Origin of the sequence: Pseudomonas helleri (assembly GCF_001043025.1) — a bacterium.
Taxonomy (GTDB): domain Bacteria; phylum Pseudomonadota; class Gammaproteobacteria; order Pseudomonadales; family Pseudomonadaceae; genus Aquipseudomonas; species Aquipseudomonas helleri.
In genome coordinates, this window is sequence record NZ_JYLD01000001.1 from 1 (window position 1) to 115,343 (window position 115,343).

The window sequence follows — 115,343 nt, forward strand, 5'->3', positions numbered from 1 at the left end:
ATCTCTCGTTAGCGGGAGGCGAATTCTACAGCGTTACACGCTGCTGTCAACACCTCATTTCCTGCTTCGATGAACTGAAGCTGGCATCGTCAAAACCATCCAACTCATTGATATTCAAGGAGTTTTCCGTTTCGACTGCGCCGGAAGTGGTGCGAATTATAGGCCGCTAATAATCTGAGTCAAGCCCTAAATTCATAATTCTGTCACAACGCGCCAAAAGCCATAAAAGCAGAGGCCAGCCTAACGGCTGGCCTCTCTTCTTCTATATACAGCTGCAACCCAACTTACAGACTCGGGAATGCAAACTGCGACGCTTCATGGCTGGCACGTTGCGGCCAACGCTGAGTGATCGCCTTGCGGCGCGTATAAAACCGCACACCGTCCGGACCATAGGCATGCAGGTCACCAAACAGAGAACGCTTCCAACCGCCAAAACTGTGATAAGCCACAGGCACTGGCAACGGAACGTTAACCCCGACCATCCCCACTTCGATCTCGTCGCAGAACAGGCGAGCCGCCTCACCATCACGGGTGAAGATGCAGGTACCGTTACCGTATTCGTGATCGTTGATCAGTTGCATCGCCTCTTCCAGGCTATTCACCCGCACGATGCACAGCACTGGACCAAAGATCTCTTCTTTATAGATGCGCATCTGTGGCGTCACACGATCAAACAGGCAGCCGCCCAGGAAGAAGCCATCTTCGTGATCCTTGACGCTCAAGCCGCGACCATCGACGACCAGTTCTGCACCGGCAGCAACACCATCCTCGACATAGCCGCTGACCTTGTCACGCGCCTGCCCCGAGACCAAAGGCCCCATGTCCAGACCGCACGAGGTGCCAGCACCGATTTTCAGCCCCTTGATTTGCGGTACCAGCTTGGCCACCAACGCGTCAGCAACCTGATCGCCAACACACACCGCAACCGAAATGGCCATGCAACGCTCGCCGCAAGAACCGTAGGCCGCCCCCATCAGTGCACTCACAGCGTTATCCAGATCCGCATCCGGCATCAGCACCGCGTGGTTCTTCGCCCCGCCCAGCGCCTGCACACGTTTGCCGCGCTTGGTGCCTTCGGCATAAATGTATTCAGCAATCGGCGTTGAACCCACAAAACTCAGCGCTTTAACCTCCGGCGCTTCAATCAACGCATCCACAGCGCCTTTGTCACCATGCACCACGCTCAGCACGCCCTTGGGCAGACCGGCTTCATGCAGCAACTGTGCAATAAACAAAGTCGAGCTTGGATCGCGTTCCGACGGTTTGAGGATGAAACAGTTACCGCACACAATCGCCAGCGGGTACATCCACAGCGGAACCATGGCCGGGAAGTTGAAAGGCGTAATGCCTGCAACCACACCCAGCGGTTGGAAATCCGACCATGCGTCAATGTTCGGTCCTACGTTACGGCTGTATTCACCCTTCAGGATTTCTGGCGCAGAGCACGCAAACTCAACGTTCTCAATCCCGCGCTTCAGTTCACCCGCAGCGTCTTCCAGGGTCTTGCCGTGTTCTTCGCTGATCAACTGGGAGATGCGCGCTTCGTTCTGCTCCAGCAACTGCTTGAAGCGGAACATCACCTGAGCACGCTTGGCCGGTGGCGTATTGCGCCAGGCCGGGAAAGCAGCCTTGGCTGAGTCGATGGCTTTTTGAATGGTTTCACGACTGGCCAGCGGCACTTGATGAATCACTTTACCGGTCGACGGGTTAAACACATCAGCGGTACGACCAGAGTCGCTCAGAAATTCGCCATTGATGAAATGTTGAATGGTGCTCATGGGTGCTCCAAAAAGTTGTCCACAGGCGCGAACGCTGCGCGCCTGCCTCTATTCCCAAAACCGCTTCTATAGATAGAAGGATCAGTCAATCTGGTTCAGCGCTTCACCGACTGCATCGAACAAACGATCCAGGTCTTGCGGCTTGCTATTAAAGGTTGGGCCGAACTGCAGAGTGTCGCCACCAAAGCGTACGTAGAAACCCGCCTTCCACAATTTCATCGCCGCATCAAATGGACGAACAATTGCGTCACCATCACGCGGGGCAATTTGAATGGCACCCGCCAAGCCATAGTTACGAATGTCGATGACGTTTTTCACGCCCTTCAAACCATGGATCGCATTCTCAAAGTGCGGCGCGACTTCAGCAACGCTCTGCACCAGATTTTCCTTTTGCAGCAGATCCAGCGCAGCCAGGCCCGCAGCACAGGCCACAGGGTGAGCCGAATAGGTATAGCCGTGTGGGAATTCAACCGCGTATTCAGGCGTCGGCTGATTCATGAACGTCTGATAGATCTCAGTGGTGGCAATCACCGCGCCCATCGGGATCGCGCCGTTGGTCACTTGCTTGGCAATACACATCAAGTCCGGAGTTACGCCGAAGCTGTCAGCACCAAACATCGAGCCTGTACGACCAAACCCGGTGATCACCTCATCGAACACCAACAGGATGTTGTGTTGATCGCAGATTTCACGCAGACGTTTCAGATAACCCTGAGGCGGCACCAGCACACCGGCCGAACCTGCCATAGGCTCCACAAACACCGCCGCGATATTCGACGCGTCATGCAACTCGATCAGCTTGAGCAGCTCATCAGCCAGCGCAATACCACCCTGCTCCGGCATGCCGCGTGAGAACGCGTTGCTCGCCAACAGCGTGTGCGGCAAGTGATCAACATCACTCATCGCCTGGCCAAACAGCTTACGGTTACCGTTCACACCGCCCAGGCTCGTGCCGGCAATGTTCACCCCGTGGTAACCACGGGCACGGCCAATCATCTTGGTCTTGGTCGACTGGCCTTTCAAACGCCAGTAAGCCCGCACCATCTTCACCGCGGTATCCGCACACTCAGAACCCGAGTCAGTGAAAAACACGTGGTTCAGATTACCGGGGGTCAGCGAGGTGATTTTCTCTGCCAGCTGGAATGACAGCGGGTGCCCGTACTGGAACGCAGGCGAATAATCGAGGGTGCCCAGTTGCTTGGCCACTGCTTCCTGGATTTCTGTGCGGGTATGACCTGCACCACAGGTCCACAGACCTGACAGCGAATCGTAGATTTGCCGACCTTTATCGTCCGTCAGATAACTACCTTTCGCGCCAACGATAAAACGTGGGTCGCGATGGAAGTTACGGTTAGCGGTGTAAGGCATCCAATGAGCATCCAGCTTGAGCTGGCTAGTCACTGAGATTTCAGCATTTTCGGGCATGTTCATCGGCAAAACCTCGCAAAGCAGAAAGCGGCGTGGGATTGAAAGCGTTGTTGCAGCTAAATTGCCACGGCTATAAAGTCGATGAAATCCAACTCTTCTAACCTTTAGTTAGGCCCGGACTAAACTATGAGCACCCGTCGTCCCGATGCACTGGCACAAGTCAGCGACTTTGATATTCGATTGCTCCGGATCTTTCGCAGCGTTGTCGAATGCGGTGGTTTTTCAGCCGCAGAAACCGTGCTCGGGATTGGTCGCTCGGCCATCAGCCAACAGATGAGCGACCTCGAACAACGCCTCGGTTTACGTCTGTGCCAACGGGGTCGCGCCGGGTTCTCCCTGACAGAAGAAGGCCGCGAGGTGTATCAGTCAGTGCTGCAGTTATTAGGTGCACTGGAAAGTTTTCGTACCGAGGTCAACGGCCTGCACCAGCACCTGCGCGGTGAGTTGACCATTGGCCTCACCGACAACCTGGTCACCCTGCCCCACATGCGTATCACCCATGCGCTGGCACAACTCAAGGAACGCGGACCTGACGTGCAAATCCACATTCGTATGATCGCCCCCAACGAAGTGGAACAAGGCGTTCTCGACGGCCGCCTGCATGTAGGCGTCGTTCCCCAGGCCAGCGCACTCTCCGGGCTTGAATATCAGCCACTGTACAGCGAGCGCTCACTGCTTTACTGCGCCGTCGGCCACCCGCTGTTTTATGTCGATGACCGGCAACTGGAAGACCAGCGCCTCAATGACCAGGACGCCATTGCCCCGACCTTTCGCCTGCCAGCCGACATCCAGGCGCACTACCAGGCACTCAACTGCACCGCCAGCGCATCCGACCGAGAAGGCATGGCGTTCTTGATTTTGACCGGGCGCTACATCGGCTACCTGCCCGATCACTACGCCAGCTTCTGGGTACAGCAAGGCCGCCTGCGCGCCTTGAAAGCCAAAACACGTTTTTATGACTTAAGCCTCGCCTCGGTCACCCGCAAAGGCCGACGGCCACACCTGGTGCTGGAAAGTTTCCTTGAGAGCCTGGAAGCGACGCGCTAACGTAAAAGGCGGCCTCAAGCCTCCAGCCAATGTTCGGAAACCACATGCCCTCGACCCTCACCGGCCTTTGCGAATACCGTGAAGAAATCCGCAAAAGCCGCTTCATCACACTGGCCGCCCCGATTACCAGCGCCCAGCAAGCCCAAGACTTCATCGAACAACACAGCGACCTCAACGCCACCCACAACTGCTGGGCCTGGAAACTTGGCGCTCAATACCGCAGCAGCGATGATGGCGAACCCGGCGGCACCGCAGGGCGGCCGATCCTGTCAGCGATTGAGTCGCAAGACTGCGATCAAGTCGTGGTGCTGGTTATCCGCTGGTACGGCGGCATCCAACTGGGCACCGGCGGGCTCGCGCGCGCCTATGGCGGTGGCGCCAACAAATGCCTGCAAGGGGCAGAGAAACTCCCGCTCATCAGCCGCGTCCCCCTGCAGTGCACCTGCCATTTCAGTGAACTGGCCTTGGTTAAATTGCGTCTGGCCGAACTGGATGGCCTGCTCACCCAAGAAACCTTTACCGCTAACGGGGTTGATTTACAGCTGGAGCTGGGCGAAGAGCACATTGCTGCTCTGCAGCAACAGTTGGCCGGCATCAGTCGCGGCAGAATCCTGTTGCACCGGGACACCCCACACAGCGACGCGTAAGCGTGAATAACCTGCGGCTCACCACTTGCCCACAATCACTGTGCACCCAACTGTGGATAACCTGAGCACACTCGGCTACAGCCCTTTTATTACGGGCCTTTCAGCCATTTGTACGTTTTTTATCCAAATCAGCAACGCTTTACGAAAAACACAGATAAAACAATACTTTAGCGCTGCATATCGCGGTTAGAACAAAGGGATGCAGTGCTTATACCGGTGCATTCAAGTTGCGCACAGATACTGTGGAACAACCTGTGGATAACCCGTGCAAAGTCCCCGGCGATTCAGCCCCCATAACGCTTACTTAATCTTGTGCGTTTTTTAATCAATTACAGTCATTCAAGACCATCACCTGACCTCTGCCTGCCTATCGTTCCTACTCACCATTTGATGAGAGCGCACACACAAGCGCTGGGCACTCGCACAGGGAAGGCGTAAAAACAGCTAACGGTGACTTCCTTAACGCTAAAGAGGGCGAATTCATGGCAGCAAAAAAAGCACTAATCGTAGGCGCCTCACGTGGGCTGGGTCTGGGACTGGTGACAGCGCTTTCCCATGACGGCTGGCAGGTAACCGCAACCGTTCGTGACCCTCAGCGCGCAGAGGCATTAAAAAAACTGGATAACGTGCAGGTCGAGCAACTCGACATCGACAACCTGCAAGCCATCAACGCCCTGCACCAGCGCTTGAGCGCAGACGTATTTGACCTGGTTTTTATTAACGCCGGCATCAAAGGCCCGGACGATCAAACCTCCGGGGCCGCCAGTCTCGCCGACATTGGCCAATTGTTCCTGACCAACAGCGTGGCGCCCGTTAACGTGGCTCAAGCCTTTGTCGGCAACATCAAGAAGGACAATGGCGTTCTGGCATTCATGAGCTCAAGGCTGGGCAGCATCACCAATCCCAACGCCCCGTATCTTGCACTCTACAAAGCCAGCAAGGCCGCGCTCAATTCATTGACCAACACCTTTGTGACGCAACTCCCGGAGCCGCGACCAACCGTGCTTTCCATCCACCCGGGCGTCGTCAAAACCGACCTGACCGGCGGCACCGGCGACATTGACGTCGACACCAGCATCCGCGGCATCGTCGAACAGCTCTATGCGTATGCCGGTAAAGGCGGTCATCACTATATCGACTACAAGGGTCAGACCATTCCCTGGTAGCCGTATGAAGGGCAGCCGTCACAGGCTGCCCATCGCTTAAAGCCCCAGCAGCGACAACATGATGAACGTGGCAAACAACACGAAATGCGTCATGCCCTCAATGGCATTGGTCTCACCGTCATTCAAATTGATCGCACACACCACCAGCGTGATCAGCACCATCACCGTCTGCACCGGGGTCATCGCCATCTGGAAGGGCTGGCCGGTATATAGCGCCATCGCCTCCATGGCAGGCACCGTCAAAATCACCGTGGACAACGAAGCGCCCAAGGCCACATTCACCACCGATTGCATGCGGTTGGCCAACGCGGCCCGTAGCGCCGTCAGAATTTCCGGTGCCGCCGAGATGGCCGCAACCACAATTGCCGTCATTACCGGCGGCGCGCCCGTCCCCTCAAGGCCAAGGTCCAGCGCCTTGGACATCACCTCCGCCAGCGCACCGATCACAATCACGCCCAAGCCAAGAATGGCGATCGACAGCTTTACATTGGTCGGCGTCCCTTCTGGCTCGCGCTTGCGGCCTTTTTTCTCCGGGTAGCTGTAACTGAAAAAGTAACTATGCGGCCCCACCTGCATGCGCAAAAACACCGCATACAGCAGCACCATCGCGCCAATGGTGAAGGCGGAGTAAATTTTCCAGTCGGCCTCAGGGATAAATTCCGGCACCACCATCGACACACCCATGGCGGTCAGAATCATCACGCTGTACGTGCGGGCCGAATCGTCGTTGTAGGACTGCTCACCATGTTTGATCCCGCCCATCAGCGCAGCTAAACCGAGGATGCCGTTGATATCGAGCATCACCGCCGAATAAATCGTGTCACGTACCAGTGTTGGCGACGGCTCGTTGCTCATCATGATGGCCAGGATGACCACTTCTACCAGCACCGCAGACAGCGTAAGAATCATCGTCCCATAAGGGTCGCCGACCTTTTCAGCCAAGACCTCTGCATGATGCGCCACCCGCATCGAAGCGCAGACAATCGCCGCAATCAGGACCAAGCCCCCGATCAGCGCCGTGGCCTGGCCACTGCCCAATAACCAATGCTCCAGCGGGAAAGCCACACAGACCATCGCCACCGCCAGGAGGAGGAGTTTTTCATCTTTCAATAAAGTCAGCATCGCAGGCCTTTTGCCGAGAGTCGAATACACGTTGTGAGGTCACAGACTGCCAAAACTCACTAACGTTTCGTTACACCTTAGTTCACAGGCACGCCATTAGAAGGGTCGGACTGGTCGCTTAAACGCAGTTGGTGCGACAAATGGCGGGGGCATTTTTACAAGCTGTGTCGTCCGACGCCTGTAGAATGCCTCCATCTGCACCTGATCTGATGAGAAAAACGAATATGTATGACTGGCTGAACGCCCTGCCAAAAGCAGAACTGCACCTGCACCTTGAAGGTTCTCTAGAGCCCGAGTTGCTGTTCTCGCTGGCCGAGCGCAACAAAGTCGCCCTCCCCTGGAACGATGTTGAAACCTTGCGCAAGGCCTATGCCTTCAACAACCTGCAAGAGTTTCTCGACCTCTACTACAAAGGCGCGGACGTACTGCGCACTTCTCAGGATTTCTACGACCTGACCTGGGCTTACCTGTTGCGCTGCAAGGCTCAGAACGTCATTCACACCGAACCCTTCTTCGACCCGCAAACCCACACCGACCGTGGCGTACCGTTTGAAGTGGTACTGAATGGCATCGCCGCTGCACTCAAAGACGGCGAACAGCAACTGGGTATCACCAGCGGCTTGATCCTGAGCTTCCTGCGCCACTTGAGCGAAGAAGAAGCGCAAAAAACCCTCGACCAGGCACTGCCATTTCGCGATGCATTTGTCGCCGTAGGCCTGGACAGCTCAGAAATGGGCCACCCGCCGAGCAAGTTCCAGCGCGTGTTTGACCGTGCCCGCCACGAAGGTTTTCTGACCGTGGCCCACGCCGGCGAAGAAGGCCCGCCGGAGTACATCTGGGAAGCCCTCGACCTGCTGAAAATCCAGCGTATCGACCACGGCGTGCGCGCGATTGAAGACGAGCGCTTGATGCAACGCATCATCGACGAGCAAATTCCGCTGACCGTGTGCCCGCTGTCCAACACCAAACTGTGCGTGTTTGATCACATGTCGCAACACAACATTCTCGACATGCTCGAGCGCGGCGTGAAAGTCACCGTCAACTCCGACGACCCGGCCTATTTCGGCGGTTACGTGACCGAAAACTTCCACGCGCTGTACACCGACCTGGGCATGACCCAGGACCAAGCCAAGCGCCTGGCGCAAAATAGCCTCGACGCCCGCCTGATCAAACCGTAAAAACCCGGCCTTGTAGGAGCGAGCTCGCCTCGCGATCTTTTGATCCTTTAAAAAGATCGCGAGACAAGCTCGCTCCTACAGGGCTCTACGCTGCCCCGCCAACTCCGCACACCGCTCAATCAGCATGTCGCGCAGCAGCTTCACCGGTTTGCTCAACTGGGCGCGATGCCCGCACAGCAAATTCAATGGCGCACGCTCGCACGTCAATTCCGGCAATAACACCTTGAGCCTGCCCGCCGTCACATCCTGCGCCACGTCCAGCCACGACTTGTACGCAATCCCCGCTCCGGCAATCGCCCACAAACGCACCACATCGGCATCATCACTAAAACGGTCACCGCTCACCGTCAGCCCCAGCTCGCGCTTACCGTCGTTAAATTGCCAATGGTCATGCACGCGCGTCCCAAGCATGTACAGCAGGCAGTTATGTTGCAGCAAATGTTCAAGCTGACGCGGCTCGCCTCGGCGCGCCAAATAGTCGGGTGATGCACACAGTACGCGGCGGTTGTCGGTGGCAACCGGTAGCGCCACCAGGCTGGAGTCTTCTGGCTCACCGTAACGCAGGGCGATATCCACAGGCTGACGAAACAGATCGGCAATCCGGTCGCCCAGCAATAGACGTACGGTCAACTGCGGGTGTTCACGCTGAAACGCGTCCAGCCAGGGCAACAACAGGTTACGTCCAAAGTCTGACGGCGCGGATAGCTGCAACACCCCGCTCACTTGGTCTTGCCCACGGGCTAAAAGGCGGCGCCCTTCATCCAGGCTGCTCAAGGCCGTACGCGCATAATCGAGAAAGCCTTGCCCCTCGGCTGTCAGGCGCAAACTGCGCGTAGAACGTGCCAACAATCGAACCCCTAACTGCGCTTCGATCCGCTTGAGGGCTGCACTGGCCACCGCTGGCGACAAGTCCATCACCCGCGCTGCTGCCGACAAACTGCCCAAGTCAGCAGCGCGCACAAACAATTGCAGGTCATCGAAGCGCAGCATTCATCGCCACCATTATCAAAAAAACATTGAAAGAGACTGCTGTTTTAGCCGGTTTTATCGCCCAGCGAAATGGTTAATCATCGATTCACTTTTCGTACTCACTGCCAGGACATGCCCCATGAAAGCTATCGCCTATTACCAGTCGTTGCCGATCCAAGACCCTAACGCCCTGCAAGACATCGAACTGCCCGAGCCAGTGGCCGGCCCGCGCGACGTGTTGGTTGAAGTCAAAGCCATCTCGGTCAACCCGGTGGACACCAAAGTCCGCCAAAACGCACAGCCGGAGGGCGGTGCCGCCAAAGTACTGGGTTGGGACGTGGCCGGGGTGGTCAAGGCGATCGGCAGTGACGTCAGCCTGTTCAAGGTCGGTGACAAAGTGTTTTACGCCGGTTCTATCGCCCGTGCGGGCGGCAACAGCGAGTTGCACGTTGTCGATGAGCGAATTGTCGGGCACATGCCAAAAAGCCTAGGTTTCGCTGAAGCCGCTGCACTGCCGCTGACCGCCATTACCGCCTGGGAATTGTTGTTCGAACGCCTGGCTATTAAAGAAGGCAAAAACGATGAGCAGCAAAGCCTGTTGATTGTCGGCGCAGCAGGCGGGGTCGGCTCGATCCTGACCCAACTGGCCAGCCAGTTGACCGCCCTCAAGGTGATCGGTACTGCATCACGCCCCGAGACCCAAGCCTGGGTTCGCGGACTGGGCGCCGATGTGGTCATCGACCACACCCAGCCATTGAGCGAAGCACTCAAAGCTCAGGGCATCGACGCGGTAACCCATGTCGCCAGCCTGACGCAAACCGATCAGCACCTCGACCAACTGGTCGAAGCCCTCGCCCCACAAGGCAAGTTTGCTTTAATCGACGACCCGAAAACCTTCGACATCACCAAGCTCAAACGCAAGAGCCTGTCGCTGCACTGGGAGTTCATGTACACCCGCTCACTGTTCGAAACCCCGGACATGATTGCGCAACACGCCCTGCTCAACCGGGTAGCCGAACTGATCGACGCGGGCACTTTGCGCACCACTGTGGGCGAACACTTTGGCACCATCAACGCCGCCAACCTGCGCCGCGCACACGCGCTGCTGGAAAGCGGCAAGGCCAAAGGCAAAATCGTCCTTGAAGGGTTCTGATCACAGCGAGGGGACCAAAACGGTCAATTTTTAACCGTCAGTCAGAGACTTGATGCCTGTCATATTTTGCGGCGCTTTCAGGCATACACTGGCCGCCTTTGCCAACTAAAGGAGGCCAGCAATGAAAATCCTGATAAAGGCGTTAGCAAAATCTCCTGACTGCCAATGGCAGGTTCAAATCGACCAGCAAGCCGTTAACTTTCGCACAAAGGCTGAGGCCAAAGCCTTTGTGGATACGTTGAAATCGCGCTTGCAGGCCCCGCACAAACTGCCCGAACCCATGGCAGTGTGATTCAGACTGTTTCCTCGGCGGCGATCCGCGCCTGATACACACGGCGGGTCGCCATGCCGATCGTCACGGCCAACACCCCGCACAAGGTGATCACCATCGCCATGGGCATTGCCGTGCCATCATGCAAAACACCCACGAGTGACGCCGCACCGGCGGCCACACTGAACTGCAAAAAGCCCAGCATCGCCGAAGCACTGCCCGCCCGTGCGCCCTGCCCATTCATGGCACACGCAGAGGCATTGGGGATGATGCAGCCCAGACTGGCGATGCAAATAAACAGCGGAATCAACAACGGCCACAGTTGCTCGGTGTGCAGGGCGCTAATGCCCAGCAATGCCACACCTGCCGCCAGATAAACCCACACCGTACGCGCCAGCAAAAAGGCCGGTTGGCGCTTGGCCAGCAACCGGGCGTTCACTTGCGCCACCAAAATAAAGCCCGCCGCGTTACTGCCGAACAACCAGCCGTAGTGTTCCGCAGGCACGCCATACAGCTTGATAAAGACGAAAGGTGAACCCGCAATGTAGGCAAACATCCCGGCCATTGCGATCCCCCCCGTCAGGGCATGCCCCAAGAACTCGCGATCCTTGAGCAAACGGCCGTATTGGCGCAGCGCCCCCGACAACGGTTGGCGCGGCACGTTGGCCGGCAAGCTTTCCGGCAACCCCAATGCCACCGCCAGGGCGGCCAGTGCACTGAAGCCGGTCAGCGCGATAAAGATCGACTGCCAGCCGTACACGTTAACTAGCAGGCCGCCGAGCATCGGCGCCAAAATCGGCGCCAGGCCCATCACCAGCATGAGCTGCGAGAACACCTTGGCCGAGCCCACCGCATCGCACTTGTCACTGACAATCGCACGTGACAGCACCATCCCGGCACACCCGCCCAGCGCCTGGACAAACCGTGCACCAATCAGCCACTCGAGCGTGGGCGCAACCGCGCAGGCCAAAGAACCCAGGGTAAACAGGCCAACACCCACCAGCAGCGGCACACGACGACCGAAGCGGTCAGCCAGCGGGCCGTACGCCAGTTGGCCGATGGACAAGCCCAAGAAATACACCGCAAGGGTCAACTGGATGTGCGTTTCATCGGTGGCAAAGGCTAGCGCCATCGCCGGGAACCCAGGCAAGTAGAAATCGATCGCCAAGGGCCCAAAAGCGCTGAGCGCGCCGAGAATCAGGAGAGTTCTAACGTTCATCAGTTGTCCAAATCGTACTGCGGTTAGCGCGGTACGACAGTCTAGCTGTGGTTGCAGACGATGAACATTAAGTTAGCGAGCTATCTAATAAATCACCTGTAGGAGCGAGCTTGCCTCGCGATCTTTTGATCGTTTAAAAGATCGCGAGGCTTTTCTGCGTCAAGCCGTGGCTGGCACGTCAAAACCGGCATCTTTAATCGCTCTAACGATGTCTTTTGCTGCCAACGAGCTCTCGACCTTCACCGTTTTGGTCTTCAGGTCCACGTCGACTTTAGACTGCGGATCAAGGCGCTGAATCGCGTTGGTCACACCGCGAACACAGCCACCACAGGTCATTCCATCCACTGTAAACGTTTGCATGACACGCCTCCTTTGGTTGAGATGGCCACAGCTTCCACCTTGCCATCGTGGCAAGGTCAAGCCCCTCGTTGCATGAGCACACTGGCAATCTGACCTTGGCTCGGCCAAGCTGAATGCCTTCTGATTTAAAAACAAGGTACCGAGCCATGCGCGGGTCCGCTTTGAGCCTAGTCAGTTTTTTAACCCTGGCCGCCTTGCCGCTGTGGGCCAACGCCGATCAAGACTACGGCGTTTTGATCATTTCTCGCGAACGCCTCGAAGTCCCCACCAGCTGCGAAGTCGGGGTGTACATCGACGATCAATTGGCCGGGCGATTGTTTCAAGAGCAGGCGCTGTCTTTCAATTTGCCCGCCGGCAATGTCGGCATTCGCCTCAAGCTGCTGCCCGGTCAGGCGCCGGGTTGCTTGCCCGGCATGCTGGTGCCGCCCGCGCAGCAGTTCACGCTTAAAGCCGGTGATGTACGCAAATACCGGATCGCGCTGGGCAAGGACGGCATGTACTTAAAACCCGCCAAGTTGGAATACTGACCACACGCCACGAAATAACCCACAGCAGTGGCCTTGACCTTGCCACGGGGTCAAGGTCGATTCTATGGACAGATAACTTCTTAAGGAGGACTGCTCGTGCCCACCCAATTCGATCTGCCGATTGACGGTATGACCTGTGCCAGTTGCGCCGGCCGCGTGGAAAAAGCCTTGGCCAAGGTGCCGGGGGTTGAAAGCGTCAGCGTCAACCTGGCCACTGAGCAGGCGCGTATCCAGGCCCCGGCCGACAGCCTGGCGGCACTGGTCGACGCCGTGCAGCAAGCGGGTTACAGCGTTCCAGCTCACAGCCTGGAGCTGGACGTGGGCGGCATGACCTGCGCGTCCTGCTCAGGCCGCGTGGAAAAAGCCCTCAGCAAAGTCCCCGGGGTCGAGCGTGTCAGCGTCAACCTGGCCAACGAGCGGGCCCACGTCGAACTGCTGGGCCACGTCGACCCGGCCCGACTGATCGACGCGGTTAACCAGGCCGGCTATTCGGCCAGTCTGCACCAGGCAAACAACCCGCACGCAGTGCAGGACGATCAGCAAAAGCGCTTGCAGCGCGAACGCTGGGCGTTGGTGCTGGCTATTGTCCTGGCGTTACCGCTGGTTCTGCCGATGCTGCTGATGCCATTGGGGATTCACTGGATGCTGCCCGCGTGGGCACAGTTCGTACTCGCCACCCCGGTGCAATTTGTGTTGGGCGCACGCTTTTATCGTGCCGCCTGGAAAGCCGTCAAAGCAGGCGCAGGCAACATGGACCTGCTGGTCGCCCTTGGCACCAGCGCGGGCTACGGCCTGAGCCTGTATGAATGGGCCATCGCCGCGCCCGGCACCACACCGCACCTGTACTTCGAAGCCTCGGCCGTGGTCATCGCGCTGGTACTGCTGGGCAAATACCTCGAAAGCCGCGCCAAACGCCAGACCGCCAGCGCCATTCGTGCCCTTGAAGCCCTGCGCCCGGAGCGCGCCTTGCGCGTGGTCGATGGCCAGGAACAAGACGTCGCCATCAGCGACCTGCGCCTCAACGACCTGGTGCTGGTTAAACCCGGCGAGCGTTTTCCGGTGGATGGTGAAGTGGTCGAAGGCCAAAGCCACGCCGACGAGGCCTTGATCAGCGGCGAAAGCCTGCCCGTGCCGAAACAGCTTGGGGATAAAGTCACCGGCGGCGCGATCAATGGCGAAGGCCGTCTGGTGATCAAAACCCTGGCCCTGGGCACCGAAACCGTCCTCGCACGCATCATTCGCCTGGTCGAAGACGCGCAAGCCGGTAAAGCGCCGATCCAGAAGCTGGTGGATAAAGTCAGCCAGGTGTTCGTCCCCGTGGTGCTCTTGATTGCCCTCGCAACTCTGCTCGGCTGGTGGCTCTACGGCGCCCCCATTGAAACGGCCCTGATCAACGCCGTGGCTGTGCTGGTTATCGCCTGCCCGTGTGCGCTGGGGTTGGCGACACCCACGGCGATCATGGCCGGGACCGGTGTGGCCGCCCGCTTCGGGATCTTGATCAAAGACGCCGAAGCGCTGGAGCGTGCACACGAAGTCAGCGCCGTGGTCTTCGACAAAACCGGCACCCTCACCTCCGGCACCCCGCAAATCGCCCACCTGGCGGCGCTGGACGGTGACGAAGCCCGCTTGTTGCAAGCCGCAGGCGCCCTGCAACGCGGCAGCGAACACCCCTTGGCCAAGGCCGTACTCGACGCCTGCGCCGCACGGCACTTAAACGTGCCGGATGTAGCTGACAGCCAGTCCCTGACCGGGCGTGGCATCGCCGGCACACTCGAAGGTCGCCGTCTGGCCTTGGGCAATCGTCGCCTGCTCGACGAAACCGGCCTCACCCCAGGTTCGCTGGCAGACTCCGCAACCGCCTGGGAGAACGAAGGCCGCACCCTGTCGTGGCTCACAGAACAAAGCCCCGAGCCCCGCGTGCTCGGCCTGTTTGCCTTTGGTGACACCCTTAAAACCGGCGCGCAGTCCGCGATCCAGCAACTCACCGCACGCCACATCAGCAGCCACTTGCTGACCGGCGACAACCGCGGCAGCGCCCGTGTGGTCGCCCAAGCCCTGGGTATTACCGACGTGCACGCCGAAGTCTTGCCCGCCGACAAGGCAGCCACGGTGGCCGAACTGAAAAAAACCGGCGTGGTGGCGATGGTCGGCGACGGCATCAACGACGCCCCGGCACTGGCCGCAGCCGACATTGGTATCGCCATGGGCGGCGGCACCGACGTGGCCATGCAGGCTGCGGGCATTACCCTGATGCGCGGCGACCCGCGACTGGTGCCCGCCGCCCTGGACATCAGCCGTAAAACCTATGCAAAAATCCGCCAGAACCTGTTCTGGGCGTTTGTCTACAACGTGATCGGCATTCCGCTGGCCGCCTTTGGCTTCCTCAACCCGGTACTGGCGGGCGCGGCCATGGCATTCTCCAGCGTCAGCGTGGTCAGCAACGCACTATTACTGAAGTTCTGGAAACCAGACGACCTGGAATGAGGAGGCAACTGTCATGAATATCGGCCAGGCCGCCAAGCACAGCGGCCTGAGCGCCAAAATGATTCGTTACTACGAGTCCATTGGCTTGCTCAAACCCGCCCACCGCAGCGACAGCGGCTATCGCCTGTACAGCGACGACGACCTGCACACATTGGCGTTTATCAAGCGTTCGCGGGACCTGGGGTTTTCACTGGAAGAGGTCGGCAAACTGCTGACCTTATGGCAAGACCGCCAGCGCGCCAGCGGAGACGTAAAAGCCCTGGCGCGCCAACACATCGAGGCGTTGAATCAAAAGATTGTTGAACTGAGCAGCCTGCGTGACACCTTGCAGGTGCTGGTCGAAAGCTGCCAGGGCGACCACCGCCCCGACTGCCCGATCCTTAAAGACCTGGAGTCGGGGGCGTGCTGCACCCCATAACCCTGTAACCCTGTAACCCTGTAGTCGCTGCCGAGGCACGAAGGCTGCGATCGAGTGCGCAGCGCTCGCATTTTTACGACGGCTTCGCCGCCGATCGCAGCCTTCGTTCCTCGTCAGCGACTACAGCTAAGGCTCACAGCACCATCATCAACACTTTGCCGATCATCAACACGCTGACCACCGCACACAGCACAGCAAACCCCTGTTGCATTCGCTGGCCCGAGATTTTCGGCGCCAGCACGCGGCCGATGATCATCCCCGCCAGCGTTGCGCTGATAAACAGCACGCCCTGTTCCGACAGGCTGAAGCCCTGATACACCAGATGCCCCAAGGTGCCCAAAGACACCAGCGCCACCACCATCAACGACGTGGCGACAATCCCGTGCATCGGCACATCACTGAACTTGCGAAACGCCGGGACGATCAAAAAACCACCGCCAACCCCCAGCAACCCGGTCAACAACCCCGCCGAGGCCCCGATCGACGCCAACGTGGTGGCGCAGCGCAGGTCCCACTTCAAGTGCCCGGTAGACGGGTTGAGCTGGCAGTTTTTATGCTCCATGTCTTCATCAGACGGGCAGCCCGCCCGGGCTTTCAAAAACATGCGCGCCGAGACAAACACCATCACGCCACCAAACAAGGCCATCAGTGCCGCACCGGGCAGCAGCTTGGCCAAGTGCAGCCCCAGCGGTGACGCCAGCCAGCCGGCGCCGGCCATCAGCGCTGCCGCCTTGTAGCGCACCAAGCCTTTGCGCAACCCGTCTATGGCGCCCACCGACGCCGCTACACCCACCGCCAATAACGCAACGGGCGTGGCCTCAACCAGTGTCCAGCCCACGCCCAGAGTCAACGCCGGTATGGCCAAAATGCCGCCGCCCGCGCCAGTCAGCCCCAACAACAAGCCCACCAGCGCGCCCAAGATCATAATCAGCATGGTTGAACTCAGTCCGGCTTGCAGTCAGTAAACCATTCACGCCCTTTGAGCATTCCTTGCCAGTAGAACCAGGGCAGTAATGTTGCCTTCAGGAACCAGGCAGACTGTCTTGGCACGGTAGGATCCATCGGAAATGTAGGCAGGAGTTTTCCGCCATAACCGAACTCGGCCAGAATCACTTTGCCTTTTTCGACCGTCAGCGGGCATGAGCCATAACCGTCATAACGCTTGGGCAATGCACGGCCATGGCGCAGGGCAATCAGGTTGTCCGCCACCACCACGACTTGCTTGCGCGCTGCCGCCGCCGTTTTGGCATTGCTGGTGCCGCACACATCGCCCGCCGCAAAAATCTCGGGGTAGCGCGGATGCTGCAAGGTGGCCGGGTCGGTTTCAAACCAGCCCGCCTTGTCGGCCAGCTCGCTGCGACGGATCACGTCCGGCGCTTGTTGCGGCGGCACGACATGCAGCATGTCGAAGCGCTTTTCGACCCGCGTGACCTGTCCGTCGGCACCGGTCACATCAAACCAGGCGGTCTTGTTCGGGCCGTCGACCTTGACCAGATTGGACTGGAACGCCAATTGCGCCTTGTAGGCTTCCACGTATTTCATCAACGGCGGGACAAAGGTCGGGACGCCAAACAACGCCGCACCCGCCAGGTTGAACTCCACCGAAACCGACGCCAGCACGCCCTGCTTGCGCCAGTAATCACACGACAGATACATCGCTTTTTGCGGCGCACCGGCACACTTGATCGGCATCCCCGGTTGCGTGAACAGCGCCTTGCCGCCGCGCAGCGAGCGCACCAGCTCCCAGGTGTAGGGCGCCAGATCATGCCGGTAATTGGACGTTACGCCATGTTTGCCGAGGGTTTCTTCCAGGCCTTCGATCTTCTCCCAGGCCAGTTGCAAGCCAGGGCACACAATCAACTGCTGATAACCCAGCTCTGTGCCATCACTGAGCAGCACCACCTTGCGCTGCGGTGCAAACGCACACAGCGACGCCTTCACCCACTGCGCCCCTTTGGGCATCACCTCGCCGGTGGGCCGCACCGTGTCTCGCACGTCGTAGGCACCGCCGCCCACCAGAGTCCACGCGGGCTGATAGTAGTGCTCGGTATTGGGCTCGATAACGGCGATGCGCAAAGACGCGTCGCGCTTCAACAAGCTTGCCGTCACCGACAGCCCGGCCGAGCCGCCGCCCACCACAACCACATCAAACTGGCGCACTTCACGGGCGCCTTGGGTCGCGGCCTCATAGAGTTTTGAAGAGCGATTGCCCGTGCGGCAAAACGCCAACACCGGCTTGGGCAACTCCGCCAGCAACTCACGCAGTTGTTGCGCCTGTTCCGCGGTTGCTCCAGTGGTCTGCACCGGCAAATAAGCAAAACGCAGCCCCAACGCCTCGGCGGCCTGCTGCATGGCGCCGTGCTCGGGTTGCTCGGGGCCGCCTTCATGATCGGGGCGGTTGCACACCACACTGCGAAAACCCAGTGCGGGCAAGGCTTGGAGGTCAGACGGCGCGAGCTGGCCAGACACCGAGAACGTGGCGTCGATTCGCTTGATGTTTTGCTCCATTGGGCACTCCAGGCACAACAAAAATGAATGGAATAAGGGGGCGGTGAACGTCGCAGGCAATGGCCCGCATCACTTCTTCAGCGCTTGACCGCAATACAGACCCGACAACGTTTGCATCACAGACACCACTTCGAAACTGGCGAGGGAATAGTAAATATATTTCCCCATGCGCCGGGTGTTGACCATGCCTTCATCGCGCAACACGCCGAGCTGTTGCGACAAGGTGGGCTGGCGGATCCCGGTCAGGTCTTCAAGCTCACCGACATTACGTTCGCCTTGCGTCAGCTGGCACAGCAACAGCAGCCGGTCTTCATTGGCAAGGGCTTTGAGAAGGGTGCAGGCTTTAGACGCAGAATCGCGCAGAAGGCCGATCTCTTCACTGGTGAGTTGGGCAGACATGGAGAGCTCCGTGACGTAATGGTCGACAGTCTACGTCTCGATAATATATGTTTCAATATATTGAAATATCTTTTGATTCACGTGAGGCCCTTCATGCACGCCGACATTCAAGGTTTCTACGACCCCAACACCTCAACCGTGAGCTACGTGGTGTACGAAGCAGACGGTAGCGAGTGCGCCATCATTGACCCGGTGCTCGACTACAACGCTGCCGCCGGACGCATCAGTACTGACAGCGCCGACAGCATCATCCGGTTTGTAGAAGCCCACGGCCTCAAGGTGCAGTGGTTGCTGGAGACCCACGCCCACGCGGATCATTTATCAGCCAGCGCCTACCTCAAGCAAAAGCTCGGCGGGCACATCGGCATTGGTTCGGCGATTACCCAAGTCCAGGGCGTGTTTCGCGATATCTACAACCTGGAGCCTGAGTTCAGACTCGACGGCTCGCAATTCGACCATTTATTCGAGCCGGACGAGGTGTTCCACATTGGCCGCCTGCACGTGCGCGCGCTCCATGTGCCGGGGCACACGCCAGCCGACATGGCCTACCAGCTCGAAGACCACAGCATCTTTGTCGGTGACACCCTTTTCATGCCGGATGTCGGCACCGCGCGTTGCGACTTTCCGGGGGGCGATGCGCAGCAGTTGTATCACTCCATCAAGCGCCTGCTGAGTTTGCCGGCCGATACCCGACTGTTGATGTGCCACGACTACCCGCCCGCCGGGCGCGAAGCCTCGTGGTCGACCACGGTGGGCGAGCAGCGGGCGCGCAATATCCACGTGAACGACAGCGTGCCACTGGCCGACTTTGTCGACATGCGCACCACCCGCGACGCCACCTTGGGCGTACCGGCCCTGTTGATCCCGGCCATCCAGGTCAACATCCGCGCCGGCAACCTGCCGCCCGCCGATGAAAGCGGCCTGCGCAGCCTGAAAATCCCGCTCAACCGGTTTTAAAAATGGCGGGCATAAAAAATCCGGCCAAGGCCGGATTTTTTATTCATCGAATCACTGCATCCACGGCGGAGGCGGCTCTTCGGCCTTACTCGGTGGCGCATCATCTGCGGCTCGCACCGCTTGACGACGTTCTTCGTCCAGACGGGCCGCTTCGATCTCGCGGATCACACCGCCGACATCCGCCAACTCTTCAGGCTCATCAAACTCGCCGGTCAACACGCTGGTCGGCTGCAGGGTGCCCGCTTCGTAAAGCGCCCACATTTCCTTGGCGTAGCGGGTTTTCTTCAACTCCGGCGCAAAACGTCCGAAGTACAAAGCCATGTTGCCCACGTCACGCTCCAGCATGTTGAACGCGTGGTTGTTACCCGCCGCATCCACCGCCTGAGGCAAGTCGATAATCACCGGGCCGGTTGGCGTCAGCAACACGTTGAACTCGGACAAGTCGCCGTGAACCAGCCCCGTGCAGAGCATCAGCACGATCTGGGAAATCAGGTACGCGTGGTATTCGCGCGCCTGATCCGGCTCCAGCACCACATCGTTCAAGCGCGGTGCCGCGTCGCCGTATTCATCGGCCACCAGTTCCATCAGCAGCACGCCTTCGAGGAAGTCGAACGGCTTGGGCACCCGTACACCGGCGCCCGCCAGCCTGAACAGGGCGGCTACTTCGGCGTTCTGCCAAGCGTCCTCGGTTTCTTTACGACCGTACTTCGAGCCCTTGGCCATCGCTCGGGCCTGACGGCTGTTGCGAACCTTGCGACCCTCCTGATATTCAGCGGCCTGCCGGAAACTTCGTTTGTTAGCCTCCTTGTAAACCTTGGCGCATCGCAGCTCTTTGCCGCAGCGGACCACATAAACAGCTGCTTCTTTGCCACTCATGAGTGGGCGCAGCACCTCGTCGATCAGACCGTCCTCGATCAGGGGTTCTAAGCGTTTTGGAGTCTTCATCAGCTTTTATTGTGGGTCCTTTGTTACCAAACACGCGAATGTCACTCGTTATACGGCAATCCACTCACTACGGGGAGAGGGGGACCGTGCAAGAGTCGCTTGTAGGCACGCCATGTGCCAAAAATCCCGACGTTAGCCGCTCTGGATAATAGACGAGCGCCAACCATCGGGCATCGACTAATCCCGTTGATTCAGCGCGCACCCTACTAGAGCCGAGCAAAATGTATGCAGGGCGTTTCCGAAAATAGCCCGATCACTGTCGGAATAACTCGCCGGGCGTGAAGCCAAACATTTTTTTAAAGGCGGCAATAAAGGCCGACGTGGATTCATAGCCACATGACAACGCCGCCAGAGTCACGCTGCCGCCCTCCTCCAGCACCCGCAAAGACGACAGCAAGCGCATACGCTGGCGCCAACTGCGAAAACTCATGCCGGTTTCCCGGTCAAACAATCGCATCAGGGTTTTTTCCGACGTGCCCAAGCGCTCGGCCCACACGCTGAGCGTCACTTCAGCCTCAGGGTTTTCAATCAGCTCATTGCACAGCGCCAACAACCGCGCATGACGCGGCAATGGCAGCGAAAAACCGACCTGGTTCAGGCCCGCCAACTGATCGAGCAACACCTGCACCAAACGTTCTTCAGGGCTGCCGCCTTGTGGATACTCCACCGGCAAGGCGCAAAAACGTTTGATCAGCTCGCGCGCCAGCGGTGTCACCTCCAATACCCGGCAATGTTCGGGTGCCCACAGGCAATCCTCACGGCGCACGTACACGCTGCGCATCTCGGCGCGCATTGAGGTCACCACCTCATGCTCCAGCCCGGCCGGGATCCAAATGCCCCACTGCGGCGGCGCATAAAAACTGCCTTCGTCGGTGTGCACACCCAACACGCCACTGATGGCATACGAAAACTGCACCCAATCATGTCGATGGCGTGGCGTCCACGAGCCCGCGCCCAAACTCTCGGCGCGCGCGTACAGCGGCCGAGGCAAGGTTGTGAGTGCAGGAATGGCGCGTTCGGCACCACGTTGTCCGTTTGGCGGCATTGGTTGGCCTTATGTCGCAAGACGTCAGATAAACCCGACGTTAGGCTAAGTCATCAATTCTTACAATGCTCTGGTGCCCACGATGCCTGTGTTCAAACACCTCAAACGCCTGTTCACAGACTGGTTTCTGTGCGGCATGTTACTGGCGACTTTACTCGCCTACGTCTTCCCGACGTTCGGCAGCACTGGCGGCGGCATGCACGCGGAAGTGGTGATCAACATCGGCGTGTTCCTGGTGTTCTTCCTGCACGGGGTCAACCTGTCCAGCGAGCAAATCCGCCACGGCCTGAAAAATATCCGCCTGCACTTCATGGTTCAGGGCTTCACCTTTATCGTCTTCCCGCTGATCTGGGTGGTCGCCAACAAGTTGTTGGGCGCGCACATTCCGCCGCTGCTGATGCTGGGGTTCTTCTACCTTTGCGCCCTGCCTTCGACCATTTCCTCGTCCGTGGCACTCACCGGCAGCGCGGGCGGCAACGTGCCTGCGGCAATTCTCAACGCCAGCCTGTCGAGCGTACTGGGGATATTTCTCACGCCATTGCTAGTGAGCTTTGTAGTCGGCAGTGGCTCGGGTGGTATCGACCTGGGCTCAACCCTGCTCGACCTGTGCGCCATGCTGTTGCTGCCATTGGTGCTTGGGCAACTGGTGCGCCCGCTGTTCGGACGCTTTTTCGCCCGCCACAAGCGCTACACCAATATCTGCGACAAAGTGGTGATCTTGCTGCTGGTGTACGCGGCGTTCTGTAACTCGATGGTCTCGGGCATGTGGCAACAGCAAGGCACCTCGGTGATCTTCAGCGCTCTGGTTGGCAGCGCGATCTTGCTCGCCATCATTTTGTGGCTGACCACCCGCACTGCGCGCGCCTTGAAATTCAGCACCGCCGATGAAATCGCCGCCGTGTTCTGCGCCAGCAAAAAATCCCTGGCGGCGGGCGCCCCGATGGCTGCGTTGATCTTTGGCGCCAACCCCGGCCTTGGGCTGATCTTGCTGCCGATCATGATCTACCACCCGCTGCAACTGATCGTCTGCTCGGTGATGGCTGAAAGCTACGCCAGCCGCAATCAGCGAGAAAAGGCCGAACAAAACGCCTCGGCCGTGGCTGCCAGCTAAGCTTCATCTTTTTGTGGGAGCGGGCTTGCTCGCGATGCAGACAACGCGGTCGTTGAGTTAACCCGCGTCGATACAATCGCGAGCAAGCCCGCTCCCACACACATCAGTCCCGCTCAAGAATCGCCGTCACACCCTGCCCACCGGCCGCGCAGATCGAGATCAACCCTCGGCCCTGCCCGGCCGTGGCCAGCAACTTGGACAAGTTGGTGACGATGCGTCCACCCGTCGCGGCAAACGGATGCCCAACGGCCAGCGAACTGCCTTTGACGTTCAGCTTGCTGCGGTCAATGGACCCCAGCGGCGCCTCCAGCCCCAGCCTTGTTCGGCAGTATTCGGCGTCTTCCCACGCCTTCAGCGTGCACAGCACCTGCGCAGCAAAAGCCTCATGAATCTCGTAGTAGTCAAAATCCTGCAAGGTCAGGCCATTACGCGCCAGCAGCCGTGGGACCGCATACACCGGCGCCATCAGTAACCCTTCGGCTCCGTGTACGAAATCCACCGCCGCCGTTTCGCCATCACGCAGGTAAGCCAACACCGGTAACCCCCGCGCCTTGGCCCACTCTTCACTCGCCAGCAACACCACGGACGCGCCATCAGTCAGCGGCGTCGAGTTACCCGCCGTCAAGGTGCCTTTGGCGCTGCGCTCGAACACCGGTTTTAGCGCGGCCAGCTTCTCCAGGGTCAGCTCGGGGCGCAGGTTATTGTCGCGGCGCAGCCCCTGAAACGGGGTGAGCAAATCGTCTTCCCAGCCCTCGTGATACGCCGCCGACAACGCCTGATGGCTGTGCAAGGCCAAGGCATCCTGCTCGTTCCGGGGGATATGCCAGGTTTGCGCCATCAACTCGCAGTGCTGGCCCATGGACAAGCCGGTGCGCGGCTCGCCATTACGCGGGAAGGCCGGTTTCAAAAAGCTCGGGCGCAATTGCAGCAAGGCTTTGACCTTGTCCAGCGGCGCCTTGGTGCGATTGAGCTGCAACAGCCACTTGCGCAGGCCGTCATTCAGGCCAATCGGCACGTCCGAGGCGCTGTCGACACCCCCGGCAATCGCACAGTCAATCTGCCCGAGGGCAATTTTATTGGCCACCAGCAACGCCGCTTCCAGGCCGGTGCCGCAGGCTTGTTGCAGGTCATAGGCGGGGGTTTGTGGCGACAGGCGTGAGCCCAGCACGCACTCGCGGGTCAGGCTGAAGTCCCTGGAGTCCTTGAGCACCGCCCCGGCCACCACTTCGCCCATGCGCAACCCGTGCAGGTTGTAGCGCTCAATCAACCCCTCCAGCGCAGCGGTCAACATCGTCTGATTGCTGGCCGTCGCGTACGCTCCGTTAGCGCGGGCAAATGGAATTCGATTACCGCCAATAATGGCTACTCGACGCAAACTCATAAGATGTTCCCTATTCTTTCAAGGCCATTGATCGTTACAAGCGTAGGTCCTATCGCTGATAACGAACGACCATGACGTGTTTGTGGTCAACCCTTTGAACCCCATCTGTCGGAGAGTGTTCCATGTCAGACCGTTATATCGACTTTGCCAACTCATCCATCGGCCACCGCGTGGTTGGTGCATTGGGTCTGCCGTCACCGGTACGACTGGAACGCTGGCAAGCGGGCCGCCTGCGCCCGGTAGAAGGTGCGCTGTTGTTGGGGGGCGGTGCATTGGCCGCGACGATCGGGGCTTTTGCGCAAAAACTCACCGATGCCGTATTCGCCTACGGCCCCGGCGAGTGGTCGGCCAACCCGTGGATACCCGGCCAGGGGCCCAAGCTCAAAGCCGTGGTGTTCGATGCCAGCGAACTGCTGCACACCGACCAGCTCAAACAATTGCGAGAGTTCTTCCAGCCACTGCTGCGCAGCCTGGCGCCCAGCGCGCACATCGTAATCCTCGGCCGCGCCCCGGAAACCCAGCGTGACCCGTTTGCCGCCAGCGCCCAACGCGCCCTTGAAGGCTTTGCCCGCTCATTGGCCAAAGAGCTGCGCAGCGGCGGCACCTTGCAACTGCTGTATGTCGGCGAAGGGGCAGAAGACCAACTAGAAGGCGCGCTGCGCTTTTTCCTCTCGCCCAAAAGTGCCTTTGTCAGCGGCCAGGTGCTGCGCCTGAGCCCCTGCGCCACGCAGGTGCCGGACTGGACGCGGCCACTGGCCGGGCATAAAGCCTTGGTTACAGGCGCAGCGCGGGGCATTGGCGCGTCGATTGCCGAAACCCTGGCCCGCGACGGCGCCGAGGTGGTGTTGCTCGACGTGCCCTCAGCCAAAACCGATCTCGATGCACTGGCCGCGCGCCTGGGCGGGCGCAGCCTGGCCCTGGACATTTGCGCCGCAGACGCCTCCGCGCAATTGGTCGAACACCTGCCGGACGGCATCGACATCGTGGTGCACAACGCCGGCATCACCCGCGACAAAACGCTGGCCAACATGACGCCCGAATATTGGGATGCCGTGCTCGCGGTCAACCTCAATGCGCCGCAAGTGCTGACCAAAGCCCTGCTGGACAGCGGCACCTTGCGCGATAACGGCCGGGTGATTTTGCTCGCGTCCATCAGCGGTATCGCCGGTAACCGCGGGCAAACCAACTACGCCGCCAGCAAGGCCGGGCTGATTGGCCTGGCCCAGGCTTGGGCGCCGCTGCTGGGCGAGCGCGGCATCAGTATCAACGCCGTTGCGCCGGGCTTTATCGAAACCCAAATGACCGCGCATATTCCGTTTGCCCTGCGCGAAGCCGGGCGGCGCATGAGCTCACTGGGCCAGGGCGGTCTGCCACAAGACGTCGCCGAAGCCGTGGCCTGGCTCAGCCAGCCGGGCTCGGGGGCCGTCAGCGGGCAAGCGTTGCGGGTCTGTGGGCAAAGTGCCTTGGGGGCCTGAATCATGACCGTGCATTGGCTCGACCTCAGCGCCCCGCCGCACTTGCCCGCGATGTATGCGCAAGCGGCGGCCAAACGCAAAATCACCGGCAGCACCCTGCCGGAGCAAGGCTTGCGCTGCTGGGTCGACATTGACGCCCAGGCGCTGGCGGCCTTTCGTGACGTTTGCGCGATTGCGCCCAGCCCTTTATTGCCGCCGACCTACCCGCATGTGTTGGCGTTCGGCCTGCAAATGCAGTTACTGACCGACAAAGACTTCCCCTTCCCGCTGCTGGGGCTGATACACCTGACCAATCGGATCCGGGTCTTGCGGCCCATGGGCGGTGTGACCCGGTTGCGCATCGGCGTGTTTGTGCACAACCTGCAAAAACACCCCAAGGGCGCCACCTTTGACGTCGTGACCCAAGTCGACGATCAACTCGGGCCACTCTGGGAAGCTGAAAGCACACTGCTGTGCAAAGGCGTCGACTTGCCCGGCGAAGTGCCAGCAACCCCGACCTTTAGCCCTATCGCCTTGACCGAACTGACCCGCTGGTATGCGCCGTCGAATATCGGTCGCCGCTATGCCAGGGTCTCGGGCGACTACAACCCCATCCACCTCAGCGCCGCCAGCGCCAAACTGTTCGGCCTGCCCAGCGCCATCGCCCACGGCCTGTGGCTCAAAGCACGTGCGCTGGCAGCCCTCAACGCGCACCTGCCAGCGGCCAATGTCGAGATCAGCGTTGCGTTCAAAAAGCCGGTGCGATTGCCCAGCGAAGTCATCTTGCTGAGCAGCGATGCAGGCTCAAGCGGCGACTTCCAGCTCAACGGGCACGGGGATCTGGTGCATTTGATTGGCCAGTGGCGACCTATCAGCTGAGACATCAACGTGTAGGAGCGAGCTTGCCTCGCGATCTTTTGATGGTTTAAAAGATCGCGAGGCAAGCTCGCTCCTATACGGGGTTTGCGCTTTTTGCTCATGCCTTTCACTTGCACCAATCTGCATTCAGTCGCAAGCTTTGCTCCTTCTGGAGAACCCACCCGCGATGAACCTCGAAGAACTCACTCAGCGCATGCACCGCATCCGCGATAACAACGACTGGAAGCAATTTCACAGCCCGAAAAATCTGGCCATGGCGGCCAGTGTCGAAATGTCCGAGCTGGTTGAAATTTTCCAGTGGCTCAGCGAAGACCAATCACGCCAATTATCCGCCGACAAACTGGCCCACGCCGGGCAGGAAGTCGGCGACATCGTGCTGTACCTGTTGCTGTTATGCAGTGAGTTGGGGCTGGACATGGATCAAGTGGTGCGCAGCAAACTGGCCGACAATGAAAGGCGTTTTAGCAAATGAGTGACCGTCACTTCGATCAACTGGCCACCCGTTTTGCTGAAAAAATCTACGGTGGGGCCAAGGGCGCGATTCGTCTGGCGGTGCTGCAGGCCGACCTTGAAGAGGCGCTGCCTCAGCGCCCGTTGCGGGTGCTGGATATCGGCGCCGGGCTGGGCCACATGTCGCTGTGGCTGGCCGAGCGCGGGCATGATGTGACACTCGCCGAACCGGCCGCACCGATGCTCGAAGGCGCACGCGAGCGCTTTGCCGCTGCGGGCCAGACCGGCACCTTTATTCAGGCACCGTGGCAAGAGCTGCTTGGGCAACTGACCGAACCCTATGACCTGGTGATCTGCCATGCCGTACTCGAATGGCTGGCCGAGCCCCACACCATCCTGCCGGTGTTGCACCAACTGACCGCCAAAGATGGTTGGCTGTCGCTGGCGTTTTATAACCGCGACGCCCTGATCTACCGCAACCTGCTCAAAGGCCACTTCCGCAAAATGCGCAAGAACACCCTGGCCGGTGAAAAGCAAAGCCTGACCCCGCAAGAACCGCTCGACCCGCGAGAACTGGCCAGCGCCCTTGAAGGTCTGTGGCAGGTGCAAAGCCAAAGTGGCGTGCGGGTGTTTCACGACTACATGCCAGTAGAGTTTCAAGCCCGCGCTGACCTTGAAGCGCTGGTCGAAATGGAGCTGGCCCACCGTCGCCATCCTGCCTTCGCCGGGCTGGGACGTTATCTGCATTGGGTATGCCGCCCGGTTTAACACCCGCATGGGGAGATGATGATGTATCGCCGCGTTGCCTTGCTCGCTGTAAGTCTGGGATTGGCTGCGTGCCAGAGCCCCAACCCGTATACCGCCAGTTCCATGCCCATCCCGCCTGCTCCGCCGCAAGCGGCCAACACCCTGGACTTGAGCGCCTACCCGGCGCCGCCACGGGACTACGGCCGCTATCAAAGCTGGGCCTGGCGCAACAACCAATTGCCGGCCGGGTCGGCCTGGGCAGACTCCGCACAAATTGCCGAAGCGGTCAGCAATGCCCTGGACCAGCGCGGATTGCGCCCTGCACAACCTGGCCACCCCGCTGATTTGTGGGTGAGTGCAGATTTACACACAGAAAAACGCTTGCGCCAGGTTCAGGACGACTATGGTTATGGCGGCATGTACGGCGACCGTTATGGTCGCTATGGCAACCAGTACGGCATGTACAACAGCGTACCGGTTGTGCGCACCTATGAAGTCGAAGTGATGGTTGTACGGCTCAATCTGTATGACGGAAAAACAGGTCAGCCGATCTGGAGTTCAAGTGCAGAAACCAGTAGTAAAGGCAGCCTGAGCGAACGCAGTGACGCCCTGCGCGAATCACTGAACAAGGCAGTGCAGGCTTATCCTCCCCATTAAAACTGTTTGTTTAAGCGGAGACTCATCATGTTAGGACGCATTGCTTTACTGGGACTGGCCCTGCTGCTTAGCGCGTGCAACAGCCTGCAGGTCACCCATGACTACAACCCGGCAGTCAATTTTGCGCAGTTCAAGACGTGGGCCTGGAAAGACCCGGCCGTGCAATTTTTACCCGACACCCCGATGGTTAAAAACGGCCTGACAGCACAACGCGTGGTCATGGCCCTGAGCAGCCAGCTGGATCAGCGCGGTCTGACCCAGGCAGCGCCCGGCGCCAAACCCGACCTGTGGGTACAAACCTATATGGTCGTGGCCAACCGTCAGGAACAGGTCACCAACTACAGCTATGACGGCGGACCTTGGGGCGGCCCTTGGGCAGGACCATGGGGCGGTTACTGGGGTGGCAACTATTGGGGCGCACCGGCATACGCCGAAACCCGCAATATCGTCTACCAGGTGGGCACCTTGCAGGTGGACCTGATTGACGCCAAAGACGGCAAACTGGTCTGGCGCGGCAACGCCGAAAAAGTCGTCGACGAAGATGCCACGCCTGCAGAGCGTAGCGCGGCGATTTCCAAGGCAGTCAGTGAAATCATGAGTAATTACCCACCCAAGCCAGGGCGTTAATTAAATCAAGCCAACTCACTAACAAAGTATATAACTGCGAAGTATTAATACTTTAGTCAGTGAGTTGGCCCTACTCTTCTCTCTTTACAACCTTTCATCCAACAGTTCCCATTAGTTGCACGCGCGGGCCTTATAAAGTGTGCAACTGGCCAGCATTCTGATCACTCCTTGACTACACTCGCTAAAACTTTAGAGCGAAGCGCTGGATAGTGTTCCAGTATCAGGAGTGCTCAATGTCTCCCCCCTTACGTCGTGCGTACTTCAACGGCCCCCGCCAACAACACGGGGCGATTGGTTTAATGGCGGCACTGACGCTGGGGATGGTGCTGATCTTTATGTTGCTGGTGGTCGACGGCGGCCGCCTCTACCTTGAACAACGCAAGCTGCAGCGTGTTGCTGACATGGCGGTGCTTGAGGCGGTCAGTCGGGGTGGCAGTTGTGCTGCCACCCCGTCGACCGCCACGCTGTACGCCACCCAAAGCGCCGCCCGCAACAGCTTTGTCCCGGCCGGCACGCAACAAACCCTGAACGCCACCTGCGGCACCCTGGTCACCGTCAACCAACTGCGCACCTTCCAGCTCGACCCCAGCAAAAGCGACGCTATCCGCGTAATTGCCACTAACACCATCCCTACCAGCATTGCCGGTGGGGTGTGGGATTTGGTGAGCAAGGGGACGTTGTCGACGACCACGAAGTTGACGGCGAGTGCGGTGGGGAGCAGGCCGGGACCAACGTTGGCACAAATCAGTATTCGCACCACCTTGGCCACGGTAAATACCTCGCAGTCTCCACTGCTCAATAATTTATTCTCGGGGTTGTTGGGCGGGAATGTGTCCATCTCGGCAGTTGGCTGGGATGGTTTAGCCAAAGCCAACATAAACTTGCTGCAATATTTGAATCAACTTGCAATTAACTTGGGTGTCAACGCAGGCGATTACACAACCCTGCTTAATACAAACGTTACTGTCACCCAGCTCATAAAAGCAGCAGCATCCGTTGCCACGCTTAACGGCGCAACACTTGATGTCCAAACTGCGTTAGCCAACCTGCAAGTAGCCGCCATCAACAACACACCCTTAAAAGTTGGAGACCTGTTAAAACTACAAACAGGCACATCCTCTGCTGGTTTGGATACAGACTTGAATTTGTTCTCTCTTATTCAGGCTGCCATTCAAATTGCCAATAAAAATAACGCCGTGGCTGTGAGCCTTCCTATCAATATTCTTGGCCTTGCAAAGGTGACGACTACCGTCAAAGTGATTGAACCACCCCAGTTTTCGGCAATCGGAAACCCGGCCACAGATCGAATTTACGTCCGTACAGCGCAAGTGAGATCTCTGATTACCATCGAGCTCCCCATTCTCAATACTGTCAGTGCGCTTATAAATTTAGTCACAGATCTGCTGTCAGGCCTTACTGCAATTCTTCAAGGACTGATCTGCGGGCTGGGGCTGTGCGGGACCACATACGATACTAAAATTCTGCCTCCTCCATTAATTCTCAGTATCAACCTGGATTCGGGAGGAGCAGATGCTCTGGTGACCGGGTATACCTGCCCTACCGGGACCTCTGGCAGTAAAAGTCTTACGGTTCAGGCCAATACCGTTCTAGCCAACCTGAATATCGGAAGCATTGATGCCAGCAAAGCATTTTCTTCTTCTAACCCGGTAACCGTCACCCCGTTACCCATCGTGAATATCATCAGCAAATCAAATTGCAGCCTGCTGGGGGGGTGCACCTATAAAGATTATGGGGGGGGTGGAATTGCGCTCATGGCTACATTGCCCATTGCTAAAACACCCAGCACTTTAATTTATTCAGCGGCTACAAATTCGGTTCCGCCGAATCTTAAACAGCCTCCTATGGCTAAATTTGCCAGCCCGACTACGAACATCGTAGATAGCTTAAGAAGCACTATCAGTAATGTGCCGATTAAACTTTATGCGCCAGTAGACGGGACGGGCATTTTGAGTGCGCTCGCAACGGGGTTAACGAATGCTGTTAATACTACGCTCCAGTCGATTGTAACCCTCGTCTCAGGACTCATAACCGGGATACTAAGCCCTCTACTCGACACACTACTCAACAACCTGCTGTCACTGTTGGGCGTTAACCTGATGGCCACCGAAGTCGACGCTAACCTCTCCTGCGGCCAGGGTGGCCCCGCCCAACTCGTGCTCTAACCTTCAACCACCGGCAATTCCACACAAAACCGGGCTCCGTGCCCGGTGTTGCTGACGCTTAACCGGCCGCCCATGTTGTCGATAATCCCGTAGCTCACAGACAACCCCAGCCCAGTGCCCAGGCCGACCGGTTTGGTGGTGAAGAAGGGCTCAAAGATCCGTTCCAGCAGGCGCGGGTCGATGCCGCCCGCATTGTCTTCCACCGTCACACGCACGCTGTTGTCACTCGCGCCTGCGGTCAAGGCGATCCAGGGGGTGAACTCGTGGTCGGTTTCGCGCTTGCTCATCAGTGCATCGCGGGCGTTGATCAACAGGTTGATCAACACTTGTTCCAATTGGTCGACGTGGCCGCGCACCTGCAACGCATCGTTCAAACACTCAGTGCGCAACTCAATGCCTTTGCCGCGCAAGCCTTCGCACAGCAAGGCCAGGGCGCCTTCCAGCGCTTGCGCCGGGTTGAAGGCTTGTTGCTCGACTTCTGAACGTCGGCCGAACACGCGCATGTGGTCGACCACCCGCGCTGCCCGTTGGATCTGGGCATCGATGCGGGTGAGTTTGTCTTGCAGGTAGTCGTGCTCCACATCGCCGTTGCTCACGCGCTTGAGCATGTTGGCGATGGCCATGCGCATGACGTTCAATGGCTGATTGATTTCGTGGGCAAGGCCCGTGGCCATTTCACCCAAGGTGGCCATTTTGGCGCTTTGGGTCATTTGCTGTTGCGAGCGACGCACGTCGGTGTTGTCGCGGCCCACGGCCTGGACTTCGAGCAACTGGCCCTGGGCATCAAACACACCCCGGTCCGACCACACCCACCAGGCATACTCATGCCCCGGCAGTTGCAAGCTGATTTCGGCGGTACTCACCGGGTTTTGCGGGGTTAACCGGGCAATGCGCTGCATAAATTCCGCGCGCTGTTCGGTCGACAACCAACTGCCCAGATTCACCCCCGGCAATGCCTGCGGGGTGCACTCCAGGTACGCCGCCAGCGGCTGGTTGCCAAAGGTCAGGGTCAGGTCTGGCAGATAACGGCAAATCATCGCGGGCGAGTCTTCGACCAGCACCCGATAACGCTCTTCACTGCGCTTGACCCGTTCAGTGGTTTCGGTGGCTTCGGTCACATCCAGCCACAACCCCACCGCCTCGATCGGCAGCCCAAGGTCATCGCGCAATAATTTGGCCTCGTCCAGCAACCAGTGGTAGTTGCCCTTGCTATCACGCAGGCGATACCGACGCCGGGCGCTGCCAAAGCGCAACAGTTGGCGGGTGCGGTCAAAGTACTGCTCGCGATCGTCAGGGTGAATCCACTCGATCAGCCCGGCCCCCTGGCTCTCGGCCAGCGTCCAACCCAGTAACGGTTGCAGGCTGGCGCTAAAAAAGGCGGGCACTAACGCTCCTTTCTCATAGCGCTGCACATAAATCACCGCCGGTGAACTGGCGATCAGGTTGTCCAGCCGCGCATGGGCGGCCGTCGCTTGCAGTTGCTGACGTTTGATTTCACTGACATCCAGCATAAAACCGACGATACGCCGCTGGCTGCCCGTGCCGACCGCTTGCCCCTGAATCCGATACCACGGGGTCGGCCCCGCGTTCTGCGGCAGGTCCAGACGCGCAACCACCATCAGGTCTTTGCCATGTTCAATCAGCTCATCAAAACGAATACTGAGCTCATCGCGATCGGCCGGATGAAACAGCGCCAGCCAGGCTTTGCAGGTTAAGGGCGTGTGCGGGGCCGACAGGTTTTCGGCCAATTGCGGCGCCAACTGCACCTGCTCGGTGGCCGTCGACCACTCCCACCAACCCGTGCCCAACAAACCTTCCAGCGCTTGCACCCGCTCACGGTGCTCGGCCTGTTGCTGCTCGCGCAAGCGCTCCAGCAAAGGCCCGGCCAAGGCGGCGCACACGTGCGACCAATCGCTCTCTCTCATCAGCGCAGGGCGCGTAGAAAACCCCAATAACAGCCAAGCACTGAGCCCGCGCTGATCGTGATAAGGCATGCACAAGCCATCGGTCGCGCCCAGCAGGTTGCGAAATTGAAACGGTTGCTCGTTGGCAGCGGCCTGGCCTGAATGACGTGATCCACTGAGACTGTCCAGCGCGCTACCCAGGCTTTGCCCCACCTCCCACAAGTGCGCTGCGCCGGGCGCCTGATAAACGCTAAAGAGGCTCCAGTCCGGCTGCCCTTCTTCATGTAGCGCCAGGGCGATGCACGGCACCTGCCATTGCTCGCCGATGCGTTGCAACGACTCCTGCGTCACCTGCGGCAAACGCGCCATGCTGCATAAGCGTAATTGCCTGGCCAGGCTCAAGCTCAGTTGCATGCAAAGCTCACGGTTGTGGGCTTGCTGGCCTTCGCGGCGCAGGTCGCTGATGTCCAGCAACTGCAACAGCCAGCCGTCAGCGTGTGGCTGAACCCAACCGCGGGTGTGCATCACAGAACCATCAGCGCATTGGAAGTCCAGATCTAGGCTGTGCCCCAACCAATCGGCCGGGGTCCCTTCAAGGGCCTGAGTGCTGCCCGGCACCAAATAATCGAGCAATAAACGCGTAGCGTCAGCGCCGCTGACCGGCTGCACACCGAAACGCTGAGCGCCGTGCACCTCCAGCACCCGCCCCTGATGATCGAGCAACAAGTGCAAGGCCGTGTCCTTGCCGGGTTGCGCTGCACGGTGCTCAGGCAAAGGGTCTTGAGCGCGGCCCGAGAAGCGCCCAAACGGCTTGCCACCCAAGTTCAAAACTGCAGGCTCGACTGGGCCGACAAGGTGTCCGGCAAGCTCGGCACTGTGATGCCACCCGGCAGTTTGAGCACCGGCAGAATGTTGCTGAGCGTTGCGGCAGGGAGGCTAACGGTTACGGTCAATATTCCCGCGCTGTACACCGCCGTTTTACTGATATTGGTGGTCATCGCCGTGGGCATCCAGCCCAGTTGCTGGTCCAGCACGCCCTTGGCCACCGATTCGACCTTGGCCTTGTAATCTGCCGTTGCCAACGTCGGGTCCACCGCCATGCTGCGGCGCACCGCCTCTGCCGTCGACTGGTTAAAAGACTGCATCAGCAGCAGCGGAAAGCTGTAGCTGAGCACGCCATACAGAACTGAGAAAAAGATCACAAAAACCAGGGCGAACTCAATCGCCGCCGCGCCTTTTTGTGAGTGGGGAAGGTCAACTTTCATGACTGCGTCTACCCTGACAATTCACCGTGATATCAGCATAGAATCATTCGAAGAAAAGGGACGGGAATACGTGATCCATTTAGCGGTTTTATTCATTTGGTTTACCGCCTGCGCTGCCCAAGACCTTTACCAACGTCACATCGCCAACAGCCTGACATTTGGCGCCGCAGCCCTGGCGTTGGTGTACCTGCTTTGGACCGGCACCACCTGGCTGGGCGCCAGCGCGGCTGAAGGCGGCTGGGCCCTGTTGATTGCTTTAGTCCTGACCTTGCCCGGCTACGCCCTGAACAAACTGGGCGCTGGCGATGTAAAACTGTTGATGGCACTCGCACTGGCAACCGATCGTCCGATACTGCTGGGCACGTTTATTGGCGCAGGTCTTAGCGCAGGGCTGTGGTTTTGGCTCGCGCCAAAAGTGCTCCCTCTATTGAATCAACGTCTTACCCATCCCCCCGGCGAAAACATCAAAGGCGCGTCAAAAAAACTGCCCTTCGCCCCTTTTCTTTTATGCGGCTTCAGCTTGTCCGTTTTGTGTCTAACCTAATCAAAACGAAGGATTTATTACATGTACAGCGTAGGAAACTACGTCTATGTTTCCTGAACCCCTCGCCATTCACGCGAGTGGTTCAGGACGTCTTAAATTGGCTTGCCAGGCATGGAGTAGCGCGTGAACAAGCTCACCTCAAAAATAAAAGTGTTAGTGGTCGACGATCAGCCGTTGATTGTCGAAGAACTCAGTGAGTTCCTGGAAAGCAGCGGTTACCGTTGCGTGCCTTGCGAATCAAGCCGTGAAGCCGTGGAGGCGTTTGTCGCGGATCCCGAGATAAGTCTGGTGCTGTGTGACCTGCACATGCCCGACATGAACGGCATCGAATTAACCCAGCATCTGCAGAAAATTGCCGGTAAACACCGCCTGTTTGAAAGCATCCTGTTGACCGGCCATTCCGACAAACAGGACGTGATCAAAGCCTTGCGCATTGGCATTGCCGACTACTACCCCAAACCGGTTGACCTTGCGGAATTGCTTGAGGGTATTCAGCGTCAGGAGGCCGTACTGCGCGAACGGCAAAAGAACGAGCATCTGGGGCATTTGAACCAGAAGTTGCAGTACTTGGCTGAGTCTATCGACGACCTTTATCAAGACATGGAAACGGTTCGCCATCCGCCGCCGTTCAAGAGCACTGTGGCTGCGGACGACGAAGCCTTGAGTGACCTGCCACCGATTTTCAAGCAGTTGTCACCGCGCCAGCTGGACGTGGCCAAACTGGTGGGCAAGGGGCAGACCAACTACCAGATCGCCTGTGATTTGGGCATCACCGAAAACACGGTCAAGCTCTATGTGTCCCAGGTGTTGCGCCTGACCCACATGAACAACCGCACCCAGTTGGCGCTCGCCCTCTCCCCCAGTGCATCCGCCCAACAGCATCGGCAAACGGCGCACTGACCACAGCCTGTAGTCGCTGACGAGGAACGAGGCTGCGATGGGTTGCACAGCGCCCCCACACGGCGGTCCTGGACCCGCATCGCAGCCTTCGTTCCTCGTCAGCGACTACAAGAGCGGCTTGGACCTGTAGTCGCTGACGAAGCATGAGGCTGCGATGGGTTGCGCAGCGACCCCACACGGCGGTCCTGAGGCCCGCATCGCGGCCTTCGTTCCTCGTCAGCGACTACAAGAGCAGCTTGGACCTGTAGTCGCTGCCGAAGCATGAGGCTGCGATGGGTTGCGCAGCGACCCCAGACGGCGGTCCTGTGGCCCGCATCGCAGCCTTCGTTCCTCGTCAGCGACTACAAGAGCAGCTTGGACCTGTAGTCGCTGCCGAAGCATGAGGCTGCGATGGGTTGCGCAGCGACCCCACACGGCTGTCCAGGGCCCGCATCGCAGCCTTCGTTCCTCGTCAGCGACTACAAGCATGAGGCCGCGGCGACAGTGCCTTATTGCTGCTTGGCCTTACCGCCTTCGTCTTGTTTGTAGTACTCAGGGATGGGGTGGGTGTAGCTGTCCAGCCAGCGTTGCAGGCTGCGTTCGCGCTCGGCCGGGGTCGCCACCTGGCGTTCCTTGGACTGGGCCTGACCACTGACTTGCAGCTGCAACCAGCGCTCGGTTTCCTGCTGGTACTGGGACGCCGGCCCCGGCTCTATCGCCAGCACGCTCAGCGGCAGCATGCCCAACAACACGGCCCAACGAATTGAACATTTCATGGCAAACCTCCAACGCGTTATTTGATTGCAGCCACCTGATGACTGGCCGGTTTGGCAGCCTGGGTTTTCAGGGCCTGGGCCCTGGCTTGTGCATCACTCACTTGTTCAGGGGTCAATTCAGCGCGGCTGGCCAGCTCCGCCGCCTGGTTCCATTGGTCCTGATAGATGAGCAAGGTGACCAGGTTCAACGCCGCCAATTGATCCGACTGCTTAAGCTCCAGCGCCGTCAAAAACTCAAAACGCGCTTCGTCGGTGCGCAGTTGGTTGAGGTACACCACGCCCAGGTCATTGCGGATTTTTTCGTCCGTGGGCGCCGCTTGCGCTGCACGCTCAAGGTAGGACGCCGCCAGCGTGTTATCGCCTCGTGCTGCCGCCAACTGGCCCAGGCCATGATCACCTTCGGCGCTCAAGCAGGTGCCGAGCAGCCCGCGGTACAACGGCCCGGCTTCAGGGCGGCCCAACTGGCGATAGATCCGCGCCTTGCGCAGTTGCACTTGGGCGAAGCCCTCCGGCAGGTTTTGCAAGTTGGCCAGGCTGGCGTGCAGCTTGCCCTCCTTGGCCATGTCGTCGGCCAGGTTCATCGACAGTTCCTGATCATCGCTCAACTTGCCGCAACTGCCACCGCTAAAGGCGGCCCACGGCGGGTTGCTCGGCCCCCCGGTGGCACATCCCCCCAACATCAACAGCGCACACACGGCCATGACTGCTTTCATGCTCATACTCCTGATCAAGAGCCAAAGGCCCGTGCGATAGCAATAAAACTCGGCCCGCCCAACACAATCAGCAACGCCGGAAACAGAAACATCATCATCACCACCGACATCTTGGCGGACATTTTTGAGATGTATTCCTCCATGCGGGTGAGACGTCGGTCATCCAACAGGCTTTTCAGTGACTGCAACGATTTCATCGCGCCACCGCCCTGCTGAAGCAATTGCTTGAGAATCACGCAGGTGTCGTCAAACTCATCCACCGCCAGCAAACTGGCCGCCTTGTCCAGTTCCTGGCTCAACTCCAGGCCCGAGTCCACGCGGGCCAGCACCAGCCGCAACTCGCCTGTGAGCACCGGCAACAGTTGCCGGGCTTCGATGCTCAACACGCGCAACGCTTGCTCCACCGCCATACCCGACTCAAACAAAATGCGCAGCAGCGGAATAAACGTCGACACCTCCACCGCCGCCGCTTCCTGACGCTTTTTAGCGACGTGGGCAAGCATGCGCTTGGGGATCAAATACCCCAGCGCCAAAGCAAACAGCAGCACGATCATCAAATAGCCGGAACCCGGGTAAAACAGTTCATGCCCCAGAAACGCCAGCCCGGCCACGGCCACCGGCGTACCGACCTGGAATGCCGCAAACAGCGAACGTTGGCTTGCCGTGCGCCAGCCCACGCGGTTCAGCAACACTTGGGTTTCGTTGTCCATCGACACCGAGCGCTGGCCAAACTTGCTGCTGCCCAATGCGCGCATCCACACGCTGATTTTCCCCGGCCCGGTCTTTTCGCCTTCCAGGCGTTGCACCACCCGTTGTTGGCGCAAGCGCTGTTGAACCGCGCTATGGATCAAGACCCCGAGGCCTGCCAACAGCAACACTGCGCAAATCAGCAAGGCCATGTCATACGCTCCGTACCATGCGCCACAAGGCAAAACAGCCAATGGCTTGCAAGCCAAACGCGGCAATCAGCAAGTGTTGACCACTCGCGTCGTGCCACATATTCACCAGAAAGGTCGGGTTGGTGACCATGAAATAGCCGCCCACCAACAGCGGCAACAGCGCCAGCACCAACGCCGTGACCCGCGTTTCGCCGGTCATGGCCTTGAGCTTGCGCGCCCCTGATTCACGCTCACGAATTAACACGATAAGGTTTTCCAGCAGTTCGCTGGCGTTGCCGCCGTAGCGGTGGTTGACCTTCAAGCCCAGGGCAAACATGCGAAATTCATCGCGCTCATACAGCTCGGCAAAATCCTGCACCGCCTCGGGCAAACTCACGCCCAACTGCACGTTGCGCGCCACACGACTGATGCTGTCTTTGAGCGGGTCATGGGAGGCCTCGATGGCATTGAGCACCGCATCGGCCAAGGTGCGCCCGGCCTTCAGGCTGCGCACGCAGTGGTCGAGCAATTGCGGCAATTGCTCAACCATGCGCTTGACGCGACGCTGGTAACGCCAACTGACAAAAAGCTTTACGCAGACCGGCGGCGCGACCAGGAACACCAGAAAAAAAAACCAGCCGCCCAGTAGAGCCGCCAATGCCACCGCCCCGGCCCAGATCAGCAGCCACAACCCCAAACGCTCCGAAGGGCGACCCAACCCCGCCTGCAAAAACGCCCGGTCCAGCCACTCGACACCCAGCGCCTTGTCCGCCAGTTGCGGGTGGCCTTCGGTCAAGCGGCCCAGCACCCGGCTGGTGGTGGGATCGCGCAAGGCGCGGTAGACCAGGTTCATCGACATCATGAACATCATCAGGCTGATCGCGAACAGTATCAGGGCCGGAATCATGATCTGCGCCTCAGCCGTTGGCATTCAGAATCGGGTCGCGACGCAACTTGTCGCTTGCCGGGTTCAGTGCCTCACGCACAAAGCCAAAGCCGGTGCGTTTGTCCAGCCGGAACAAGGTGTTGGTGACGTACACATCGTCACGCACGCCCACCACTTCCAGCACTTCACTGACACAGCGGCGCCCGTCAGACATACGGGTCAGCTGGATAATCACGTCGAGGGCGGCGCAGATCATCTGGCGCAGGGTTTTTTCCGCCACCGTACGGCCGGTCAAACCCACTAGGGTTTCAAGGCGCAACAAGGCGTCTTGCGCGGTGTTGGCGTGCACGGTACTCATCGAACCATCGTGACCGGTGTTCATCGCCGTCAGCACATCGAGCACTTCTACGCCTCGAATCTCGCCGAGGATAATGCGGTCCGGACGCATCCGCAGGGCGTTGCGGATCAGGTCGCTGGATTTGACTTCACCGTGCCCTTCGGAATTCGGCGGGCGGGTTTCAAGGCGCACCACGTGGGGGTGGCCCAACTGTAATTCGGCCACGTCTTCGATGGTGACCAAGCGCTCGTGCGGGTTGATCAATTGGCTGAGGATATTCAGCAACGTGGTTTTGCCGGTGCCGGTGCCGCCGCTGATCAAAATGTTGCAGCGCTTGCCCACCGACTCCTGAAAAAACTCATAGATCGACTGATCGATGGTTTGCATCGCCACCAGGTCGCTGCTTTTGAGCATGTCTTTGCGAAACTTCCGGATCGACAGGCAGGGACCGTCCAGCGCTATGGGCGGGATGATTGCGTTAACCCGGCTGCCGTCGGGCAGCCGTGCATCGACCATGGGTGACGACTCATCCAGGCGCCGACCGAGCGGCGCCAAAATGCGCTGCATCACACGCTCGACGTGATGATCGTCGATAAAACGCAAATCGCTGTGACTCAACAGACCGTCGCGTTCAACAAACACATGGTGCGGGCCGTTGACCAGAATCTCGGTAACGGCGCTGTCGCGCAGCAGCACTTCCAGCGGCCCGAACCCCGTCAGCTCGTCAACGATTTCCTCGGCCAGACGTTCCATCTCGTAGCGCGAAATGGCCAGGTGCAAACGCGATACGTATTCGGCCACGCGGTCGGTGACAAACTGCGACAAGGCATGGCGCGAATCTTCCAGCAGGTTTTTGCCGCTCTCCTCGATGGCGTCGATGATGTAACGGTGCAGCACCATTTTCAGGCCGTCGTGGTCGGCGCGCCCGTCCTTGTGAAGCCCGGAACCGAACAGCTGCTCTTTGGTCATTTGGACCCCCACAGACGGTTAAGCCATTTGTCCGCGACGGAGGACGGTTTGCCCGACGCCACAGAGCGCTTGGCCAACTGTTCACCGATCTTTTTCAAGCCTTGGCTCAAGGCCTCGCGCGGCCCCAACTCAAACAACGTGACAGCCTGATTTTTCGCATTGAGGCGTAACTCGGCGCTCAGCGGCAACGAGACCAGTACCGGTAAATCAAAACTCTTGGCCAACGCATCGACATCCGGAGCAATCCCCCGCAGGCAGCGGTCGACCACCAGCCCCGTGTGTTCGAGTTTCATGCCCTTGTTGCGCCAGAGGTTAAGTACATCCAGATTGCGGCGGCAATCGAGCACGTTCTGATCGACGTACCAGAGCAACTTGTCGCAGTGAGTCACGAACGTGCGCAGCGCCTCCCCATCCGGCTGACCGGTGAGGTTCACCACAATGTGCTGAAAGTGCTGACGCAAGGCACTGAGCAACATGTACAACTCGGCGGCGCTGGTGTGCTCCAGAGGCTCATCGGCGTTGCTGTGGGCCAACACCCGCAAGCCGTCCGGGGTTTTGGTGAACGCACTGTCGATCAAGGTGCTGTCCAGGCGCCGAAGATGGCGCAGCGCATCGCCAAAAAAGAACGAGCTTTCAAGGCCCAACAGCGCCAGGCCGTCGCCACGGGGAATGCCCAAATCCAGAAACAGGGTTTTCTGCCCGCTCTTTTGCACCACCAGCGCCAGGTGGCTGGCCAGCAGCGCGCCATCGGCGTTGCATTGCGCGCTGAACAACACGCTGAGGCCGCCCAACTCGGTATTCGGCGTCACCGGCGGCAGGCGCTTGCTCAGCCGCCGTACCAGCCCCGCCACTTCACTGGAGCGCGAGCCATAAGCGACAAAATCCCGGGCCCCGGCACGCATGGCATTGAGCACCAACTGGTTGTCCATGCCATCGCCCAAGGCCACGATCGCCAGCATTGGCTTGGCCTCCAGCGCGCCTTCGATCAACGCGCACTGGGCCACCACTTTCTCCCGATCCAGCCCCACAAACACCAGCCCGGCAAAGGTCACGTCAATCAACGCGAGCAGTTCATCGAGGCTGCTGGTACCCGCCCCCACCACTTGGCCCAACGGCGCCAACGCGCCCTGCAGCCACTCAAGGTCGGTGTTGTTGCGCGTCAGCGCGAGAAACGTCTGGCTCAGGCTCTGGCTCATTGGGATAACCCGCTACGGCGATTGAAATTGCCGTTTTCAAGGAAATACAAGCGATACCAGTTGGGGTCGTAATTGCGCAGTTTTTCGCCCGGCATGCTCGGCAGGGGCGCATTGGCAGCCAAGGGTTGAACCAGATGCGGGGTCACGATCATCAGCAGCTCTTTTTCTTCGCGGCTGATGTTCGAATCGCGGAAAAACGCCCCCAGAATCGGCACGTCACCCAGCCCCGGGAATTTGTTCACCTGCGAGGTGTTGCGCGTACTGATCAAGCCGCTGATGACAAAACTTTCGCCATCGGCCAGCGAGATGCTGGTGTCGGTACGGCGCACGTTGAGCCCCGGCACCAGGGTCCCGGCGATGTTCACCGCGTTGGTGTAATCCAGCTCGCTGACTTCGGGTGCGACCTTGAGCAGGATGCGGTTGTTGCCGACCACGGTCGGGGTCAGCGTGAGGCGAATACCAAACTCCTTGTACTCGATCGACACGTTATCGCTCCCGCTGCTCGGCACCGGGATCGGTACTTCGCCGCCCGCCAGAAAGGTCGCACTTTGCCCGCTCAATGACACCAGGCTCGGCCGCGCCAGGGTGTAGGCAAAACCGCTGCCCTCCAGCGCATTGATCAAGGCGCGAACCCGACCACCGCCAAAACCAATGTTGAAGTTTTTGCTGTTGGCGACCGGGCCGCCGGTGATGATGTTTTCAGCGTTGGTGATGAATGAGTTCGGAGAACCAAACAGAAAGTTGCTGCCCTGACCAAAGATCGACGTGCTGGCTTCCTGCAGCTTGGTCCGGCTGACCTCGACAAAGCGAATGTCGGTTTGCACCTGGCTGAGCAACGCCGGGTCTTCTGAGGGCGACACGGAGGCGCTGGTAAAGCTTTGGGTGGCCTTGCCCTTGACGAACACCATGCTCTGGCGCGGGGTTTTCGAACAGGCGGTCCAGACCATCAAGCTGGTGGTGCCCGGCGCAACACCGGTGAGCAAAAAGGCGTTGGTGCCGTTGGCATGCACATCGGCAATGCCCGGATCACCGACAGCAATGCGCGTAATGGCAACCGGCGAATCCAGTGCTTGCTGGATGCCTTGCCCCACTTCCAGCACCGCTGGCAATTGCCCAAGCGCTGAGCAATTGGAGGGCGCGGCCAAGGCCATTTCAAAAGGCAAGCTGCTTAGAACCAGAGTCCAGACAGCTCGTTTGTACAGCGCTACACAACGATGGCTCATAGGGTCTTCCTTGCAGATCAGGCTTTTTTTATTGAGCAGGCTGTTGGGCCGTTTGGTTGCCGCGAATAATTTCGATGCCCCGCGCACGCGGAACGACGCCGCCGCCAGGGTTCGCCACCGGGGCGACTTTTGCCGGGCCGGTAAAGGCCAATTGGTTGAACTGATAAAGGTCGCGTCGGGCGTTCTCCAGCTTGCCTGGGGCGTCTTGCTCACCCGCCCAGTACTTGCTCAAGCGATCTTCCTTAGCGCTGCGCACGGCCAGGCGCAAGGTGCCCGCCTGGGCTGCGAGCATCAGTTGGCTGAGCAGCGGCGCGGGAACGGCCAGCACGGCCGAGCGTGCCGTGGCCCGGCGCTGCACTTGCTTGAGGGCTTCGTCGGCACTCAGCGCCGCCTTGGTTGACTGACCGTCGCTGCTCTGCCCCACCTCATCCCCCACGCTCAACACCCGCACGGCCGGCACTACCACTTGCGCCGACTGCTGCGGGTTGGACTGGTCCTCGCGCAGGGACAACAACACGTCTACATAATCGTCGGGAGACAACTGACCGCTGGCGCCGATCACTTCATCAATGGCCACCGCCAGTGCGCGCTCATCCGGGCGAATCATCCGCGCCAGCGGCCCTCCGACTTCAAAGCTTTGTTCATTCAGCCAGGTGCCCGCACTCAGGCTGCGCCACGGGGCACGGCCCACCACCTGATCAACCGAGGCAAAACTGCCTGCGGGCGCCGTGTGCAATTTTTCAAGGGTCACATCGTCGGCCGTCAAGGCCACATGCGGGGCAACATCGCGTACCAGCACCACCACAGGTTTGCGCGTCTGGTCTTCAACCGTGGCGACACTCTGCTCAACGACCTGAGTTACCGGTACCTGCGCAACCGGCTGCTGGCGGGTTATCACCAAACCCCAAAAACCCGCGGCAATGGCACCGATAAACAAGAGCGCGGCCAGGATCAAACTGCGTCGGTTATTCATTAACACACTCCCTTTGCCACTCTGTACTGCACATCAGTAAATCCATTCGCTTATCGGTCGCTATGACAGGTATTATTATTGCGACCATTTCGCTATTTGAAAGTAGCGCACACAAAGCAAAATGCCATTAGGCAACTCAAAAAAAATAGAGTGCCGCCGAAGACCTTGATTTACCGTAACTTTCACATGGACACTTTTGGATTAATACTTTTGCATTAGTGCTTTTTAACAGTTGATGGATTCCCTTTTCTTGCCAATGCTGTGATGGCAAATAGTAATTACGTCGTCCCCTTGCTGCGAAGTGCCCTCTTTGGTGCACCCAGGAGAAATCAGATGTTTACCAATACCGTTCTGAAAGTCTATGTTCCGACCCAACTCTTCGTGGCGCACCATATCAAGCAATTTACAAAGCGCACTGAAGGGGCGTCGGGTATTGAATACGCCATTATTGCTGCCATGGTTGCGATTGCTCTCGCTGCCTTTGTGACGCCTATTTCTACTCAAATCAAGGCCATGTTTACCACTATTCAAACGGCGGTGACTAAACCAGCCGGTTAATTCAAAGGCTGTTTCAAGGTATGGACAAACTGCTGTCATTGCGGCGCTCTCAGGAGAGATCAGATGTTTTCAACAACTGTTCTGAAACTCTATGTTCCGGCCACTGTGTTTCTGACACGACAAGCCAAGTTGTTTTCCCAACGTACAGAGGGTGCTTCGGGTATTGAGTACGCCATTATTGCGGCGATGGTCGCTATTGTTTTAGCGGCCTTCGTCACGCCAATATCAGGCGCAATCAGTGCCATGTTTACGACGATTAAAGACGCTGTTACCAAACCTGCTTAATCCCATGAACAGCCGATCTAAACGCCAACAGCTTCTCTTGGTAGACGACGAAGAGGACGCTCTGCTGGAGCTGGCCGAACTGCTGGAGGGCGAGGGCTTTTGTTGCTTTACGGCAACCTCAGTCTCACTCGCCCTTCGGCAGTTGACCGTTCACCCGGACATTGCCTTGGTCATCACGGACCTGCGCATGCCCGAAGAAAGCGGCATTGCATTAATCCAGCGCCTGCGAAATCACACCGCTCGACAACACTTGCCCGTGATTGTTATTTCCGGCCATGCCGACATGGACAATGTCAGCGACTTATTGCGTTTGCAAGTCCTGGACTTGTTCCGCAAACCGATCTATCACGACCGGTTGATCCACACCCTCAATTACTTATTCCCCGTCTCCAAACTCTACTCAGTCCGCCCATAACCCCACCTACTACTGTAGGAGCGAGCTTGCCTCGCGATCTTTTGATTGTTTAAAGATCGCAAGACAAGCACATCCTTATAACTGATAACTAAAGCTCAAGGTATAACGCGGCCGACGATTAAAACTGTCCAACGCCATATCCGACATAGGCTTGGCCACTTCCAGCGATATATTGTAATAACGCTTATCGCCAAAACGCAGCCCGACAGCAGCAGATGACATATCAGAGCCTTTAAGCGGAAGTTCGTTAAACCAGGTTTTCGCCTTATCCAATACAGCATAAGGCTGTAACAGTTTCACCCACTCACCGTCGCGATTGAAACTGTAGTTGATTTCATAGGCCACACCCCAGCCTTTATCACCTGACGCTTGATCATCGGGATAACCACGGCCAAAATTTTGACCGCCGAATACGGCACGCTCACTGTCCGCCAATGTATCGTCACTCCAATACAAAGCACCCGATACTACGCCCTGCCAATTATCGAAAAACGTATCACTTTGAACACCTGACAATCGCAAGCGAAAAAAATCCAGATCATAGTGATTGCCGGTCAAGTTACTTTCAGTCTTGGCCCCCAACCCATTAATCCCTTGATATAAACCTGCACTGACAATCCGCAATTGTTGGCCCGTGGACTTGCGCCAATCCCCTTCAACCGCAAGAGCCCGTACATTGGTTTTTTCGCTGATGGTTTGCGAATAACCGACGATGTCGTAATCGGTTTTATCGTTCACTCCGTATAAACGGCCCGCAACGCTTAACCATTGGTCAGGCGCGACGATCAGCGGGTGGCTGACGCCAATCGAAAAGCGGTCATTTTCGCGGTGGGGCTTGAGCTCAAAACCGTCACTGGTCGCAATACTGGTGGCCGGGTCACTGCGATAGCGCGTGCCATACAGGCTCAACTGAGTGCCCTCGGCGTTCAGGTACTGACTGTAATCAATGCGGTAGTAGTGCTCTTTGTCGTGCCCCGGCGGGAACAGCCCGCTCACGGTCAACTGCTCGGCCATGGCGGTTTGCGAGTTGCTGTTGACGCTGAACAGGGCCTGGGTACTGTCGCGGCTGCCTTCGACGAGGTTCATGCCGGTGGTGAACGGTTTGCGGCTGGCCGTGACGTGCAGCGTCGCCGCCCCATCGGTGGTGCCCGGCGGCGGCACTTGCGCCTGCAATGTCACCCCCGGAATACGGCTCATCAGCGTGGCATAGCGATCAAAGGTTTTACGGGTTAGCGGGCGTTCGCCCTTGAGCTTGTCGACCAGCTCATCAATAAACCCTTTAACCCGCCCGACATCACCCTCCACCTGGTAATCGCGGATATACCCCTCGACCAGCACCACTCGCACCAGGCCCTGATCAAAGTTCTGCGGCGGCAAAAACGCGTACGACAACAAGTACCCATCGGTTTGGTAGCGCTGGGTGATGGTGCGCGTCGCTTCAATCAGCTCACTGAGGGTAATTTCATGCCCCAGCAGCGATTTATAGGCGGCGCCCAGCTCTTGCAGCGGGTACACCGTGCCGCCCTCGATCTGCAATTTGCGGATGGTCAGGCGGGTGCTCATCATCAAGGGCTGGGCGTCGGTCGCGGCCGGTTTGGGCAGCTTTAAGGCAGGTGTTTGCGGGCGATAGGCATCCACCGGCAAGTTGGGCGCGGGTAGCGACTGCAGGGTTTCGTTGCTGTTGAGATAGCGTGGAAGCGGTTCAGCACCCACGCACGGGGCCAAGGCCAATAACAAGAACGGGACATAAGTTCGCATATGACACTCCATGGTCAACAACAGCGGCTTAATGGCCTGGACGCGCCATTAAGCAATGACGCTGTCCAAACAGCAGTCCTACAACCTGGATACAAAAAAAAGACGAGGGATTCATGACAATCCCTCGTCTCAACCAAGCGTAGGCGTTGTAGGTATGGCCGTCGAACCGGCCAGGTGCAATTTCGTCAGTTTTTCTTGCCCAAATTACCCAGCCCGCCAACCACGCCTCCAACCAAACCTGTGACCAGGCCAGTTCCCGAACTTGCACCCGCACCCGCGCCAGCACCTGCTGCGGCACCCGCTCCGGCACCGACACCCGCACCTGAGGAAGAAGTACCTGCTCCCACCCCGACACCGGCGCCTACGCCCACCACCGCACCCACTCCGCCACCCAGCAAGCCGCCCACACCGCCTGTACCAGCGCCCGCTCCAGTGACGGTATTGACCACCCCGCCAACCGTGCCGGCAACACCGCCCACCAGGCCACCCACCGCACCGCCTGCGCCCGTACCGGTGCCTGCACCGCCAACGGCACCTGTTACGCCACCCAGCAACCCGCCGATGCCTGTGCTGGAGCCTGTACCGGTACCTGTTCCAGCCGCAGGGTTCACATAACCGCCCGCCTTGTCAGCCACACCGCCGACACCGACCAACGCGCCACCGACCAGATTGGTGACCGGGTTTTGATCGCCCACGCCGGTCACTTTGTTGCCAACGCCGGCCACCACTCCACCGACTTTGTTCAGCAGGCCGTCAACCGGTGCGCCCAACCCTGTGGCTGTGCCGATTTGCCCGGTGGTTTTTTCTACCAGCGAAATCACCGGCACCAGCACCTTGTCATTGACCCCGCCGGTTACTTGGCCCAATTGCCCGCTGGTGACATTGGTGGTCAGCGTATTGCCGAGCATGGTGACCGTGGTCCCGACTTTATTCACCAGGCCGCCGGTGACATCCGTGACGTTACCGGCAACGCCGCCCACGATCGGGATCTGGCTGATCGGTGTGTTATTGATTACCCCGCTCACGCCCTGGCCCAGTGAGGACACCCCTTTGCCGATATCAGACACGGCATTGGTTGCGCCAGCGACAGTGATGCCCAGTGAGTTTTTATCTGTACCAATCGTGCCCAGGCCTTTATCCAGGCCGTCGGTAATGGACGTCACCGCATTACCGGTGTTGGTCACCAACCCGCCTGCCGCGCCCACCACAGGCACCGTTGTCAGGGTGGTGCCCAAGTCGCTGACAGTCGAACCGACACCGCCGACAGCGCCGCTCACCTGGCTGATAACTTGCCCGGTGACCAGAGGCGTGTTGCCGGCGCCGTTATTGCCGCCTCCGTTGTTGCCACCGCCGTTATTACCACCACCATTGTTGCCGCCACCGTTATTACCGCTGCCGTCACCACCGCCGTTATTGCCGCCACCGCTACCATCACCACCGCCGCCCGTACCGGCATCGGGCGTACTGGCTTCAACATGACTTTTAGAACCGCCACCGCCGCTATGGCAACCAGCCAGGCTGACGGTCATCACTAACAAAAGGGCTGTACTTGTTTTTAACCACAGTTGAGTGTTCATGATTATTCCCTTGCACCTGCTTAGCCAGAGTTCGAAGGCTCCCTGCTCTAACGTCAGAGATACGTTCATCCGTGGCTTCCATCACAACGCCGGACCGGGTATTGAACAACTCACTACTTGGTATTAAGCCCTTATATAACCAGCGCTCACGCGCAAACTAAAACTCAACAAATCAACACGTTACCCAAAACAAAACACACCACTCACTAAAGTGATAACCCCAATTCACTGTAGGAGCGAGCTCGCCTCGCGATCTTTTGATCTTTGAGAACATCGCAAGCCGGAGGCCTACTCCACGACGCTGAATTCAACCCGTGCGGTTTGCCCGCTTTCGTCGAGAACACTCAGCTCATAGCGCCCTGGCTGTTCAAGGGTGGTGTTGAGCGCTTCTTGATGGCCGCTGTCGCCCAGCGGGGTGCCATTGAGGAACCACCAGCGCCGACCGTCACCGCCCAGCGCAGTCAGCGTGAGGCGCAATGACGCCTGGCTCGCCGCCGGGCGCCGCAACCGGTCACCCTCTCGCACACCGACAATCGACAACGCTGTTACCGAGTTCAATGCCGGTGGCGGGCATTGCGTCGAGGCGGGCGGCAAGCGCGCTTCACGCCGTTCCACCCGGGGCAGCCACGGCTCCAGCGGCGCAGGCCACAACGCCACCTCTCGTGGCTGCGCACCAGGGCATTGCGGGCTAACGCGCAGCCCTTGCCCATCCACCCACAGGGTTTCGCGCAAGCCCACGCCCAACGGCTGATCCGCCGCCAGCAAGGTCGGCGGCGTGGTGTTATCCAGCGTCCAGGCAAAGCGCTGGCGGCGGCAATTGGGGTCGCTCTTGCTCAACGGCTGGCCCAACGGCCAACAAATCGCTGCCACGCCCACGCTGCCCGGCACGGGCTGCACCGGCGCGACAATGCCGCGCTGGCTGTCGCGGTTGCTCAGCACATCGTGCACTTGCAGCATCAGCGGCGCCGCCGAAGCCAGACCAAACTGCCCCGGCACCGGCGTACCGTCCGGGCGACCGATCCACACTCCAATCAAATAGCGCGGCCCTACACCAATGGCCAGCGCATCGCGAAAGCCATAACTGGTGCCGGTTTTCCACGCCAAGCTGGGGCGCTGTACCAACTCGGCGGTCGGGTCACGGTCCGGCCGTGCCTGGCCGCTCAAGATGCGACGGATGATCCACGCTGACCCCGGCGACAGCATGCGCCGCTCTACCAGTTCGTCCTGCGGTTGCAGGCGCAGATTGGCGCTTTTGCCACCCCGGGCCAGCGCGCTGTAACCGCTGACCAAATCTTCCAGACGGCTGCCAGCCCCGCCCAGAATCAACGCCAGATTAGGCTCTGCCAGCGCAGGCAAACTCAACGGCACACCGCCGTTGCGCAGGTCGGCCGCAAAACGTTTCGGCCCGTAGGCCTCAAGCAGTTGCACCGCTGGCAAGTTAAGCGACAACGCCAACGCTGAACTGGCCGACACCGGCCCGCTAAAGCCCATCGAGAAATTGCCCGGACGGTAATCGCCGTAACGCCGCGGCACGTCTTGCAGCAGCGACTCGGAATGAATCAGCCCGGCATCCATCGCCATGCCGTACAAAAAAGGCTTGAGGGTCGAGCCCGGTGAACGCAAGGCGCTGATCATGTCGACATGGCCAAAGCGCCGCGCATCGTTAATGTCCACCGAGCCGAGGTAGGCACGCACGGCCATGTTGTCGGTTTCAACCACCAGGATCGCCGCCGAGGTGTGCTCGGGCAATCGTGCTCGCCAGCCCAGCAGCAAGTCTTCGAGGCGGCGTTGCAGGTTGGCGTCCAGGGTAGTGCGGATCAGCGGCGGGCTGTGCGGACGATTCAAGCGCCGCGCCAGCAACGGCGCCAGGCTCGGTTCCAGTCGCGGGGCGAGCAACAGCGGCTCCTCCAGCGCTTCATCCACAGCCCCTTGTGGCCATACCTGATACTCGGCCAGACGCCGCAACACCTTGTCCCGCGCCACTTGCGCGCGCTCGGGATGACGGTCAGGCCGCAGGCGGCTCGGCGCTTGCGGCAACACGGCCAGTAGCGCGGCTTCGGAGCGCGTGAGTTGCTGCGGCGACTTGCCCAGATATGCCCAACTGGCCGCCGCCACCCCCTGTAACGTCCCGCCAAAGGGTGCGCGATTGAGGTACAGGTTCAAGATCTCGGACTTGGACAGATGCCACTCCAGTTGCGCCGTACGCCACAACTGGCGCAACTTGCCGGGCAACGTACGTTCATGGGGATCGAGCAAACGGGCGACCTGCATCGACAAGGTGCTGCCCCCTGACAGCACTCGCCCGCCACTGAGGTTTTGCCAGGCCGCCCGGCCCAAGGCCAGCGGGTTAACCCCCGGATGCTGATAAAACCAGCGGTCTTCGTAGGTCAGCAACGCCTCAAGGTAATACGGCGACACCTCGTCCGTTTGCACGGGGTAGCGCCATACGCCATTGGTATCGGCAAAGCGCCACAGCGGCGTGCCGTCTTCGGCCAAGACCACACGGGCCAAGTCATCCTTGGGCAACGGCAAGGGCCACAGCCGGTCAGCCAGCCACAGCAGTGCGACTGCCAGCAACAGGCCGCAGGTGCTCCACAGCACGATCTTTTTAAGCATTACTCATTACGCAACTTTGCACCTGGTCTGGTTGCCTAAGGGGTATCTCTGGCACAGTGGCCATCTTATTGATCGGGACATCCCCATGCACGTCGAAAGCTTTATTGGAAATCTGGGCCTGTGGTTGGGCACCGTCGTTCGCTGGATCGTCGAAAGCTTGAGCGGCCTGTTCACCATGATCACTCAAGCGGGCAGCAACTTTATCGACGGTATGGCCCGCGCCTTGGGCATGGACACCTCTATCGTCAGCATCGCCGTGCTGGTACTCGGGCTGCTGTTTTTGTACAACGCCGTGCGCGCCTTTATGCGCGCCTCAATTATCGGCGGCGTGATCTGGCTGCTGCTGGGGCTGTGGGTGTTGAGCTGGATTATTAACTGACGCCGTGGCCTCGCGGTCTTTTAAACATCAAAAGATCGCGAGGCAAGCTCGCTCCTACAGAGGGTGGGGTTAGCGGGCCTTGATCACCATGTCGCCGGGGGTTTCGCCCACGGCCTGCCAGTTGGTCCGGTACATCGACTCCACTTGCGGCGGCGGTACGCGATAGGTGCCCGGCGTCACGGCACGCGCCAGATACAGCAGGTGCGTGGTGCCATAGCCGTCCAGTTTGACCGCCGCGACGTAACGGTCATCGCGGTATTCCTGATGCTGCACGCTGGCGTATTGCATCGCGTCGCGCCATTGCTTGACCTCGGTGCTGGCATTTTCAAGGCTGGCCGCACTCTGCCCCAGGTTCTGGTTTTCCAGCTCAAGCCCCGCTGGCAGCAAATCGACGACCAACGCATCCGGCACCGCCTGCTTGGCCGTGACCGCCACGTGCACCAACACCAGATCGCCGCTTTTCAGGGCCTTGATGTTCAACGGCTCGCCATTCATGCCCAGGTAATCGCGGCGAATGCTCATGTTCTCGCCACCTGCCGCCGGGGCCTGCTGTGGATAACCCGAAATCGTCAGTTGTTGGTACACCGCGTCGCTGCCTTCGTTGCGCAACGTCAGCGGCTGCGTCAGCAATGGCCCGTCAAGCTTGAGGCCCGACTGCTGGTTATTCAGCTCGCGGATTTGCTCGCCGCTGGTGAGCTGCGCCGACCACTTGGCTTCTGGCTGGCTCAACAGGTCACGCCCGGCCAGGAACAGCGAGTTACGCTCCTGGGTCGACAACCAGCGGCTGGCCGCCAACAAATCTGACAACTCAAACAGGCGCTGCTCACGCTGGCCGCTCATCAAGTTGTTTTCTTCCAGCAGCGCCACAATCAGCGCCTGATCGCGCAACGGGCTGCCGTAATCGCCCAGCCATTGATTGTCTTTGCGCTTGGCCGCCAACCCGGCCAGCAACGCCTGATCGGCACGCGGCTGATCGCCCATTTTTTGCAAGGCAATCGACAGCTGCACCAGCGGCAAGCCTGAACGCGCATCGCTGCGGCGCTCAAAAATACTGCGCAATGCGCCCAGCGGCGCCTGCTGGCTGCGGGCCAGAACCAGCGCGGCATAGGCCTGCACAGCAAAGCGGGTGTGGTCGAGGTTGTCGCTGTAGTCGGCTTCGATCAGGTTGCGCTCTTGCACATACCGCAGCAGCCGCTCGTTGGCCTTTTTCAACGCATCGACCGGTACGGCGTAGCCCTGATCACGGGCGCGCAACAGGAAGTCGGTGATGTAAGCGGTCAGCCAATACTCTTCCTGCCCGTCGGCACCCCACAGGCCAAAGCTGCCGTTGTAGCGTTGCATGCCCAGCAGGCGCTCGATCCCCAGTTCAATTTTGCGGGTGCGCTCGGCGTCCGGCTCACCTTCCAGGCCCAGGCGTTTGAGCAACGCCGCGTCAGCGTACAGCGCCGGGTACAAGCCGCTGGTGGTTTGCTCGGAGCAGCCATACGGGTACGCCTTGAGTGCACGAATCTGTTCACCCAGGTTCAACGGCGGGCGGCTCGACAGGCTCAGCAAGGCTTCGCGCCCGGCTGGTTCAAAGGCCTGCAACTCACCTTCTGGCAGGCTCCACGGCTGATCCGTGAGCACTGCCCGATAATGCTTGAGCAACGCCGGGTACGCCGGGCGCACGCCCAGCGTCCATTCGCGGCTGAACGGCGCCAGGGTTTCACCCGGCAGGTCCAGGCCACTCACGGTGACCTTGACCACGCCCGTACCAAAACCGCCCAGCGCCTTGACCGGGATCTGCAACGTGCTGCGTTGGCCGGGGCTCAACGTGACGTTTTGCGTAGCCTCACCGAGCAGGCTGATTTGGCCGTCAGCGTTGAGGGTGACGGTCAGTTTTTGCGGTTTGTCGGTCAGGTTGAACAGGTCCAGCGCCAAGCGGGTCTCATCCCCTCCGGCCAAAAAGCGCGGTGCGGCCAACTCGGCCACCAAGGGTGCAGCGACCACGGTTTTGGCCTGGGCCATGCCGTAGCGATCATCGGTCCAGGCTTGCGCCATCAAGCGCAGTTCGCCGTTGAAGTCCGGGATGTTGACGCTGACTTCGCCTTCGCCCTGCGCATTCAGAGTGACCGGTGCACTTTGCAGCGCGACGATGTTCACGCTGGTGGCCGGGCGTTTACCGCCTTTGGCCAGGGCCGCGTCACCGCCGAATGCGAGGCTGGCCAGACGGCCCTGCCCGGCTTCGATCAGTTGCCCGTAAATATCCAGTTGGTCGGCGCCATAAGCCTTGCGCCCAAACAGGCTGGCGTACGGATCCGGGGTCGGGTAATCGGTAATGTTCAGCACCCCGACGTCCACCGCAGCCAGCAAGACATGGGCTTGTTGCGGAATGCTGCCGTCAGCGTTTTTAGCCTGAATTTTCACCGTCAGCGGTTGTTTGGGGCGCATTTTTTCAGGCGCTTCGAGGGTCAGCGCCAACTTGCGCTGGGTCCGGTCAAGCGGCAGGTGCAACACGCCCACGGCACGTTTTGGGGTGATATTGGTTTTACGCTCACCGGGGCGAATCACCAGCGCACTAACATACAAATCGTGGCGCGCCCACGTCGGGTCGAGTTTGATGTCGAAGGTTTTGCCTTCAGCCGGGACTTCAATTTCTTCCCACCACAACGGCCCGTCACTGCCTTCGACCAGCAGATAACCTTTGCCCGCAGCGGGCGGCGTGACCGTGACTTTGGCGGTATCACCATCGCTGTACGCGGCCTTGTCCAGCGCCAGCTTGACCTGATCCGGGCGTACGGCGCCGCCTTCGGCGTTGTCCTGGGCACGATAACCGGCCCAGAAACGCATGCTGCTGACCAACCCGGTTTGCGGGTCTTCGACCTCCACACGGTATGGGCCCCACTCCACCGGGAAGCTGACCTTGGCGGTTTCTCCGGCTTTTACGCTGACCGTTTCTTCGTTGAGGTTCAGAAACTTCTCGTTGTAGTGATAGCTCCAGCCGTCGCTGTCCGAGTAGTTCCAGTAGTAGTCACGGCGCTCGCGCACCAAGCGGACCTTGAGGTTTTCAGCCGACAGCTTGTTGCCCTGAGTGTCCGCTACCAACAGCTCGAATTCGGCCGGGCCATCGCCATCGGTTTCAGTCCCGTCAAACAACCCGCGAAGCCCCGGCAAGCGCTCCGCTGGCCAGACCGGCTGCACCAGACGTCGGGTGATCGGGCGACCACCGGACTCTTGCAAGCTGGCCTGGACAATCACCTGCAGCGGCGACTTGGCTTCGCTCCACTGGCTATCGATGGTGAGGGTTTCTTTGCCATCAGCGTTGAGCACGCTTTCGTCCAGCTCCAGGTCCTGGGTCAACTCGTTCTCGGTGACAGAACCGAATTGATAACCCGGCAATGCGCTGACTGCCTCGCGCAGAGGCCGCACGTACACTTGGCCGCTCAAACGGTTGCCCGCTGCCGGGGCGCCATACAGGTAACGACCCGTGACCTGAATCTCAGGGTTTTGCTCTGGACGCAGCGGCGTATCACTGCCTTTGAGCTCCAGCGCCATGCGTTCCGGCAAGAAGTCTTCGACCGAAAACTCATACAACTGCGGCTTGCCGTCGCCCAGGTCGAACACTAACTGCCAGCGCCCGGTCGGCGCCTCGCCTGCCAGTGCCAGCGAATACTGATAAAAGCCCGAAGCATCGGGCTCCCAGACGAACTTGCGGCTGACTTGCTCGTCCGGGCGACGCACTTCTACGCTGACCGGTTGCGGCTTGACCGGCTTGCCGTCGCGATCACGCAGTAAGGCATTGAGCAGCACGGTTTCGCCGGGGCGGTACAGGTCACGCGGGCCAAACACAAAAAATTGCAGCGGGTGCGCCTGCGGGCCAGCGATGTCGAACTCGGCCAAATCCAGCGCCGCCGTGTTCAAGCGCAGCAAGCTGGTCTGATCGCCCTGACGCGCCAGCAGCACTTCGGCCTTGGGCGGCAAAGCCAGTTCGGCGTGGCCTTGTTTATCGGTTTTGCCTTGGGCGAGCATTTTGCCTTTGCCGTCGAGCAACTCCAGATCCACATTGGCCAAGGCACTCCCGCCCTCCAGCGCCTGGGTGAACACATCCAGACGCTTCTGATAACGGTGCACGGAAAGGCCGATGTCACTGAGGGTGAACAAAGTGGCCGGGGTCGAATAGTTGTAGCTGCCGGACGCGGTCATCACCGCCAGGTACACGCCCGGTTGCTGCAACGGCTTGATCCCCGAAGTGGGCAGAATCAAGGTTTCGCGGGTGTTGCGGGCCGGGTTCAAATCAAAGCGCCCGCCGTAGACCAGATCGGCCATGCTCAACAGATCTTTGGCTTCATAGCTTTGCAGGCTGCTGTTGCGGCCCCATTGACTGAGAAAGGCAGGCAGGGATTCGGGTTTGACGCGGAAGAACTCAACGTCGACCTTGTCGACATTCAGCGCGATCACCGGCAACCCTTCGGCCAAACGTGTCGGCAGCAAGTTGCCGCGGCTGGCAAAGCCGACGGTGGGTTGCAGGTCACGGGTTTGCAGACGGCTGATGTACTCGGCGGCCAGCGTCGCCTCGTTGACGGCACGCAGGCCGGGGTCGACGGTGAGGATCAATTTGCGCTGCGGCTCAAGATGGCGCAGGTGCACTTCCATCAGGTTATCCGAAAGCTCCCAGGCGCCATCGACCTTGCCGGTCTTGGCGTCGACCAGGTGCAGTTTTTCTGCGAAGTTTTGCTTGGGGTCCAGCGGCACCGAGAAACTCACCGACAGCGTGCTGGCACCGTCCAGCTGCACTTCAGAGACATCCACCACGTTTAACTCACGCCCGGCAAAGCGCTCGGCCAGCACCTTGGGGTCTTGCACCGGCTTGGCGGCCTGCGTGACGGCGGCAGGCTTGGGCGTCTCGGGCTTGCCGGATGAAGAAGAATCGCAAGCACTGAGCAGCGCCAGCGCGCAAGCCAGAAACAGTCCTTTGTTAAGCATGGTGTACTCATTGTCGTGGCAGTGAAGGGGCGACTATATAACAGCGTGACGCGAACGGCAGACGCGCTGGTCAGATTGACCGGGGAATACGAAATTGGTTCTCGACGCCCTTTCTGTGGGAGCGGGCTTGCTCGCGATGCCAACAACTCGATCTGCCTGACGCCCCTCGTCGCCCCAATCGCGGGCAAGCCCGGCTCCCACAGGGTGTGAATCAAAACCCGCCCTGGGTAAACATTCGCTCTACAATGCCGGTCCTCAAAGGAGCCTGCATGTCTTTTCTGTTAGCCGACTGGCGCGACCGCCCGACCCACCGCCGGGTGTGGGCGCTGGCTGCGCCGATGATTTTGTCGAATATTTCTGTGCCGCTGGTGGCGTTGGTCGACAGCACGGTGATCGGCCATTTGCCCCACGCGCATCAATTGGGCGCGGTGGCGGTGGGCGCCAGCCTGTATATCTATCTGGCCTGGATGATGGGCTTTCTGCGCATGGGCACCACGGGCTTTGCCGCACAAGCGGCCGGGCGCGGGGATGGCACCGCGTTGCGGCAAATCCTTGTGCAAGGGTTGCTGCTGGGGCTGGGGCTTTCGCTGTTTCTGGCGGCCATTGCACTCCCGTTCAGTCGCGTGGCGTTGAGCGTGATGCAGCCTTCAGCCGAGCTGCATGACATGACCCTGGCGTTCTTTCACAACCGCCTGTTTGGCCTGCCCGCCTCTTTGGCCAGTTATGCGCTGGTGGGCTGGTTTTTGGGGGCGCAAAACGCCCGGGCACCGCTGGCGATTTTGCTCACCACCAACCTGATGAACATCGCCCTCAACCTGTGGTTTGTTCTCGGCCTGGACTGGGGCGTGGTTGGTTCAGCGCGGGCCTCGGTAATTGCCGAATGGAGCGGCGCCCTGCTCGGTCTGTGGCTCACACGCGGCGCATTGCGGGCGTATCCGGGCAAGATGGCCTGGGCCGCGCTGCGCGTCTGGCAAAACTGGAAACCGCTGCTAGGGGTTAACCGCGATATTTTTATCCGCAGTTTGCTGCTGCAATCGGTGTTTTTCGCCATCACCGTGCAAGGCGCCCGCTTGGGTGACGCCACCGTGGCGGCCAATGCGCTGCTGCTCAATGGCTTGCTGTTGACGGCCCACGCGCTGGACGGCCTGGCCCACGCGGTCGAAGCCTTGTGCGGGCATGCCATCGGCGCCCGTGATCGCACGGCGTTACGCCGCTCGATGGTGGTTGCCTGTGGTTGGTCGTTATTCGCCAGTGCGCTGTTTGCGCTGCTGTTTTTACTGGGCGGGCACTGGTTTGTCGAGATGCAAACCGACATTGCCAGCGTGCGCGAAACCGCCTTCCAGTACTTGCCGTACCTGGCCGTTTTGCCATTGATTGCGGTGTGGAGTTATTTGCTGGACGGGCTGTTTATCGGCGCGACCCGCGCGCGGGAAATGCGCAATGCGATGCTGTTGAGCGTGGCCATTGCCTTCCCCGTTGCCTGGGCCTTGCAGGGCGATGGCAACCACGGGCTGTGGATAAGTTTCTTGCTGTTTATGGTGCTGCGCAGCGGGATATTGGGGCTATACGCCACGCGAATCCGCTGGTTTACCCCGTGACATCCCTGTAGGAGCGAGCTTGCCTCGCGATCTTTTAAAGGGTCAAAAGATCGCGAGACGAGCTCGCTCCTACGGGTCAGTTGAGTCTTACGAGGACAAGTAAGACGAACGCGTCAGGCCCAGACGCAAGGCGTCGAGGAACTGGGTGCGCTCTTTGACGCTGATCTTGGCGCTGGCCACTTTGTCGCGGTAGTGAGTCATCAACTCCTCGGGCGACAAGTGCACGTAGCGCAGCATGTCTTCGATGGTGTCGTGGGTCTCGATACCGGCGTGGTACACGCTGCCATCGGCCTTCTGGTAGATGTTCACCGAGTCGGTGTCACCGAACAGGTTGTGCATGTCACCGAGGATTTCCTGGTAAGCACCCACCAGGAAGATACCCAGCAAGTAGTCTTCGCCTTCGTTGAGCGCGTGAACCGGCAGGCTGGTTTCGATGCTCTGCTCGTCGACGTATTGCTTGATCTTGCCGTCGGAGTCGCAGGTCAGGTCTTGCAGCACGGCGCGGCGCAGCGGTTCTTCGTCCAGGCGATGCAGCGGCAGAATCGGCAGGACCTGGCCAATCGCCCAGGTGTCCGGCAGGCTCTGGAACACCGAGAAGTTGCAGATGTACTTGTCGGCGAGCTTGTCGTTGAGTTCGTCGAGCACCTGGCGGTGCGAACGCTGACGCGCTTTCAACGAGTTGTGCAGGCGACGGCACACGGCAAAGTAGCACTGCTCGGCCAGGGCTTTTTCCGACAGGGTGATTTTGCCGTCAGCGTACTGGGTGGCCACGTCGCTCATGTAGTGCGTGGCGCGCCAGTAGGTTTCGGTGACCATTTCAATGTCGGTCGGGCCCAGCAGGTCCACCAGCCACTGCACGGTCTCGGGCAGGCTTTCTTTGTTTTCGATCTCTGGCACGTCGTCGTTGTGCTTCTCGACGTCGGTCACTTGCACCACCAGCATGGCGTGGTGCGCCGTCAGCGAACGGCCGCTTTCAGAGAAGATGTGCGGGTGCGGCAGGCCTTGTGCGTCGCAGAACTCTTTGAGCATGCCGACCACAACACCGGCATAGTCGTCCATGTCGTAGTTGATCGAGCTGGCGTTACGCGAGTGCGTACCGTCGTAGTCAACGCCCAGACCGCCGCCCACGTCGATGTGGTCAACCGGCAGGCCGAGGTTGCGCAGTTCGCCGTAGTAACGGATCGCTTCTTTGAAGCCGTGCTGGTAGTCGGCCAGGTTGGCGATCTGCGAACCCATGTGGAAGTGCAGCAGGCGAATGCCTTGATCCAGACCGGCGCCACGGAACCGCTCAACCACCGACAGCAACTGCGCAGCCGACAAGCCGAATTTGGATTTTTCACCACCGGTGTCAGCCCATTTGCTCGACGCCAGCGACGACAGGCGCACGCGCAAGCCAACCTGTGGCTTGACCTTGAGCGAAGCCGCCTCTTCGATCACCAGGTCCACTTCGGACTCTTTCTCGATCACGATGAACACGTTGTGGCCGAGCTTCTGGCCCATCAAAGCCAGGCGAATGAACTCACGGTCTTTGTAACCGTTGCAGACGATGGTGCCGCCTTTCGGGGCCAGCGCCAGCACGGCCAGCAGCTCTGGCTTGGAGCCGGCTTCAAGGCCAATCGAAACGTTTTGGGTGGCGATGATGTTCTCGATCACAGCTTCTTGCTGGTTCACCTTGATCGGGTACAACGCGGTGTACTGGCTCTGGTATTCCAGGCGCTCGATGTTGGCATCAAAAGCACCGGTCAACTGGCGTACACGGTCCTGCAAAATATCTGGAAAACGCACCAGCAATGGCAAGGACAAGCCACTTTGGCGCAGTTCGTCGACTTGCTCGTACAGATCGATGGGCGAGCTGTTCGGGCCGTTCGGACGGACTTCTACGCGACCGGCTTCATTGATCGCGAAATACCCGGCCCCCCAATGGCGAATCCCGTAAACACTGCGGCTGTCCGCAACTGTCCATTGGCTGCCATCGTCTTTGCGTGTGCGTCGTACGGACATCGAAGTCCCCTATATATAAGTCAAGTAGCCAAACCTGTGACCAGGTCGGCGCAGTCTAATGAGTAAAAATGACGATTAGTCTGCTCAGGGTAGACCCTGACAACAGCGCCGAGTTTAGAAACCCGCAATAACAGGCTCTGTGAAAACCATGGCAGCCGCCCTTGCCGGGCCTTATTCAGGCAGCAAGACAACGACGCGGTGGTTTTGACAGAGGCTGCTAGCCGCCGGACTTCTTGGCTTTGAAACCGTGCTTGACCAGTTCGGCCAGCAACAGCTCAACGTGGTCGCCCTGGATCTCGATGATGCCGTCTTTCAACGCACCGCCTGTGCCACAGCGTTTTTTCAACGTGGTGGCCAGTTCCTTAAGTGCGTCTTCGGCTAACGGTACGCCCGTGATGGTCGTCACCGTCTTGCCGCCGCGGCCTTTGCTTTCGCGGCGCACGCGGGCAATGCCATCACCGGCAGGGATCAGGGTTTGTTTGCAGGTACAGGCGTCTACTGGCTGACGACAGTCTGGACAGTGACGACCTGCGTCGGTGGAAAATACCAGGCCACCCAGGGCGGCGAAGGATGCGGCTTTTTTGGCCACCGGCAATCCTCATATGGAGGACAAAAAATTGGCCGGTGCATGACGCGCTTGCGCCAAGGTGTACCGACCGCGAAGCCCCACTCTGGCAGGGGCAGCGCAACTCAAGCGCAAAAGCACCTGAGCCTGAAAAGGTCGCGCAGTGTAACGACAAAATCGCCGAGGCCCAATAGCCAATTGGCGTAAAAATTGACACTCCCCCTGTAGTCGCTGCCGAAGGCTGCGATAAGAGCCGAAGCACCTTATCGCGCGATCATGAGAAGCGGGCCGCTGCGCAGCCAATCGCAGCCTTCGGCAGCGACTACAAAGAAGGCGGTTGCGCCAGATAACGCCTTAGCGCATCCAGTGAATCCGGGCAAAAAGGCTGCTGTTCACTCAGGCGCAAGGCCTCGGCCACCGGCATGAACAGCGCTTGCTGGACTTCTTCGGGCTGCACCTGCAAAGGGCCGTCCCAAACCCCGGAAAACACCCCGCACCACAGGTGGTTTTGCGGGGCCTCAAAGTAGAAGCGTTCGTGGGCCGTCAGCTCGATACCGCTCACGCCCAGCTCTTCTGCCAGTTCACGGGCGGCTGATTCTTCGTAGGTTTCATTCGCCCCGACCATACCGCCCGCCGCCACATCCCAAAACCCCGGATACAGCGCCTTGCTGAGGGTGCGCTGGTGTACGCACAGCTCGCCGGCCGAATTGAACAACAGGATGAACGTGCCACGCCCGATAAGGTTGCGCTCGCGCAATTCATGCCGCGGCAAAGCGCCCAGCACGCGGTCGTCGCGGTCCACCCAGACCACCTGTTCGACATCAGAGGCCGCACGGTGCGCGGCCTCTAAAGTGGAGATTGCCATCCCTTAGCCCTGCGACAGCAATTGACGAAGGTCCATGACCGCCGCATTCGCCCGCGAGATGTAGTTGGCCATGACCAGCGAGTGGTTAGCCAGAATGCCGAAGCCGCTGCCATTGAGAATCATCGGGCTCCAGACCGGCTCTTGGGCGGCCTCCAGCTCACGAATGATCTGGCGCACGCTGACCGTGGCGTTCTTTTTAGCCAGTACATCAGCAAAATCGACTTCGATCGCGCGCAGCAGGTGGGACAAGGCCCAGGCCTGACCACGGGCTTCGTAGAACACGTTGTCGATTTGCATCCATGGGGTTTCAACGATTTCTTCGTCCACCACAGGCACCTGGCCCGGCAGCAGGCTTTCGGTTTTCAGCGTGGTGTTCAGTTTGACCCGACCAACACTGGCCGACAGGCGCTGCGACAGCGAACCCAGACGCGTCCCCACATCACCCAACCAGTTGTTGAGGTTGTCAGCACGGGCGTAGAACAAGGCGTTTTTCTGATCCGGGTCAGACAAGCGCGCTTGATAACGGCTCAGGGAGTTGATGCCTTCCTGGTACTCCGACTCACTGGACGGCAGCATCCAGCTCTTGTTGTCAAAGTTGAAACGAGGCTCGGCCTTGGCCAGATCCGCGTCTTCGGCCGACTGCGATTGCGAACGGGCGAAGTCTTTACGCAGGGCACGGGTCAGGTCACGCACCTGCACCAGCACGCCGTATTCCCAGCTCGGAATGTTGTCCAGCAAGACACCCGGCGGGAAGCGGTCGTTGGACAAGTAGCCGCCGGGTTTATTGAGCAAGGTCCCGGCTACGGTTTTCAGGGTTTCTACGGTGGTGAAGCCCGGAACCATTTTCTGGCCGCTTTTTTCAGCCGCCAGCTGTGCATTTTGCTGCACCGGGAACAGGTCTGGTTCGCGGCTCCAGTACCAGCCAAGGCCCAGGCACACCACCACATAAATGCCGACCAGCATGGCAATCGAGCGGCTCAGCAGAATGCTTTTGAAATAGCCACGCGGCTTTGCTTGGGTATCCTTGACCGACTCGCGGGCGCTGTCGCCCTCTCGTTTTTTCCAGTCCAGCATGGCTATGTCCTTTCAGATGCTTGATTCAACAGTTCGACCACAACCCTACCTCATCGTGCCTTGTTGCACGATTTTTAATCACGGCTAGGCTAAGTGCCGAAACCGCAAGGCCAGATCGGCCCGGCACTATAAAACATGCGTGCAGCCACGCCTACGCAAGGGCGGCCAATGGCTAATATCGGTGTGGGCGAGTTAATTTCAAGGTAAGACCGGATCAAGCCAACACTAGGTGCTAGCATAGAGCCATCACTCGACCCCAGCATGCCCCTTACCCAGCAGCCAGGATATGACCGAGCACGAAGACCTCAGCCACGAACGCCTGAAGCACCACTTCGCCCAGCGCGTTACGCACCAGGCCCGTCAGATTCTTGAAATTTGGCAGCGCATGCAGACTCAGGAATGGTCACCCGCAGGCCTCGCTGAATTCAGCGAAGCCAATCTGCGCCTGCTACGCTTTGCCGAGCGTTTCGACCAACCCGAGCACAGCGAACTGTCACAGGCCACCGACGCGGTGCTGCAACAGGTGGCCGACAATCGCGGCCGACTGAGCAGCCCGTTGATCACCGAACTCAACCGGCTGATGCAACGCTTGTCACGCACCGGCCTGCGCCACGGCGATCAACTCGGGCACACCGCCCTGCCGCCGCTGCGCAAACCGATCTACATCCTTCTGCAAGACCATGAACGCGCTCAGCGCCTTAGCACGCAACTGGAGTTTTTTGAACTCAGTGCCGTGGCCTTTGACAGCCCTGGCGCCTTTCGTCAGGCCATGATCGAGCGCCACCCGGCGGCCATCGTAATAGAGGTCGATTTCGCTGGCCCCAACCAGGGCCTGGCGTTGGCTGAAGAGGTCCAGGTCGGACTTGAGCAAAAGCTGCCGCTGTTGTTTTTCAGCCAGCATGAAACCGACACCCCTACCCGCCTGGCCGCCGTGCGCGCCGGGGGGCAAGCGTTTTTGACCGGCACCCTCGAAGTCTCCAGCCTGATGGAGAAGATCGAGGTGCTGACCTGCGTGGCGCAGTACGAACCGTATAAAGTGCTGATCATCGACGACTCGCGGGCGCAGGCGTTGCACACCGAACGCCTGCTCAACAGCGCCGGGATCATCACCCGCACGCTGACCGAGCCGATTCAAACCATGGCCGAGCTGGCGGACTTTCAGCCCGACCTGATCATCCTCGACATGTACATGCCGACCTGCACCGGCACCGAGCTGGCCAAAGTCATTCGCCACAATGATCGCTACGTCAGCGTGCCGATCATTTACCTGTCGGCCGAAGACGACATGGACAAACAGCTCGACGCCATGAGCGAGGGCGGTGATGATTTTTTGACCAAGCCCATCCAGCCACGCCACCTCATCACCACCGTGCGCAATCGCGCCGCCCGGGCCCGGCATTTAAAAGCGCGCATGGTCCGCGACAGCCTGACCGGGCTGTTTAACCACACGCACATCCTGCAACTGCTCGAAGACTGCACCTTCCGCGCCCGCCGTGAAAATCGCCCTTTGAGCTTTGCGATGCTCGACCTTGACCACTTCAAACGGGTCAATGACTGCTACGGCCACCCCATGGGCGACCGCGTGATCAAGAGCCTCGCCCTGTACCTCAAGCAGCGCCTGCGCAAGACCGACTTTATTGGCCGCTATGGCGGTGAAGAGTTTGCGATTGTCATGCCCGACACCGATCAAGAGTCGGCCTACAACGTGCTCAACATGATTCGCCAGCGTTTTAGCGAAATCCACTACCCGGCCCAGCCAAACGATCTGTGGTGCTCATTCAGTGCAGGCGTGGTGCAGCTGCACGGCGAGTCCGACAGCCTGAAAATGGCGTCACAGGCCGATGAAGCGCTGTACTTCGCAAAGAACAATGGCCGCAATCAGGTGCAACGCTTCACTCGATAAAGGCTAATCGCCACTATTTATGCCGAGCCAGGCCGGCTCGTCATATCGCTGTAACTTAAATGCAATAACTTCAGCCGCTTCTCACTGCGTAGTAGGCAGAATCTCTTATGCGTCTGAAGCTGCTAACCAACCTCAACACCCTGTTGCTGGTCGCCGTGTGCCTCGCGCTGGGCGCTACTTTATGGTGGTCGCAACAGGCGCTGGAGCGCCCGTACCTGTTGATGGAGCGCTACTTGAGCCTGTCGCAGCACTTTCAAAACCAGGTCGCCCGCAACATTGAAGACTACCTGGCCAGCGGCGATGCGGTGCGCCTGAGCGAAGCCAACAGCGCCCTGGAGACACTCCAAAGCCAGCTTGCCCCGCTGCCACCGGCGCTGGCCGAGACCGTGCGACCCAGCCTTGAGAACCTGAATAGCTTCAGTAATACCGAACTGCTGGCAGCGGGCAAACTGGCCGGCGACCCACAAGCCTTGTTGCTGCAAGCCGAGCGCGAACTGGCCGCCAACCTCGAACAACTCAGCCAATACGCCAGCGAAGCCAACACCCCTGAAGCCCCGCATTATTTAGCGCCGCTGATGACCGCCTCGCTGCACCTGGCCAAGCTGTCATTGAACCGCGACAAACTGGTCAGCAGCGGGCGCAGTGAATTGGCCGGTGACGTAGAGCGCGAACTGGCCAGCATCCAGGCCCAGGCACAGCAAATCGACGCCCTGCCCCTGCTCGGCGTCAGCAGCAAAAGCACTTCGGGCAATGACGACTTCGCCGCAATGATGGGCCTCGAAGCCAATCAGAGCACCCAGACCGAAGATGCCGGGGTCAACCTCAAGCGGGAGCTGAACAACCTGCTGAGCCGCTACCCGGCCGAGCTTAAACGCACCCAGACGCAGATCGAACAACGCACCCAACTGAGTACCACCACGCACCGCAAGCTGGACGCGGTGCAACACGCCATTGCCGAGCTGGAGCCGGTGGTCCGCGCCCAGCACGGGCAGATTCAAGACGAAGTACGGCTCATGCAAGGCCTGATGATTGGCCTGATCCTGCTGATTGCGCTGTTGATCGACACCCTGCAACGCAAGCTGGCGCGGGTGCTGACCTATCTGGCGCCAATGCTCTCGACCTGGGCCGAAGGCGACTTCAGCCGCGACATTCAATTGGGCAAAACCAACCGCGAACTGCATGACATCGAGGCTTCACTGAATCGCCTGCGGGCTTATCTGGTGAACCTGGTGGGCACCATCCGCCTGAACGCCGAGCAAGTCGCGGGCAGCAGCCAGACCCTGGCGCAACTGAGCACCGATTTGCACGGCGGCGCCGAGCGTCAGGCCGGTGACACCGCGCAAATTCGCGACGCCCTGGGTGAACTGGAAGCGACTATTTCCCAAGTAGCCGGCGATGCCAGCCAGGCCGCAAACGCCAGCCGCAGTGCCGGTGCCGCCGTGACGCAAGGGCAATTAGTGATCGGGCAAAGCCTCACCGGCCTTCACGCACTGGTAGGCGAAGTGCAAGGCAACGCGCAGACGGTCGAGCGCCTGGCTGAAGAGTCAGCGACCATTGGCGGCGTCCTCACGGTGATTCGCTCTATCGCTGACCAGACCAACCTGCTGGCACTCAACGCCGCCATTGAAGCCGCCCGTGCGGGCGAAATGGGCCGTGGCTTTGCCGTGGTCGCCGAAGAAGTCCGCTCCCTGGCACAACGCACCGCAGGCGCGACCAACGAAATCCAGAACCTGATTGCCGGGCTGCAACTGGCGGCGCGCCAATCGGTTGAAGGGATGCGCGCGCAGGTGGAGCATGCCAAAGCCACCGCACAACAGGCCCAGGACGCCGATGGCGCACTGGATGAAATTGTCGGCGCCATTACCACCATCTCCGACACGGCGGTGCGTATCGCCGACGTCACTGCGCAACAAAGCGGCGCTGTGAGTGAGATCCGCGATCACAGTGAGCGCATCCATTTATTAGGCGACGACAACTTGCAACGCATCGGTATTGCCCGCAATCAAAGCCAGCAACTGTTGCAACTTGGGAGCGAACTTAATACCGCGGTGCAAGCCTTTCGGGTATGAATCAACCCTGAAGACGGTGTACCTGTTACTTCTGACAGTATCTATTGCTGTCAGGAGTGATATTAAATTGATGTTGTATTAGGCAGCGCTTAAACAGGCTGTTTCCTGTACGACATCAACAGGTGCGCCATGAGACAAACCATTCTTCTAGTGTTTGCTCTGTATTTGCCGCTCAGTGAAAGCGCAACGCTGCACATTGAAAACCAGTCGCGCTATATAGCCGTCATTATTGACTATCCTGCCGGTTACCCCTGCGCGCCTGACCGCCAGAACATGCGGCCGTGCCTGATTCTGCCGCTTGCGGCCACCTCGTATGAACTGCCTGAGGCTGAAGCCTTGAGCGCTGTACTGCGTTTTATTTCACTGCCGGCGACTTCTAACGTGGCGCTCGGTGATTTAAAAAAACATGCCTTTAAAAGTACCGGCGACTTCACCTATCAGCCGTTGGGGGCGTTGAAGTATGAACAAGTGAAATGCGAACTACCCATGGAAGAAGGCATCAGCATTACTATCATTTTGGTTGGCGTCATGGATAAAGCCTGTGAAAAAGGCACCGACCGACGTCTTTCATGGGTCTATAAACGCAATGACGTTGACTTGAAATTCATCATCAAAGACCTCCCGGCCAAACCCCACCCCCGCCCCCTGTAGGAGCGAGCTTGCCTCGCGATCTTTTGATCTTGATGATCAAAAAGCCCCCACCTTCACGATTCGCCAGCTCACTCCGTTATCATGCCCGCACGTTTTATCAGCGAGATTCTTATGCGCCGCCTGCTCTTTGTTCTCTGCCTGCTGTTTACCCTGCCGGTCATGGCCACGGGCCTGCTGGACGCGCGCCCCAGCGCAACCTTGGGGGCGATCAATAACAGTGCCGATTTTTTGCCGGTGCGCGAAGCCTTCAAGCTGAACCTGATCGACAGCAGCCCCGATACGATCAAACTGCGCTTTGTGCCGACCGAAGGGTATTACCTCTACCGCCATCGCTTTGCCTTCAAAACCGAGCCGGCTGACATCGCGCTGGGCACACCGCAATTGCCCGCAGGCGAGCAAAAACACGATGAGTACTTTGGCGACGTGGAGGTCTATCACGGCATTCTCGATGTCGACATCCCGCGCCCGGCCAACGATCAACGCCCGTTTACCCTGGTGGTCAGCTACCAGGGCTGCGCCGACAAGGGGTTGTGCTACCCGCCTGAAACCGAACGCCTGAGCATTGAGGGCACACCGGGGCCAACGGCCACTGAAAGCACGAATGCGCCCGCAACGTCGTGGAACTGGCGCGATCTGGCGCTGTTTTTCCTCGCCGGGCTGGGCCTGACCTTCACCCCTTGCGTGCTGCCCATGCTGCCGATTTTGTCGGGCGTGGTGTTGCGCGGCCAGGTTGGCGGGCTGCGTGGCTTTAGTCTGTCGCTGGCTTATGTGCTGCCGATGGCGGCCTGTTTTGCGCTGTTGGGCGCTTTGATGGGGATGTTCGGCGCACAGTTGAATTTGCAGGCGCGCTTGCAATCGGTGTGGGTGCTGGTGCCCTTTGCGCTGTTCTTCGGGGTTTTTGCCCTGGCGATGTTTGGGGTGTTCGAACTCAAGTTGCCGCAGGCCATCAGCAACCGTCTGGACCGCGTCGCCAATCGCACCCAGGGCGGTTCGCTGTGGGGCGCTGCGGTGCTGGGCGTGGTCTCTAGCCTGCTGGTGTCGCCGTGCGTTTCGGCCCCGCTGGCCGGGGCCTTGCTGTATATCAGCGCCAGCGGCGATGCGCTGGGCGGCGGCTTGAAGCTGTTCGCCCTCGGCCTGGGCATGGGCGCCCCCCTGTTGTTGGTGGCCACTGGCGGCGCGGCCTGGCTGCCGAAAAGCGGGCCATGGCTGGTCACAGTGAAAAACGCCATCGGCGTGCTGCTGCTGGGTCTGGCGATCGGCTTGCTTAGCCGGGTACTGCCCGGCCCGCTGACGTTACTGTTGATCGGTGTACTGGCGGCCGGTGTGAGTCTGTTTCTCGGCACCCTCGAGTTCATCTACAAAGCCCCGCGCCAACGTTTGGCGCAACTGCTCGGGCTGTTTCTGCTGGTGTATGCGCTGGCCTGCTGGTTCGGCGCATTAAGCGGTCACAGTGATCCGTTCAACCCTCTGGGCCCTGCAACCACGAGCAACGCCAGCATCACCGGCGCACCGCAAGCCGCGGGAGACTGGCAAACCATCAGCACCAAAGCCCAGCTCGACAGCGTACTGGTCGAGGCCAAGGCGGCTGGCCAGCCGCTGTTGCTGGACTGGTATGCCGACTGGTGCATCAGTTGCAAAGTGCTTGAGCATGAAGTGCTGAACAACCCGCGTGTGCTGGACCTGCTCAAGGGTTATCGGCTGGTGCGCTTCGACATGACCGCCAGCAATGCCGAGCAGCGTGCCCTGCTCGATCACTACCAATTGTTCGGCCCACCGGCGCTGATGTTCTTCGGCAAAAATGGCCAGGAAAAAAGTGACCAACGGGTCATTGGCGAGATCAATGCAGCGGACTTCGCCGAACGTGTCGCGAACGCGAATGACCAGATCTAGAGCCTTGGTCACAAACTTTTCGCGAACATCGGTCATCGTGCTGGCTTTTGTACACAACTGGACACTGATTCAGCTTTTCGGCATAGTCGCCCGGCACTGATCACTGCGCACACATTACAAGGAACAGCAGATGGCGACTTTTCTGGTTCTGCACGGCCCCAACCTGAACCTGCTAGGCACCCGCGAACCGGGCGTTTACGGCGCGACTACCCTGGCGCAAATCAATCAGGATCTGGAGCAGCGGGCACGCGACGCCGGTCACCATTTGCTCTACCTGCAAAGTAATGCCGAGTATGAATTGATCGACCGGATTCATGCGGCCCGCGATGAAGGGGTGGATTTCATCTTGATCAATCCGGCTGCTTTTACCCACACCAGCGTGGCATTACGTGACGCGCTGCTGGCGGTGAGCATCCCATTCATCGAAGTGCATTTGTCTAACGTGCACAAACGCGAACCTTTCCGCCATCACTCCTACTTCTCCGACGTTGCGGTAGGTGTGATCTGCGGCCTTGGCGCCAGCGGTTATCGACTGGCCTTGGAGGCCGCCCTGGAACAGCTTGAACTACAAGCTAAACGCCCCTGACCCACCCATTGGGAGTTGACGATTCATGGATATCCGTAAAGTCAAGAAACTGATCGAACTGCTGGAAGAGTCCGGCATCGACGAGCTGGAAATTAAAGAAGGCGAAGAGTCCGTACGCATCAGCCGCCACAGCAAAACCCCAGCTCAACAGTTCTACGCACCAGCACCAATGCAACAAGCTCCGGCTGCTGCGCCAGTGGCTGTTGCGCCGGTTGCCACCGTGACTGAAGCACCTGCTGCTCCAAAACTGAACGGTTTTGTGGTCAAGTCGCCAATGGTCGGCACTTTCTACCGCACACCAGCGCCAACTTCGCCAGCCTTCGTAGAAGTGGGCCAGAGCGTTAAAGTCGGCGACACCATTTGCATCGTTGAAGCGATGAAAATGATGAACCACATCACCGCTGAAAAAGCCGGTGTCATTGAATCCATCCTGGTAGAAAACGGTCAGCCGGTTGAGTTCGACCAACCGCTGTTCACCATCGTTTGAACCACGGGGAGCCAACGATGTTGAAGCCTCAGAAGCTGGAAAAAGTCCTGATCGCCAACCGCGGCGAGATCGCCTTGCGCATCCTGCGGGCGTGCAAGGAACTGGGCATCAAGACCGTCGCGGTGTACTCCACTGCCGACAAGGAACTGATGCACCTGGGTCTGGCAGACGAAACCGTCTGCATTGGTCCGGCACCAGCCAACCTGTCTTATCTGCACATCCCGGCGATCATCGCGGCAGCCGAAGTGACGGGAGCCACGGCGATTCACCCGGGCTACGGCTTCTTGGCTGAAAACGCCGATTTCGCCGAACAAGTCGAGAAATCCGGCTTTGCCTTCATCGGCCCGAAAGCAGACACCATTCGCCTGATGGGCGACAAGGTATCGGCCAAGCACGCCATGATCGCGGCGGGCGTACCGACTGTTCCAGGCTCTGACGGCCCGCTGCCGGAAGACCCTGAAACCGCACTGCGCATTGGCCATGAAGTCGGCTACCCGGTGATCATCAAAGCCGCTGGCGGCGGTGGTGGTCGTGGCATGCGCGTTGTGCACCGTGAAGAAGACCTGATCGAAGCCGCCAAGCAGACCCGCGAAGAAGCCGGCGCCTGGTTCAGCAACCCGATGGTCTACCTGGAAAAATACCTGACCAACCCACGTCACGTGGAAGTCCAGGTTATTTCCGACGGCCAGGGTAACGCGATCCACCTGGGCGACCGCGATTGCTCGCTGCAACGTCGTCACCAAAAGGTTCTGGAAGAAGCGCCAGCACCGGGCATCGACGAGAAGGCTCGCCAGGAAGTTCTGGCACGCTGCGTTCAGGCATGCGTTGACATCAACTACCGTGGTGCGGGTACTTTCGAGTTCCTGTACGAAAATGGTCGCTTCTACTTCATCGAGATGAACACTCGTGTGCAAGTAGAGCACCCGGTGTCCGAAATGGTCACCGGCATCGACATCGTTAAAGAGATGTTGAGCATTGCGGCAGGCAACAAGCTGTCCTTCACCCAGGCTGACGTGAACATTCACGGTCACTCGCTGGAATGCCGGATCAACGCTGAAGACCCGGCAACGTTCATGCCGAGCCCAGGCATGGTCAAGCACTTCCACGCACCGGGCGGCAACGGCGTTCGCGTCGATTCGCACCTGTACAGCGGCTACAAGGTTCCGGCCAACTACGACTCCCTGATCGGCAAGCTGATCACTTGGGGGGCGACGCGTGACGAAGCCATGGCTCGCATGCGTAACGCGCTGGACGAAATCGTGGTCGACGGGATCAAAACCAACATCCCGCTGCACCGCGACCTGGTGAATGACGAAGGCTTCTGCGAAGGCGGCGTCAACATTCACTACCTGGAACACAAACTGGCTAACAAGTAAGTTTGTATCCTGCTCAACAAAGCCGCTTTCGAGCGGCTTTGTTGTGTCCGGGGTGCCAGTTTTTTGGGTGCCTACTAAATTGATTCAGGCCGGGTAGAAACGATGGGGGCGTCATGGCTGTCATGGCTTGCCCCTGGTTTTGCCGGGGTTATCGCCTGTGCAATCCGGGAGGTTGGAGGCGATGATGATCATACCGGCCATCACGTAGCCAGAACCCTCACCCCAACTAAGCCCGCCTCCCGCTGACTCCAGATCATAGACGTTGGTTTCTGAAATCAACTCGCCACTGCGATTATCGAAAAGACGATAAAAACCTGGATAACCCCACCAGGGAAACCACGCAGGGGAATTAACGCCATTAACATCAGGCTCACGATGAAAGATATTCGGAAGAACCCAATAGGGCTTGAAACTCTGGACTCGATAACAGCCATCGGGGCTGACGCTATCGGTAGCCAGTCGAGTAGCCCATCCTCTTTCCCACCAGCTCGAAGCGGTCCATAACCCGCCCGCAATGGTGATATAGGCTACGAAAAAGGCGATGCGTCGCGAATTGGGCTTCATTGTTCGCGCCTCATTTTTCCGGGGATATCGCCTATGCAGTCGGGAAGGTTGGGCCCGATACGAATCATGCCGGACCTCACCTGACCTGAACCACCTCCCCAACTCACCTTCTCAACGATCGAATCCCAGTCATGAACCTTGGTTTCTGAGATCAATTCTTCAGTGCGATGATCGTACAGGCGAAAAAAACCTGGATATCCCCACCACGGAAACCACTCTGGTGAGTGGACTTCATTAGGATCCGGTCGCCTATGAAAAATATTGGGCAGCACCCAAAAAGGTTTGAAACTCTCAACCCGATAACAACCGCCGGGGCTTATTTCAGGATCACCCAAACGCTCCGCCAAGCCTTTCTCCCACCATTGCGAAGCCTCCCATATCACTCCGGCAATACAGATAAAAACCATGAAAAAGGCTATCCGTCGTGAGGCTGGTTTCACACCCATTCCCCAAGATCAATGATTTGCCCGGAGTTTCTCCACAGCACATCTGAATAGATAACGAAGTCGCCGCCTTTGCCTGTTTTGTCACGATAGTCGCGAAAATCACCATTGGTGACTGCAGCAAAAGGACCTTCCTTTAGACGTAATACAGCTTGACCATGAAGGCTCAAGGTAAAAGCGGTCTCTGCCTTGGTCAGCACACGATCTTCGGTCCAAGTGCCCAGATATTGCAGACCATTAAAGTCGTAATGGTCACGAATAAAGAAACCTACCTGCTCTATATGAAAAAGATAACGGACTTGTTTGGTAACTGGATTTACCTCAGTAAATGCCTCTCCTACTACTCCGACTTTCAAAACGGCAATACCTAAGGCTCCGTACATGTCATCGAGCGTGGCCCAAGTGGACCCGAACCTAGTGAAATTTACTTGCGATACAACATCCATTTGCAAGGAGGACATTAAGTTTGAACCCAGCTTTCGCACTCCATACCCCATCCATCCGGACCTCTTTAACAGGTCTTTCAAGCGCTCAATCCCATTAGGGGTCGTTAGCAAAGACTCTGCGTGGTCAACAGCCTCGCGACAGCGCTCATACCCCATGGCCCACTCCATTTTTACAATGCTCTCATCGCACTGCGCCGGTTTCAGAGTGAGAGGGTCAGGCTGGGTTTTACGCTCTTTCCACGCCTCCGGCATCGCCCACGCAGGGCTGTCAAACCAGCGCTGCATCAAGGCCGCTGCCGTATGCCAGCCCATCGAGCGCATGGCGCCCGGCAAGCGGCTCAGGGCAAGGCTCTGCACGACCACTTTTTTGGCCGGTGTATCGGTGGGGCTGTAGGTGTGCGAGTTGGCCTGCGGCAGTTGATACAAGGCGTCCGGCCCTGCAGCGTTGGTGCGCTGAAAATCATTCAAGGACATGCTGCTTACTCCATAACCGGTGACGGGGCGTTGATGGCGATACCCAATTGTTCAGGACCATCGCTGGAGCACGAGCAGGTATGGCCTTGCGCATCGAGTGTGCCGTAACCCATACAGTGGTCGTTTTGCAGCACGGCATACCCCAGTTGCCCCAAGGGCAAGCCACGTTGATTGAGCAACTGAAAACGCTCGTCGCACGTTGTGCTGAGGGTGGCGGGCATGGGCTGCGACGCGGCGAACAAGCCGCCCTTAAATGCCGGGGCTGAGTCGCTGACATAAGAATGCACGGTCACAGAGGCAATCAGTTCGGCCTGACAGGGGCAACCGCTGCGGCTGTCCAGCGTGCCAGCCACCCGCCGGCCATTGCTGATAAAACCATCCACACCGCCACAGATCGGGTAGGCCTTACCGTCCTGCCCGCAGCTGACCAAGTGGCCTTCAAGGGCATGCTGAATGCCATTCCACGTAATGCCAGGGTCTGACTCCAGCACCTTGCCACCGCAGGTCGTTTTGTCGTCCAGACCAATAAAATAGCCCCGGGCCATAAGCCTCTCCTTTTGCATAGCCCCTAAAGGGAGCACGGCTGAGAACCATGAAGCCCAGTCATAGAATGAATGAACCTCACACACAGTAATCAGGAAGAGAGTGCCCAGATTGGTGCTCACGGTATGTAGGACGCTTCCATAAACGCCATCATCCCAATATCAAATACCTGCGCGAATACGCCTAGGACGCCCTTGCACCGCAGAAATCTTGTAGTTGCTGCCGAAGGATGAGGCTGCGATGGATTGCCAAGTGGCCCGCTTCGCAGCCTCGTGCCTCGTCAGCGACTACAAGCTGCGCCTTATCAGGGTTTATGTTGAAACAAGCCCGCCCCTACAGATGGCCTGCCATAGCAGGGAGGCCTGCGCTCGCGTAAACTGGCGCGTTTCTCGCAGCCCCTCCGGCTGCACATTCCTATTTTTCAAAGGTGCCCGCCATGCCTTGGCTGCAAGTACGCCTCGCCATCAGCCCAGAACAAGCCGAAACCTACGAAGACGCGTTCCTCGAAGTCGGTGCCGTTTCGGTAACGTTTATGGATGCCGAAGATCAGCCGATCTTTGAACCTGAACTCAACACCACGCCGCTGTGGTCGCACACCCATTTGCTGGCCCTGTTCGAAGGCGGTACCGAAGCCGAGCTGGTGCTGCGCCATCTGGAGCTGCTGACCGGCTCGCCATTGCCAGAACACCACGCCGAAGTCATCGAAGACCAGGACTGGGAACGCAGCTGGATGGACAATTTCGAACCCATGCGTTTTGGTCAGCGCCTGTGGATCGTCCCAAGCTGGCACGCTGCTCCCGAGCCTGATGCCGTGAACTTGCTGCTGGATCCGGGCCTGGCGTTTGGCACCGGCACTCACCCGACCACCGCGCTGTGCCTGGAATGGCTCGACGGCCAGGACCTCAAAGACTGCGACGTGCTGGACTTCGGCTGCGGCTCGGGCATTTTGGCCATCGCTGCGCTGTTGCTGGGCGCCAAGCAAGCCGTCGGCACCGACATCGACGTGCAGGCACTGGAAGCTTCGCGCGACAACGCCGGGCGCAACAACGTAGCGCCAGAGCTGTTCCCGCTGTACCTGCCTGAAGACCTGCCGCAGGTGCAGGCCGATGTGCTGGTCGCCAACATTCTGGCCGGCCCGCTGGTTGCCCTGGCCCCACAACTGTCCAGCCTGGTCAAGCCCGGCGGCCGTCTGGCACTGTCCGGCATCCTCGCCGAGCAAGGTGAAGACGTCGCCGCTGCCTACGCTCAAGACTTTGATCTGGACCCTATCGCCAACCGCGATGGCTGGGTGCGCATCAGCGGTCGTCGACGCTAGAATACAAGCCTGCTTAACCCGGATGGCCGCATGAGCGATAGCTTCGTTACACAGTGCCCACATTGCCAAACCAGCTTCCGTGTCAGCCATGCTCAATTGAGCATGGCCCGCGGCGTGGTGCGCTGTGGTTCCTGCCTGCAAGTGTTCAATGCCGCACAGCAACTGCTGAATAAAGGCACCGAAACAGAGCAGTTGCCTACAACTGTGGCGCCACTTGTTGCAGAACCTGTGGCCGCTGAGCCGCCTGCTGCGCCCAAGGCCATCAGCCCGGCGCATTGGGAAGTGGCCGAGCTGGACCTTGAGCACCTGGACCTGGACGAAGAGCTGGCCAAGCTTGAAGAACGGGAGATTCAGCCCAGCAAAAGTTTCGGTCAGTCGCAAAAAGCCAAAACCAGTGCGCTAAGCGCTCGCCGCGACACCAGCGACGCCGACGAAAGCCAATGGTCAGGCAGCTTGTTCAGTGAATCCGCAGCAGAACGTGCCGAAACCTCAGCACTCGCGGTCAAGGCCGTCGAAGACGACATCGAACCGGCTGAAACCGGGCGCACCGAGCCATCGCTGTCGCTGGACATCGACGAGCCCGACGACACGCCGCCGCTCAGGCTCAGCAAAGATGACGACGATGAACCCGAGCTGCGCGGCGAGCATTTGTCTGCGGTGGATGACGACGAGGACGATGAGCCTCTGGCCACTGCCTCGGCGACCAAAGACAAACGCACACGCAGCGAACCGGGTGTGCGCGACGACGTCCTGCTGGACCTGGTAGACGACCCGTTGCACCTGGACTGGCAAAAACGCCGCTCGCCGTGGGGCAAGCGCCTGCTCTGGACGCTCTTGGTGTTGCTGGCCGCCGTTGCACTGGCCGGGCAATACATCGCGTATCACTTCGATGAACTGGCTCGCCAGGACCAATACCGGCCGCTCTTCCAGCAACTGTGCCCGCAAATCGGCTGCAGCGTGCCTTCCAAGGTCGATATAGACCGCATTAAAAGCAGCAATCTGGTGGTGCGCAGCCACCCGGAATTCGCCGGTGCGCTGGTGGTGGACGCCATCCTCTACAACCGCGCGCCGTTTTCCCAGCCCTACCCGCTGCTGGAGCTGCGTTTTGCCGACCTGAACGGCAAAATGATCGCCAGCCGCCGTTTCAAACCCGGCGAATACCTGAGCGGCGACCTGACTGGCAAGGCCGAAATGCCGCCGCAAACGCCTATCCACATTGCCCTCGACATCTTGGATCCGGGCCCGAAAGCGGTGAATTACAGCCTGAGTTTTCATTCCCCGGAATGAGCGCGCTGCGCTTTTAGTGGCAAGCTTCAAGCCGCAAGCTTGAACCTAAAAGCAGATTTGCCTCTTCTTGCAGCTTGTAGCTCGAAGCTTATGGCCGGTTGAAAGCTGGCTTTCAGCCTCTATTGTTCAAAAATCATCCAATTTCGTCTTTATCCAGTCATCGAGAGCGGGTATCATGCCAACCCTTTTTCGAACTCCCCAGATCCGGCCCCACAACAGGGAAGTCCTATGTCGGCGGTACGCATCGGCCCATACACATTGCAAAACGGTTTGATTCTCGCCCCTATGGCGGGTGTCACCGACCAACCCTTTCGTCAGCTTTGCCGACGAATGGGCGCGGGCCTGGTTGTGTCGGAAATGGTGACCAGTGACATGAGTCTCTGGAACAGTCGTAAATCGCGCCTGCGCATGATTCACGACGGTGATCCCGAGCCCCGCTCGGTGCAGATCGCCGGCGGTGATGCGCAAATGCTGGCAGACGCCGCCAGGGCCAATGTGGAACTGGGCGCACAGATTATTGATATCAACATGGGTTGCCCGGCCAAAAAGGTCTGCAACAAGGCCGCCGGGTCCGCGTTACTGAAAGACGAAGCATTGGTGAACGAGATCCTGCAGGCCGTTGTGGCCGCAGTTGATGTGCCGGTAACCCTGAAAATCCGTACCGGCTGGGACCGCGACAACAAGAACGGCCTCACGGTGGCAAAAATCGCCGAACAGGCCGGTATTCAAGCGCTGGCCGTGCACGGCAGAACCCGTGCAGACCTGTACACCGGCGAGGCCGAGTACGACACCATTGCCGCGATCAAGCAGGCCGTGTCGATACCGGTGTTTGCCAATGGCGACATCGATTCACCCCATAAAGCCCGGCACGTGCTGCACGCCACCGGTGCTGATGGACTGTTAATAGGCAGGGCGGCTCAAGGGCGGCCCTGGATTTTCCGCGAAGTGGACCACTTTCTGCGTACCGGCCAGCTGTTGCCGGCACCGGAAATGGCCGAAGTGGAACGTATTCTGCTAGAGCATCTGGCCGCACTGCACACCTTCTATGGGGAGGTATTGGGGGTACGTATTGCCCGCAAGCATGTCGGTTGGTATCTCGCAACCTTGCCGGGCGCCAAGGAGTTTCGCGCCCACTTCAATCGTTTGGAAGATACGGAAGCACAATGCGCCAACGTTCAGGCGTTTTTCGCCGAACGACATAAGAGCCTGGGGACAGGGGACGAAGGATGGGTGGCCGCATGACGATGATGACCGAGACATTAGTGAGTGGAACAACGCCCGTGAGCGACAACGTCAATTTGAAACAGCACCTCAATACGCCGAGCGAAGAAGGTCAGACCCTTCGCGGGAGTGTCGAAAAGGCGCTGCACAATTATTTCGCCCACCTGGAGGGCGCTGAAGTCACGGACGTGTACAACCTGGTGCTTTCCGAAGTCGAAGCCCCTTTGCTCGAGTGCGTCATGAACTACGTCAAGGGCAACCAGACCAAGGCCTCCGAGATGCTGGGACTCAATCGCGGCACCCTGCGCAAAAAGCTCAAACAGTACGATCTGCTGTAAGCATTCAATCAAACCTGAAAGGCGTCCTGATAAAACAGGCCGCCTTTTTTGCTGACTCCTTTGCTTTTGATGGAAATCGAGATGACCGATCAGACTACCCGCCTGCCGATCCGCCGCGCTCTAATCAGCGTTTCCGATAAAACCGGAATCCTTGATTTCGCCCGTGAACTGGAAGCCCTCGGCGTCGAGATCCTCTCCACTGGCGGTACGTTCAAGCTGCTGCAAGACAACGGTGTTGCCGCTGTTGAAGTGGCGGACTACACAGGTTTTGCGGAAATGATGGACGGTCGGGTGAAGACCCTGCACCCGAAAATCCATGGCGGTATCCTCGGTCGTCGCGGCATTGACGACGACATCATGAACGAGCACGGCATCAAGCCGATCGACTTGGTGGCCGTTAACCTCTACCCGTTCGAAGCCACCATCAACAAGCCAGGCTGCGACCTGCCGACCGCAATCGAAAACATCGATATCGGCGGCCCGACCATGGTTCGCTCCGCCGCCAAAAACCACAAAGACGTGGCCATCGTGGTGAATGCCAGCGACTACGCCAACGTCCTGGAAAACCTCAAGGCTGGCGGCCTGACCTACGCACAGCGTTTCGACCTGATGCTCAAGGCGTTCGAACACACCGCCGCCTACGACGGCATGATCGCCAACTACATGGGCACCGTGAACCAGGCGGCTGAAACCCTCAGCACCGAAGGCCGCAGCCAGTTCCCGCGCACCTTCAACAGCCAGTTCATCAAGGCGCAAGAAATGCGCTACGGCGAGAACCCGCACCAGAGCGCGGCGTTCTACGTTGAGGCCAAGCCTGCCGAAGTCGGCATCGCTACCGCGACCCAACTGCAAGGTAAAGAGCTGTCGTTCAACAACGTAGCTGATACCGACGCTGCGCTGGAGTGCGTGAAGAGCTTCGTAAAACCGGCTTGCGTGATCGTCAAGCACGCCAACCCGTGTGGCGTGGCGGTCAGCCCGGACAACGAAGGCGGCATCCGTCAGGCCTACGAACTGGCTTACGCGACGGACACCGAGTCGGCGTTCGGCGGCATCATCGCCTTCAACCGTGAGCTGGACGCCGAAACGGCCAAGGCCATCGTTGAGCGTCAATTCGTAGAAGTGATCATCGCCCCGTCAGTGAGCGAAGAAGCCCGCGCCATCGTGGCCGCCAAAGCCAACGTGCGCCTGCTGGCCTGCGGCGAGTGGAGCGCAGAGCGCGCACCGGCCTGGGACTTCAAACGCGTCAACGGCGGCCTGCTGGTGCAAAGCCGTGACATCCAGATGATCGGCAGCGAAGACCTCAAAGTGGTGACCAAGCGCGCACCGACCGAGCAAGAGATCAACGACCTGATCTTCGCCTGGAAAGTGGCCAAGTACGTTAAATCCAACGCCATCGTTTACGCCAAAGGCCGTCAGACCATCGGTGTGGGCGCAGGCCAGATGAGCCGCGTAAACTCGGCCCGCATTGCCGCCATCAAGGCTGAGCACGCTGGCTTGCAGGTACAAGGTGCAGTCATGGCATCGGACGCATTCTTCCCGTTCCGTGACGGCATCGACAATGCTGCCAAAGCCGGTATCACTGCAGTGATCCAGCCAGGTGGCTCGATGCGCGACAACGAAGTAATCGCCGCCGCTGACGAAGCGGGCATTGCCATGGTGTTCACCGGCATGCGCCATTTCCGTCACTAACCAGACGACGGTCGTACTGAACCCGGCATCTGCTGCGTTGGAGCCGACCTCGATGATGCTCATTGCCAAAAGGCAACTCCGCTCATCGAGGTCGACTCCGCCTTGCATCTACCGGCTTCATTACAACCTCCTGAAGCATTAAACGCTTTAGGTTCTAAACAGAATTCAGCGTCATCCGAGGTTTTTGAAATGAATGTTTTGATCATTGGCAGCGGTGGCCGTGAACACGCACTGGCCTGGAAAGTAGCGCAGGACCCGCGTGTCGCTAAAGTATTTGTTGCCCCCGGCAACGCTGGCACCGCCATTGAAACCAAGTGCGAAAACGTTGCTATCGACGTGCTGGCCCTTGAGCAACTGGCTGATTTTGCCGAGAAGAACGTTGCCCTGACCATCGTTGGCCCAGAGGTCCCGTTGGTAGCCGGTGTGGTTGATCTGTTCCGTTCCCGTGGCCTGGATTGCTTCGGCCCGACCGCTGGCGCCGCTCAGCTGGAAGGCTCGAAAGCGTTCACCAAGGACTTCCTGGCTCGCCACAAGATCCCGACCGCCGATTACCAGAACTTCACCGAGATCGAGCCAGCGCTGGCTTACCTGCAAAAGGTTGGCGCGCCCATCGTGATCAAGGCTGACGGCCTGGCTGCGGGCAAAGGCGTCATCGTCGCCATGACCCTTACTGAAGCCGAAGACGCCGTGCGCGACATGCTCGCTGGCAACGCTTTCGGCGAAGCCGGTTCGCGTGTCGTTATCGAAGAGTTCCTCGACGGCGAAGAAGCCAGCTTCATCGTTATGGTCGACGGCAAGAACGTCTTGCCTATGGCCACCAGCCAGGACCACAAACGCGTCGGCGACGGCGACACCGGCCCGAACACCGGCGGCATGGGCGCTTATTCGCCTGCTCCAGTGGTCACCGCTGAAGTTCACCAGCGCGTGATGGACCAGGTGATCTGGCCGACCGTGCGCGGTATGGCTGAAGAAGGCAACGTCTACACCGGCTTCCTGTATGCCGGTCTGATGATCGACAAAGCCGGCAACCCGAAAGTCATCGAGTTCAACTGCCGCTTCGGCGACCCGGAGACTCAACCGGTGATGCTGCGTCTGCAATCGAGCCTGGTGCTGCTGATTGAAGCCGCATTGGCCCAAGCGCTGGATAAAGTTGAAGCACAATGGGATCCACGTCCAAGTTTGGGCATTGTGCTGGCGGCAGGTGGTTATCCGGCAGACTACACTAAAGGCGCTGTAATCCACGGACTGGACGCTGCAGCGAAACTGGAAGGCAAAGTATTCCACGCGGGCACCGCGCTGAATGCAGCAGGCGAAGTGGTCACCTCAGGTGGTCGCGTGCTGTGTGCAACGGCAATGGGCGACACGGTTGAGGCGGCGCAAAAGCAAGCCTACGCCCTGGCCAAAGCCATCGAGTGGGACGGCTGTTTCTACCGTCATGACATTGGCTACCGAGCCATTGCACGCGAACGCGGTGAGCCCCAGTAACAAGTCTATCCATATGGATAGACGGGGATGGATCAGCCTTGCCTAACTCTTCCAGCGCCGCGCATAGTGACCGACTTGCAACAATCGACGAAGGGATTTCACCGTGCGCTGGCTTAGGATCGCCATAGGAATAACTGTCAGCCTGCTGACAACCCTGCTCTGCCTGATGCCGGCTCATGCCGCATCAGGTGGCAGCTGGTCCATGCTGTCCGACCCGCAAGGCGACCTGCAACTGAGCGATGTGCGCTCAGCCCGATTGAATAGCCAGTTCACCTCCATCGAACTTGAAAACATGGTGGCTGCCGAACCCGGCGAAGCCCTGTGGCTGAAGTTCCGCTTACAGCCCGACCAGCATGAGCAGATCCTGCGGGTGTTCGCCCCCGACCTCTCACGCCTTGATTTGTATGTCCTCGATGATCACAAACTGATCACCGAAGTGACCACCGGCAACAACCTGCCACAAAGCGAAAAACCACTGTCCAGCAGCGACTACCTGTTACCGCTGCCCCAGAGCGATCAGCCTCTGGATGTTTACCTGCGCATGGAATCTGAACACCAACTGCGCCCGCACATTACCCTCAGTACCGCCGTTGTCCTCGCTGCCGATCAGGGCACCACCCTGCTTTATGGGCTACTGATGGGCGGCATCGCGATGCTGGTACTGCACAACCTGATTCGTTTTGCCTTCTCGCGCACCATCAGTTGCCTGTGGCTGGCACTGTGCGAGACCTTGCTGCTGGCCAGCTCGGCGCTCTTTTTAAACCTGCTCAGCCCGTGGTTCCCGCAATGGCACAGCTGGCAAACCCCTGGCGCCTATCTGGCACTGATACTCACCGCACCGTGCGGGTTGCTGTTCACCTACAGCTTCTTCTCCAGCCGTGGGCCGCACCCGCTGCATAGACTGCTGCTGATCGACATCCTCATAGTAGGCCTGTGTGGCTTGCTGCTGCTGTTCTTCAACAGCCTGCCGCTGAACCTGACCACCTATTTACTGGTTGCGCTGACCAGCCTCAGCATCCTGCTGGTGGCCAGTTACCACTTGCAGCAGGGCTACCGCCCGGCTCGTTTGTTTGTCGTGGCCATGATCATTTTCAATATCGGCACCCTGCTGATCCTGCCCGCCCTGCTGGGGTTGACCCTGATCGCACCGCAAGAGCTGGTGTTGGCCCTGATGGCGGTGGTGTGCCTCAGCGGCCTGCTGATGGGCATCGCCCTGAGTGAACGAACGCGGAGCATCACCGAAGACCAGCTCAACCTGAGTTGCGACCTCGCCGCCAGCAACGCCGAGATCAATGCCAAGGCCGAGTTTCTGTCCAAGATCAGCCATGAGATCCGTACGCCAATGAACGGCGTGCTGGGCATGACAGAACTGCTGCTCGGCACGCCGTTGTCCGTCAAACAACGTGACTACGTACAAACTATCCACAGCGCCGGCAACGAGCTGCTCACGCTGATCAACGAAATCCTCGACATCTCCAAGCTGGAGTCCGGGCAGATCGAACTGGACGACGTGCAGTTCGACCTGAATGCATTGATCGATGACTGCCTGAGTATTTTCCGCACCAAGGCCGAACAGCAAAACGTCGAACTCATCAGCTTTATCCAGCCGCAAGTACCTCGGGTGATCAATGGCGACCCTACGCGTTTGCGTCAAACCCTGCTGAGCCTGCTGGAAAGCGCCCTGAAAAAAACCGACGAAGGCGAAATCCTTATCGTGGTTGCGCTAGAGGAACGCAGTGATGCCCCACGCTTGCGCATTGCCGTTCAAGACTCGGGCCAGCCGATGGATGAGCAAGAGCGCGAGGCACTGCTGCACGCCGAACTGCACAGCAAAAACTTCCTCGCCGCCACCCGTTTGGGCGGCCATCTGGGGCTGGTCATTGCCCGCCAGTTGATCACCCTCATGGGCGGCGAGTTCGGCATCAAAACCGGGCAAACCAAGGGCACCAATTTCTGGCTCACCCTGCCATTGGACCCGCAACTGCTTGAGCACCCCACCTCCGACCTGGACAGCCCGCTCAAAGGCGCCCGCGTGCTGGTGGTGGATGACAACGACACGTGCCGCAAAGTACTGGTGCAGCAATGTTCGGCGTGGGGCTTGAATGTCAGCGCCGCCGCCTCGGGCAAAGAAGCGCTGGCCTTGCTGCGCACCAAGGCGCACTTGCGCGACTACTTCGACATTGTCTTGCTGGACCAGAACATGCCGGGCATGACCGGCATGCAACTGGCCGCCAAGATCAAAGAAGACCCGAGCCTGAACCACGATATCTTGCTGGTGATGCTCACGGGCATCAGCAATGCGCCGAGCAAGATCATTGCGCGCAACTGCGGCATCAAGCGCATCCTGGCCAAACCGGTGGCGGGCTATACCCTGAAAACCACCTTGGCCGACGAGTTGACCCAACGCAACAACGGCCTTGGCGTCACACCGCCATTGGGCAGCGGGCCATCAGCGCCCCTTAGCGTGCCCAGCAACTTCCGTATTCTAGTGGCCGAAGACAACAACATTTCGACCAAGGTGATTCGTGGCATGTTGAGCAAACTCAACTTGCACCCGGACACCGCCTCCAACGGCGAAGAAGCGCTGCAGGCCATGAAAGCGCAGCGTTACGACCTGGTGCTCATGGATTGCGAAATGCCGGTCCTGGACGGCTTCTCAGCCACCGAGCAATTACGCGCCTGGGAAGTCAGCCACCAGCGCGTCCGCACCCCGGTCGTTGCCTTGACCGCGCATATTCTGACTGAGCACAAAGAGCGCGCACGCCAGGCCGGCATGGACGGCCACATGGCCAAGCCTGTCGAACTGTCGCAACTGCGCGAGCTGGTCGAGTATTGGGTGGTGCAGCGCGAGCTGCGACAGTCTCAGACGCAGCCGTCGTAGGGCAGTTGTAGTCGCTGCCGAGGCACGAAGGCTGCGATCTTTTAAAGTCAAAAGATCGCGAGGCAAGCTCGCTCCTACACAGTGTGTCGTTGTAGCCGCAGGGTCTTTTTAACACCGCCCGACAGACCGCCAAACCCCTGATAGACTTTCGACGACTTCCTGCGATGTGAGCTCAGACCATGCTGCATGTTTTGTTCAGTGTGTACTTGAAGATGCTGGTGCTCTACAGCCCGTTCTTCGTACTGTCGTGTTTTATCAGCCTGACACGCGGTTACTCGAACAAGGAGCGTGGCCGCCTGGCATGGAAAGTAGCGCTGGCAACCGTGATTTCCAGTGTGTTGCTCTACCTGTTCGGGCGCATGATTTTTAGCGTTTTCGGTATCACTGTGGATGCCTTCCGTATTGGCGCCGGCAGTGTATTGTTCATCTCGGCGCTGGGCATGGCCCAAGGCAAGTCTGCCGTGCAAAGCGACAATGTTCAGCAAGACGTCACCATTGTGCCGCTGACCATTCCGATCACCGTTGGTCCCGGTACCATTGGTGCGTTGCTGGTGATGGGCGTCAGCCAGCCTCACTGGGATGACAAGCTGATGGCGATCACCAGTATTGTCATGGCCAGCCTCACCGTCGGGTTGGTGCTGTATTTGTCCAACAGGATCGAGCGCATTGTCGGCGAGCAGGGCTTGCAGATTATCAGCCGTTTGATGGGGCTATTCGTGTGCGCGCTGGCGGCACAAATTATCTTTACCGGGATAAAAGGCTACTTGGTGCCCTAAGTAAATTGGCACTGCCCATGCTTGACAGCCATGGGCAGTGCTTTTTACAGCTCCACGTTTTGGATCATCGTATTCGTAAAACCACGAATAACATCCTGAACTTCATTTTTCATTGCTGCATACGCAGCCGCATCAAATTGAAAACGGCCACCCTTTGAATTCAGACGTACAAAGGTCAGTGCCGGGTTCTTATCATGAGGCGTACAACTGAGTTGCAGAGCACATACAAAAACCACTAATTCACCCTGCTGAGTCCTCTCACACGGCGCACACTGATAGTGGGTGGCATGTGACGTAATGGGCGGCTCATTCAAATAGCTTAAGGCATCGCGCTCCAGGTGAAGACTGTCAAATAGAACACCCAGCAGATTGGCCAGACGCTCAGAGCTACCCACACCCGCTACCTGCACCTTGTAATCGCGAACTTGGTGAGCATCTGAAATCAATAATGGCTGCTCAACGATGTAAGCCTTAAGCGAAAAGCCAATGCTAAACAGAGCATATTGATAATTTGACAACCACGTCCAAGGCCCTGAAGTCCCTCCCCTGTCGGCATACAATTGCGCATAGAGCAAACAGTCTTGAATATCCTGCTTGCTGGCCTCGGACACTTCCCCGACAAAAGAAGTGAGCGTGCTGCCAATCATTTTCGCATTCATAGCATTATCAAAGACCTTGTTGAGTGAGGACGGGAGGGCATTTGCCATCAGCAGAGCAGGCCCAAGGCAGTACGTACTGATTTTTTTTAATCTTCAGTTTTTCAGCCACCGACTCACGCAAACGAGAGAAGCATTGTGCATTTAGCTCATAGGTGTAGGCTTGGACGTGCAGCCCTGCACTTTCTTCGATCTTGATCGTCTGAGAAAGGTAATTACTTAGTAGTTTTGTGTGCGTGGTAAACGCCAGCATCAAGGTATGAAGAACACCTTCTGCATCTAAAATCGCGAACTTAACGCACACATTAAACTCATCAGGTACTGGGCAATCAGTGCTGGCCGTATGATCAGAATGAACGGGCGAGACAGTTTTTTCATGCCAAACATCCAGCGCCTTTTGAGACGGCAAGAACTTGAGCTTCTTCAACAATTCAATAAAACCTGAACTGACTCGAGAGGGAAACATACTCAGGCTTTTAGCCGTTACAACATCAACCACGGTCAAGGTCCGTGAAGATTTCGACACAACGCCAGGTTGGTTTAAACGAATCCAGCACAAGTTATCCAGCATTCGTTGAACAGCCTGCTCACGTTCCGTATTGTGCTGTGCTAGCGGGTGCTTTACACGAGCACTCAACTCCGCAAACAACAACGAGTTCATGACGTCTTCTTGCTGCTGCGCTGTGAGCACAGTACCGGGCAGGCACATCGCGAGTATGCCGGCATTGACATAGACTTTATTAGACTCTTCCATCGCCACAAACTCCTTGCTGCGCCTGAGTTAAATATCTATATCAATGTTTTCGATAAAGTTTTTCCCCGAAGTACCGAGCTTTTCCATAATAGTATTACGAACGACTCCATACTGACGCCGATTAAGCGTTGTATTACTGGCGGCAGTGTACAAGCTCACATCGGTGTTACTCCACTCCCAAAAAAGAACCTTGGTCACGCGTTTTGACGAACTGAACTGCATGCAGGTTTTTATCATTATCACTTCACCATCGCTGGTTGCGATACATGGCAGGATCTGAAAATTACCCGCATCAACACCCTTTGCCTGATTTTCAAACAGACTAAGCGCCTTGGGGCTTTTGGCCAGAGCGCCAAAGACCATGGCCACAATCTCCAGCACCGCTTTATTTGGGCCCACAACACTTGCAATTATTTCCAGCGCAATTTGGTCCATAGTAAATTTCTGCTTCAGACCGGTCACTTTATGCATGGACTCGTTTGTCGTTGTCCAACCGCAGTACGATAGAATCTGGTTATACAGGTTGTATCGCTCAACACGATGCGTGTCTTTATTAGGGAATTTCTTATCTGCTGCCAACTGTGCAAACAACACGCTATCCATTACGTCCTGTTTTAGCTGTGATTCCAAACCTCCAACAAAAGAGACGACGCTGTTACCGGCTACAAAAGCGCTGCCCTCGTTACCATCAACATTCTTAGCGGGACCATTAATATCCATACCGGAGCGAGCTGTCAGCATGATAGAGCGAGTCAGTATCGCTGGCTCAACTACCGGGATCTCCAGGCTTTTAATAAACTCAACACAGGCCTCATCACTTAAATCTTTAATATCCATATCATTTACTCCTGCAGCCATCATGGCCGTTAAATTAATTGTCTTGCGAATGCAGACAATTGAAACCTTAGACACACCAGCCTCAAGCGTCCACTGCATACCTGATCAACGAAAGACAACAATCCAGGAAATAATTTAACTTAAACAATTACTTTTTTTCAGCAATATACCGCCCACACCTCTTGAATACTCGCCCCTGCAAAGCGCGCCATTTATTTCAAAGTATATACCTAGTACTTAATGGCAATATCCCAGGTCAGCATGAGCGTTATCGACAATCATCTGCGACTTAACTAACAGACACTGAGGAGTATTCAGACACTCTCATTCCTTTAAAAAAACGAATGAGCACCTGCCAAAGCATGGCCTCGTGATCTTATAAACAACTACCCAAAAGTCACGAGGCCAAAGAAGGTCGATCGGCTGCCAAGGCACAGGCAGCCCCCCCTTTAATTAACTCACACGATCAAGGCTTGTCGCCGTACCAACGCGGTGTATATACCCACTCGCGCCCATCGGCTCGCGGGAACGTGCAGGTGGTGGACGACCCGACAATGACCATGGTGCGCATATCGACCTGTTCCGGGGTCAGTTCCCCCAGGGTGGTGACACGTAACGTCTGGCCGGGGCGACCGATGTCACGACCCAGTACTACCGGCGTTTGCGGCGTACGATGCCGCGCGACGATTTCCAGGGCCACGCCCAATTGCCAGGGCCGGGAACGGGAGATCGGGTTGTAGAACGCCAGGGCCAGGTCCGCCTGGGAGGCCAGATCGAGACGTTTTTCGATGATGCTCCAGGGCTTAAGGTTGTCCGACAGCGACATCACGCAGAAGTCATGGCCCAAAGGCGCACCAGCCTGGGCCGCTGTGGCCAGCGACGCCGAGACGCCCGGCAAGATCTCCAGATCCACGTTGTGCCACTGCGGGTCAGCAGACTCATGCAGGGCCTCGAGCACGGCAGCCGCCATGGCAAATACGCCAGGGTCCCCCGAAGACACCACCACCACTGAACGACCTTGCGCCGCCAGTTCAAAGGCGTGACGCGCGCGCTGCATTTCTTCACGGTTGTCGGTGCAATGCAGCACTTGGTCAGCCCGGAACGGCCCGGCCATGCGCACGTACGTCTCGTACCCCAGCACATCATTGGCCCGCGCCAGCTCGGCTTTCACCGCGGGCACCATCAACTCGGCGGCTCCGGGGCCCAGACCAATCACGGCCAAACGCCCGCGTGCACGCCCGATGTGCTGCGGGTCCAGCGGCGCATCCGCCACGCCCACGCTCACACCATTGGCGAATTCACGCCAGGCGGCTGCCGCGACGGGCTCATCCGCGCTGACAAAACGCAGCGGCACCGCCAGTTCGCGGGCTGCCTCGCGCAGCCCGGCACTGGCCATCATCCGGTCATCGGCCACCACGCAGGCCAGCGATTGCCAGGCCAGTTTCGCCTCATGCAACGCGTCGCGCAGAACCTGCATCGACACTTCCTGCGTGACTTTAAGCAGGACGCTGCGTGGGTAGATCAGCAGTTCGTTGGCAGACGGCTCACGCTCGTCATGGCCCACATGGATCGCCAGACGCGCTTGCTGGTCTTCAACCAATTGCGCCTGTGCCAGCCAGGGCGCCTCGCCTTCAATGCGCACCGGCTCACCAGCCAGCAAATCCGAAACAAAGCGTTTGCCCAATTCCAGATCGCCCAAGGCATAGCCACTGGGCGGGTTCAGCAAGCAGGTGCCGAACCGCAGCTCACCGCTGGTGGTGATGGCAGGCGCCACCCCCAAACCCGCCGCAAGAGTACGCGCCAAGTCATTCACGCCGCCCAGCCCGCCCAGCAGCGGCACCACCGCGCTGGCGTCTTCAGCAACCGCCAGCACCGGCGGCTCGGCACCTTTTTCTAGCAACAAGGTCGCGAGGGTGCGGATCACGATGCCTGCCGCGCAGAGCGCAATAATCGGCGTGTCCTGCTGATATAACTGACGCAGGTTGGCGCCGAAGTCGCTGTAAGTACGATCCGCACCGTCAACGCGATCCACCAGGCCATGGATCACGGCCTGTGGATAAAGCTGCTGGATGCGTCGCGCCGTGGCCAGGCTGCCATTGCCCAAAATCACAATGGCCGGGGCTGGGCGACTCATCCTTGCCACCGTTCGCCGGGCACGATGATCAACGAGAAATAAGGCGAAGACATCGGGTCTACGTCATTGAGCGGGACGATTTTCTGATTGCTCATGGTCGCGCGCTCAACGTACAGCGCACGGTCAGCCAGGCCCAGCTCGGCCAGTACTTCGCGCACTTTATGAAAGTTGCGGCCCAACTTCATGATCACCGCCGCATCGGCATCGGCCAGGCGACGCTTGAGATCATCGTGGGGCAGCACGCCCGACAACACCGACAGGCTCTGGTTGCGGTACACCAACGGCACGCCCAGCACCGACGCACCACCCAGCATCGAGCACACGCCCGGCACTACCTGGGCTTCAAAACGCTCAGCCAGACGATCATGCAGGTACATGTAAGAGCCGTAGAAAAACGGGTCGCCTTCGCAGATCACCGCCACGTCACGGCCAGCCTGCAGGTGCTCGGCAACCTCTTCGGCGGCCTGATCATAGAAGTCGCTGATGATCTGCTCATACGACAGCGGCTCGGGCAGCACTTCGGTGGTCACCGGGTACACCAGCGGCATTTGCGTTTGTGCGGCTTGCAGGTGGGCTTCGATGATGCCGAACGCGTTGCCTTTTTTGCCTTTGGCCACAAAGTACGCCACCACCGGCGACTCGCGCAGCAGGCGTAAGGCTTTAACCGTAATCAACTCTGGATCGCCCGGGCCCACACCCAAACCGATCAAACGTCCTGGTTGCGCCATTATTCGATCTCCGTTGCCAAGGCATTAACGGCAGCAGCGGCCATCGCACTGCCACCACGACGGCCCTGCATCACCACGAACGGTATGCCACGGCTGTCGGCGGCGAGCATGGCCTTGGATTCGGCGGCACCGACAAAGCCCACCGGGAAACCAAGGATCAGCGCAGGCTTCGGCGCCCCGGCATCGATCATTTCCAGCAGGTAAAACAGCGCGGTCGGCGCGTTGCCAATCACCACCACACTGCCTTCCAGGTACGGGCGCCACAGTTCCAGGGCGACAGCAGAACGAGTGTTGCCCGCCTCGCGGGCCATCTCGGCAACGCCGTCTTCTTTGAGGGTGCAGATCACTGCGTTGTTGGCCGGCAAACGCGTACGCGTCACCCCCTCCAGCACCATGCGTGCATCACACAGAATCGGCGCGCCAGCGGCCAGCGCATCGCGCCCGGCCTTGCCGGCACCCGGTGAGAAGCACAGGTCTTCGACGGCATCGACCATCCCGCATGCATGAATCACCCGAACGGCCAGTTTTTCAAGGTCCGCCGGGATGTGCTCAAGGTTGGCCTCGGCGCGAATAATGGCGAACGAATTGCGATAGATCTCTTGACCGTCGCGGATGTAATCAATCATCGGTGTTGCTCCGTTGGCGGGCTTCAAGCCAAGCACCCGCCGCTTCAATAGTAAGATTGCGTTCGCGCAGAACACCGAAACCGGCGTGCTCTGGTGCGCGTAAATAAAGGTCGTAATGACCGGGCGCCACGGCCAGCAAGGTGACCGGCGCCACATGGGCCGCCGCACAGGCGCGCTGGCAACCCGTCAGGTGAATCGTCTGCGGCTGTGACAACAGCGTCGCGAGGTGCCGTGCATCCGCTTTGGTGTCCGCCAGCCCCTTGGCACAGGCGCTGGAGCCGGTACAGGCAATCAGGTGCGCCAGCGGATCTTGCGCCTCGCAGAGCAGGCCCAATGCGTGCAAGTCCTGCGTGAGTAACGGCGCATCCTCGGCCCGCACATCCGGCAGCAACACGCTTTGCCAAGGGGTAAAGCGCAAGGTGCCATTGCCATACTCGCTGGCCAGTTGCGCCAGACCGTTGAGCATCGCGGCATCCAGTCGCCCCAGCACCAGCGCGGCGCCTACATGGACACGCCCGCGCTCGCGCTGTGGATAAGTACCGATCGGGCTTTGCAGCACCGGCTGGTCACGCCGCCAGTCTGTTAGCGGGGCAATGGGTACCGGCATGCGCAACGCGAGTTGCTCAACAAAATCGGCCACCGAGAGGTCTTTTAACAGATGACGCATGCGTGTCTGCTCAGGGCGCGCCACGTCCAGAAACAGCGTGAGCACGGCCATCACCAGCTCATGCCCGTGCGCCAGCGGCACCGCCCCAAGCGGTGCATCGTGCGCCGGGCAACCCGCCAGGCCAAACGCCAGCAGGGTTTGGCCATTGCACACGAACGCCGACAGCCACAAGTCATGATGATGCTCAAGCATCGCCAAGGCTTCTGCGCCATCCAGTTGCAAGGCAAATTTGGCCGACAACTCGGCAAAACGCGGGGTGCTTTCAAGGCTGGTCAGAATCTGTCGCGCCAAAGGCCAGGTGTCGATGGTTTGATACGGATCAATCCCGGCCGTCGGGCTGAGCATCAGGTTGCGCACATCGTCACTGGCCGCATTGGCAGGCCCAAGCCCCGCCGCCAGCAAGGGCTCAATCAGCGCGGCATGCTCAATGCCAATCCCGCGAATTTGCAGGTTGCTGCGATTGGTGGCTTCAATCACGCCACTGGCATAACGCTGCGCCACGTCGGCCACGGCGCGCGCCTGTTGCGCAGTGATCACGCCGCCCGCCAGCTTGACCCGGCAGATCCCGCCGTCCATCGCCTGGACGATGCGCAACAACCCCGGGCACCCGGTCGGGCGTACAGGAGACGTCGCTGAGAGTTCAGATGGCAGGGGCACGTGTCGGTCCAGAGCAGGCAATGCGCTATTGCAGGTCGCGCATTATGCCTGCTTTGGGCAACCGCATGAAAAGCTTGCCGGACGGAATGCCTACACCGGCGTGCTCTCCTCAGCCACAACCGGCTGCACACGCCCCAATCGAGTGATCAACAGCACCACCGTGTCGGCATTGGCCAGCATCAACTCGACCCGTTTGACCGGGTCATCGGTAAAGATCGACCGCGCTTCAGCCAAGGTCTGCACCCCGGTAATCGCCTTGACCTTGGCCTTGCCCGGATTGCTCGGAATATCCGCCCAGGTGTGCCTCTCGACATCAAATTGCTTAAACAGATACTCAGGCTGTAAGTGGGGTGAGTGGCACTCCTGAATAATTTGGTTAAACGCTTTGAGCTGATTGCCAAACTCGGTGGTGTCATCCAAAAGATCGTCGTAAGGAAAACCGGGGTTCAGGTAGTTGATATCTTCGGTGTTTAGCACCCCATGGCTGACTTCGTGCAGCAGAAAAGACGCGCGGTAATGCGCATTGACGGCAAAAGGCGGGTCGGTGGGTTTGAGGTACGGATGGCTCAAGGCTTGAGGCTGGTCGAACAGCGTGGTGAAAAAACGCTCACTCAGGAACACGCGTTTGTCGGTGTCCCAGCGATGAATCCAGGCCACCGCCTTGTCGTTGAAACGCGAACGGCATACCACATAGTGGCGGGAGGTCAGTGGCGACAAGTCAGGATGCAGAAACCGCGTCAACATCGGTTCTATGGTGTGATTCAGCCGATCCAGCAGGTGCGGTTCAAGGCTGGGCACATCAAAAAACTCTTTGATCAGCTCGCGATGCGCGGCATTGCCAGCACCGGGTTCGTTCAATGTGTGCAGGGCATTCTGGCAACGCTCCAGGTAGGTGACGGCTTGCGCATGGGCGTCGCGGATCGCCAGGGCTTTATCCGGGAACTGACGCTGGATGCTGCCCATGCCCGTTGCCTGGATCTCATGGGTGATGCGATCGGCCAACGCCGCCGTGGTCGACATCACCGGCCCGCCACCGAGCAGCGGCTCATTGGGATCCAGCTCCCAGAGCTTGCGCGCATTGAGCTTAATCAGCGGGCCATCACGGCCCTCACCTATGTCAATGCGCCAGCGATCACGCCAGACCTGTACCCGGAACAGACAGCCATCCAGATGCACATAGTGCAACTTCGTCTGCGGGTGACTGAACAACTGCGTCTGCGGCTCTGTGCGCAAATCCAGCAGCGTCACATCATGCACCTGAAAGGGTTCCAGCCCGGCGCGTTGCTGTGCTGTCAGGCGAACCGGTTCGACGACTGGTTCAACTGGCGCATGGCTGGCCGATGACGGGCGTACCACGCCATAACCACTGGCACACAGCAAGAGCATGGTTGCGAACTCGGCCACGGATTCGCCCCAATCCCCTTTTTTTGCGGCTTCGACCCCTTGCGACAACCAGCCCAGTGACTGCCAGACCACCAACGGAATATTGAGCCTGGCGGGCAGGAACATCAGTGCGCTGGTGATAACAAGCGACATCAAATACTTGAACGCCTCCCAGTCTGCCTGCGCAGTGGTTTCAGTTTGCGCCGCAGCCATTGTTAGCAATGCTTCGTAGTTGTCCTTGTACATCACCCTGAAGAGATTGCCGGCAATCGGGGTTCTGGCCAGAGTCGGCGGCAAGGCCTTGAGCAACAGCCAGTTCAGCGAAGAGTCCCCATAACGCGCCAGATGCGGCTCGACAAAGCCGCCATGGTCATAGACTTTGCGGGTATAGGGCGCGATGCGTTGCAGTATGTCGGCCTGAAGCTCTGTATTGACGCCCAGATCCGCGAGCAAGGCCGCGTCATTGGCGTAGGCCTTGAAGGTAAAGCGCTCGCTGTAGGTGATCCAGAGAACTTGTGGGCCTGACTTTGGCTCCACCGGGCCAATGATATAGACGCCCCTGACTCGATCCGGGTCGGCGCCGGGCTCTTCGATCAATTCAAAGGGCCGCACGGTGATGTATACCTGGTCCAGAGCCTCACGCGCCGCGCCGTCAGGCATGCTGATGACATGGCAAATGTAGCGGTAGGCGGTTTCAAACTCCGGGTCCTGCAGTTTTTGTCGCATGGCCTGCTCCAGCATCTGCACGGCCAGTTGTTCGGCAAACTGCTGCTGACGCAGGGCAACACCCTCCCGGCCAGGCGCCAGCATGGTTTTTATAAGGTCTTGATAATGTGTGCCAAGGTCCAGTTCCCGCACCAAGCGGCGCACATAGAGCGCATTCAAAGCGACGGGCAGCGCGCCGCCCTCTCGCAACCGCACAAACATCACACCCTGGTTAATGCGATGCAGCCCGTTCAAGGCGAACTGAGTGAGTGACTGCACACTGTGCGTGGTCGCAGCAGGTAGAAATGACGGCGTGCTGCCGACCGGTACGGGGCCCGCGAGGTACGTGTCGATGGCAATCTCAATAGCCTCGGGGTTCAGGTTGGCGCCCGGAAAATCCAGATCCAGACGCGCCGTCAGCAATGCATTGGAATACACCGACAATTGCGGGATGTTGTGCAGATAACTCTGCACGGCCTCTGTGCTGTGCTGATAACGTTGCAAAACGTCGGCATAGGCCTTCTGATCGACGGCGCTGGCAGACTTCAACCACTCAGGCAGCGAAGCCTTGAACCATTGCAGGCGCGCCATTTCACTGACACGCGCCACTTGCACGCCTGCCTTGCCGGCCAGCACAACACTCTTGAAACTGTTCTCAAAGCCCTGACCCGAAAATGGCGTCTTCACGGCAAGGCTGCACACATGCCGGGTATCGGCCAGCAACTGGTTGATCACCGTGTTCTGGCTCTGGCGAGTGAAGTCTTCCTCAAAGCGCTCGAAGTAAAACCAACCGTTTTGCCCGGCCGGTTGCCACTGTGTTGTGCCCTCCAGATAACTGACAACCCGCGCCTGCTCTGAGGCATTCACATGCGTCAGTAGCCCCCAACGCAAGCCCTTGTCCATCAGGCGGGCTTCGAGCATGGCCTTGCACGCATCCACTGAGGCAAAACCTTCAAAGCCCAAAGTCGGGCTCCAGAACACGGCACGCCCTGCAGCGTCTGACTCCAGGCCACCACGCTGGGTAAACAGTAAGCAGTTGGTGATGTCCAGCGCGCTTGCAACCCCTTCGAACGACGCGGTCAGCGCAAACACATCCGGCACAAATTGATCCAGCGCCGGGCGCTGATCACTGATCGGGTAACCCAATACCACGCCAAGCACAGCCCGTTCAGTGGCTTGAAGATGGTTTTCCAGACTCAGCAGGCGTAATTCAGCCCGCAACATGACCATTCTTATGGTGCTGAGCCTGTCTTCCAGCGCATCCGGACTCTGCTCTGGATACGGGGCGTGAAAAAAAGCCCACTGGCGCTGCACCATGAGTTGCACAAATGACGGCGACGCTTGTTCCAGCAGCGTCAGCAGCTTGGTTGCGGCCAATCGCCGGGTCGGTTTGAGCTCTCCGTTAGCTAACGGCTGCATGAAGACTTGAATCAGATCCGGGTTCTGCGGCAACGGCTGATAACCTGTCACCCGCTCCAACAGCGCCTCGACCAGCGACAGTGAGCGAACGGGTACAACGCCCGGCTGCGGCGCTTGATCAAACACTTGAACCACAAGCCGGTGCACATCCGAGGGGGCATGACCATGGGAAACCAGCAGCGTTTGCAGGCGAGCCGTTGCAACGGCCCAAACGGTAGGCCAATCACGTAACAGCTCATCCACCTGGGCTTCTAGTCTGGGCAGCTTCACACTCAACAGATCAGCTTGGCCACCCTTGCTGCGCGGGGTAAGGGTCAACTCATGTGCGTGACGCATGAAGCGGCTGCTCCAGCGCTCCGGTGGGCTCAGCGCCAAGAGCCCCTGATCAATCAGCTCGCGTACATCCAGCGCATGATCGACCCCCGCCAGGGCAATACGCCGGGCTTTGAACTCCTTCAACAAGAAGTCGACATCGCTGGCCTGCTTCTTGTGAATGGCCTGCACACAAAAGCCGAATACATCCGCGTCAATGTTTTCGACACTCAGGCGCAACTCCTGCATACCAGCGAGCAACGCTTGCTGGTCCAGCGCGGCATAACGGGCAATGGAGTCATACAAGGCGGGGGCTCTCAACGGCGACAATATCGCGTCTTTAAGCCGGGCACGTGTTTCAAACTGCTGGAGGCCTTCAGCCCCGCCAAATAAAAAAACGGGTGAATTCAGCCCCGGGAAAAAGATGCAGAACACACCGGACAAGCCGACCTCGCCCTTGTCGGGGTCAAACACAGCCAACCGCGCAACCTGTGCCTGCACGTCCTTAAAGGTGCCTGAAAGCACGTGCTGCAACTGAGCAAATTGCGCTGCCGTCAACTTCTGCTCATGCAGGGCTTGCACCGTCTGGAGATAAAACATATCGGCCTGGCGGGCAACGCAATAGTCATACAGCGCACGTCGCGGCAGCGACGCTGGCTGCCATGTACGGTTTAAAGAACGCTGCATGCTGCCTGCCAAATCCTCAGTGGCCTGCTTCAGTGCACGCTCAAAGCCTTGCTCTATTTCGCTGTGACTGAGTGATGCTATCGCAGCTGGCAGGCCCAGGTATTCACGGCGGTAGTGCGCCGCAAAGCCTCCTTGCAGGTAGTAATCCAGCGCTATCGTACTCAGGCTCGCGGTAGTCACATCGCCCTCAGTCAACGCACTGCTCCCCAACCGAGTGCTACGTACCTGAAGCTTCAAGACTTCAAAATGAGGTCCGCGAAACTGATTACTCACCGCGTAAGACACGTTGCCATCAAGCACCGAACGAAGTGTCGGCAGCTCCACAAGCGCTTGCAGCGTTTGCTCCTGACAATTGCGCAAAAAGCTCTCTATGGCTTGGCTGACACCGGTCATGACAAGTCCCGACACTTGCCGTGTAACCAGCGAAAAATAGCCTGCTTGGGTTAAATAGGGACGCACATCGACGGGACAAAATCGCAGCAGCTCGTCGTTTTCTTGGGGGCTGTCCAACAGCAGCTGCAATGCGGTACGCAACGCGCTTTTGGTGGCGAAGCGCTCAAACCTGCCGAGCGCGGTGAATAAAAACACAGCCGACGCCGGCGCCAGGTCCAGCCTGAGAATCAGCCCGGCAACCCAGTGCACCGGGCGGTAATGATCGCGGGACACAATCGGGTAAAACGCATAAACCGCTCTGGCGCCAGTTTCGTCTTGAAGCAGCGAGCCCAGTCGCTCTTTTTCGTCGGCATTGATAATGCCTTTGGTCTGGGCGAGGTCGAGGCTTTTGAGGTACGTGTCGTGCAGCGCTTGCGGGGCATAAAAAGGCAAAGAAGGGGTGCTCATGGTTAAGCTCGCAATAGGGATAGGCATATCCCTGAACGCTACGCTGCCCACAGTGTTGCAAGGCACTACTTAGTTAGGGGGCCAAGGCGCGCTATCATGCGGCCTGTATCCGCAGGCCTTTTGCCCTGATCCCGGATGAACGAACCGCTGTTTGAAATGAGGATTGGCATGTCGCCCTGGCTAACAGTTGTGGGAATCGGTGAAGACGGCTTCAGCGGTCTGGGCAAAAATGCGCGCCGGGCCTTGCTGAGTGCTGCTCAAGTGTTTGGCGGCCAGCGTCAGCTCGACCTGCTGCCCGCGTGCATCCGCGCCGAGCGCCTGACGTGGCCGAGCCCGTTTTCGCTGGCGCCGGTGCTGGCATTGCGCGGCCAGCCAGTGTGTGTGCTGGCCAGTGGTGACCCGATGCTGTTCGGCGTAGGCGCCAGCCTGGCACGCGTGGTTGAAAACGCCGAGATGCACGTGCTGCCCTCGCCCTCCTCTTTCTCGTTGGCGGCTGCACGTTTGGGCTGGGCCTTGCAAGACGTGACCACGCTGTCAGTGGTTGCCCGTCCGGTGGCTGCGCTCAATGCTCACTTGCACAGCGGCGCACGCCTGCTGGTGCTGAGCAATGACGGCAGCAGCCCGACCACCGTTGCGGCGCTATTGCGCGAACGCGGCTTTGGCCCGAGTCGCATCAGTGTTCTGGAGCACCTGGGTGGCCCGGCCGAACGTCGCGTCGACGCCAGCGCTGACGAATGGAACGACCCGCCCGTCGCGGCCCTGAACCTGATTGCCATTGAATGCATCGCCTCGGCCAATGCACAGCCGTTGTCCCGCGTCGGCGGCTTGCCGGACAGCGCCTTCCAGCACGACGGCCAACTGACCAAGCGCGATGTACGCGCCATCACCCTCGCCCGCCTCGCGCCCTTGCCGGGGCAACTGTTGTGGGACGTGGGCGCAGGCAGCGGCTCGATTGGTATTGAATGGATGCGCACCTACCCGAGCTGCCGGGCCCTTGCCATCGAGGCAGACAGCGGCCGTCAGCAACTGATCGAACACAACCGTGACGCGCTGGGCGTGCCAGGCCTGCAACTCATTCGAGGCAAGGCACCGCAAGCGCTGGAAGGCCTGGAGCGTCCGGACGCGATTTTTATCGGCGGCGGCGTCACCCGCGAGGGTGTGCTCGACACCTGCTGGCAACAGCTCAAGCCCGGCGGGCGACTGGTGGCCAATGCCGTCACCCTGCAAAGCGAAACATTGCTGATGAGCTGGCGCGAACGCCATGGCGGCGAACTGACGCGGGTTCACGTCGCCCAGGCCCAACCGCTGGGCGACTTTGATACGTGGCGCCAAGCGCTGCCAATAACCTTGCTAGAGATGACCAAACCCTTTGATGCGTGACGAAACCGCCGAACAACCCGCGCCCCTGCGCAGCGGCCTGACCACCGGCAGTTGCGCTACGGCCACCAGCCTGGCCGCCGCTCGCCTGCTGCTCAGCGGCGTCAGCCATGACGCCGTGGAAATCACCCTGCCCAAAGGCAAAGTGGTAACCATGCGCCTGGAGTTCTGCCGCACGCAGGCCGATGGCGCCGAAGCCGGCACCCTCAAGGACGCAGGCGACGACCCGGACGTGACCCACGGCGCGCTGCTGTACTCACGCGTTCGCCTGCTGCCTGATGCAGGCATCGTATTCGTCGCAGGCCAGGGCGTTGGCACGGTCACCCGCCCCGGTCTGGTGCTGCCCGTGGGCGAACCGGCGATCAACCCGGTGCCGCGCAAAATGATCACCGATCACCTGCAGCAACTGGCCGCCGAGCACCACTATCACGGTGGCTTTGAAGTGACCGTCAACGTCCAGGACGGCGAATCGCTGGCTCTCAAGACCATGAACCCACGCTTGGGGATTCTCGGCGGCCTGTCGATTCTGGGCACCAGCGGTATCGTCCGGCCGTTTTCCTGTGCCGCGTACATCGCCTCGATCCACCAGGGTATCGACGTCGCTAAGACCAACGGCTACCTGCACATCGCCGCCTGCACCGGCAACGCCAGCGAAGACACCATGCGCCGGGTGTATAACCTGCCGGAGATTGCGCTGATCGAAATGGGCGACTTCGTGGGCGCAGTCCTCAAGCACCTGCGCAAAGTCCCTGTGGATAAGTTGAGCCTCTGCGGCGGCTTCGGAAAAATCAGCAAACTGGCCGCAGGCCATATGGATTTGCACAGCCGTCATTCCAGCATCGACTTGCCGCAACTGGCCGAATGGGCGGCTGCCATTGGCGCTGACCCCACGCTGCAAGAGGCCATCCGCCAGGCCAACACCAGCCAGCAAGCCCTCGCCATGTGCAGCGCGCAAGGCATCGCCCTGGGTGATGCGGTGTGCCAGCACGCGCTGGACTTCGCCCGCAGCGTGGTGCCGGCGTCGGTGCAGGTCGAAGTGTTTGCCATTGACCGCCAAGGCGCCGTTGTCGGCCATGCCGGAGGGTTTGCATGAAACGTATTTTATTGCTCGGCGGCGTGACCGAAGCACTGGCCATTGCCCGTACCCTGGGCCCACAACACGTTTACAGCCTGGCCGGTGTCGGCCGCGTGCCCACCGATTTGCGCTGCGAAGTGCGGGTGGGCGGCTACGGCGGCGCTGAGGGGTTGGCCCACTACATGGGCGAACAGGGCATCGACCTGCTGCTGGACGCCACCCACCCTTACGCCGCGCAAATCAGTCAGAACGCCGCCCGCGCAGCCGCCCTCAGTGACGTCCCGTGCTGGGCGCTGCGTCGCCCGGCGTGGACGCCTCAAGCAGGCGATGACTGGCGCGAAGTGGCCGACTGGGCCGAACTGGTTGAGGCCCTTAAACCCTTCCAGCGCCCGCTGTTCACACTGGGCCGCGAGCCACTGGAACATCTGGACGAAATCCCGGAGCAGCAGTTCTGGACCTTGCGCGCCCTCGACGTTTACCCCGGTAATGAGCGCTGTGACGTCATCGGCGCCCGCGGCCCCTTCCGGATCGAAGAAGAACGCACACTGTTTGAGCAACGCCGCATCGACGTCCTGATCAGCAAAAACAGCGGCAGCAGCGCCACCGAACCCAAGCTCGAAGTCGCCCGCGAACGCGGGGTGCCGGTGTTGATTCTCAAGCGGCCGGTGTTGCCGCAAGTAGATCGCGAGTTTTGGACGGCTACGCAATTGCTAGAGGCTTTACATCGACTGTAGAACCAACTTCTTAATCAGTAACAACAGATAAGTGACTCGAAATAAATAGCCACCAGCCTGGATTATGAGGAGCAAAAATGAGTGAAGAAATCACCCAATTTGATATTGCTAGCTACTTAAAAAGTCCTGAAGACATGGCGGCTTATCTAGATGCCTGCTGTCAAGAAGATAGCGGGGACGGTAGCTTGATTCGTGCTGCTCTGAGCGATATTGCCCGCGCCCAAATTCAGAACTCACTACCAATATCAACGCCGTATCTCCCCTGACGTTGATTAACGCGACATTTCGTCACACACACGGCCTTTTTACTTACGCAGGCCATTCAGGCTAAATAGCCGCCTTAATCGCGTCACTCATGGAATGTGTCATGTCCCGACAACGGTTTGCATTTGCCTGGATCGCCTGCTTCGCAGTGCTGTTCAACATGCTCGCCATGTCGATGGGCGGGGCCATGGCATCCACTGGTAGCGAGCCGGCCGAGCAGGTGATGTGGAGCAGTTTCTGCACCTCCACGGGCACCAAGATGGTGGCCGTGTCGCTGGGCAAGTTTGACACCGCCGACAGCCACAAAGACGATCACTCAAACATGCAGCATTGCTGGTGCTGCTCTGGCTCGGCGCCGCTGGTGGCGCTGCCCGCGCATATCCCCACGCTGTATTTCGCCGCGATTGAACGGGGTCATAGCCAAGTCCCCGACCACCTCAAACGGCCCACCCCGCGCCAGCAATGGCCGAGCCTTAACCCCCGCGCTTCCCCTCTGGTCTGATTCGTCCTCGCAACCTTTTTGCGCCTGAATCATTTCGGAGAATGACCATGTTGAACCTGTCACTGTTCAAGCACGCCGTTATTGCGGCGGCTTTGTTGTTGCCTGCCTGTTTTGCCAACGCCCACGAATACAAAAGTGGTGATCTGCAAATCACTCATCCGTGGTCGCAAGAACTGCCACCCAACGCGCCCACCGTGGCCGCGTACTTTGTGATCCATAACACCGGCAGCACCGCCGACCGCCTGCTCAGCGCCGACACCCCGATTGCCGGGGGCGCCGAGCTGCACCAGCACGTGATGCAAGGCGACATGATGCGCATGCAACCGGTGACCGACGTCGTCGTTGCCCCCGGTGGCACGGTGACCTTCGGGCCGATGGCGTACCACGTGATGCTGGTCGACATTAAAGATCGCAGCCTGCTGCAAGACGGCAAACGCTTCCCGCTGACCCTGCATTTCGAGAAAGCCGGTGACATACCGGTTGAAGTCTCGGTGCAAAAACAGCCCCCTGAAGACAATATGGAACACATGCACGCTCACTAACGACCCCGGTTTTTGAGCCCCATGCGCGCCCTTCGCGCCAGGCACTCCATGTCGCAGATTCGCGGCAGTTGGCTGAGCCTGTTTGCCATGCTGATGATTTTTATCGGCCCGCTGATTTCCCAAGCGGTGCCGATGAATCATCACGGCTCCATGTCGATGCCAATGTCTATGGAGATGGGCATGGACATGTCGGCGCACGGCGAACACGCCGGGCATCACGCACCGTCTGCCGAGCACCATGCACTGTGGGAAAAATGCGGTTACTGCACGCTGTTGTTCAGTTGCCCGGCCCTGCCGCACACCGCTGACATCACCCTGTTCGACTCGCTGCGCCCCAAAAGTTATCTGGCACAGCCCACACGGCTGGGGCATGCGCAACAACCGATCTTCCCCGGCGCCCGCGCGCGGGCGCCTCCGGCATTCGTTTAAGCACGTTCACAACATCCTCTACCTGGCCGACCTGCAGGCGCTGCTCTAGACAGCCGCAGGGCGTCGGCCGTGTTGTTTTCGCTTGAATACTGGAATGCCTATGTCCCGCTTTACTGCTACCTCCCGTTTGCCTCACGCCCACACGGTGCTGCCCTTTGCCTTGAGCACACTGTGCTGCGCGTTGCTGGCACCCGCCGCCCTGGCCGCCGAGACACCTGACGAGCACGCCACACACGCCAATGAAATCAGCCCGCTGGTGATTACCGCCATCGCCCCCAGTTCGCCGCTGACCATCGTTACCAACCCCAAAGACCCGCGCCAGCCAGTGCCTGCCAGCGATGGCGGGGATTATTTGAAGACCATCCCCGGCTTTGCCCTGATCCGCAATGGCGGCACCAACGGCGAGCCGATCTTGCGCGGCATGTTCGGATCGCGGCTCAACATCCTCACCAACGGCGGCCAGATGATCGGCGCCTGCCCCGGCCGCATGGACACGCCAACCTCCTATATCGCCCCCGAAACCTACGACAAACTCACCGTCATCAAGGGCCCGCAAAGCGTGCAGTGGGGGCCGGGTTCGTCAGCAGGTACGGTGCTGTTTGAGCGCGAGCCCGAGCATTTTGGCGAGCTGGGGTCGCGCATCAACGCCAGCGTACTGGCAGGCTCCAACGGCCGTTTCGACAAGACCCTCGATGCCGCCGTCGGGGGCTCGCAGGGCTACCTGCGGGTCGTCGGCAACACCGCCCACTCCGACGATTACAAAGACGGTGACGGCCACACCGTGCCGTCGCGCTACGACAAATGGAACGGCGACGTCGCCCTCGGCTGGACCCCGGACGCCGACACCCTGCTCGAACTCACCGCTGGCAAGGGCGATGGCGAAGCCCGCTCGGCCGGACGTGGCATGGACGGCAGCCAGTACAAGCGTGAAAGCCTCGGCCTGCGCTTTGAAAAGTCCAACATCGGCGACGTGCTCGACAAGCTCGAAGCGCAGGTCTACTACAACTACGCCGACCACGTGATGGACAACTACACCCTGCGCACCCCGTCCGGCACCGGCATGATGGCCGGGCCCATGGGCGTAAACGTTGACCGGCGCACCCTCGGCGCACGCATCAAGGCCACCTGGCGCTGGGCCGATGTGCAGTTGATCAGCGGCATCGACGCGCAAACCAACGAACACCGCACTCGCTCCGGCATGGGCATCGACACCTACAAAGCGCAGAACTGGACCAAGGACGCCGATTTCCACAACTACGGCGCCTTTGCCGAGTTGACCTGGTACGCCGCCGAGCGCGATCGCGTGATCACCGGCGCCCGTCTGGACCGCGCCTCGGCCAAGGACTTCCGGGCCCGGCTGGGCTCGGGGATGATGAGCAAGCCTAACCCGACCCAGGACAACACCCGCGCCGACACGCTGCCCAGCGGTTTTGTGCGTTATGAACATGACATGGCCAACAGCCCGACCACCGTGTACGCAGGCTTGGGCCATGTGCAGCGCTTCCCGGACTACTGGGAACTGTTTTCGCCCAACTCCGGGCCGGCCGGTTCGGTGAACGCCTTCGACGCTATCAAGCCTGAAAAAACCACCCAGCTCGACGTCGGCCTGCAATACAAAACCCAGGACCTCGAAGCCTGGGTGTCGGCCTATGCCGGGGTGATTCACGACTACATCCTGTTCGACTACACGCAAACCAGTTCCCAGGCGCAAAACATCAACGCCCGCATCATGGGCGGCGAATTGGGCGCCGCGTATCAACTGACCGAACACTGGAAGGCCGACGCGACCCTGGCCTACGCCTGGGGCAAAAACACCACGGACGGTAAAGCTCTGCCGCAAATGCCGCCGCTGGACACCCGCCTCGGCCTGACCTACAGCGAAGACGACTGGAGCGCTGGCGCCCTGTGGCGTGTGGTTGCACGCCAAGACCGCATCGACCGCAACGCGGGCAACGTGGTCGGCAAGGACTACGGCAAGAGCGCCGGCTTTGGCGTGTTCTCGTTGAACGGCGCGTACCGCATCAACAAAAACCTCAAGGTCAGCGCCGGGGTCGACAACCTGCTGGATAAAACCTACAGCGAGCACCTGAACATGGCGGGCAACGCCGGGTTTGGCTACCCGTCGAACGACCCGACCGCGATCAACGAACCAGGCCGCACGCTCTGGACCAAGGTTGATGTGAGTTTCTAACAATCAGAGCGCTGTAACTCTTTGTGGGAGCGGGCTTGCTCGCGATGGCAGCACTGCGGGGCAACTGAAGACCGCGTCGCCTGCATCACGAGCAAGCCCGCTCCCACGGGGTTTGCATTCGACAATAAATCGTTAACTTTGCGGAGCCGCTCCTGATGAGCCAACCCACACCGTCGTTCTACAACCTGGCCTGGCGCTGGCATTTCTATGCCGGGCTGTTTGTCGCGCCGTTCATGATTCTGCTGGCCCTGACCGGGATTATTTACCTGTTCAAACCCCAGCTCGACCCTTTGCTCTACGACCACCTGATCAACGTCAGCCCTGGCCATCACCGTCTCAGTGCCGACGACCAGCTCCAGCGCGTGCAGGCCACTTATCCACAGGGCCATATCAGCCAGTACCTGCCGCCGATCAACCCTGAGCGCAGCGCGCAATTTGTGCTCAGCAACGCCGGGCGCCAGCTCAATGTGTTTATCAACCCGTACAGCGGCGAAGTGCTGGGCGAGCAAGATGCCAAGCTCAACCTGCAAGCCGTGGCCCGTGCCCTGCACGGCGAGTTGATGATCGGCACCCTCGGTGACCGGCTGGTGGAACTCGCCGCTGGCTGGGGCGTGGTGCTGGTGGTGTCAGGCTTGTACCTGTGGTGGCCGCGCGGGCAATCTGCGGCGGGTATCTTGTGGCCGCGCTTGAGCCGTCGCGGCCGGGTCTTGTGGCGCGACCTGCATGCCGTTACCGGGTTCTGGGGCGCAGCCTTGCTGTTGTTCATGCTGATCAGCGGCATGACCTGGACCGGTTTCTGGGGCAAGCAATACGCCGACCTGTGGAACCAGTTCCCCGCCGCCATGTGGAACAACGTGCCCCAATCAGACGTTGAAGCCCGCACCCTCAACAGCGCCGCCCGCCAGACCGTGCCCTGGGCCATGGAAAACACACCGATGCCGGTGTCCGGCGCGCACGCCGAGCACATGGCCCACGGCGCTCACACGTCTGGCCCGGCGGCGCCCGGCATCACCTTGCAACAGGTGGTCGACACCGCCAGCACGCGCAAGGTCGAACCCGGCTACAGCATCACCCTGCCCACCACGGCACAAGGCGTGTTTACCATTGCCGTGTTCGCTGACGACCCGCGCAACGACGCCACCTTGCATGTCGATCAGTACACCGGCGAGGTCCTGGCCGATGTGCGTTGGCAGCATTACAGCAACGTCGCCCGCGCCACGGAAATGGGCGTGATGCTGCACGAAGGCAAGCTGTTCGGCTCGCTGAACCAGATCGCGATTCTGCTGATCTGCCTGATGATCCTGCTGAGTTCGACCAGCGGCCTGGTGATCTGGTGGAAACGCCGCCCCAAAGGCGGCCTCGGCGTGCCACCGCTGCGCCATGACCTGCCGACCTGGAAAACCGGGGTGGTGATCATCCTCGCCCTGGCGGTGGCGTTCCCCTTGGTCGGCGCCTCGTTGATTGGCGTCTGGTTGCTCGACCGTTTACTGCTGCTCGTGCGCTCAAAGCCTCAACATGAGCGCGCTTCATAGTGGGGATGAAACATCCGAGATGCGCGATCCAGAGATATGTGGATACTGGCACGCCAGTATCACGCGAGAAATTGTTGTTACTGTGTAACAAAACAATTTAAGCTCGATCACCCGCCGCCAGGAGGCAGCGGGCACACCTCCAGAAAAAAGCGACTCACTGCCCTAATGAACAAGTACCTGCTTTCCAGCCTTTGCCTGCTGGTGGTTAACAGCGCCCACGCGGATGACACCGCGCCGTCCCTGATGCTGCCTGCCGCCACCATCACCGCCCCTGAAATCGATGCCGAAAGCATCGACCTCAAGACCGCCACCACCGCCGGTTCGCGTCTGAACCTCAGCAGCCTCGAAACCCCGGCCAGCGTTGAAAGCCTGACCGGCGCGCAGATCCGCGCCCGTGGCGACAGCAGCGTGCAGGACGCCGTAACCCGCACCACCGGCATCAGCTTCACCGGCTCGCCGGGCAATGGCGGTTCGGCGTACTCGGCGCGCGGTTTTGTCGGCGAAGGTTCGGTCATGCAGCTGTACGACGGCACTCGCATGTACAGCGGCGCGGGCACCGTGACCTTCCCGGTGGACGACTGGTCGGTTGAGCGCATCGACGTGCTGCGCGGCCCGGCGTCGGTGTTGTATGGCGAAGGCGCAACCGGGGCAGTGATCAACGTGATCCCGAAAAAACCGTTCAGCGGCGAGATCGAAAACCACATCCGCGTCGGCTACGGCTCCTACGATCGCCAACAGCAGGCACTGGACAGCGGCGGCTCGCTGACCGACACCCTGAGCTACCGGTTGAACATCAACCACACCCAGAGCAATGGCTGGATCGACCACGGCGATTCTGAAAACACCTTTATCAGCGCGGCCCTGCGCTGGCAGGCCACGGATGATCTGGCGTTCACCCTGAGCCACGACTACGGCGACCAGGAGCCGCAAAACGACTTTGGCGTGCCGTTGATCAATGGCCGTTATCACAAAGGCCTGCGCGACAAGAACTACAACGTCAGTGACGCCAAGCTGCACTACAACGATCAGTGGACGCGCCTGAACAGCGAATGGCGGATCAACGACAACCTGACCGCCACCAACGAACTGTATTACCTCAAGGCCCAGCGCCGTTGGCAGAACGCCGAAAACCACGCCTGGGACGAGGCCAGCCAAACCCTGCTGCGCAGCGGCTATTTCAGCATCAAGCATGAGCAGGAACAGGTCGGCGACCGCCAGACCTTCGCCCTCAGCCATGACCTGTTCGGCCTCAAAAGCAAAACCCTGGTGGGCATGGACTACAACCGTATCCACTTCAATTTGCACAGCAACTCGCCGTACCACGACGTGGACGCCGACGGCCAGCCAATCGACCTGTACCACCCGGACCGTGGCCAATGGCAAAGTGCTTCGCCTTACCGCGACCAGTTCACTACCACCACGCAGCAGTTTTCGCTGTTCGCCGAAAACCGCACCGAGCTGACCGATCAGCTGTCGCTGGTCACCGGTGTGCGCCGCGACATGGTGCACCTGGACCGCGATGACTTCTCAGTGGACAACCTTACCACCCGCTCAGACCGCAGCCTGTCGGCCAACAGCTGGAAAGTCGGGCTGGTGTACGAACTGACCCCGGACACCTCGGTTTACGCCCAACAAGCCACCAGCGTCGATGGCGTCGGCGGTTTGATCAGCCTAAGCCAGAACCAGCAAAACTTTGGCCTGGCCCATGCGCGCCAGACCGAAGTCGGCTTCAAGCAACTGTTCTGGGACCAGCGCGGCGAGTGGACACTGGCGGCGTATCACATCGTCAAAAAGGATTTGCTGACCACTGACCCGGCCGACTTCACCCGCACGCTCCAAGTGGGCGAACAGTCCTCCAAAGGCCTGGAAGCCAGCCTTGATCTGCAACTGCCACACCGCTGGCAGCTCCAGGCCAACGCCGCCATTGTCCGTGCGCAATACGACAAATTCGATCAGGGCGGCGTGTCGCTCAAAGGCAACCGCCCCGCCGAAGTACCGCGCCGTACCGCCAACCTGTGGTTGAGCAAAGCCGTAACCGACGACGTGAACGCGGGCGCCGGTGTGCGCTATGTCGACGCGCGTTACGCAGACGTGGCCAACACCGCCGTGCTGCCGAGCTACACCGTGGTGGATGCCACCGTGAGCTGGAAAGCCCTGCCAAAAACCACCCTGGGGCTGCGCGTAAACAATTTGTTCAACCGCCAATACGCCTTAAGCCAATACAATGACGGCCAACAATGGATCATGGGTGAACCGCGTTCGGTCTTCGTTACGGCGGATTACACCTTCTAAGCACATCTAACCCCCCTGTAGGAGCGAGCTTGCCTCGCGATCTTTTGATCTTTTAAAAGATCGCGAGGCAAGCTCGCTCCTACGGGATTGACCGGTAAATGCATGACTCAGCTCACCCTCACCAAACTCGCCTGGACGCCCTTGGGCCACGGCCATTGTCATCACCAGTTCAAGCTGCGTGATGCCAACCTGCACGTGGCGGCCGGTGAGTTTGTGGGGCTGATCGGGCCCAACGGCAGCGGTAAAACCAGCCTGTTGCGCTGTGCTTATCGCTTCAGCAAGCCCGAAGCGGGCGAGGTTCATCTAGGCCCGCACAACCTGTGGCAACAGTCACCACGCTGGTGCGCCCAACGCATCGCCGTGGTGCTGCAAGAATTTCCGGACGCTTTTGGCCTGACTGTTGATGAAGTGGTCGCCATGGGCCGTACCCCGCACAAAGGCCTGTTTGACGGCGACACCCAGGCCGACCGCGAACTGGCCAGAGACGCCCTCGAATCCGTCGGCCTGCAAGGCTTTGAAGACCACGCCTTCGCCACCCTCTCGGGCGGCGAAAAACAGCGTGTGATCCTGGCCCGCGCCCTGACCCAGCAACCCGACCTGCTGATCCTCGACGAGCCGACCAACCACCTCGACCCGCGCTATCAGCTGGAGCTGCTGCAACGGGTCAAGCGCCTGAACATCGGTACCCTGGCCAGCATCCACGACCTGAATCTGGCGGCGGCCTTTTGTGATCGGCTGTACGTGATCAACCACGGCAAGATCATTGCCAGCGGCACGCCGCGCGAGGTGTTGACCGTTGAATTATTACGCAACGTTTTCGGCGTGGACGCGCTGGTCGACGACCATCCACTGTCCGGCTACCCCCGCATTACCTGGATAACCCAACCATGAAGCTGATCCGTCTCGCCCTGTGCCTGGCTGTTTTATTCGGCGCCCAACTGGCTCAGGCCGACGCCACGACCTACCCGCTGACGATTAAAAGCTGCAACCGTGACGTGACCTTCACGCAAGCGCCCAAGCACGCGGTCAGCCATGACATCAACATGACCCAAATGATGCTCGCCCTGGGCCTCAAACCGCGCATGGCCGGGTACAGCGGCATCAGTGGCTGGAAGTCGGTCACGCCCGAGATGAAGGCCATTCTCGACGGCCTGCCCGAGCTGGCCAGCAAGTACCCGTCGGTTGAAACCCTGCTCAATGCCAACGTTGATTTCTTCTTCGCCGGCTGGGATTACGGCATGCGCGTGGGTGGTGACCTCACGCCGCACACCCTCACCCCGCTGGGTATCAACGTGTATGAGCTGACCGAGTCATGTGCGTTTGTGATGAAGCGCCCTCCAGCCAGCATGGAAGATACCTACAACGATCTGCGCAACCTCGGCAAAATCTTCGACGTGCAAGACCGTGCCAACGCATTGATCGCACAGATGCAGACCAAAATCGCCGACGTGCAGAAGGCCCTTCCGGCATCAAAACCCCGGGTGTTTCTGTATGACAGCGGCGAAGACCGCGCCATGACTTCGGGCAAGCTGGGCATCCCCCACGCTCTGATCGAAGCCGCGGGTGGCGATGACATCCTCAGCGACATCGACGCCAGCTGGACCCGCGTTAACTGGGAAACCGTGGTCGAGCGCAACCCCGAGGTCATCGTGATCGTCGACTACAGCGAAGTCACCGCCGAGCAAAAACAGCGCTTTCTCGAAACCAACCCGGCCCTGCAATCGGTGGACGCCATCAAGCACAAACGCTTTATCGTCATCCCCTACGTGCAAGCCACGCCGGGCATCGACAACGTGCTGGCCATCGAAACCCTGGCCAAAGGGTTTCACCCACAATGATGTCTAACCGCTACGCCCTGTTACTGATCAGCCTTGGCGCACTGCTGCTGGTGTCATGCGTGGTGTCGCTGGGCTTTGGCCCGGCGCGGGTGCCGGTCGACGTGGTGTGGCACATTGTGCTGAATAAAATGTTTGGCCTCGGCGAGGTGAGCTGGAGCGCTGGCCAGGAGCACATCGTGTGGCTGATCCGCGTGCCGCGCATGCTGCTCGGCGCCCTGGTGGGGGCGGGCCTGGCCTTGATCGGGGCGGTGCTACAAGCCGTGACCCGCAACCCGCTGGCTGATCCGCACTTGCTCGGCGTCACCAGCGGCGCGACGTTGGGCGCGGTGATTGTGGTGCTGCACGTGGGCGAAATCGTCGGCCTGCTGACCTTGCCCATTGCCGCCTTTATCGGCGCCCTGCTGAGCATGCTACTGGTACTGGCCATCGCCAGTCGTCAGGGGCGTCTGGATAGCGACCGCCTGCTGCTCTGCGGCGTGGCCGTGTCGTTCGTGATGATGGCGGTGGCCAACACCTTGCTGTTTTTGGGCGATCACCGCGCCAGTTCTGCTGTGCTGTTCTGGATGCTCGGGGGCCTCGGGCTGGCCCGCTGGGAACTGCTGGCCGTGCCCAGTGCCGTGGTGGTGCTGGGGCTGTTTTTACTGCTGGGCATGGCCCGCCCGCTGAACGCCCTGATGGCTGGCGAGCAAACCGCCGTCACCCTCGGCCTGAATGCGCGCAATGTACGGCTCAAGGTGTTCTTGATCGCTTCGCTGATGACCGGCGTCTTGGTGGCCATCAGTGGTTCCATCGGCTTTGTCGGCCTGATGATCCCGCACATCGCCCGGCGTCTGGTGGGCGCTGAACACCGGCGATTACTGCCGGTGTCGGCGCTACTGGGCAGCGTGTTTCTGGTCTGGGTCGACGTCGCCGCCCGCACCCTGATCGCCCCCGAAGACTTGCCCATCGGGGTGGCCACAGCGGCCATCGGCGGGTTGTTCTTTATCGGTTTAATGCGCAAGCGATAACTCTTCTCCCCCCCCTGCACCAGCAGCGCGCACGCTGCGCACCAAAGCCGACTTCAGGCTCCGAACTGGTGCGCCAATACTCACAACATTGTCCACAAGCCCCATTACAGAGCCCTCGCACCACTTCGGCACAGACCTTGCAAAAACCCTCCCAGTGTTCGTATCGACCCTTAAAACAACGAGACATCTGGAGATCGGCCCATGAAGCGTCGTAGCTTGATCAAAGCGTTCACCCTCTCGGCATCCATTGCCGCCATGGGTCTGACCTGGACGGTGCAAGCCGCCGAGACCATCAAGGTGGGGATTCTGCATTCGCTGTCCGGGACCATGGCGATCTCTGAAACCTCGCTCAAAGACATGGCCTTGATGACCATCGACGAGATCAACGCCAAGGGCGGGGTGAACGGCAAGATGCTCGAACCGGTGGTGGTCGACCCGGCGTCCAACTGGCCGCTGTTTGCCGAAAAGGCCCGCCAGTTACTGACTCAGGACAAGGTTGCGGTGGTGTTCGGTTGCTGGACCTCGGTGTCCCGTAAATCGGTACTGCCGGTGTTTGAAGAACTCAACGGCCTGCTGTTCTACCCGGTGCAATACGAAGGCGAAGAGATGTCGCCCAACGTGTTCTACACCGGTGCAGCGCCTAACCAGCAAGCCATCCCGGCGGTTGAGTATTTGATGAGCGAAGACGGCGGCAGCGCCAGGCGCTTCGTGCTGCTGGGCACCGATTACGTGTACCCGCGCACCACCAACAAAATCCTGCGTGCGTTCCTGCATTCCAAAGGCGTAGCCGACAAGGACATCCAGGAGGTCTACACGCCGTTTGGTCACAGCGATTACCAGACCATCGTGTCCAACATCAAAAAGTTCTCGGCAGGTGGCAAGACCGCGGTGATCTCCACCGTGAACGGCGACTCCAACGTGCCGTTCTATAAAGAGCTGGCCAACCAGGGCCTGAAAGCCACCGACGTGCCGGTGATTGCGTTCTCGGTGGGCGAAGAAGAACTGCGCGGCATCGACACCAAACCATTGGTGGGCAACCTCGCCGCCTGGAACTACTTCGAATCGGTGGATAACCCGGTCAACAAGAAGTTTGTCGACGACTGGAAAGCCTACGCCAAGGCCCACAACTTGCCGGGCGCTGACAAAGCCGTGACCAACGACCCGATGGAAGCCACCTACGTGGGCATTCATATGTGGGCGCAGGCGGCTGAAAAAGCCAAGTCTACCGATGTCGACAAAGTACGCGAGGCTATGGCCGGCCAGACCTTCGCCGCGCCGTCGGGTTACACCCTGACCATGGACAAGACCAACCACCACCTGCACAAGCCGGTGATGATCGGCGAGATCCAGGATGACGGCCAGTTCAACGTGGTATGGCAAACCCCAGAGCCCATCCGCGCCCAGCCATGGAGCCCGTTCATTCCTGGCAACGACAAAAAACCGGACGCCCCGGTGAAAAGTAACTAACCCCCGTAATTCCCTGTAGGAGCGAGCTTGCCTCGCGATCTTTTGATCTGCCTGAAAGATCGCGAGACAAGCTCGCTCCTACAGATTGCGCAAGGCTAAAACTATGCCCACTGCCCTTTTTCGTTTTATCTGCGCACTCTTGGTGTTATTGCCACTGGGCGCTTACGCCGATGACGCCAGCGATTTCGCGGCGGCCAATAATTCGGTGCAGGCCCAACTTCTCGAAAGCTGGGCGGCCCAGCCCACGCCCGCCCGTATTGAGCTGATCAACAGCCTGCAACAGGGGCAAGTCACCGTCGACGGCAACGTCAAAACCTTGCGCCTGAACAACCGTCTTCGCGGACTGGTTGAGACCGCCCTGGCCAGCCACCAACTGCTGGCCGCCGACCCGAAACTGCGGCTGAGCGCCGCCCAGCAACTGCAAAAATCCGCCAAACCGGCGCAGCTTAAATTCCTCGACCAACAACTGGCAGAAGAAACCGACCACGATGTGCACACGGCCTTGAGCCTGGCGCTGGCCAATCTGCAACTGGTCGATCCGGACCCCGCCGTACGCTTGAGCGCCGTGCGTTTGCTCGGTGAAACCGGCGAACCGCTGGCCCGCACCCGCCTTGAAAACCTGCTGCAACCAGACGTCGAAACCAACGCCACGGTGCGCACCGCCGCCGAAACCAGCCTGGCCCAGGTCAAACGCAAACTGCTGATCGGCGACCTGCTCGGCCAAGCCTTCAGCGGCTTGTCGCTGGGTTCGATTCTGCTGCTCGCGGCCCTCGGCCTGGCCATCACCTTCGGCCTGCTGGGGGTGATCAACATGGCCCACGGCGAGATGCTGATGCTCGGCGCCTACTCGACCTATTGCGTGCAGTTACTGTTTCAACGCTTCGCCCCCGGCGCCATCGAGTTCTACCCGTTGCTGGCCCTGCCGGTAGCGTTTTTCGTGACCGCCGCCATCGGCATGGTGCTGGAGCGCACCATCATTCGTCACCTCTATGGCCGCCCGCTGGAAACCCTGCTGGCGACGTGGGGCATCAGCCTGATCCTGATCCAGCTGGTGCGCGTGCTGTTCGGCGCACAAAACGTCGAAGTGGCCAACCCGGCCTGGCTTTCGGGCGGGATTCAAGTGCTGCCCAACCTGGTGCTGCCGTACAACCGTCTGGTGATTATCGTCTTCGCCCTGGCCGTGGTGTTCCTGACCTGGCTTCTGCTGAACAAAACCCGCCTGGGCCTCAACGTGCGCGCCGTCACCCAGAACCGCAACATGGCCGCCTGCTGCGGCGTACCGACCGGCCGCGTGGACATGCTCGCCTTCGGCCTGGGCTCGGGCATTGCCGGGCTCGGCGGCGTGGCCTTGAGCCAGATCGGCAACGTCGGCCCGGACCTGGGCCAGGGCTACATCATCGACTCGTTTCTAGTGGTGGTGCTGGGCGGCGTCGGCCAACTGGCGGGCACTGTGTACGCGGCCTTCGGGCTGGGCATCGCGAACAAGATTCTTGAACCACAGATCGGCGCCGTGCTCGGCAAAATCCTGATCCTGGGGCTGATCATTCTGTTTATCCAGAAGCGCCCGCAAGGTCTCTTCGCGCTTAAAGGACGGGTGATCGACTGATGAATCAGCCTCTGATGCTTACCGCCACACAAAAAGCCGGGCCCACCGTGACCGCACTGGTCGGCGGCCTGATCCTGCTGGTGCTGCTGGCCATGCCGCTGCTCTCGCTATTGCCCGCCGACAGCCCGTTCCAGGTCTCGGCCTACACCCTGACACTGGTGGGCAAGATCCTCTGCTACGCCATCGTTGCCCTAGCGCTGGATCTGGTCTGGGGTTACGCCGGGCTGCTGTCGCTGGGCCATGGCTTGTTCTTTGCCCTGGGCGGCTATGCCATGGGCATGTACCTGATGCGCCAGGCCTCGGGCGACGCGTTGCCAGACTTCATGACCTTTTTGTCGTGGACTGAATTGCCGTGGTACTGGGTCGGCACCGAGCACTTCTGGTGGGCAATGTGCCTGGTGGTGCTGGCGCCCGGTTTATTGGCCCTGGTGTTCGGTTTTTTCGCCTTCCGCTCGCGGATCAAAGGCGTGTACTTCTCGATCATGACCCAAGCGTTGACCTTTGCCGGGATGCTCCTATTTTTCCGCAACGAAACCGGGTTTGGCGGCAACAACGGCTTCACCAACTTTCGCAGCATTCTGGGCTTTGGCATCACTGAGCCCGGCACCCGGGCGGTGCTGTTTCTGGCCACGGTCCTGTTGCTGGTAGCCAGCCTGTTTGTCGGTTGGCGCCTGGCCCGCAGCAAATTTGGCCGGGTACTGACTGCGCTGCGCGACGCCGAAAACCGCCTGATGTTCTGCGGCTACGACCCGCGCGGTTTCAAGCTGTTTGTCTGGGTGCTGAGTGCGGTGCTGTGCGGCCTGGCCGGAGCGCTGTATGTGCCGCAAGTGGGCATCATCAACCCCGGTGAAATGTCGCCGACCAACTCCATCGAAGCCGCCGTGTGGGTCGCCCTGGGCGGGCGCGGCACCCTGATCGGGCCGCTGCTCGGCGCGGGCGTGGTCAACGGCATGAAGAGCTGGTTCACCGTGGCCTTCCCTGAGTACTGGCTGTTCTTCCTCGGCGCGCTGTTTATCGTCGTCACGCTGTACCTGCCCAAGGGCATCATCGGCCTGTTGAAGAAACGGGGTGAACAATGAGGAACGTCATGCTCGAACCTGTACTCGACCCCAGCAAGGACTCAGGCAGCGGCCGCGACGCCATCGGCTTGGGCCACACTGCTGGCAAGGGCCTGAACACCCGCCACGGCACCATCCTGACGCTCGAAGACATCAGCGTCAGCTTCGATGGCTTCAAGGCCCTGAACAACCTCAACCTGTACATCGGCGTGGGTGAACTGCGCTGCATCATCGGCCCCAACGGTGCCGGTAAAACCACGATGATGGACGTCATCACCGGCAAGACCCGGCCCA

At 59.3% G+C, this 115,343-nt stretch carries 98 protein-coding genes and 1 pseudogene (1 of these 99 running past the window's edge); 57 read left to right on the forward strand and 42 right to left on the reverse strand.

Annotated elements, in window-relative coordinates; genetic code table 11:
- Positions 1-284 precede the first annotated feature (284 nt).
- Both TU84_RS00005 and TU84_RS00010 read right to left on the reverse strand, forming a co-directional pair.
- Positions 285-1,778: a CoA-acylating methylmalonate-semialdehyde dehydrogenase gene (locus tag TU84_RS00005; RefSeq protein ID WP_048366454.1), complete on the reverse strand. Its 1,494-nt coding sequence runs from the start codon at positions 1,776-1,778 to the stop codon at positions 285-287.
- A gap of 81 nt (positions 1,779-1,859) precedes the next feature.
- Positions 1,860-3,209 carry an omega-aminotransferase AptA gene (locus tag TU84_RS00010; RefSeq protein WP_048366455.1) on the reverse strand — a complete coding sequence of 450 codons (1,350 nt, stop codon included), beginning with the start codon at positions 3,207-3,209 and terminating at the stop codon, positions 1,860-1,862.
- A 123-nt stretch (positions 3,210-3,332) separates the two neighbouring features.
- Between TU84_RS00010 and TU84_RS00015 the strand changes: the two genes are divergently transcribed.
- The 3 genes from TU84_RS00015 (at position 3,333) to TU84_RS00025 (ending at position 6,066) form a co-directional block, all read left to right on the forward strand.
- Entirely contained in the window at positions 3,333-4,253 is a 921-nt protein-coding gene (locus TU84_RS00015) for a LysR family transcriptional regulator (RefSeq protein ID WP_048366456.1), read from the forward strand.
- A 44-nt stretch (positions 4,254-4,297) separates the two neighbouring features.
- Positions 4,298-4,900 (forward strand): IMPACT family protein, encoded by a 603-nt coding sequence (locus TU84_RS00020; protein ID WP_048366457.1) that lies wholly within the window; start codon positions 4,298-4,300, stop codon positions 4,898-4,900.
- A gap of 482 nt (positions 4,901-5,382) precedes the next feature.
- Positions 5,383-6,066, forward strand: a complete 684-nt coding sequence (locus TU84_RS00025) for an SDR family oxidoreductase (protein ID WP_048366458.1) — start codon at positions 5,383-5,385, stop codon at positions 6,064-6,066.
- A gap of 36 nt (positions 6,067-6,102) precedes the next feature.
- Here TU84_RS00025 and TU84_RS00030 read toward each other — a convergent pair whose 3' ends face one another.
- Positions 6,103-7,188, reverse strand: coding sequence for a calcium:cation antiporter (locus TU84_RS00030; RefSeq protein WP_048366459.1), 1,086 nt, complete (start codon positions 7,186-7,188; stop codon positions 6,103-6,105).
- Between the two features lie 224 nt (positions 7,189-7,412).
- Here TU84_RS00030 and TU84_RS00035 point away from each other — a divergent pair, with 224 nt between their 5' ends.
- Positions 7,413-8,366, forward strand: a complete 954-nt coding sequence (locus tag TU84_RS00035; RefSeq protein ID WP_048366460.1) for an adenosine deaminase — start codon at positions 7,413-7,415, stop codon at positions 8,364-8,366.
- A 75-nt stretch (positions 8,367-8,441) separates the two neighbouring features.
- Here the strand turns inward: TU84_RS00035 and TU84_RS00040 are convergent, their stop codons facing one another.
- Positions 8,442-9,356, reverse strand: coding sequence for a LysR family transcriptional regulator (locus TU84_RS00040; protein ID WP_048366461.1), 915 nt, complete (start codon positions 9,354-9,356; stop codon positions 8,442-8,444).
- A 118-nt stretch (positions 9,357-9,474) separates the two neighbouring features.
- Between TU84_RS00040 and TU84_RS00045 the strand changes: the two genes are divergently transcribed.
- The gene (locus TU84_RS00045) at positions 9,475-10,488 is read left to right on the forward strand and encodes a zinc-binding alcohol dehydrogenase family protein (RefSeq protein ID WP_048366462.1); all 1,014 of its coding nucleotides are present in this window, start codon (positions 9,475-9,477) and stop codon (positions 10,486-10,488) included.
- Positions 10,489-10,609: 121 nt separating this feature from the next.
- Positions 10,610-10,780 carry a hypothetical protein gene (locus TU84_RS26245; RefSeq protein WP_164488133.1) on the forward strand — a complete coding sequence of 57 codons (171 nt, stop codon included), beginning with the start codon at positions 10,610-10,612 and terminating at the stop codon, positions 10,778-10,780.
- A gap of 1 nt (position 10,781) precedes the next feature.
- Here TU84_RS26245 and TU84_RS00050 read toward each other — a convergent pair whose 3' ends face one another.
- Positions 10,782-11,978, reverse strand: coding sequence for a multidrug effflux MFS transporter (locus tag TU84_RS00050; RefSeq protein WP_048366463.1), 1,197 nt, complete (start codon positions 11,976-11,978; stop codon positions 10,782-10,784).
- A 159-nt stretch (positions 11,979-12,137) separates the two neighbouring features.
- Positions 12,138-12,338 (reverse strand): heavy-metal-associated domain-containing protein, encoded by a 201-nt coding sequence (locus tag TU84_RS00055; RefSeq protein ID WP_048366464.1) that lies wholly within the window; start codon positions 12,336-12,338, stop codon positions 12,138-12,140.
- A 146-nt stretch (positions 12,339-12,484) separates the two neighbouring features.
- Between TU84_RS00055 and TU84_RS00060 the strand changes: the two genes are divergently transcribed.
- From TU84_RS00060 to cueR, 3 genes are all read left to right on the forward strand, one after another.
- The gene (locus TU84_RS00060; protein ID WP_048366465.1) at positions 12,485-12,865 is read left to right on the forward strand and encodes a hypothetical protein; all 381 of its coding nucleotides are present in this window, start codon (positions 12,485-12,487) and stop codon (positions 12,863-12,865) included.
- 90 nt (positions 12,866-12,955) lie between these two features.
- A complete protein-coding gene (locus tag TU84_RS00065) occupies positions 12,956-15,349 on the forward strand; it encodes a heavy metal translocating P-type ATPase (RefSeq protein WP_088500355.1) in 2,394 nt (797 codons plus the stop codon).
- Positions 15,350-15,362: 13 nt separating this feature from the next.
- Positions 15,363-15,767: a Cu(I)-responsive transcriptional regulator gene (cueR, locus tag TU84_RS00070; protein WP_048366466.1), complete on the forward strand. Its 405-nt coding sequence runs from the start codon at positions 15,363-15,365 to the stop codon at positions 15,765-15,767.
- A 133-nt stretch (positions 15,768-15,900) separates the two neighbouring features.
- Here cueR and TU84_RS00075 read toward each other — a convergent pair whose 3' ends face one another.
- The 3 genes from TU84_RS00075 to TU84_RS00085 all read right to left on the reverse strand — a co-directional run bounded on the left by TU84_RS00075 (position 15,901) and on the right by TU84_RS00085 (position 18,674).
- On the reverse strand, positions 15,901-16,701 hold the full coding sequence (locus tag TU84_RS00075; protein WP_048366467.1) for a sulfite exporter TauE/SafE family protein: 801 nt from the start codon (positions 16,699-16,701) through the stop codon (positions 15,901-15,903).
- Positions 16,702-16,709: 8 nt separating this feature from the next.
- A complete protein-coding gene (locus TU84_RS00080; protein WP_082148593.1) occupies positions 16,710-18,275 on the reverse strand; it encodes a bifunctional protein tyrosine phosphatase family protein/NAD(P)/FAD-dependent oxidoreductase in 1,566 nt (521 codons plus the stop codon).
- Positions 18,276-18,344: 69 nt separating this feature from the next.
- Positions 18,345-18,674, reverse strand: a complete 330-nt coding sequence (locus tag TU84_RS00085; RefSeq protein WP_048366468.1) for an ArsR/SmtB family transcription factor — start codon at positions 18,672-18,674, stop codon at positions 18,345-18,347.
- Positions 18,675-18,767: 93 nt separating this feature from the next.
- Between TU84_RS00085 and TU84_RS00090 the strand changes: the two genes are divergently transcribed.
- Complete coding sequence (locus tag TU84_RS00090; RefSeq protein WP_048366469.1) at positions 18,768-19,631, forward strand: MBL fold metallo-hydrolase; 864 nt, start codon at positions 18,768-18,770, stop codon at positions 19,629-19,631.
- Between the two features lie 51 nt (positions 19,632-19,682).
- On the opposite strand, the gene TU84_RS00095 is transcribed toward TU84_RS00090, so the two are convergent.
- Positions 19,683-20,576, reverse strand: a complete 894-nt coding sequence (locus tag TU84_RS00095) for a PA4780 family RIO1-like protein kinase (protein WP_048366470.1) — start codon at positions 20,574-20,576, stop codon at positions 19,683-19,685.
- Between the two features lie 253 nt (positions 20,577-20,829).
- Positions 20,830-21,621, reverse strand: coding sequence for an AraC family transcriptional regulator (locus tag TU84_RS00100; RefSeq protein WP_048366471.1), 792 nt, complete (start codon positions 21,619-21,621; stop codon positions 20,830-20,832).
- 82 nt (positions 21,622-21,703) lie between these two features.
- On the opposite strand from TU84_RS00100, the gene TU84_RS00105 reads away from it, so the two are divergent.
- The gene (locus TU84_RS00105) at positions 21,704-22,732 is read left to right on the forward strand and encodes a bile acid:sodium symporter family protein (protein WP_048366472.1); all 1,029 of its coding nucleotides are present in this window, start codon (positions 21,704-21,706) and stop codon (positions 22,730-22,732) included.
- 103 nt (positions 22,733-22,835) lie between these two features.
- Here the strand turns inward: TU84_RS00105 and TU84_RS00110 are convergent, their stop codons facing one another.
- Entirely contained in the window at positions 22,836-24,113 is a 1,278-nt protein-coding gene (locus tag TU84_RS00110; RefSeq protein ID WP_048366473.1) for an acetyl-CoA C-acetyltransferase, read from the reverse strand.
- Between the two features lie 122 nt (positions 24,114-24,235).
- Between TU84_RS00110 and TU84_RS00115 the strand changes: the two genes are divergently transcribed.
- The 7 genes from TU84_RS00115 (at position 24,236) to TU84_RS00145 (ending at position 31,110) form a co-directional block, all read left to right on the forward strand.
- Positions 24,236-25,588, forward strand: a complete 1,353-nt coding sequence (locus TU84_RS00115) for a 3-oxoacyl-ACP reductase (RefSeq protein ID WP_048366474.1) — start codon at positions 24,236-24,238, stop codon at positions 25,586-25,588.
- A 3-nt stretch (positions 25,589-25,591) separates the two neighbouring features.
- Positions 25,592-26,446: a MaoC family dehydratase gene (locus tag TU84_RS00120; protein ID WP_048366475.1), complete on the forward strand. Its 855-nt coding sequence runs from the start codon at positions 25,592-25,594 to the stop codon at positions 26,444-26,446.
- 166 nt (positions 26,447-26,612) lie between these two features.
- Complete coding sequence (locus TU84_RS00125) at positions 26,613-26,918, forward strand: nucleotide pyrophosphohydrolase (protein ID WP_048366476.1); 306 nt, start codon at positions 26,613-26,615, stop codon at positions 26,916-26,918.
- Positions 26,915-27,664, forward strand: a complete 750-nt coding sequence (locus tag TU84_RS00130; protein ID WP_048366477.1) for a methyltransferase domain-containing protein — start codon at positions 26,915-26,917, stop codon at positions 27,662-27,664. Before TU84_RS00125 ends, TU84_RS00130 begins: the two co-directional genes overlap by 4 nt.
- A 21-nt stretch (positions 27,665-27,685) precedes the next feature.
- A complete protein-coding gene (locus tag TU84_RS00135) occupies positions 27,686-28,300 on the forward strand; it encodes a DUF4136 domain-containing protein (RefSeq protein ID WP_048366478.1) in 615 nt (204 codons plus the stop codon).
- Positions 28,301-28,327: 27 nt separating this feature from the next.
- On the forward strand, positions 28,328-28,927 hold the full coding sequence (locus TU84_RS00140; RefSeq protein WP_048366479.1) for a DUF4136 domain-containing protein: 600 nt from the start codon (positions 28,328-28,330) through the stop codon (positions 28,925-28,927).
- A 233-nt stretch (positions 28,928-29,160) separates the two neighbouring features.
- Positions 29,161-31,110 (forward strand): pilus assembly protein TadG-related protein, encoded by a 1,950-nt coding sequence (locus TU84_RS00145; protein ID WP_048366480.1) that lies wholly within the window; start codon positions 29,161-29,163, stop codon positions 31,108-31,110.
- Here the strand turns inward: TU84_RS00145 and TU84_RS00150 are convergent.
- Positions 31,107-33,842, reverse strand: a complete 2,736-nt coding sequence (locus TU84_RS00150) for a PAS domain-containing sensor histidine kinase (RefSeq protein WP_082148594.1) — start codon at positions 33,840-33,842, stop codon at positions 31,107-31,109. The two genes, TU84_RS00145 and TU84_RS00150, sit on opposite strands and share 4 nt — an antisense overlap.
- A complete protein-coding gene (locus TU84_RS00155; RefSeq protein WP_048366481.1) occupies positions 33,839-34,279 on the reverse strand; it encodes a TadE family protein in 441 nt (146 codons plus the stop codon). The genes TU84_RS00150 and TU84_RS00155 overlap by 4 nt, the downstream gene beginning before the upstream one ends.
- Positions 34,280-34,349: 70 nt before the next feature.
- Between TU84_RS00155 and TU84_RS00160 the strand changes: the two genes are divergently transcribed.
- A complete protein-coding gene (locus TU84_RS00160; RefSeq protein WP_048366947.1) occupies positions 34,350-34,823 on the forward strand; it encodes a prepilin peptidase in 474 nt (157 codons plus the stop codon).
- Positions 34,824-34,946: 123 nt separating this feature from the next.
- Positions 34,947-35,723, forward strand: a complete 777-nt coding sequence (locus TU84_RS00165) for a response regulator transcription factor (RefSeq protein WP_048366482.1) — start codon at positions 34,947-34,949, stop codon at positions 35,721-35,723.
- A 488-nt stretch (positions 35,724-36,211) separates the two neighbouring features.
- On the opposite strand, the gene TU84_RS00170 is transcribed toward TU84_RS00165, so the two are convergent.
- The 8 genes from TU84_RS00170 to cpaB are packed head-to-tail and all read right to left on the reverse strand — an operon-like array spanning position 36,212 to position 43,653.
- The gene (locus tag TU84_RS00170; RefSeq protein WP_048366483.1) at positions 36,212-36,478 is read right to left on the reverse strand and encodes a DUF3613 domain-containing protein; all 267 of its coding nucleotides are present in this window, start codon (positions 36,476-36,478) and stop codon (positions 36,212-36,214) included.
- Positions 36,479-36,495: 17 nt separating this feature from the next.
- A complete protein-coding gene (locus TU84_RS00175) occupies positions 36,496-37,191 on the reverse strand; it encodes a tetratricopeptide repeat protein (protein ID WP_048366484.1) in 696 nt (231 codons plus the stop codon).
- A 14-nt stretch (positions 37,192-37,205) separates the two neighbouring features.
- The gene (locus tag TU84_RS00180; protein ID WP_048366485.1) at positions 37,206-38,090 is read right to left on the reverse strand and encodes a type II secretion system F family protein; all 885 of its coding nucleotides are present in this window, start codon (positions 38,088-38,090) and stop codon (positions 37,206-37,208) included.
- A 1-nt stretch (position 38,091) separates the two neighbouring features.
- Entirely contained in the window at positions 38,092-38,976 is an 885-nt protein-coding gene (locus tag TU84_RS00185) for a type II secretion system F family protein (protein WP_048366948.1), read from the reverse strand.
- 10 nt (positions 38,977-38,986) lie between these two features.
- Positions 38,987-40,261 (reverse strand): CpaF family protein, encoded by a 1,275-nt coding sequence (locus TU84_RS00190; protein WP_048366486.1) that lies wholly within the window; start codon positions 40,259-40,261, stop codon positions 38,987-38,989.
- Complete coding sequence (locus TU84_RS00195; protein ID WP_048366487.1) at positions 40,258-41,457, reverse strand: pilus assembly protein; 1,200 nt, start codon at positions 41,455-41,457, stop codon at positions 40,258-40,260. The genes TU84_RS00190 and TU84_RS00195 overlap by 4 nt, the downstream gene beginning before the upstream one ends.
- Positions 41,454-42,680 carry a type II and III secretion system protein family protein gene (locus TU84_RS00200; protein WP_048366488.1) on the reverse strand — a complete coding sequence of 409 codons (1,227 nt, stop codon included), beginning with the start codon at positions 42,678-42,680 and terminating at the stop codon, positions 41,454-41,456. The genes TU84_RS00195 and TU84_RS00200 overlap by 4 nt, the downstream gene beginning before the upstream one ends.
- Positions 42,681-42,708: 28 nt before the next feature.
- Positions 42,709-43,653, reverse strand: coding sequence for a Flp pilus assembly protein CpaB (cpaB, locus tag TU84_RS00205; RefSeq protein ID WP_048366489.1), 945 nt, complete (start codon positions 43,651-43,653; stop codon positions 42,709-42,711).
- Between the two features lie 333 nt (positions 43,654-43,986).
- Between cpaB and TU84_RS00210 the strand changes: the two genes are divergently transcribed.
- The 3 genes from TU84_RS00210 to TU84_RS00220 all read left to right on the forward strand — a co-directional run bounded on the left by TU84_RS00210 (position 43,987) and on the right by TU84_RS00220 (position 44,911).
- On the forward strand, positions 43,987-44,211 hold the full coding sequence (locus TU84_RS00210) for a Flp family type IVb pilin (protein ID WP_048366490.1): 225 nt from the start codon (positions 43,987-43,989) through the stop codon (positions 44,209-44,211).
- Positions 44,212-44,274: 63 nt separating this feature from the next.
- Positions 44,275-44,496 (forward strand): Flp family type IVb pilin, encoded by a 222-nt coding sequence (locus TU84_RS00215; RefSeq protein WP_048366491.1) that lies wholly within the window; start codon positions 44,275-44,277, stop codon positions 44,494-44,496.
- A 4-nt stretch (positions 44,497-44,500) separates the two neighbouring features.
- Positions 44,501-44,911, forward strand: a complete 411-nt coding sequence (locus TU84_RS00220) for a response regulator (protein ID WP_048366492.1) — start codon at positions 44,501-44,503, stop codon at positions 44,909-44,911.
- A gap of 75 nt (positions 44,912-44,986) precedes the next feature.
- On the opposite strand, the gene TU84_RS00225 is transcribed toward TU84_RS00220, so the two are convergent.
- The 3 genes from TU84_RS00225 to pbpC all read right to left on the reverse strand — a co-directional run bounded on the left by TU84_RS00225 (position 44,987) and on the right by pbpC (position 50,862).
- Positions 44,987-46,669 carry a ShlB/FhaC/HecB family hemolysin secretion/activation protein gene (locus TU84_RS00225; RefSeq protein WP_048366493.1) on the reverse strand — a complete coding sequence of 561 codons (1,683 nt, stop codon included), beginning with the start codon at positions 46,667-46,669 and terminating at the stop codon, positions 44,987-44,989.
- Positions 46,670-46,854: 185 nt separating this feature from the next.
- Complete coding sequence (locus TU84_RS00230; protein WP_048366494.1) at positions 46,855-48,246, reverse strand: collagen-like triple helix repeat-containing protein; 1,392 nt, start codon at positions 48,244-48,246, stop codon at positions 46,855-46,857.
- A gap of 288 nt (positions 48,247-48,534) precedes the next feature.
- On the reverse strand, positions 48,535-50,862 hold the full coding sequence (gene pbpC / locus TU84_RS00235) for a peptidoglycan glycosyltransferase PbpC (protein ID WP_082148595.1): 2,328 nt from the start codon (positions 50,860-50,862) through the stop codon (positions 48,535-48,537).
- A gap of 85 nt (positions 50,863-50,947) precedes the next feature.
- Here pbpC and TU84_RS00240 point away from each other — a divergent pair, with 85 nt between their 5' ends.
- Entirely contained in the window at positions 50,948-51,241 is a 294-nt protein-coding gene (locus TU84_RS00240; RefSeq protein WP_048366495.1) for a hypothetical protein, read from the forward strand.
- A 69-nt stretch (positions 51,242-51,310) separates the two neighbouring features.
- Here TU84_RS00240 and TU84_RS00245 read toward each other — a convergent pair whose 3' ends face one another.
- Entirely contained in the window at positions 51,311-56,203 is a 4,893-nt protein-coding gene (locus TU84_RS00245) for an alpha-2-macroglobulin family protein (RefSeq protein WP_048366496.1), read from the reverse strand.
- Between the two features lie 269 nt (positions 56,204-56,472).
- Here TU84_RS00245 and TU84_RS00250 point away from each other — a divergent pair, with 269 nt between their 5' ends.
- Complete coding sequence (locus TU84_RS00250; RefSeq protein ID WP_048366497.1) at positions 56,473-57,801, forward strand: MATE family efflux transporter; 1,329 nt, start codon at positions 56,473-56,475, stop codon at positions 57,799-57,801.
- An 87-nt stretch (positions 57,802-57,888) separates the two neighbouring features.
- On the opposite strand, the gene speA is transcribed toward TU84_RS00250, so the two are convergent.
- The 4 genes from speA to TU84_RS00270 all read right to left on the reverse strand — a co-directional run bounded on the left by speA (position 57,889) and on the right by TU84_RS00270 (position 62,195).
- The gene (speA, locus tag TU84_RS00255) at positions 57,889-59,802 is read right to left on the reverse strand and encodes an arginine decarboxylase (RefSeq protein WP_048366498.1); all 1,914 of its coding nucleotides are present in this window, start codon (positions 59,800-59,802) and stop codon (positions 57,889-57,891) included.
- 217 nt (positions 59,803-60,019) lie between these two features.
- Positions 60,020-60,391: a translation initiation factor Sui1 gene (locus tag TU84_RS00260; protein ID WP_048366499.1), complete on the reverse strand. Its 372-nt coding sequence runs from the start codon at positions 60,389-60,391 to the stop codon at positions 60,020-60,022.
- 298 nt (positions 60,392-60,689) lie between these two features.
- Complete coding sequence (locus tag TU84_RS00265) at positions 60,690-61,232, reverse strand: NUDIX hydrolase (RefSeq protein WP_048366500.1); 543 nt, start codon at positions 61,230-61,232, stop codon at positions 60,690-60,692.
- A 3-nt stretch (positions 61,233-61,235) separates the two neighbouring features.
- On the reverse strand, positions 61,236-62,195 hold the full coding sequence (locus TU84_RS00270) for a DUF2333 family protein (protein WP_371929025.1): 960 nt from the start codon (positions 62,193-62,195) through the stop codon (positions 61,236-61,238).
- Positions 62,196-62,592: 397 nt separating this feature from the next.
- Between TU84_RS00270 and TU84_RS00275 the strand changes: the two genes are divergently transcribed.
- The 7 genes from TU84_RS00275 to accC all read left to right on the forward strand — a co-directional run bounded on the left by TU84_RS00275 (position 62,593) and on the right by accC (position 71,268).
- Positions 62,593-64,209 (forward strand): diguanylate cyclase, encoded by a 1,617-nt coding sequence (locus TU84_RS00275; protein WP_048366502.1) that lies wholly within the window; start codon positions 62,593-62,595, stop codon positions 64,207-64,209.
- Positions 64,210-65,318: 1,109 nt separating this feature from the next.
- Complete coding sequence (locus TU84_RS26690; RefSeq protein WP_372240950.1) at positions 65,319-66,278, forward strand: methyl-accepting chemotaxis protein; 960 nt, start codon at positions 65,319-65,321, stop codon at positions 66,276-66,278.
- Positions 66,279-66,407: 129 nt separating this feature from the next.
- Entirely contained in the window at positions 66,408-66,929 is a 522-nt protein-coding gene (locus TU84_RS00285; RefSeq protein ID WP_153391755.1) for a hypothetical protein, read from the forward strand.
- A 111-nt stretch (positions 66,930-67,040) separates the two neighbouring features.
- The gene (locus TU84_RS00290; protein WP_048366505.1) at positions 67,041-68,819 is read left to right on the forward strand and encodes a protein-disulfide reductase DsbD; all 1,779 of its coding nucleotides are present in this window, start codon (positions 67,041-67,043) and stop codon (positions 68,817-68,819) included.
- A 130-nt stretch (positions 68,820-68,949) separates the two neighbouring features.
- Positions 68,950-69,405 (forward strand): type II 3-dehydroquinate dehydratase, encoded by a 456-nt coding sequence (aroQ, locus tag TU84_RS00295; RefSeq protein WP_003439222.1) that lies wholly within the window; start codon positions 68,950-68,952, stop codon positions 69,403-69,405.
- A 25-nt stretch (positions 69,406-69,430) separates the two neighbouring features.
- A complete protein-coding gene (accB, locus tag TU84_RS00300; protein WP_048366506.1) occupies positions 69,431-69,892 on the forward strand; it encodes an acetyl-CoA carboxylase biotin carboxyl carrier protein in 462 nt (153 codons plus the stop codon).
- Between the two features lie 17 nt (positions 69,893-69,909).
- Positions 69,910-71,268 carry an acetyl-CoA carboxylase biotin carboxylase subunit gene (gene accC / locus TU84_RS00305; protein WP_048366507.1) on the forward strand — a complete coding sequence of 453 codons (1,359 nt, stop codon included), beginning with the start codon at positions 69,910-69,912 and terminating at the stop codon, positions 71,266-71,268.
- A gap of 120 nt (positions 71,269-71,388) precedes the next feature.
- Here the strand turns inward: accC and TU84_RS00310 are convergent, their stop codons facing one another.
- Genes TU84_RS00310 through TU84_RS25340 form a run of 4 tightly spaced genes read right to left on the reverse strand, consistent with a single transcriptional unit; the run spans position 71,389 to position 73,740 of the window.
- Entirely contained in the window at positions 71,389-71,832 is a 444-nt protein-coding gene (locus TU84_RS00310) for a hypothetical protein (protein ID WP_048366508.1), read from the reverse strand.
- Positions 71,829-72,272 (reverse strand): hypothetical protein, encoded by a 444-nt coding sequence (locus TU84_RS00315; RefSeq protein ID WP_048366950.1) that lies wholly within the window; start codon positions 72,270-72,272, stop codon positions 71,829-71,831. Before TU84_RS00315 ends, TU84_RS00310 begins: the two co-directional genes overlap by 4 nt.
- Entirely contained in the window at positions 72,269-73,195 is a 927-nt protein-coding gene (locus TU84_RS00320) for a DUF6402 family protein (protein ID WP_048366509.1), read from the reverse strand. Before TU84_RS00320 ends, TU84_RS00315 begins: the two co-directional genes overlap by 4 nt.
- A gap of 5 nt (positions 73,196-73,200) precedes the next feature.
- Complete coding sequence (locus TU84_RS25340) at positions 73,201-73,740, reverse strand: PAAR domain-containing protein (RefSeq protein WP_082148596.1); 540 nt, start codon at positions 73,738-73,740, stop codon at positions 73,201-73,203.
- 434 nt (positions 73,741-74,174) lie between these two features.
- Here TU84_RS25340 and prmA point away from each other — a divergent pair, with 434 nt between their 5' ends.
- From prmA to TU84_RS00365, 8 genes are all read left to right on the forward strand, one after another.
- Positions 74,175-75,053, forward strand: a complete 879-nt coding sequence (prmA, locus tag TU84_RS00330) for a 50S ribosomal protein L11 methyltransferase (protein ID WP_048366510.1) — start codon at positions 74,175-74,177, stop codon at positions 75,051-75,053.
- Positions 75,054-75,083: 30 nt separating this feature from the next.
- Positions 75,084-76,340: a DUF3426 domain-containing protein gene (locus TU84_RS00335; RefSeq protein ID WP_048366511.1), complete on the forward strand. Its 1,257-nt coding sequence runs from the start codon at positions 75,084-75,086 to the stop codon at positions 76,338-76,340.
- A 228-nt stretch (positions 76,341-76,568) separates the two neighbouring features.
- Positions 76,569-77,582, forward strand: a complete 1,014-nt coding sequence (dusB, locus tag TU84_RS00340; protein ID WP_048366512.1) for a tRNA dihydrouridine synthase DusB — start codon at positions 76,569-76,571, stop codon at positions 77,580-77,582.
- A complete protein-coding gene (fis, locus tag TU84_RS00345) occupies positions 77,579-77,899 on the forward strand; it encodes a DNA-binding transcriptional regulator Fis (RefSeq protein WP_019408796.1) in 321 nt (106 codons plus the stop codon). Before dusB ends, fis begins: the two co-directional genes overlap by 4 nt.
- 81 nt (positions 77,900-77,980) lie before the next feature.
- Positions 77,981-79,588, forward strand: coding sequence for a bifunctional phosphoribosylaminoimidazolecarboxamide formyltransferase/IMP cyclohydrolase (gene purH, locus TU84_RS00350; protein WP_048366513.1), 1,608 nt, complete (start codon positions 77,981-77,983; stop codon positions 79,586-79,588).
- A gap of 189 nt (positions 79,589-79,777) precedes the next feature.
- Positions 79,778-81,073 (forward strand): phosphoribosylamine--glycine ligase, encoded by a 1,296-nt coding sequence (gene purD, locus TU84_RS00355; protein WP_048366514.1) that lies wholly within the window; start codon positions 79,778-79,780, stop codon positions 81,071-81,073.
- Between the two features lie 103 nt (positions 81,074-81,176).
- Positions 81,177-83,954, forward strand: coding sequence for a hybrid sensor histidine kinase/response regulator (locus TU84_RS00360; RefSeq protein WP_048366515.1), 2,778 nt, complete (start codon positions 81,177-81,179; stop codon positions 83,952-83,954).
- A 179-nt stretch (positions 83,955-84,133) separates the two neighbouring features.
- Positions 84,134-84,730: a MarC family protein gene (locus TU84_RS00365; RefSeq protein WP_048366516.1), complete on the forward strand. Its 597-nt coding sequence runs from the start codon at positions 84,134-84,136 to the stop codon at positions 84,728-84,730.
- Between the two features lie 44 nt (positions 84,731-84,774).
- Here the strand turns inward: TU84_RS00365 and TU84_RS00370 are convergent, their stop codons facing one another.
- The 8 genes from TU84_RS00370 to TU84_RS00405 all read right to left on the reverse strand — a co-directional run bounded on the left by TU84_RS00370 (position 84,775) and on the right by TU84_RS00405 (position 97,135).
- A complete protein-coding gene (locus tag TU84_RS00370) occupies positions 84,775-85,389 on the reverse strand; it encodes a hypothetical protein (protein ID WP_153329655.1) in 615 nt (204 codons plus the stop codon).
- A gap of 7 nt (positions 85,390-85,396) precedes the next feature.
- Positions 85,397-86,140, reverse strand: a complete 744-nt coding sequence (locus TU84_RS00375) for a hypothetical protein (RefSeq protein ID WP_048366518.1) — start codon at positions 86,138-86,140, stop codon at positions 85,397-85,399.
- 27 nt (positions 86,141-86,167) lie between these two features.
- Positions 86,168-87,076, reverse strand: a complete 909-nt coding sequence (locus TU84_RS00380; RefSeq protein WP_153391772.1) for a hypothetical protein — start codon at positions 87,074-87,076, stop codon at positions 86,168-86,170.
- 367 nt (positions 87,077-87,443) lie between these two features.
- On the reverse strand, positions 87,444-89,111 hold the full coding sequence (gene cobJ, locus TU84_RS00385) for a precorrin-3B C(17)-methyltransferase (RefSeq protein WP_048366520.1): 1,668 nt from the start codon (positions 89,109-89,111) through the stop codon (positions 87,444-87,446).
- Positions 89,108-89,839, reverse strand: coding sequence for a precorrin-2 C(20)-methyltransferase (locus TU84_RS00390; RefSeq protein WP_048366521.1), 732 nt, complete (start codon positions 89,837-89,839; stop codon positions 89,108-89,110). The genes cobJ and TU84_RS00390 overlap by 4 nt, the downstream gene beginning before the upstream one ends.
- Positions 89,839-90,465 (reverse strand): precorrin-8X methylmutase, encoded by a 627-nt coding sequence (locus tag TU84_RS00395; RefSeq protein WP_048366522.1) that lies wholly within the window; start codon positions 90,463-90,465, stop codon positions 89,839-89,841. The genes TU84_RS00390 and TU84_RS00395 overlap by 1 nt, the downstream gene beginning before the upstream one ends.
- A complete protein-coding gene (gene cobG / locus TU84_RS00400) occupies positions 90,458-91,789 on the reverse strand; it encodes a precorrin-3B synthase (protein ID WP_409348635.1) in 1,332 nt (443 codons plus the stop codon). Before cobG ends, TU84_RS00395 begins: the two co-directional genes overlap by 8 nt.
- 90 nt (positions 91,790-91,879) lie before the next feature.
- Complete coding sequence (locus TU84_RS00405) at positions 91,880-97,135, reverse strand: dermonecrotic toxin domain-containing protein (RefSeq protein ID WP_048366524.1); 5,256 nt, start codon at positions 97,133-97,135, stop codon at positions 91,880-91,882.
- A gap of 168 nt (positions 97,136-97,303) precedes the next feature.
- On the opposite strand from TU84_RS00405, the gene TU84_RS00410 reads away from it, so the two are divergent.
- The 17 genes and pseudogenes from TU84_RS00410 to urtD form a co-directional block, all read left to right on the forward strand.
- Positions 97,304-98,515 carry a bifunctional cobalt-precorrin-7 (C(5))-methyltransferase/cobalt-precorrin-6B (C(15))-methyltransferase gene (locus TU84_RS00410; protein WP_048366952.1) on the forward strand — a complete coding sequence of 404 codons (1,212 nt, stop codon included), beginning with the start codon at positions 97,304-97,306 and terminating at the stop codon, positions 98,513-98,515.
- Positions 98,508-99,605: a cobalt-precorrin-5B (C(1))-methyltransferase gene (locus TU84_RS00415; protein WP_048366525.1), complete on the forward strand. Its 1,098-nt coding sequence runs from the start codon at positions 98,508-98,510 to the stop codon at positions 99,603-99,605. The genes TU84_RS00410 and TU84_RS00415 overlap by 8 nt, the downstream gene beginning before the upstream one ends.
- Entirely contained in the window at positions 99,602-100,321 is a 720-nt protein-coding gene (locus tag TU84_RS00420) for a cobalt-precorrin-6A reductase (protein WP_048366526.1), read from the forward strand. The genes TU84_RS00415 and TU84_RS00420 overlap by 4 nt, the downstream gene beginning before the upstream one ends.
- Positions 100,322-100,398: 77 nt before the next feature.
- Positions 100,399-100,545: pseudogene (locus TU84_RS25345) on the forward strand (helix-turn-helix domain-containing transcriptional regulator); the annotation flags it as partial.
- A 143-nt stretch (positions 100,546-100,688) separates the two neighbouring features.
- Positions 100,689-101,087 carry a DUF2946 domain-containing protein gene (locus TU84_RS00425; protein ID WP_048366527.1) on the forward strand — a complete coding sequence of 133 codons (399 nt, stop codon included), beginning with the start codon at positions 100,689-100,691 and terminating at the stop codon, positions 101,085-101,087.
- A 47-nt stretch (positions 101,088-101,134) separates the two neighbouring features.
- Positions 101,135-101,629, forward strand: coding sequence for a copper chaperone PCu(A)C (locus tag TU84_RS00430; protein WP_048366528.1), 495 nt, complete (start codon positions 101,135-101,137; stop codon positions 101,627-101,629).
- 48 nt (positions 101,630-101,677) lie between these two features.
- Entirely contained in the window at positions 101,678-102,058 is a 381-nt protein-coding gene (locus TU84_RS00435) for a DUF2946 domain-containing protein (protein ID WP_048366529.1), read from the forward strand.
- Positions 102,059-102,158: 100 nt separating this feature from the next.
- The gene (locus TU84_RS00440) at positions 102,159-104,249 is read left to right on the forward strand and encodes a TonB-dependent copper receptor (RefSeq protein WP_048366530.1); all 2,091 of its coding nucleotides are present in this window, start codon (positions 102,159-102,161) and stop codon (positions 104,247-104,249) included.
- A gap of 155 nt (positions 104,250-104,404) precedes the next feature.
- A complete protein-coding gene (locus TU84_RS00445) occupies positions 104,405-105,781 on the forward strand; it encodes a PepSY-associated TM helix domain-containing protein (protein WP_048366531.1) in 1,377 nt (458 codons plus the stop codon).
- A gap of 165 nt (positions 105,782-105,946) precedes the next feature.
- Positions 105,947-108,073 carry a TonB-dependent receptor gene (locus TU84_RS00450; RefSeq protein ID WP_048366532.1) on the forward strand — a complete coding sequence of 709 codons (2,127 nt, stop codon included), beginning with the start codon at positions 105,947-105,949 and terminating at the stop codon, positions 108,071-108,073.
- A 102-nt stretch (positions 108,074-108,175) separates the two neighbouring features.
- Positions 108,176-108,964 (forward strand): ABC transporter ATP-binding protein, encoded by a 789-nt coding sequence (locus TU84_RS00455; protein WP_048366533.1) that lies wholly within the window; start codon positions 108,176-108,178, stop codon positions 108,962-108,964.
- Positions 108,961-109,911: an ABC transporter substrate-binding protein gene (locus TU84_RS00460; protein ID WP_048366534.1), complete on the forward strand. Its 951-nt coding sequence runs from the start codon at positions 108,961-108,963 to the stop codon at positions 109,909-109,911. The genes TU84_RS00455 and TU84_RS00460 overlap by 4 nt, the downstream gene beginning before the upstream one ends.
- Positions 109,908-110,918, forward strand: a complete 1,011-nt coding sequence (locus TU84_RS00465; RefSeq protein WP_048366535.1) for a FecCD family ABC transporter permease — start codon at positions 109,908-109,910, stop codon at positions 110,916-110,918. The genes TU84_RS00460 and TU84_RS00465 overlap by 4 nt, the downstream gene beginning before the upstream one ends.
- Positions 110,919-111,119: 201 nt before the next feature.
- On the forward strand, positions 111,120-112,385 hold the full coding sequence (urtA, locus tag TU84_RS00470; protein ID WP_048366536.1) for an urea ABC transporter substrate-binding protein: 1,266 nt from the start codon (positions 111,120-111,122) through the stop codon (positions 112,383-112,385).
- A gap of 103 nt (positions 112,386-112,488) precedes the next feature.
- A complete protein-coding gene (gene urtB, locus TU84_RS00475; RefSeq protein ID WP_048366537.1) occupies positions 112,489-113,991 on the forward strand; it encodes an urea ABC transporter permease subunit UrtB in 1,503 nt (500 codons plus the stop codon).
- Positions 113,991-115,070: an urea ABC transporter permease subunit UrtC gene (gene urtC / locus TU84_RS00480; RefSeq protein WP_048366538.1), complete on the forward strand. Its 1,080-nt coding sequence runs from the start codon at positions 113,991-113,993 to the stop codon at positions 115,068-115,070. The genes urtB and urtC overlap by 1 nt, the downstream gene beginning before the upstream one ends.
- Positions 115,067-115,343: the 5' portion of an urea ABC transporter ATP-binding protein UrtD gene (gene urtD, locus TU84_RS00485; RefSeq protein WP_048366539.1), read on the forward strand. Its footprint extends 569 nt past the window's final position; 277 of the gene's 846 nt are visible here — the first part of the coding sequence; it begins with the start codon at positions 115,067-115,069; the stop codon falls past the right edge of the window. Before urtC ends, urtD begins: the two co-directional genes overlap by 4 nt.

Bases quoted from the DNA above. Each gene is read 5' to 3' on its own strand.
- TU84_RS00420 (WP_048366526.1), top strand. From the start codon at position 99,602: ATGAAACGTATTTTATTGCTCGGCGGCGTGACCGAAGCACTGGCCATT.
- TU84_RS00370 (WP_153329655.1), bottom strand. From the start codon at position 85,389: ATGAATGCGAAAATGATTGGCAGCACGCTCACTTCTTTTGTCGGGGAA.
- TU84_RS26245 (WP_164488133.1), top strand. From the start codon at position 10,610: ATGAAAATCCTGATAAAGGCGTTAGCAAAATCTCCTGACTGCCAATGG.
- fis (WP_019408796.1), top strand. From the start codon at position 77,579: ATGACGATGATGACCGAGACATTAGTGAGTGGAACAACGCCCGTGAGC.
- TU84_RS25340 (WP_082148596.1), bottom strand. From the start codon at position 73,740: ATGGCCCGGGGCTATTTTATTGGTCTGGACGACAAAACGACCTGCGGT.
- TU84_RS00270 (WP_371929025.1), bottom strand. From the start codon at position 62,195: ATGCTGGTCGGCATTTATGTGGTGGTGTGCCTGGGCCTTGGCTGGTAC.
- TU84_RS00190 (WP_048366486.1), bottom strand. From the start codon at position 40,261: ATGACCAAAGAGCAGCTGTTCGGTTCCGGGCTTCACAAGGACGGGCGC.
- TU84_RS00425 (WP_048366527.1), top strand. From the start codon at position 100,689: ATGTCCCGACAACGGTTTGCATTTGCCTGGATCGCCTGCTTCGCAGTG.
- TU84_RS00050 (WP_048366463.1), bottom strand. From the start codon at position 11,978: ATGAACGTTAGAACTCTCCTGATTCTCGGCGCGCTCAGCGCTTTTGGG.
- TU84_RS00200 (WP_048366488.1), bottom strand. From the start codon at position 42,680: ATGAGCCATCGTTGTGTAGCGCTGTACAAACGAGCTGTCTGGACTCTG.
- TU84_RS00025 (WP_048366458.1), top strand. From the start codon at position 5,383: ATGGCAGCAAAAAAAGCACTAATCGTAGGCGCCTCACGTGGGCTGGGT.
- TU84_RS00145 (WP_048366480.1), top strand. From the start codon at position 29,161: ATGTCTCCCCCCTTACGTCGTGCGTACTTCAACGGCCCCCGCCAACAA.
- TU84_RS00140 (WP_048366479.1), top strand. From the start codon at position 28,328: ATGTTAGGACGCATTGCTTTACTGGGACTGGCCCTGCTGCTTAGCGCG.
- TU84_RS00045 (WP_048366462.1), top strand. From the start codon at position 9,475: ATGAAAGCTATCGCCTATTACCAGTCGTTGCCGATCCAAGACCCTAAC.
- TU84_RS00465 (WP_048366535.1), top strand. From the start codon at position 109,908: ATGATGTCTAACCGCTACGCCCTGTTACTGATCAGCCTTGGCGCACTG.
- prmA (WP_048366510.1), top strand. From the start codon at position 74,175: ATGCCTTGGCTGCAAGTACGCCTCGCCATCAGCCCAGAACAAGCCGAA.
- cobJ (WP_048366520.1), bottom strand. From the start codon at position 89,111: ATGAGTCGCCCAGCCCCGGCCATTGTGATTTTGGGCAATGGCAGCCTG.
- TU84_RS00010 (WP_048366455.1), bottom strand. From the start codon at position 3,209: ATGAACATGCCCGAAAATGCTGAAATCTCAGTGACTAGCCAGCTCAAG.
- TU84_RS00450 (WP_048366532.1), top strand. From the start codon at position 105,947: ATGAACAAGTACCTGCTTTCCAGCCTTTGCCTGCTGGTGGTTAACAGC.
- TU84_RS00005 (WP_048366454.1), bottom strand. From the start codon at position 1,778: ATGAGCACCATTCAACATTTCATCAATGGCGAATTTCTGAGCGACTCT.
- TU84_RS00240 (WP_048366495.1), top strand. From the start codon at position 50,948: ATGCACGTCGAAAGCTTTATTGGAAATCTGGGCCTGTGGTTGGGCACC.
- TU84_RS00220 (WP_048366492.1), top strand. From the start codon at position 44,501: ATGAACAGCCGATCTAAACGCCAACAGCTTCTCTTGGTAGACGACGAA.
- TU84_RS00170 (WP_048366483.1), bottom strand. From the start codon at position 36,478: ATGAAATGTTCAATTCGTTGGGCCGTGTTGTTGGGCATGCTGCCGCTG.
- purH (WP_048366513.1), top strand. From the start codon at position 77,981: ATGACCGATCAGACTACCCGCCTGCCGATCCGCCGCGCTCTAATCAGC.
- TU84_RS00180 (WP_048366485.1), bottom strand. From the start codon at position 38,090: ATGGCCTTGCTGATTTGCGCAGTGTTGCTGTTGGCAGGCCTCGGGGTC.
- TU84_RS00460 (WP_048366534.1), top strand. From the start codon at position 108,961: ATGAAGCTGATCCGTCTCGCCCTGTGCCTGGCTGTTTTATTCGGCGCC.
- TU84_RS00380 (WP_153391772.1), bottom strand. From the start codon at position 87,076: ATGCAGTGGACGCTTGAGGCTGGTGTGTCTAAGGTTTCAATTGTCTGC.
- aroQ (WP_003439222.1), top strand. From the start codon at position 68,950: ATGGCGACTTTTCTGGTTCTGCACGGCCCCAACCTGAACCTGCTAGGC.
- TU84_RS00210 (WP_048366490.1), top strand. From the start codon at position 43,987: ATGTTTACCAATACCGTTCTGAAAGTCTATGTTCCGACCCAACTCTTC.
- TU84_RS00125 (WP_048366476.1), top strand. From the start codon at position 26,613: ATGAACCTCGAAGAACTCACTCAGCGCATGCACCGCATCCGCGATAAC.
- accC (WP_048366507.1), top strand. From the start codon at position 69,910: ATGTTGAAGCCTCAGAAGCTGGAAAAAGTCCTGATCGCCAACCGCGGC.
- accB (WP_048366506.1), top strand. From the start codon at position 69,431: ATGGATATCCGTAAAGTCAAGAAACTGATCGAACTGCTGGAAGAGTCC.
- TU84_RS00100 (WP_048366471.1), bottom strand. From the start codon at position 21,621: ATGCCGCCAAACGGACAACGTGGTGCCGAACGCGCCATTCCTGCACTC.
- TU84_RS00250 (WP_048366497.1), top strand. From the start codon at position 56,473: ATGTCTTTTCTGTTAGCCGACTGGCGCGACCGCCCGACCCACCGCCGG.
- TU84_RS00035 (WP_048366460.1), top strand. From the start codon at position 7,413: ATGTATGACTGGCTGAACGCCCTGCCAAAAGCAGAACTGCACCTGCAC.
- TU84_RS00095 (WP_048366470.1), bottom strand. From the start codon at position 20,576: ATGAAGACTCCAAAACGCTTAGAACCCCTGATCGAGGACGGTCTGATC.
- urtA (WP_048366536.1), top strand. From the start codon at position 111,120: ATGAAGCGTCGTAGCTTGATCAAAGCGTTCACCCTCTCGGCATCCATT.
- TU84_RS00075 (WP_048366467.1), bottom strand. From the start codon at position 16,701: ATGCTGATTATGATCTTGGGCGCGCTGGTGGGCTTGTTGTTGGGGCTG.
- TU84_RS00225 (WP_048366493.1), bottom strand. From the start codon at position 46,669: ATGCGAACTTATGTCCCGTTCTTGTTATTGGCCTTGGCCCCGTGCGTG.
- dusB (WP_048366512.1), top strand. From the start codon at position 76,569: ATGTCGGCGGTACGCATCGGCCCATACACATTGCAAAACGGTTTGATT.
- TU84_RS00285 (WP_153391755.1), top strand. From the start codon at position 66,408: ATGAGACAAACCATTCTTCTAGTGTTTGCTCTGTATTTGCCGCTCAGT.
- TU84_RS00415 (WP_048366525.1), top strand. From the start codon at position 98,508: ATGCGTGACGAAACCGCCGAACAACCCGCGCCCCTGCGCAGCGGCCTG.
- TU84_RS00155 (WP_048366481.1), bottom strand. From the start codon at position 34,279: ATGAAAGTTGACCTTCCCCACTCACAAAAAGGCGCGGCGGCGATTGAG.
- TU84_RS00090 (WP_048366469.1), top strand. From the start codon at position 18,768: ATGCACGCCGACATTCAAGGTTTCTACGACCCCAACACCTCAACCGTG.
- cpaB (WP_048366489.1), bottom strand. From the start codon at position 43,653: ATGAATAACCGACGCAGTTTGATCCTGGCCGCGCTCTTGTTTATCGGT.
- urtC (WP_048366538.1), top strand. From the start codon at position 113,991: ATGAATCAGCCTCTGATGCTTACCGCCACACAAAAAGCCGGGCCCACC.
- urtB (WP_048366537.1), top strand. From the start codon at position 112,489: ATGCCCACTGCCCTTTTTCGTTTTATCTGCGCACTCTTGGTGTTATTG.
- TU84_RS00320 (WP_048366509.1), bottom strand. From the start codon at position 73,195: ATGTCCTTGAATGATTTTCAGCGCACCAACGCTGCAGGGCCGGACGCC.
- TU84_RS00185 (WP_048366948.1), bottom strand. From the start codon at position 38,976: ATGATTCCGGCCCTGATACTGTTCGCGATCAGCCTGATGATGTTCATG.
- TU84_RS00130 (WP_048366477.1), top strand. From the start codon at position 26,915: ATGAGTGACCGTCACTTCGATCAACTGGCCACCCGTTTTGCTGAAAAA.
- TU84_RS00080 (WP_082148593.1), bottom strand. From the start codon at position 18,275: ATGGAGCAAAACATCAAGCGAATCGACGCCACGTTCTCGGTGTCTGGC.
- TU84_RS00375 (WP_048366518.1), bottom strand. From the start codon at position 86,140: ATGGAAGAGTCTAATAAAGTCTATGTCAATGCCGGCATACTCGCGATG.
- TU84_RS00060 (WP_048366465.1), top strand. From the start codon at position 12,485: ATGCGCGGGTCCGCTTTGAGCCTAGTCAGTTTTTTAACCCTGGCCGCC.
- TU84_RS00085 (WP_048366468.1), bottom strand. From the start codon at position 18,674: ATGTCTGCCCAACTCACCAGTGAAGAGATCGGCCTTCTGCGCGATTCT.
- cueR (WP_048366466.1), top strand. From the start codon at position 15,363: ATGAATATCGGCCAGGCCGCCAAGCACAGCGGCCTGAGCGCCAAAATG.
- TU84_RS00435 (WP_048366529.1), top strand. From the start codon at position 101,678: ATGTCGCAGATTCGCGGCAGTTGGCTGAGCCTGTTTGCCATGCTGATG.
- TU84_RS00245 (WP_048366496.1), bottom strand. From the start codon at position 56,203: ATGCTTAACAAAGGACTGTTTCTGGCTTGCGCGCTGGCGCTGCTCAGT.
- TU84_RS00135 (WP_048366478.1), top strand. From the start codon at position 27,686: ATGTATCGCCGCGTTGCCTTGCTCGCTGTAAGTCTGGGATTGGCTGCG.
- speA (WP_048366498.1), bottom strand. From the start codon at position 59,802: ATGTCCGTACGACGCACACGCAAAGACGATGGCAGCCAATGGACAGTT.
- TU84_RS00105 (WP_048366472.1), top strand. From the start codon at position 21,704: ATGCCTGTGTTCAAACACCTCAAACGCCTGTTCACAGACTGGTTTCTG.
- TU84_RS00030 (WP_048366459.1), bottom strand. From the start codon at position 7,188: ATGCTGACTTTATTGAAAGATGAAAAACTCCTCCTCCTGGCGGTGGCG.
- TU84_RS00405 (WP_048366524.1), bottom strand. From the start codon at position 97,135: ATGAGCACCCCTTCTTTGCCTTTTTATGCCCCGCAAGCGCTGCACGAC.
- TU84_RS00410 (WP_048366952.1), top strand. From the start codon at position 97,304: ATGTCGCCCTGGCTAACAGTTGTGGGAATCGGTGAAGACGGCTTCAGC.
- TU84_RS00055 (WP_048366464.1), bottom strand. From the start codon at position 12,338: ATGCAAACGTTTACAGTGGATGGAATGACCTGTGGTGGCTGTGTTCGC.
- TU84_RS00365 (WP_048366516.1), top strand. From the start codon at position 84,134: ATGCTGCATGTTTTGTTCAGTGTGTACTTGAAGATGCTGGTGCTCTAC.
- TU84_RS00290 (WP_048366505.1), top strand. From the start codon at position 67,041: ATGCGCCGCCTGCTCTTTGTTCTCTGCCTGCTGTTTACCCTGCCGGTC.
- TU84_RS00390 (WP_048366521.1), bottom strand. From the start codon at position 89,839: ATGGCGCAACCAGGACGTTTGATCGGTTTGGGTGTGGGCCCGGGCGAT.
- TU84_RS00445 (WP_048366531.1), top strand. From the start codon at position 104,405: ATGAGCCAACCCACACCGTCGTTCTACAACCTGGCCTGGCGCTGGCAT.
- TU84_RS00110 (WP_048366473.1), bottom strand. From the start codon at position 24,113: ATGAGTTTGCGTCGAGTAGCCATTATTGGCGGTAATCGAATTCCATTT.
- TU84_RS00440 (WP_048366530.1), top strand. From the start codon at position 102,159: ATGTCCCGCTTTACTGCTACCTCCCGTTTGCCTCACGCCCACACGGTG.
- TU84_RS00395 (WP_048366522.1), bottom strand. From the start codon at position 90,465: ATGATTGATTACATCCGCGACGGTCAAGAGATCTATCGCAATTCGTTC.
- TU84_RS00430 (WP_048366528.1), top strand. From the start codon at position 101,135: ATGTTGAACCTGTCACTGTTCAAGCACGCCGTTATTGCGGCGGCTTTG.
- TU84_RS26690 (WP_372240950.1), top strand. From the start codon at position 65,319: ATGCTCTCGACCTGGGCCGAAGGCGACTTCAGCCGCGACATTCAATTG.
- TU84_RS00195 (WP_048366487.1), bottom strand. From the start codon at position 41,457: ATGAGCCAGAGCCTGAGCCAGACGTTTCTCGCGCTGACGCGCAACAAC.
- TU84_RS00265 (WP_048366500.1), bottom strand. From the start codon at position 61,232: ATGGCAATCTCCACTTTAGAGGCCGCGCACCGTGCGGCCTCTGATGTC.
- TU84_RS00040 (WP_048366461.1), bottom strand. From the start codon at position 9,356: ATGCTGCGCTTCGATGACCTGCAATTGTTTGTGCGCGCTGCTGACTTG.
- TU84_RS00215 (WP_048366491.1), top strand. From the start codon at position 44,275: ATGTTTTCAACAACTGTTCTGAAACTCTATGTTCCGGCCACTGTGTTT.
- TU84_RS00275 (WP_048366502.1), top strand. From the start codon at position 62,593: ATGACCGAGCACGAAGACCTCAGCCACGAACGCCTGAAGCACCACTTC.
- TU84_RS00175 (WP_048366484.1), bottom strand. From the start codon at position 37,191: ATGAAAGCAGTCATGGCCGTGTGTGCGCTGTTGATGTTGGGGGGATGT.
- TU84_RS00120 (WP_048366475.1), top strand. From the start codon at position 25,592: ATGACCGTGCATTGGCTCGACCTCAGCGCCCCGCCGCACTTGCCCGCG.
- TU84_RS00020 (WP_048366457.1), top strand. From the start codon at position 4,298: ATGCCCTCGACCCTCACCGGCCTTTGCGAATACCGTGAAGAAATCCGC.
- TU84_RS00115 (WP_048366474.1), top strand. From the start codon at position 24,236: ATGTCAGACCGTTATATCGACTTTGCCAACTCATCCATCGGCCACCGC.
- purD (WP_048366514.1), top strand. From the start codon at position 79,778: ATGAATGTTTTGATCATTGGCAGCGGTGGCCGTGAACACGCACTGGCC.
- TU84_RS00310 (WP_048366508.1), bottom strand. From the start codon at position 71,832: ATGAAGCCCAATTCGCGACGCATCGCCTTTTTCGTAGCCTATATCACC.
- TU84_RS00015 (WP_048366456.1), top strand. From the start codon at position 3,333: ATGAGCACCCGTCGTCCCGATGCACTGGCACAAGTCAGCGACTTTGAT.
- TU84_RS00335 (WP_048366511.1), top strand. From the start codon at position 75,084: ATGAGCGATAGCTTCGTTACACAGTGCCCACATTGCCAAACCAGCTTC.
- TU84_RS00455 (WP_048366533.1), top strand. From the start codon at position 108,176: ATGACTCAGCTCACCCTCACCAAACTCGCCTGGACGCCCTTGGGCCAC.
- TU84_RS00230 (WP_048366494.1), bottom strand. From the start codon at position 48,246: ATGAACACTCAACTGTGGTTAAAAACAAGTACAGCCCTTTTGTTAGTG.
- pbpC (WP_082148595.1), bottom strand. From the start codon at position 50,862: ATGCTTAAAAAGATCGTGCTGTGGAGCACCTGCGGCCTGTTGCTGGCA.